Source organism: Scytonema sp. PCC 10023 (assembly GCF_963920835.1).
Taxonomy (GTDB): domain Bacteria; phylum Cyanobacteriota; class Cyanobacteriia; order Cyanobacteriales; family Nostocaceae; genus Kalymmatonema.
Window position 1 is genome coordinate 1 of sequence record NZ_CAWUDP010000039.1, and the last position, 91,418, is coordinate 91,418.

Below are 91,418 nucleotides of genomic sequence, written 5' to 3' on the forward strand. Positions count from 1 at the left end.
GATAATTTCACTTATTTACTACTTACTAGCTCCGGAGAGTGACAGAAGAGGGATAAATGAGATAAAAAAGTTTATAGCAATTCTATTTGATTTGTGAAAATCGCACATACTTAGATTCCCGACTTCTTTAAGAAGTCGGGAATCTTGTTGTTCACAAATTATTTAGGATTGCTATGGATGGCAAAATGTCAAGACTTTTTATCCTAAAGAAAGTTAGGTTATACCAAATCCGAATCTAAAACCCCCTTTATAATTTAGTCCGCGTAGCGGGCTTTGTTTGTGTACCCGTAAAGTCCGCGATTACGGACATCGCTTGGGCTAAAAAAGGGTTAGAAAAGCGGATTTGGTATTACTCCTATCTAAGCTTCGTTTAGGATTATTCTGCTACACAGAACATGACTAAACTTGTTTAAAGTTTATCATTCAACTAAAGTTTCCTTTAGAGGGTCTGCTTCCCGCTTCATTCAAGGGAGTCGGCTCCAACAGTCCCCGGGCGTAAAGAAAGGATGTAGCCCATCCTATTTATCAAAACTTTATGAGCTTTGAAGCTTTTAGCCACTTTAAACCGCTATTTTCAGCAAATTTAACAAATCGTGGACTTGACCTTTGACCTTTTTACAGGCTTGCTAGTAATGACCGCGACTATGGTTTACAAACCATTTTTTTTAGCCTTGGTTTTCGGCATTGAATTAATTTTACAACACAAAGTCAAAAAGCTTACTCATATTGAAGAGATATAAGTAAGTTTAATAATGTTTTTAGCTATTTAATTTAGCTCTCAACTGGGCTGTCCTTTACAGTATTACCCACAATGTCATCGGCACCTATGGCTTTGGAGTTGTGATTGCCAGCTACTTCAATCATTCGCAATCCGAAAATCGCTGGTGGATACAAGTGCGTGATGTTCTGAGTGTACCTCCTCTATGGGCATTTCTCTTCGGCTATCTCACTCGCTCTGTACAACTACCATCCATAATTGAGTCAGGACTCCAAGGTTCTGTAAACATCGTTATCGCCTGCGCCTTTTTACTAACTGGTATTCGCTTAGCACAGCTTCAAGGGTGGAAGAGTTTGAAACTTGCCTTCGTCCCCGCTTTCCTGAGGGTTTTTATTACACCCCTACTTGTTGGTCTAGCAACAACTTTATTTTTTGGATTATCAGGTTCACCACGTTTAGCAATGGTCTTAATGTCTGGTGTACCCACGGCTTTTGCTGGTCTGATTTTGGCAGAAGAGTACAACCTCGATCGCGATTTGATTGCCAGCAGTATCATCATTTCCACACTGTTGTTACTCCTTGTACTTCCTTTGTGGATTTTGATTTTCGGCTAATCAGTTATTAGGGATGTCTGTCACATCCCCCTCCACCTACACGGGCGCAAGGTATTGCGCCCCAAGATCCCCACACAATGCAATTGTCAAGGTATCTTGACAATTGCGCTATTTACCAGATGCTGTGTTGGGTTTTAACAAGCTAGAATGTCATAAAATCATAACTTAATGATCCCCAAACGGCTGATAAAATCGTGAAAAGCTGAAAAATGCGTCTTGCGACCCCTTGATCCCAGTGGAGGGTTAGTGGTTAATATTTATTAACAGAAAGCTCCTTCGCTCCCCTATAAAAAGTGCTGATTTTGGCATGAGGTGGGAATTGAAAGGAAGTGACCCGCAATTTAAAAACACACTAAAAAAAACATAAACAACTGGGCAAAACCAGGAGTCAGGAATAAGAAGTTTATCTGGCGTTAATGGCTATATATCAGCCACTTGTTAACCAGGGGACATCACCAACCTTTCAAACTACTGGAGGCCAAATTCATGGCAAAAGAACGCCCACCGCTAGAAGAGATGACATTGCGGCAACTACGTAAAGTTGCTAGCGAATATAGCATCTCTCGTTATAGCCGAATGCGTAAATCGCAACTGCTGGCATCTATTCAAGAAGCTCAGCGCAGCAAAGTTTCTCTCAGCCAATCTCGTTCACTGGAGGCACAGGAAACCGTGGAAGCAGCAAAATTTGAGTTGGGTCAAGTAGACCGTACGGGTGGAACTCTGGCTGATGTTGATGAAGGACTCGCGGATCTGCCAGCAGGGTATGGAGAAAGCCGTATTGTTCTATTGCCCCGTGATCCACAGTGGGCTTATACCTACTGGGATGTGTCCAACGAACACAAAGAAGAACTGCGGCGACAAGGGGGACAACAGCTGGCACTGCGTATTTATGATGTCACCGACATCAACTTGGAATACCAAAGCCCCCACAGCATTCAGGAATATCCTAGTGATGAACTCGCACGCGAATGGTATCTACCAGTTCCAGTGAGCGATCGCGATTATGTCATCGACATCGGTTACCGTTGCGCTGATGGTCGTTGGTTAGTACTAGCTCGTTCTGCACCCGTCCACGTTCCTCCTGTGTATCCTTCCGACTGGATTGAAGACGTCTTCATCACAGTCAACTTTGAAGAAGATTTGCAGGGCAAAACCTTCTATGAACTGGTTCCGCCCACCAAGAAAGTGGCATCGGCTGCTACAAGCAACGGCAACGGCAACGGCAACGCCACCGGCAACGCCATTTATGACCAAATCTTTGGGTTGGCTGAGTCTGCCGAAGCACAAAGGGTTGCTGGTTCTCTGTTTGGTTCGATGCAACAGGTTCCTAGTTCTGTCACTCCAGAACAAGCCATCAGCTCCTACGTCTTCCCCTCTGGCGTTGGTATGTGGGCAGTTCCAACCGTGTCCGGTTTAACCGCGTCCGGTGTGGGTATGTCCGGTGCTGGTTTCTCTGGCGACGTACCGATGCGTCCGCGTAAGTTCTGGTTAATTGCTGATGCTGAGTTGATTGTTTACGGTGCAACCGAACCGGACGCTACCGTAACAATTGGCGGTCGTCCAATTAAGCTGAATCCAGATGGTACCTTCCGCTTCCAGATGTCCTTCCAGGATGGTTTGATTGACTATCCGATTTTGGCTGTTGCTGCTGATGGTGAACAAACACGGTCAATTCACATGAAGTTTAACCGTGAGACACCATCTCGCAATACAAATACCAAAGAAGAAGCTGTTTTAGAATGGCTCTCTTAATTTTGGGTTTTTGATTAATTACAATCAGAATAAAAATTTATCCTCCGTTACAGCATAACCGTAGCGGAGGTTTTGCATTTGGGATAATTTTGTTTATGAAAGTTGGGTCGCCAGCCAGTTGATTAAATCAGTTTCGCTGGAGAAATCTAAAAGCGCTTCTCCCAAATCCTCCAACTGAGGAACTGATAAGCTGCGAATCTGCTCTTGCAACTGAGGGTTAACAGAACCAATGCGGCGATTGAGTAGACGCATAGTGTATGCTAACGCCTCTTGCTTCTTGCCTTTTTGCTCGCCCTTTTGAAGGATATCCTGATAAATTACAGATTCCTGCATAATTTCCTCTCGAAACAATCGTTGAATCAAATTTTTGTCAAACCGCAAACCTGCCAGGATTTGGGTACAAGCCGAGATATTCTGTCGCTCATCGTTTTCCTCAATCATATCGACCTGAGCAGCGACCTGTTCTAATAATGAATTTGGTGAGTCGCTACGAGCTAAAGTTGCTAGTGGTAGGAGGGCGGGATTAGCCAATAATGGTGTAGGGTCTTGCTGTTCCTTATTTACTAGACATCATTTGACATCGGTCAACAATTCCTGCTTCAACCAAGGCAGTCGGCTGCTACTTGTCCACAGGCGTTAAGTTCGGGACGAACCGACCCTACTGCATTTATCATCTGGTGCATTTGCAAGATTAATAGCCGCGTGCAAGTCTCTGTCTTCTGTATGTCCGCAACTAGGGCAATTAAACACACGGTCTTTCAGTTTCAATCCGTCGTGTTTATGTTTACACTTTCGGCACTGCTTTGAAGATGGATACCACCGATCAACAATGTCTAGTTTGGAACCAAATACGGGTGTTTTGTACTCCAACTGCCTACGAAACTCGTAGAATCCTAAATCACTAATTGCTGACGATAGCTTGCGGTTAGCAACCATGCCCGACACGTTAAGATCCTCAATCTTGATGTGGGCATACTTTTTGCAAATGCTTGTTGTTGTCTTGTTTAGAAAATCTTGTCGTTTGTCCGCAATCCGCTTATGGAACCGTGCCAACTTTTTGTAATACTTCTTGGCGCTGTTTGAAGCCTTTTCGCCAGTACGCTTATTACCGCATTGCTTATTGCGGTTATGGTACTGAAATTGCCCTAGCTTGGTTTTCGCTATCTTATAGGGCTTCGGAGCTTCAATCTCGGTTTCATCACTGATTGTGGCAAATGTCTTTACCCCTAAATCAATTCCTACGGGTTCAGCAACTGCGTGCATGATAGGTGGGATACGTTCTGCATCAACCGCAAAACAGACGTACCATGCGTCTGCTTCACGAGATATTGTGAAAGTCTGACTGACGTAACTTTCTTTTAACGGTTCTTGCAGCCGAAATGTACCAAGGGTAGGAATCTTGATAGACTTGCCTGACTTAACCAGTACTACTCCATTGCCGTCATAAACAGTAAATGACTGTTTGTTCTTACGGGTTTTACGTACTGGATTTTTGGCAATTCCTTTGCGCCATCTACTAAATGCTGTCTGCAAATCTTGCAATGCTGACTGATAAACTTTGGATGACATTTGATTCATCCAAGCAAATTCAGCACGCTTTTTGGTGACATTTGTCAAACACTTCTTGATAGCTTGTATTCGCTTGCTGTCCGATGCTTTTAAGCCAGCATCTACTGATTGCCAAAACAGGTCGAGTCCATAGTTATAAACTAACCGAGAAAAGCCTGCATATTGTGCCATTAAGCAATGCTGTTGTTTATTCAGTTTTAAGCGTCGCTTAATTGCAAACATTAGTTTTTTCTTTTAGGTTATACTCATTGTAACGCAATATTAGTTACATATATGGGTAAATACAACTTGAACGTGAGAATTTCTCAACAAGAAAGACAAATTTTAGATCAATATTGTGCAGCAGTAGAAAGAACTCAGTCCGATGTCATTCGTGAGTTCATTCGATCACTAGAAGGCAAGGTCAGGAAGAGTCAAGATGTTAAGTGATGTTATGTAATGTCCAATAAATCAGTTACTAGCAGTTAACTCCCATATACGGATGACTCGAGAGCGATGTCTGGTATTTGTATCCACGTACTCTTGCCTAAAGACGATTTCTGAGGTTGTTTGCTGTAAAAAAATGACAACCTGCTCAATCTGACAACCATATTCCCGCTTTAATCGCATATAGTAATCCAACATCCGAAAATCCATAGCAGGATTAGATGTCGGTAGGGTTTGAAATTCCAAGTGCAGAATAGTATTAATAATTTGTAGAAAAGTGACAGAGTCAGCACGAATAGGTTCTAAACTGAGTTCTGTTTTGAGTATCTCAATGTCGGACGTCTCAGTTGAAAGTAACCATTTGATAAAATCAGCCGGATATTGTTCGGCGAGATATTTACAGGTGTTGTCGTAGCTCAAGTTAGATTTGTTGTGGAAATAAAGGTTGATATGAGTTAATTATCATTCTCTCATTAACTGTTTATACTTACTGATAGTGAAAATCTGAGAATTATCTAAATATGTCTAAAAATAAATTTATCTGTTTCTTATCTACATTAGTTCCCATACTTGTTTGTTTTGCCTGTAAACAGACTTCTCAAACTTTAGCTAAAACACAAGTTACACAACAATGTTTGGGAAACAATACAAAGTTCAGTCTAGATTTTTTTAAAACTAACAACCAAGGTAAAAAAGATGGAAGAGGCATTAATCATGTCATTATCTTCAACCCCAAATCAGAAGAATTAGACTTCAAAGTCAATGTTGGTGTATCTCATCGACTTTATGCAAAAGACAATCAAGGTAAACTACGTCAAGAATATGTACCAAAATTATTTCATGAACTGATCACTGATGAAAACGCAAAATTAAACGGACAAACACCTATTGCAGCAATTAATGCTGATTACATAGATATAGATCATAAACCTCAAGGCTTGAATATTTCTCGGGGAATAGAATATTCAGGAGCTTTTAAGAATAAGCGTTCTTCCTTTGGTATATCAGCAGGTCAACCAAAGCAACGTCAGGCTAGCATCCAGGCAGGAAGAAGAAAGGATAATATTCTTAACTATAACTTAGTAGGTGGTAATGGTAGATTTTATCGCAACGGCAAGTTTAAAGATATCTGTCAAGATTTAGGAGAACTTGCCTGTAAACAAGCAACCAATCGCTCTATGGTAGCTATCACTGATAAAGGCTATATCATTCTGCTAGTTAACGATGCTAAAGCTAATTCCGATATTGAATTATCTGAGTTGAATCAAGAGCTTTTGCCAGATATGTTTGATAATGTCCTTGAAGGAATTGCTCGCAATAATTGTTTGGGCAAGATTCAAGAGGGAATGTTATTTGATGGTGGTATGTCTCCTGGATTGTACTATGATAATAAGTTTTATCTAGAAAACCCAGGATCAATTGGTTCGGTATTTTTAATTTATAGGAAATCTCGAAATAATTAATAAACAAATAGCATAGCGGTGAATTAATAATTTTCAATTATAGTAAGTACTTAAAAAACAGCTACGCCAAAAGACAGACTTGTCGGTAAAGCAGATCACATGACCACCTCAAAACGGTACGCTAGAGGCGGAAGCTTAAAAAAAGACTATGACACCCTCTGAAATCGCGGACACGCTCAAAGAATTATTTGATGCAGCGTCTATCAATGCTATTACCCCTGGTTCTTGGCAAATAGAAACTGCAAATTTTCGGCTGCTGGTGATGCTTTCGGACGATGAAAGTTGGTTGCGCGTTTTGTTACCCATTATGCCAGCATCTGAGGCTCAACCCTTTATAGAACAGTTCTTAGAAGCAAACTTTGACGATACTCAGGAAGTACGGTACGCCTTGCAGCAAGGGGTTGTGTGGGGGGTGTTTCAGCATAACTGCAATAGTTTAGTCACAGAAGATTTTCGGGATGCGATCGCCCGACTTATTCTTCTCCATCGCACTGGCTTAGATAATGTCTTTAATCGGCTGATTGAAAGACGCATTCGGCAAATTATACAGGCAGCAAAACAGCAAGGTCAATCCCTTCAAGCTACTATGCAAAATCTAGACCGCTTTTATGCAGAAGGATTGATGGGCGAGGTTAACCAAACTTCTCAGGCGCGTGAAGAAGTTCTCGCTGCATGGCGGTATCAGTTGGAGCGACTTTGGCCAGAAGTAGAACCCTAAAGACTAACCCAAGTTGTTAATGACAAAAATGCCCTCAAAACTGTCTTTTAGAAAATTTGTGACTATCAGCTTTTTTTCCAAAAAATTGAAGTCAGTCATCTCTTGACTATTTTTTTATAACCATTTTATGGTATCTTTACATTACAGTTTACCAAAAAGAATATTTTCTTGAAATAGAAAATATTAATGGGTTATAGCATAATGTCTGAGTCTATAATCAATTCCCAAAATGACAAAAAAATATGATACAAAACTCTGAGAGAAAAAAATCTGAATGTTGCCCCTGCGACCACCCATAGCGTTAACTCAGATAAAACAATATTGCTATATGGCGATTTGATTGAGTAATTTAATGTCTGCGCTTCTTGAGTAAATTTGTACGAATTAACAGAAAGCATCACAGGAAGTTCACCCATGACTCAATCTACAGAACAGTCTACCAACAAGCGAGTACATCTTCACTATTTAGATGGCTTACGTGGACTTGCAGCATTATACGTGGTATTTTCCCACCTATGGGAATTACAGGAAAATAATGTATCTAGTTTATGGCTCGTTGCTACCAAAATTTTCCGATATGGACTCTTCAGTGTCTCAGTCTTTATTGTTCTTTCTGGATACTGTTTGATGCTGCCGGTGGTTCGCTCTCAAACAGGTCAGATTTCAGGAAGTTTGCTCTCTTACATTAAGAAGCGATCGCGAAGAATTCTGCCGCCTTATTATGCCGCTCTTTTTACATCGATTATTGTTGCTTTAGTAATAACAATTTTGGTGAAATTCCAAATTTTCCCCTGGAATGATAATTTGTGGGGTCATTTTTCTCGGAATTTCACATTTGGTGATGTCTTTTATCACCTGTTACTCATTCACAATTTGACACCTGGAGATAAACTGTTTCATATCAACGGCCCATTATGGAGCGTAGCAACAGAATGGCAGATATACTTCATTTTTCCTCTGGTATTACTGCCTATATGGCGGCGTTTGGGTTTGTTTTCAGTTGTCGTTATCGCCTTCTTATTGGGACTAACACCCCACTATTTACTACACGGATCGATAGACTTAGCGCATCCTTGGTATGTAGGTTTGTTTGCCTTAGGAATGGCTGCCGCAGACATAGGATTTTCTCAAAAGCAGTCAAAGATGCGAATGAAAAATTTGTTACCGTGGGGTTGGCTTGCCACAATATTTTTTGGGCTAGCATTGGTTGCTGACTCGCCAAAATATGGGATAGCAATAATGTGGATTACTGACAGTTTTGTTGGCTTGGCTACTGCCTGTTTGCTAATCTACTGTACTAATTGTGTGATTGATAGCAAACCAACACCTTTAGTTTTGCGAGTGTTTCAATCTCCCTGGGCAGTTGCACTAGGCACATTCTCCTACAGTCTCTATCTAATTCACGTTGTAGTGATGACTCCAGTGAATCAGTATCTACACAGTTTACATCTTTCTCCTCTTGAGAGAAATGTCATATTATATGTAGTCAGTCCCCTAGCGTCTTTGCTAGTCGCATATTCATTTTACATAGTCTTTGAGCGACCATTCATGTCCAATTTTTTGCAAAAGCGGAAAGTTAAAGATGCAATTGTCTCAAGCGATCGCTAACTAATTATTATTGATAGGTAATGTGCAACTTTTATTAGATGACTACAGCAATCCTACTTCAATTGTGGACGTTGCTTGTAGTCTAGGCTTTTAGATTGCGCGGACTGAAAGCCCGCACTACGAACAAATACCTTTTGGAAAGAAAATTTCTATCCTAGTTTAAAGGTAATCTCAAAATTAGGGAGTTATTAAACTAAGTTGCACGTTACCTATGGACATCATTCAAATTCTTCAACAGGACTATCAAAGATTTCCAGAGAATCAGACATATAGCATCTACGCTCAAGACGTTTATTTTCAAGATCCGCTGAACAAATTTCGTGGTGTTGAGCGATACAAGCAGATGATTAAATTCATTAAGACTGTGTTTTTAAATACCAAAATGGACTTGCATGACATTAATCGTGTAGGAGACACAATCAAAACTGAGTGGACACTCAGCTGGAATACCCCCCTTCCTTGGAAACCACGTATTTCTATATCTGGCTGGAGTGAATTGCGCCTCAACGCTCAAGGTTTGATTGTTTCCCACATAGATTATTGGCACTGTTCGCGCTTGGAAGTGCTGAAACAGCATTTATTTCCCTTAAAAAGTTCATAATGTAAATAAGTGTAAATAATTCTCAGCTAGGACAAAACGATCAATGCGCGTAATTTTAATGACAGGCAAAGGCGGTGTGGGAAAAACCTCCGTAGCCGCCGCCACTGGACTCCGTTGTGCAGAACTGGGTTATCGTACACTTGTTTTGAGTACAGATCCAGCTCACTCTTTAGCAGACAGTTTTGACCTAGAACTGGGACACGCACCGAAACAAATTCGCCCCAATTTGTGGGGTGCGGAACTGGATGCACTACTAGAACTAGAGGGAAACTGGGGTTCTGTAAAGCGCTACATCACCCAAGTTTTACAAGCACGCGGTTTAGATGGAGTGCAGGCGGAAGAATTGGCTATTTTACCAGGTATGGATGAGATTTTTGGCTTGGTAAGAATGAAACGCCATTACGATGAAGGGGAGTATGACGTTTTGATTATTGACTCAGCTCCTACCGGCACAGCACTGCGCCTCTTGAGTTTACCAGAAGTTAGTGGCTGGTATATGCGCCGTTTTTACAAACCTTTTCAAAATATTTCTGTTGCACTACGACCTTTAGTTGAACCTTTTTTTAAACCAATTGCTGGGTTCTCTTTACCAGACAAAGAGGTGATGGACGCACCTTACGAGTTTTATCAACAAATTGAAGCTTTGGAAAAAGTATTAACAGATAACACTCAAACCTCGGTGCGCCTCGTTACCAACCCCGAAAAGATGGTGATTAAAGAGTCTCTTCGCGCCCATGCATATCTAAGTTTATATAACGTTGCCACGGATTTAGTCGTCGCAAATCGCATTATTCCCGAAGCAGTGCAAGACCCCTTTTTCCAGCGTTGGAAAGAGAATCAACAGCAGTATCGCCGGGAAATTCATGACAATTTTCATCCATTGCCTGTTAAGGAAGTTCCGCTTTTCTCTGAGGAAATGTGTGGTTTGGATGCCTTAGAACGTCTTAAGGACACGCTCTATAAGGATGAAGATCCATCTCAAGTTTATTACAAAGAAAACACAATTAGAGTAGTACAAGAGAAAAATCAATACAGCTTGGAATTGTACTTACCTGGCATTCCTAAAAATCAGATTCAATTAAGTAAAACTGGAGATGAGTTAAGCATCACAATTGGTAATCACCGCCGGAATTTAGTATTGCCACAAGCTTTGGCAGCGCTGCAACCTGCAGGAGCAAAAATGGAAGAAGACTATCTCAAAATTCGTTTTGCTGCGGTGTGAAGATGAGTTAGAGTGTCAAGGTTGGAATTATGAATTATGAATGATAAAAACTTTTTAATTCATAATTTATATTCTTATTTGAGATGAACCGCTTTACGCCTCATAACTTGGTATGTAGTAAGCGCTTTAGCGCTAAAGCGCTTACTAAGAACTAGTATTTAAGCTTTACTTTTCTTTACATAGTTTGATTTTTTCTCGCCTACTTACTTAGATCCATTAAATTGTCACAAATAACCCTTAACTGAATGGTATTGCTTCTAATTCCTAAGTTGTACGGGCATAGCTAAATAAGTCATCTTCAAACCACCTAGTGGCGTGAAAATCACTGGAGTCAAGTTTCCATTTAGCTGCATTTGAATTTCAGTAGAGGGTAACTCTTTTAAGCCTTCCATTAAATACTTAATATTGAAGGCAATGTCTATATCTTCTCCCAATATCTGTGCTGGCATTAATTCTCTTCCATTACCAACATCTTGAGCTTCACAGGATATAGTAATTTCCTGTGCTTCGCTATCCACGCTGACCTTAACAACATTATTCTTCTGATCTGCGAACACAGCAATCCGCTCCAAAGCGCTCAAAAATTGTTTCCTATCTAAAGTCAATTCCCGCTGAAATTGTCGAGGGATAAGTTGATGGTAAGCCGGATACTGTCCTTCAAGAGTGCGGCTTGTCAAACGTTGATTTTGCCACTCAAAAACAACTTGACCTTGGTCAAAATACAACGCTACAGGTTCATTTTGTGAGTTATTATGAGCGAGCATCCGTGCAAGTTCCCTTAAAGCTCTGGCTGGTACTGTCACTTCTAACTGAGTTTCAGTGTTTGTATCTGGACTTTCGTTAGTCGTTTGCACAACTGCTAGGCGATGTCCGTCGGTTGCTGCAAACTCAAGTGTGTCTTGTTGAACTGTTAAATGCACTCCAGTGAGAACCTGTTTCGTTTCATCTGCACTAGTTGCAAACAGAGAACCTCGCAAGCCCTCAACTAATGCACCAGCAGGAATGTGTAGCGCTTGAGCATTTTCGATCACAGGGAGTTCTGGAAACTCTTCTGCTCCCATTGCTCGTACTTGATAACGCCCACTCTTGGGTGTCAGTGTAACAATTGAGCCTTCTCCGCCTAAGGTGTCACCTGTAGCTGATTCGTCTTCTAGAGTGATTTCACCCTCTGGAAGACGAGCAGTAATATCATTGAGCAGCTTAGCTGGAATCGCAATTGTTCCAGAGTGCAACACCTCAGCGCTAAAACTGGTGCGGATACCCAAGCTGAGGTCAAAGGCTGTTAAGCTGACTTGGTTATTTTCAGCATCCGCTTGTAACAGAACATTAGCAAGTACCGGATGCGTTGGGCGTGAAGGTACAGCACGGCTTGTGAGTGAGAGATGAGTACTGAGGTCGCTTTGGGTGCAAACTAATTTCATGGTGAACTTTGGCTTCTGTGTTGGATATGTTAGCACCACTCAGATGGGTGTTGGGTAGTTCATTAGTCGCACCTGTGGAAATTGTGGAAAACTTAGATGCAGGTCTATTTGAAAGATTCTTTCGCAAGTCCTCACCTGTGGAAAACTTGTGGAAAAGCCGAGGGTATTTTCCACAGGGTATTTATACTTAAATAAAGTTTTCCACTATAACTCTCTAGTTTTCCACAGATTTATTGGGAGTTTTCCACAAAAAATAAAAAAACTTTCACTTATGTAATCTTATCTTAAAGGTTTTTTAGAGTCAGCTTAACATTAGAAATTATCTGTTGCTTGTGGAAAACTCAATATTTTGTTTCTCTATTTCCCGATAACTAAACACCCCTTTTTAAGGTTAATATGATTTTTTGGGACGGCTAGCCATGTTAATGCGATCGCTCAATTGGCGCAGCGTTTGTGCCAAGTTTTGATCTGTTTGTTGCAGTTGAGTAATTTTTTCACAGCTGTACATGACCGTTGTATGGTCTTTCCCACCAAATTCTTCTCCTATTCTAGGCAAACTCAGATCCGTGTGTTTCCGCATGAGATACATTGCGATTTGACGCGCCCAACTAATCTCTCGTCGCCGTGAATTCCCTTTAAGGTCTTCTATTGGTACATCAAAAACTTCAGCTATCACTGTTAAAATTCCTTCTGGTGTAGCTTCTCCCTTCTGCGTTGGCGGTTCTAAAATCGGTGCAAGATTTTCCACCGTCATCGGTAGACCCCAAATAGAAATATACGCTAGCGCTCGAATCAATGCTCCTTCCAACTCTCGAATATTAGAAGTGTAGTGAGAAGCAATATACTCAACGACATCCCTGGGGAGACGAATATTTTCATACTCAGCTTTTTTTTGTAAAATCGCCATTCTCGTTTCTAAATCAGGCGCTTGAATATCAGCAATTAACCCCATAGAAAATCGAGAACACAGACGTTCTTGCAACTGAGGAATTTGGTTGGGAGGGCGATCAGAAGCTAAGACGACTTGCTTGCCTGCTTCATGTAAAGTATTAAAAGTATGGAAAAATTCTTCTTGGGTATATTCCTTACCCTCAATAAACTGAATATCATCCACTAAAAGAACATCAGCAGCACGGTAATGCTCGCGGAAACTTTGCATACTGTCGTTACGGATAGCGGTAATTAAATCATTCGTAAATTGCTCAGTAGAGACGTAAAATATTCTTGAATCTGGACAAATTTCCAATCGATAGTGACCGATCGCCTGCATGAGGTGAGTTTTCCCTAAACCAACGCCACCACACAAGAATAAGGGGTTAAACTCTCTACCAGGATACTCAGCAACTGCTAATGAAGCAGCGTGAGCCATGCGATTGTTCGCACCAACTACGAATCGCGAGAAAACATACTTGGGGTTTAATTCTGGAGTTAGTCGGTTTTGAGGAAGCGTTTCTGGAATACTGGCTTGATCCGCGAATCCGGAAGAAACTTCTTCACTGACAGAAGATTCATCATTGGTAACAGTTATATAAATATCTACCGGATAACCAAGAATATCTTGTACGACATGAGCGATCGTTTTTATGTAATATTTCTGTAACCAATTGCGAGCAAATGGGTTAGGAGTGCAAATCACCAAGCAATTATTTTCCAATCGCTGTGCACTCGCAGTTTTGATCCAAGTTTCAAAGGTGGGACGGGATAGCTCTAATTGTAAGCGCTCTAGTACCTGACTCCACAGATTTTCTATGGCTATTTCCATGATTTACCACCAATGCTCAGCGATCGTCACAATAATTGAAGAGATGGGCAAGCGCCAATCGGAGCAAACTATCCTCGCGCACCACCGAATAAGCTTTTGAGTTGTCATCATTCTTGGACTTCCCCTGGTAGCCAAGATTCTAACACCCACTGATTCATACGGAGAAGCAAAGACACATGAAAACAAAATACCATGGTTTTCAGCCTAAAGATATTGTTGCAGGGCGTTTGCCCCATCTGGTCATACTCCTAAGTAGTGTAGCAGTGATGTCTATTGGGGGTTGTTCCATACCTGCTGGTACCCTTGATGCGGGAAAATCAGATGCTCAGCTTCAAACACCCGTCAAAAGGACAATTGATACCACCTCCACAAATGTATCCGTTGTCTCATCGTCCAGTAATCCTAACTTCGTTGTTGGAGTTGTACAAAAAGTCGGACCTGCAGTTGTTCGCATTGATGCTGCTAGAACAGTAGTTTCTCGGGTACCCGAAGATTTTGATGATCCATTTTTCCAGCGGTTTTTTGGCTCGCAACCTAGAGAAAGAGTAGAACAAGGTAGCGGTTCTGGGTTCATTATTAACTCCGGCGGTCAAATTTTAACGAATTCCCATGTGGTGAACGGTGCTGAAATTGTCAAGGTGAAACTCAAAGATGGTCGCTCTTTTGACGGACGTGTCATGGGTGAAGACCCGCTGACGGATGTTGCTGTGATTAAAATAGAAGCAAATAACTTGCCAACTGTTTCTTTGGGTAACTCTGAAGTTTTGCAACCAGGAGAAGCGGTGATTGCGATTGGTAATCCTCTTGGTTTGGATTATACTGTGACATCTGGTATTATCAGCGCTATAGGTCGTTCTAGCAGTGACATCGGTGTTACTGACAAGCGTGTTGATTTCATTCAAACTGATGCTGCTATTAATCCTGGTAACTCTGGGGGACCACTGCTGAATGCTCGTGGAGATGTCATCGCTATGAATACTGCAATCATTCGCGGCGCTCAAGGCTTGGGATTTGCTATTCCTATTAGTACGGCACAGAAGATTGCTCAGGAATTAATAGCAAAAGGTAGAGTTGAACATCCTTATTTAGGTGTTCAAATGGTAACTTTGAATCCAGAAGTTAAGGAAAAAGTTAAGTCTAGATTAGGGATTAATTTGGCAACAGATAAGGGAGTTTTATTAGTTGATGTTGTGCCGCGTTCTCCAGCAGCCTCCGCTGGACTCAAAGAAGGTGATGTGATTCAAAGCATTGAAAACCAGTCAGTCTCTACAATAGAAGAAGTACAAAAAATAGTCGAAAATAGTAAAATTGGTTTTCCTGTAAAATTACAAGTATTACGCAATGGGCAAACAACACAAATAGCAGTTAAACCTGCACCTTTACCTGTTAGACGTGAAAGCTAAATTATACAGCAGAAGTCAGAAGTCAGGAGGAGGCAGTGCGGTGGTGAACCAGTGCTGCAGGAGGGTTTCCCTCCGCAGGCAACTGGTGAAAGGGTTCCCCGGCATAAAGCAACTGCCGTTCAGAAGTCAGAAGTAAAATTTGCTCAGTGTCTCGGCTTTTAAACAACAACGTTGTACTTCATTTACTTGTAATGTACTGTAAATTATGAAGTATGAATTATGAATTAAAAATATTCCTGATTCATCTTTTATATTTCATAAGTCCTTCATAAGCTTTTCCTATAATTAGGAGTTTTTATTTTTATGGGTGAATTGTTACCAATAATTCAATTAGGCGATCCAATACTGCATCAAAAAGCTACACTGGTAGAAAATATCAATGATCAGCGCATTCAAAAACTGATTGACGACTTAATGGCGACAGTTGCTCAGGCTAACGGTGTTGGGATTGCTGCACCTCAAGTTGCCGAATCCTGTCGTCTATTTATCGTTGCCTCTCGCCCTAATCCCAGGTATCCCAACGCTCCGTCGATGGAACCAACTGCAATGATTAATCCCAAAATCATTGCTTCTTCAACGGAGATAGTTAAAAGTTGGGAAGGTTGTTTGTCTATTCCTGGGATTAGAGGATTAGTTCCAAGATCCCAAGCAATTGAAGTAGAATATACAGACCGAAATGGTAAACTACAAAAGCAAGAATTGACTGATTTTGTAGCTCGTATATTTCAACACGAGTATGACCATCTCGACGGTATCGTCTTTTTAGATAAGCTAGAAAGTACTTTGGACGTAATCACAGAGCAGGAATATCAGAAAAGAGTGATTAACAACACTTAAGTATTAATAATTCTAAAGAGTGATCATATCTTTGGAATTTTAAGTTACATTTAACCTATTGTTAACCATCTGGCTTGACGCAGTTATCGGGTAAATGACCAAAACTCTCAGTAGTCGCGAGAGATTAAGTCCTCGGGAGCAAAAGCTTGTCGATTTAATCTCAGATCACCAACAAGATCATCAACAAAGCGATGAATCAAGTGAAACTACCAGCAAATCTGTTGCACAATCTGTTGCACAATCAACAATGCAACCACCTGTAGGTGGATTGCATATTGTTCATGCAACAGCAGGGCGCGTCCGAATCCGTGCTACTGACGGTAGTCATAACTCGATACTTGAAACCATCTCTCAAAATTTAAGAAAGCAAGATGGGGTCAGGGAAGTCTCCGTTAATGATCAAACGGGCAGTTTAGTCGTTAACTTTGATGAAAAGAAACTGTCCTTGCCCCAGATGTTGGAGAGACTCCAGCAATTTGACATACACCAATTGCCAGCTTCGCCTCAAGCAGAAAGCAAACAAGACCCGTTTGCTGCATGGAAATCTGCTGAATTTTGGAAAGAGCAGGGCATTTCGTTTATTCCGATGTTTACGGGATTAGCAGTCACCGGAGGACTGGGAATCAGTGGTTTGCCATCGATTCCGGTTTACATGATTACGGCAAATGCAACTCGTCGGGTGATTGACTCTCTTAAGCCTCAAGTTGCAGCATCACAAATCAAGAAAAATTCTCAAAAAGCTTCGGAAAAAAAACTCAATAAAACTGACCAACCTTCATCATCAAAAGTGCAGCAAACATTTCCCATCAAAACTGAAAAGTCAACAAATGTTGTTGACAAGGTTAACGACGTAAAAGCACAGCCTGGAAAAATTGCTTATAGCGTTGTTCATGCCATTCCAGGACGTATCAGGTTTAATGTGCCGCGAGTTGCCCGCGATCGCGCTTATGCGCGGCGACTTGAGAGGTTACTGAAAACCGATTCTAAAGTGACAAGCGTGCGTATGAATTGCGATGCAGCATCAATTGCGATCGCCCACAAAGCAGGTGAGATACCAGTGTCCTACTGGGTTGGTTTGATGGAGTTGGCTGACAAAACAATCCCTGAAACAACACCTGTAAAGACAACACCTGTAAACACAACAACAGAGCAACCGCTTCCACCAAATCAGCTTGTAGAACCAGCAGGATCAACAACAGCAGAACAGCAGCCAATCGAAACAGCCAGTATATGGTCTGATTTCAAGACTCCGGCTCTTTCTACGGCTCTATCGTTTCTGGCGAACTTTCCGTTAGACTCAGTTCCCGACTCAGGAACATTGGAGGACAAAAATGGCTGGTTCAACATCGCAATTAACACTGCACTCAAGTAAGAAGTCTCAGGAAACAGAAATAGTAGAGCAAGAGACTCATTCTCCAATAGCAAAGCCACACTCTGCGGTTTATTACAGCATTACCCATGCACTTCCAACCAGAGTAGGATTTTGCATTCCTCGGATATCCGAAGACCGAGAATATGTGCAGCGCTTGCAGAATTTGCTCGCTTGTGAGCCTTGGATAATCACTCAGCAAATCAATTACATGGCAGGGTCTATTGTCATTACTTACAAATCTGGTATTATGTCAGATTCTGAGATTCGTCTGTATTTGGCTAATCTGATTCAATCTGCCAGCAACCCAGAAGAGACAATGCCAGCAACCGAAAAGCCAGTGATTTCATCCTCTGTATCTCAAAGAGCCACTCGTAAGAGCGTTGTACAAGAAAAAGAGAATGGTTATGAAACTGTGAGTGCGGGCGTCTCGTCTGATCCCCGATCAGTTGGGATGGGAGTATCCCTGCAATCCAAATCAGAGAGGGCGGGAGTATCCCTAGGATTGGAATTAAAAGGGGCGGGCAAGATGCCCCGAAGTTCCGATCGGAGGAAACCTCCGCTCGGACTTCTCTCCACCCCACAAGACCAGTTCAATCATGATGTTGGCAAGACTCATGAAACAGTAAAGCAACCAGCAACAGTGACGTATAGCATTGCTCATGCAATTCCAGGGCGAGTACGTTTTCGCGTGCCTCGAATAGCTAAAGACTCAAAATACGTCCAACGGTTGGAGGCGTTGCTCAAAGCAGATCCTGTCGTCACTGGCGAGCACCCCTTCGGGGCGAGCGTGCGCTATCGCGTTAATAACGCGGCAGCCTCGATAGTGATTACCTACAAGCCTGGAGCAATGCTCAATTCCCAAAAGCGTTCTTTGAGCCTTTTGGAACAAGCCATATCATATCTATCGAATCTGATTCAATCTGCTGCTGGGGATACTGTTGTTGCCATAAATTAGCCAGAAGATAGGCAAGCCGTCGCTTGAAAGTAGGATGTATGGGTGTCAGGAAATAGGGTAGCTTTAACAGTTATCAGTTATCAGTTACCAGTTATCAGTATTTTCAGTTATCAGTGACCAGTTATCAGTGACCAATTTCTCTTCACTGTTCACTGGTAACTGTTCACTGTTTACTGATTCGTCCCCCACCCGCCAGTCGCCTACGGAGGGAAACCCTCCTGCAGCGCTGGCTCCCCTTAATGCACCCTATCTGTGTCTTGCACAGCAGGCTTTGAAAATTCAATTTGAACAATTTTTGTATGAGAGAGAAGAAGAAGAAATGGCAGAAGTTAGTGTGCAAATACCGCCCTCCCGAGGTTATGTTTCCGAAGTCGCTGTAGCAGCAAAAAATGGGAAGGGTTCTTTAGTTGAGAGGAATGGACACTCACAGGTTCAGTCTCCCAAAGTTCCATGCAGCCTTGTGCATACGACCCCGGGAAGGATGAGGTTGCGAGTACCTCGCCTGCGTTCTGATGCGGACTATGCACAACGCCTGCAAGTGTTGTTGGAAGCTGACTCCCTTGTCACAAGTGTTCGGATCAAGCCTGCGGCGGCGTCACTGACAGTCACTTATCAACCCAACAAAGTTTCAGATGCTAAGATACGTTCGCATCTGAGCTATTTGATCCAAGCGGCTAGTGAAGTCATCGTTCTCAAACAATCCAAGCCACAACCTGCGTCCGATGAAGAAGAAAAATCTTGGCCTGGGATGCAACTTTCGGCTATAGCTACCGCTTTAGCTGTGTTGGGTGGACCGCTGGGATTTACTATTCCACCTCTGATGGTAGCGGGAAGTATAGCCCTTGCCACATTACCCGTTGTTAAACGAGCTTGGGAGGGGATCTGGGTTGACCGCAAACTGAATATTGACTTTCTGGATTTTATGGCGATCGCCATTACCACAGTCCAAGGTCAATTTCTCACCCCTGCACTGATGCTGAGTTTGATTGAAGTTGGGGAAAACATACGCGATCGCACGGCTCGTTCTTCGGCTAAGCAAACTCTGGATCTGCTCAGTTCTCTCGGACAGTTCGTCTGGGTTGAGCGTGACGGTGAAAAGGTGCAAATTCCCATTCAAGATGTCCAGCGAGGGGATACGGTGATTGTTTACCCTGGCGAACAAGTGCCGGTGGATGGGACAATCCTGCGCGGTAAAGCGCTGCTGGATGAGCAGAAACTCACCGGTGAGTCGATGCCGGTTTTGAAGAAAAAGGGACAAACCGTTTATGCTTCAACCCTGATGCGGGAGGGACGAATTTATATTTCGGCGGAACGGATAGGTAACGACACCTGTGCTGGACAGAGCATTAAGTTAATGCAAGAAGCTCCTGTCCACGATACCCGCATGGAAAACTATGCCTTGAACATTGCTCAAAAAGCTGTCGTGCCAACATTGCTACTGGGTGGGGCAGTATTTGCCGCAACCCGTAACCCAGCACGCGCTGCCAGTGTCCTGACCCTGGACTTTGCCACTGGAATTCGTGTATCAGTTCCAACTACGGTTTTGGCAGCACTAACTTATGCAGCACGGCGCGGTGTTCTGATTCGTAGCGGACGCGCCTTAGAAAAACTCGCAGAAGTTGACACCATTGTGTTTGATAAGACAGGCACACTCACGAAAGGTGAAGTGGATGTTGTTGGTGTCGAAAGTCTGAATCCGGCAACGTCAACGACGCGAGTCCTGGAACTGGCTGCTGCTGCGGAACAGCGTTTAACTCACCCAGTGGCAGAGGCAATTGTGCGCTATGCCCAAACCCAGGGAATCGAAGTTCTGCCCCGTAGCAAGTGGGATTATCAACTTGGTCTGGGCGTGAAAGCACAAATTGACGGCGAGACTGTTTATGTGGGGAGCGAGCGCTTTCTGCGTACTGAAGGCGTGGAGATGAATCTTAATGGTCACCAAAAACAGGCAAAATCACTGATTTATGTCGCGAGTAATGGTCAACTTCAAGGTAGAATAGAGTATAGTGACATACTTCGTCCCGAAAGTCGAGAAGTAATCACATCGCTGTTGACAGTCGAAGGTGTGGAAGTCCACATGCTGACTGGAGACAACAAGCGGACTGCTAGCGCTGTTGCTGCTCAATTAGGAATTCATCCGACGCATACCCACGCAGAAGCTTTTCCTGAACAGAAAGCAACGGTTGTCCGCGAACTGCACGAACAAGGCAAGACAGTTGCATTTGTTGGCGATGGCATCAATGATTCGCCAGCTTTAGCTTATGCTGATGTTTCCGTTTCCTTCGCCAACGGTTCTGAAATTGCCCGCGAAACTGCGGACGTAGTGCTGATGCAGAATGACTTGCATGGTTTGTTGGAGGCAATTGAAATTGCCCGCAAAGCTAGGCAGTTGATTCGGCAAAACACTGGTCTGATCGCCGTTCCTAACATAGGGGCATTGTTGATAGCAGTTTTGTTTGGTCTTAACCCCTTAGCAGCAACAGTCGTTAACAATGGTTCGACAGTCGTTGCAGGAGTCAATGGTTTGCGCCCAATTCTTAAAAGCCGCAAGCAAAAAACTCTACCATCAGTAGGATGAGATAGCTGTCCTAACGATAGTACGATTGTAGACTTTCTAAAATTTTTCAATTCATCAGGAGGAAAATAGTCATGGGATTTAAAATTACTGACTTTGTTGAAGACGCTGGCGCACCTGGTATTATAGCCGGTATTGGAGCAGTACTTTTAGCACCTGTAGTGATTCCGGTCGTGGCTGGCGTTGGTAAACCAATAACCAAGTCACTGATTAAAGGCGGACTTGCTCTGTATGAAAAAAGCAAGGGAGCCGTTGCAGAACTTGGCGAAAGTTGGGAGGACATTGTAGCTGAAGCCAGAGCAGAACTGGCTGAAGGAAGACAGCTACCAGCAGTTGATGTTGCAAGTACCTCTGCTGACAATGTTTCTGATAACGGTATGTAATTTCCAGTCATTTCTTGTTCCCTGGTTCAGCCAGGGAACATTCAAGGAAATTCGTAATTCGTCATGATTTTCTACTTAATGACGAATTACGAATTCCTAAATTAGGAGGGTAGTTAAGTGTTAAAAAATGGTTATATGAATCTCACTCAAATGCCAAAAATTATTGATGAAAACTCTATAAAAACTGCATTTAAACCTATATCTACGCGGGTTGTCAGTTCTACCCCAGGACGCTTGCGTTTGAGAGTTGCACCGTCCCATCGTCAATCTGGGGAAATGCAACGAATTGCTAATGCACTACAAGCAAATCCTAATATTAATCAGGTGCGGACTAATATCCAGAATGGCAGTATTGTTATAAATCATGATGGTGAAAATGGAAGCCTTGACAATGTTTTCGCCTCGCTGCGGGATTTAGGCATTATTTTCGGTGATATCGCATTAGGAAAGTCCCAAGCAGCAGTAGGAGTTTCCAATGCAGTTGTTGATTTGAACAAGCAAGTCCAACAAGCGACAAGTAATGTTGTTGATTTGCGCGTTCTTTTTCCTTTAGGACTGGGTATCTTTTCTATTCGGCAGTTACTTGTTAGGGGATTGCAATTAGAAACGATTCCTTGGTATGTGTTGGCTTGGTATGCCTTTGATAGTTTTATTAAGTTGCACGGCACAAGTCAAGCACAATCCACAAGGGATTAAAAGGTGGGGGTTAGGTTTTTCGTCGTTTTCCACATGGCGTGAAAAGTCAGCCCTTGTAGACGTGTAGAGACGTTGCATGCAACGTCTCTACAAAGGTTATGGTTTTTGCAAATTGTCTTATCGGCAACCGTATTGCTTTATCAGGTATCCAAACGGATCACTCTGCTCTCTGCATCCCCATCTACGGTCAATCTGTAAATAAACATACCTGACGGCAAACGTTCCCCTGAATCGTTTGTTCCGTCCCAGACGACTGATTTGGAACCTGCACCTGGATTGATTTCATCAACTAGTGTGCGGACTTGCGTTCCGAATCGGTTCCAAATATTGATTGTGGCTCGTTTGGTATTGTCCGGGATTGTGTATTCAATTGTCAGCTCACGCTCAAACCGCGCAGGTGCATTTGTAAGCAGAAACGCGGTTGGTGGCACCGCTTCTCGATCAGCAGCGAAGGCTACAGGTGCCTCAGCATACTTGTAAACTGTTGCGCCTGAAGCGTAACCGATGGTCACAGGGTTGCCAAGGAATCGGAATCGATTAATGAATCTACCGATTTCATTGGCATCTTCCCAGTTTTCGCCGCCGTCTTTTGTTTGGCTGCTATAACCTCCTCGGAAATTTTCATCTCCCCAGCCGCCAACCCAACCGCGACTCTCATCAATAAATCCGATTCCTTCTAGATTGGCATTGCCTTGAGGATCGTTAACAGGAAGCCTTTTCCAGGTCTTGCCCCCATCTGTTGTCTTCACAATTGCACCTTGTTTGAAATTTTCCAGAGAGACAAAGCCAATCTCGTCATTCAGGAATTGAATTTTCCAACCCCATTCTCCTAAGGGAAAAGAAGAGCGAATATCTTCGACGCGATTTTCCCAGGTTTTTCCACCATCTTCTGTATAAAGAACAACTGGGATGACATCGTCACGAGTTGGGTTGGAAATACTTTTGTCAGCTTTCCCACCGACAACCCAGCCACGCTCTGGACTAGTGAAATATGTATCAATCAAGATAGTGGCATATTCGCTCATATCCCACGCGGTCCACGTTGCTCCACCATCAACCGTTTTCATCATGCGGGCGGGGATATCAAGAGGATCGTTGGTGCCGGAAGCGTAAATGACCGATTCATTGACTACCGAAAGACCACAAATCTTCACCGGAGCGTTTTCAGGGAGATTCTCTACACCAGTCCAAGTCTCCCCTCCATCAGTTGTGTGATAAAGGCGTTGCTCCGGAGATACTGTTCCAACCCAACCATTTAAGGGGGTTGTAAAACCAACGCACCTCAACCAAACTCCTCGATTCGTACCTGGAGTAATAGGTGTTTGGAATTGTTGCTTCCAGTTAACGCCGCCATCGGTGGTTTTCAAAATTTTACCGTCGCTATTTACTGCCCAACCAGTGGAAGCGTTAATAAACCAAATATCGTCGTATCTTCTTTGAGACGGAGCATTCGTGGGGAACCACTGAAAACCTGAAGAATTCGTCATGACAAAAATTTCTCCTTTTCAAGTTGGATTATGTTTGACCTTAAACATAAACTTTTGTGAACTGCTTACGATCCGAGGATGATCGCGTTACCTGGGGAAACTAGCTTCTTTCCATTTTTTGAAAAGCTCTTTTCTTTCCTCTGTCCAAGGTCCTTCTGGAAGCAAAGGCATACGGTTGTTGTTCACTACCCTAAGAACCTGATCTGCACGAGCCTTCACTTCGTCGTAATCATCAAGATTCATTTGAGAAAATGTTGATTTCATATGATCTACATCCATCGGCGAGAATAATTGTGAGATGCCGTTTGCCCAGGTTCCTCCATTTGGTTCGAGTGAAATAGTATGGGCTATCTTTTCCAGCGCCACCGACACATCCGTCAAGGCTTGCACTAAGTGAGGATAGGGTTGCGTTCTAGAGTCGCCAATGAGCGCATCACAAGCTACAGCAATTTCTTGCAGTCTTTCTTGGAAAAAGATCCACGCACTCTTGATCTGCGGGAGCAACTGAACATCTGCATAGACCTCAAAGCTGGGACCAGCGTTCGTGTTAGGATATTCCTTACCTGCAGGCAATTGGGTTATTGCTTGAGCCAACGGAGACAGACCAAAAGGCATGAGGTTAATGAACGCACTTTTGAGAATATAGAGCTGTTCCTCACTCTCGGAGGTACGCGCAAAGAAACGCATCAGTATTTGCAGCATGACCTCATAAAGTGCAGCGAATATCTCTACTACGTCCCGACTTAATGAATCGGTAATGATATTTGCACCTGGTGTTGTATTGTCTTGTTGAAGATCTAATAGTGGATTTTCAATGACTGGTCGAGCAGGTTGAAATTTGGGATCTTTCTCCAATTCTGCTAAATACTGTTCACGAATTTTTGTGAACTTTGCAAAATGATTGTCTTGTCGGTTTGTAGGAGATCCTTCGCCCTGTATGACGATAAGGTCAATCGCTTTTACTGCTGAATCCACGTCCGTGACTTGTATAATGTCTCGGAAAATCCCGCTTGCTTGGGCATTAGGTGGACCAATAAACAATTTTTCGCCGATAGTCTCAAAGCCTTGGCGAATCAGCCCGTAGAGTTCCCCAATAGTGTTGTACTCCAGTTTTTTGGGAAGCAGTGGTGCTGGTAGGGCTAAAAGCCTTAACATTTCTTGGTCTTCCTTGATTGTCTGGCAAAACTGATTCCAACGTTCTTTGTCCCCCTCATCTTGAAAATTGTTCGGTAATTCAAAACAAATATATCTGTCAAGTGTTGCTTGATTAAAAGGAGCTAGCTTGAATAAGAGGCTCAACGAAGTGTAAGTTTTAGCCTGCGGAAAATTTGCACGTCGAAAATATGGCGCTCCTCCAATCGCTGTCAGAAGGTTGCTAGCCAGTGCAAGATGTAGCATTTCCTCTACTGCGATTTCATTGATTGTGCTACGCCAGTTATTAATCTTATTTAATTGAGCTTGAGAAACTCCTTCATCTGTAAATTGCTTTAAACTGAAGGCAGTAAAAAGGTATTGGCAGGCAAGTGAATGTTCCAACTCTGCTGCCTGTGAGAGAAGATAAAGTAACTGTTCTCTTGTTTTGACTTGATTGTTTGAACTCATGGCATTTATCTCATATTTGAGTTAGCCTCATGCAATTGTTGTAAACTTACCTTTTAACTAAATTCGTCAAAAAGTGAGTTAAGCTTGGAACTTTCCTTGTACATCCTTAATAACTGTAAGCAAAATCAACTTATGCACTTTTGGGATAGAAATGGGAAATTACTAGACTTCTTGCAAAAATACGATTTATGAATTTTTGAATCACAGATGAACAACGGACACTTGCACGACTCGGGGAGAACCCCCAAGGGCGCAGTGTCCTCCAGATGAACACCGATATTTATCTGTGTAAATCTCGTGTCCATCTGTGGTTTAATTTCAAAAAATTTGAATGAGTGCAAGAGTTCTACTGAATCGATGCCCTAGCGTTTCTGAATCTAGGGTAGCGTGGTTGTCTGTTTTGCGACATCGGAGCCGCCATCAGTAAAACCTTTTCCAACAGCCAAGGAGCGATGCGGTTGCACCAAACAGCTAAATGACTTTGCCATCCTATCAAGATTTCTGGCGAATCCCTGCTTAGTCCGACAACAAGCGCCTGAGCAACTTTCTCGGCACTCGTGGGTAATACCCAGCGAAACCACTGTAATTCTCGCACCATATCAGTGTCGGTCAAAGATGGCAGCAAAGCTATGACTCGGATATTGTGTGCAGCTAGCTCGCCGCGCAGGGCTTGGGTGAACCCGACAATTGCAAACTTGGTGGCGCTATAAGTTGCCATTGTCGGTGCTGCCACCTTGCCCATCAAGCTGGAAACATTCACGATTGTCCCTGAGCCTTGTGTCACCATGCGTCGGGCAACGAGACGAGTCATGGTGTACATTCCGATTAAATTAACGGATATTTCTGCCTCGACATTTGACAGTCGAGAGTTTAAAAAAGGCGCTTGGTGGGCAACTCCAGCGCAATTAACGAGCAAATCAATTGGTCCGTGATCTCGCCAAGCTTGGGCGATCGCAATATTCACTTCTACAACTTCAGATAAATCCAAAGTCAAGGTGATGACTTCCACACCAAGCATCTGTATTTCCGTGGCGACTTCAGCTAACCGAACACTATCCCGTGCCACTAACAACAGCCGTTTGACTCCTTGTCTTGCTAATTCGATGGCGATCGCTCTTCCAATACCACGTGAGGCTCCAGTCACAAGAGCCGTTTTTCCTTGAATATTCATCACTAAAACCTCCAGAGTTGATGTCTCATCGTGCCAGCCCACCAGTGCCCAGTTGAAGGATTTTGCAACAAAGCCTGCATCCTGGGCGTGGAGTGAGACGAAAGAGACTCGTGATTGGGGTATAAATTGAACTAAACCGTTCGTAGTCAGAAATTTCTGAGAAATCTTGCTTGTTTTACCGCATTCTTGCAGAAAAACTTTGGGTATGTATTTAGTCAGACTTCAGGAAGATTTGAGTTGGACTGGCAATACGTAAGAATGAAGTAAGTAAGCAACCGTCTAAACTAATCCTCAGTGTAGAAGGAGCAATAAATTTAGATCTTGCACGCCCGCTTTAAAACCCTTATTTTCTGCCCCCTCCTCGCTTGCGGGGAGGGGGTTGGGGGGTGGGGTGCAAGATTTAAGTAAAGATATTTCAACCGTCTTGCCGGAAAATTGGTGTAAAGCAGTCGGAAAAATATCTTTGCTAACAATTCAAAGAATCAGTGACTTCAGTGAAAAGCCTAGATTTACGTAGAGCATGGATAACACCTCTTTTAGATACAAGTATCTACCAGAACCAACTGTACTTTGCATACACTAGCAAGGGGATCAACTACCTGCAATATTTATTAACAATATTTCTTAAGTTTTACTTAAGTTTACACATCTCTCAGAAACAACAAAGCAGCAAGGTGTTTTATTCTTGCTTTTAGGAACCTCTGAATAAAAAGTGACTTGACTATGAAAAAACTTATTAATAAATCAGAAGACTTTATTCACGAAAGTTTGCAAGGTATGGCAGCCGCTCATACGGATTTAATCAAAGTCCACTATGACCCTGCTTTTGTCTATCGAGCCGATGCACCCGTACAAGGAAAAGTAGCAATTATTTCAGGAGGGGGTAGCGGTCATGAACCGATGCATGCAGGCTTTGTAGGGATGGGAATGCTGGATGCTGCTTGTCCAGGAGAGGTTTTCACTTCTCCCACCCCTGACCAAATGCTGGAAGCTGCAAAGAGAGTTGATGGAGGTGCTGGTATCCTTTATATCGTCAAGAACTACAGCGGCGATATCATGAACTTTGAGATGGCAACGGAGTTAGCCCGTAGTGAAGGTATCCGGGTGCTAAGTATGTTAATTGATGACGATGTGGCGGTGAAGGACAGCTTGTATACACAAGGACGCCGGGGTGTGGGAACGACAGTGCTAGCAGAAAAAATCTGTGGTGCTGCGGCACAGCAAGGGTATGATTTGCAGCGAATAGCAGATTTGTGCCGTCGGGTGAATTTGAATGGACGTAGCTTGGGGATCGCACTGACTTCTTGCACAGTACCCGCCAAAGGAACGCCTACCTTTGAACTGGGAGATCAGGAAATAGAAATGGGGATCGGTATCCACGGTGAACCAGGACGCGATCGCATAACTATCAAATCAGCAGACGAAATTACAGAGACGCTGGCGTTATCGATTATTGAAGATGTGCCCTACACTCGTACAGTGCGGGAGTGGGATGAAGAAAAAGGGGAATGGGTGGATGTGGAATTGATTGATCCCGCTTTTGAAAAGGGAGATAAGCTGCTGGCTTTCGTCAACAGCATGGGTGGGACTCCAATTTCTGAACTTTATATTGTTTACCGCAAACTGGCTGAAATCTGCGAACAGAAGGGATTGCAAATTGTGCGAAACTTAATTGGTCCTTACATCACTTCTTTGGATATGCAAGGTTGTTCAATTACCCTGTTGAAGTTGGATGATGAGATGATTCGGTTATGGGATGCGCCTGTAAAGACACCAAGTCTGCGTTGGGGAGTTTAATGTATGGTGACAAAACAGCAGATATTGCAATGGTTGCAAACATTTGTAGCCGAGATAGAGCAGAATAAAGACTATTTGACAGAATTAGATGCGGCGATCGGGGATGCTGATCACGGGATCAATATGGATCGCGGTTTCAAAAAGGCGATCGCTCAGTTACCAACTGTTGCAGATAAGGATATCAGTAGCATTTTGAAAGCAGTCAGTATGACTTTGATTTCCTCAATAGGCGGTGCGAGTGGTCCTCTTTATGGCACTTTGTTTCTGCAAGCAAGTACGGCAGTAGCTGGTAAACAGGACTTGAATGAGCAGGATATGCTTGGGCTACTCCAAGCTGGATTAGATGGTGTGCTTGGGCGTGGCAAAGCACAACTTGGCGACAAAACGATGGTAGATGTTTTATCTCCTGCAGTAACAACTTTTCAACAAGCTGTGGCTGAGGGAAACAATACATTGCAAGCGATGCAACGAACTGTAGCAGCAGCAGAACAAGGAATGAAGGATACTACGCCGATGGTTGCCAAAAAAGGACGGGCTAGCTACTTGGGAGAACGCAGCGTGGGACATCAAGATCCAGGGGCAACTTCTTCCTATTTAATGTTGAAGAGTTTGTTGACAGTGTTGGAAAGTTTTAGTTGAACCAAAAGACTTCACCCTGATTTCTATTTCTCCTCAACCTAGAGTGATAAAAGATAGTTATTGACATAGATAAAAAGCTGTGGGATATTTCTACTCAAATACGGTAAATTGATAAATTTACAGTAATAACAAAGAAAGTTCCTTATAGGACTTACGCAAGAACTCTCTGAAACTCTTATTTCTTCGTGTCCTTTGCGTCCTTTGTGGTTCGTTTCTTCATCATTTTGCGTAAGTCCTGCCTTAGTTAAAGGTTTTCAGAAACTGAGAAGCTAATTTACCCAAAATGTGGAGAAGTTTAAAACTCCGCTTGTTGCAACAGGCGCGAAGCTGTACATGTTTGAGGCTGTGCGGCGGGTTTTGTTGTGCTTAGCAATCTGTCTGATTCAGTCAAGCAAGTTTATTTTCGGTGTCTATTTAAGGTGAAATGCTCTTGAAAACTATCTTTGCAAACGCGATCGCGTACTCGAAGGGAGCGCTTAGCGCAATCGCAACAACAGCTGCCTTTGTATCAATAGCTTCCCTAGTGACCACACTGCCTGCTATGGCAGCATCATTCACTCAGTTTTCGTTTAAAACTAATGTCACGGCTAGTCCGATTAACGATCCTACAGGTAATCTGTTAAATGACCCCACAAGAGATATCCGCCTGGACTCAGTGGTGTTTAATGGAAACACGATTAGCAACTTTGAGGTTGTCAAACAGGCAAAGATTCTCCAAAACGATACCTACACCCTCGACGATGGAAGTGTCCTGGGCGTACTCCATTCAGGACGAGGTCCCAATACCCCCCGCGACAACCTGCTTGGAGAAGGTCCCTCAAAACCCAACCCAACTGATCAAGACATTGTTAACAGTTTGGGCAACCTAAATCTGAATAGTATTCTGGTCACGCGTGAAAATGCAAATACAGCAAGTATCGAGGTCTCTTTCGAGAATCCCGTGAATACCTTCTTGTTCTGGGAGCGTGGTGGAACACCGGGTGGAGCAGTTGCAGGCGATAGCGATTTATTAGTTGAAGCGTTGGACGATAATAATGCAGTTGTAGCAAGTTACAAAATATTGAGGCAAAACTACACGAAAGCTGACTACAACATTAGTACTGAGGTCATTCCAGTTCTTAACAATGGACCTTTCAATATTGGGTCGCAAGGCATTAGGCTGGATGGAATTACCACGAAAACACTGCGATTAACTAGCTCTAACAATAATGGACTACTTAGTGGTGTTCCTAATGACAACGGACCTGATTTCAAGATTGTGGCAGCAAAAACAGTGGGCGAACCCACGACTATTGTGGGCGCGCTGGTAGTCGGCAGTTTGGGAGCCGTCCTAAAGCGTAAGAGAACAGTTGCAGGCTGCAAATCGCAAGCAACGCCTGATCTGTGAGAATTCTTTGCTGGGAAAGAATCCTCACAGTAGTTAAAGGCGGAAGCCCACGAGTATGTGGGTTCCTTAGTCACCCACATACGTCATGGGACGGCGTGGGAGGAAGCCGCAGGCACTTTTAAGTGCCGTCCCCATCTTTCAACTAATTCGCTAACACTGACCCCTTCAGATTCAGCTACTTGTTTTAAAGTATCCCAAGTAGAAGGAGTTAGCCAAATTGCTTTTCTAACCTTTGCTTCATCATAGAACAAAGGCTCGTTCCTCATTGCTTTCTTTTTAGGTCTTGGTGTTGACATTTTTTAGCTAGGTGGACTAACCTAATCATAGGTCGATAAAGAAAGATGAGTCAAGATGCAGGTTAGCTACCAGTACAAGTTGCGCCCTAAGCAAAGTCAATCAAAAGTCATGGATTCGTGGTTAGATATGCAGCGTAGTTTGTTCAATTGGTTTTTGGCTGACCGCATTGACGGCTATTATCAAACCTTTATCATGGGTGAGTATTGCGATATCAGAACAAAAACTGAGCGATACCCGTTAACATGTTCCTTAAGCAAAAACTCAAATCTGCATAATCCTTGGAAGAATCTAGACAAAAACGGAGTAATTAAAAAGCGCTCTTGCTCTTTAATGCAAGATGCTTATTTGGCAGAAATGAAGCAGGCTAGACCTTGGTACAAAGCAATCCACTCAAACGTGTTGCAGATCAGGGTAAGCGTCTTGACACGGCAATGGAAGGCTTCTTTAAACATGGTCGCGGATTTCCTTCATTTAAAAACAGGTCTAACTTTCGTTCTTTCCAGTACAAGCCAGGTGACGTTAAGCTCGATGGGAACAAAATATATCTGCCATCAATAGGGTGGATGCGTTTTTATAATTCTCGTCCTATTCCACAAGGATTCCAGATTCGTACCGTAACACTGCGTAAAAAAGCAGATGGGTGGTACACGAGTATATTAATTAGGGATGATTCAGTTCCTGATTATCCAACCCCAAAAGAAGTTATACCAATTTAATGTGAAGCTGCATAGAATAGAGGTTCCAATATAAAGTTGTAAGAAGAAACAGAAATTACCTGTTCAAATGTAAGTTTATCAAATATTTCTTGGATGCGAACGCCTAAATTTTGTAGAGAAGAAAAGAGTTCATTTTTCAGCGATTTTTTAATGAACTGCCATAGCCTTTCGATTGGGTTAAGTTCTGGAGAATGCGGTGGTTGAAGCAAAGGGATAAGATTTTCAGGGAGCGCGAATCGCGGAACTTATATGAGCGCTCGCTTGGTCAATCTGTAAAATTGCATAGTCGTCGCCTAATTGCACAAGATACCAGTCCAAAAACTGTTGAAAATATTCTCCATTAAGTTTTGGATAAACGTGAGCGAAAATGTTTTCCCGTCAAGGGAGCGATCGCGCCATAAATCCAAAAATTATCTCGTTGCCATTTAACGGATACAGTGGGCTTAACTCCAGCAGCAGTAATTACTTTCACTCTTTAAGTTTTTAGTCCAACCCTAGTTTCATCCTCACAGAGGTAGTGGACAGACTTCCCTTGTGCCAAAAGCTTTTCGAGACAGTTCAAAATCATACCAAGTTTTTTTTAAACTCAGATACCAACTCAACGCCAGTGCTTGTAGCTTTGAGGACGTGGTACTTTTAGTTTTGCTCCTAATTGATATCGAACTAATGCATAAACCGTTCCATACTCAATATCAAGTCCATGTTCTTTTTTCAACCACTCTACTATCGCACCATAGCTACTAAAGCCTTTTCCTGTTTTTAACTCAATATTGAGTGCGGCGAGCGCATCATCATTGATTTTCCGTTTTGCACAAGAGCGCTTTCTTAATTTCCAATAAGCCAGACAGCCCACCCGCTCTATACTTCTGTAACCATCTTGTCACTGTTGAAGTATCTCTAGCCAAGCGTTTACCTATTTCCTGTTGTTCCTTTACCTGCCCACTTTTGAGCCACCACAGCATCTGTAGTTTTTCTTTCTGGTTTCCCAAGTTGACTGTTTGTAGACGTTTTTTTAGTTCCTCTTCGCTCTCTACGATTTCAATCTTAAAAGGACGGCTCATGGGTATTTAAACTTCTCAAGTTTCCTTCTCTCCATTCTATGCAGCTTCATCTTAAATTGGTATTAATACTGTTGTGGGATTGGACATGGGATTGACTAAGCTTGTTCATTGCTCAGATGGTTCTGACTTTGACAATCCCCGCCCTAGTACCTCCAAGAAAGGTAAACGTACTTTAAAAATCAGGCAGCGACGCTTATCTAGGAAAAATATTGGTAGCGCTAATCGTAAGAAAGAAGCGCAAAAAGTTGCTAGGCTCCACAAAAAGTATGCTGACAAACGCACTGCCTACCAATGGCTAGTTGCCAGCAAGATAGTTAGAAAAGCTGACGCTATCAGCGTGGAAGACCTGAACATCAAAGGGATGAAAGCAAGGTGTAAGCCTAAGCCTGATGATGTTAAACAAGGTCGATTTCTCAAGAACGGTCAATCAGCTAAACGCGGTTTGAATCGTTCCATTTCAGATGCTTCATGGGCAACTTTGATAGAAAAAATTCAGTACGCAGCTGCGAAGTTGGGAAAAAGTTTTTTCAAGGTAGACCCAAAAAACACGAGCCGCACTTGCTCTAAATGCGGCGTCGTAGACGCTTTATCTCGTTTTGGAGAAAAGTTTGTTTGCACATCATGCGGATATGAAGCACACGCAGATAAGCAAGCCGCTATCAATATAAAAACCCGTGCCGTACAACAAAACGGGTTAGTAATCAAGAGAATGATAAAGGTACGCAGGGACTCTGCGGAACCCAAACAATTGACATTGTTTGAAACGCCCAACCCTGAATTAACAGGGATTAAAAGGAGACACCGTGCTAGAAATAGCTTTCCAAGGTGTGCCTGGGAACCCGCCAACTCAATTGAGTTTATGGGATATTGGAGACTTGGCTTAGTCTTCAAGAATCCCACACCTTCTAGGTGTGGGAGTGTCAATGTTATTTGTAGCCCTAAGTACATATATATAATTAAAAATCGCTGTACATTGGTATCAGTAGTGTAAGACTAAGAATAACTAGCGTAGCAATTCCAATGCCAACAGCCAACCAGGTTTGGGAACCTTCCATTCCCTGGTTTGCGGCTGCGACAGCAACGTTAGTTGGCGTGAAAGAGGCGGAAGCCATCCCAATATAGTGCATGGCGGAGATTGCACCTCCCATGACAAACGCACTCAAAATCTTGAGATATTTTCGGGTTTGACTGCTCTGTGTCCGCAGTTCAAACGCCATCCATAGCGATACAATCGATGCGCCAATGGCACTCGCAACAGACACCGTCAACAGCAACGGGTCATACTGGGTGCTTGCTTGCGTCCGCATCGCCGCCATACCAATGTAGTGCATGGACGCGATGCCAATGCCCATCAACACACCCCCAATCAGTAATTCCTGAATGTTTAAAACACGACGACTGGTCAGGAAAAGTGCGCCTCCGGAAGCAACGATCGCAGGCAGTGTCGAGAACACTACAGTCCACACATCGTAGGCGATCGGCATCGGTAAACTAAAAGCCAGCATGGCGACAAAGTGCATCGACCAGATACCGATTCCCATAGTAATTGCGCCACCAATCAACCAAGCAAGCCTGACCCTTCCGTAGGCTATAGTCACTCGTCCGGTAAGATTTAGGGCAGTGTACGAGGCGACTACCGCAATTAAGATAGATAGTGTTACTAAAGTCGGGTTATAGGTGCTACTTATAGCCACATCTGCTTGGTACATCGTTATCTACGAATTTCGTGTTTGTGTCGAGAGCGGCAGTCACTGCTGGCAGTGGATACCATTTGAGGAATTGTGGAGCTGGTAGACTTGTTGGGCTACCATGCGCCGCCCATGCGGATACGCTCAAGCACGGCTGCAGCTACTACTTTGCAAACAAGCGGACAGATAGCCGCACTATTTAGGCGGATCTGGGACAAAAAAATATTTAACACACGGTAAGATGCACACCGTTGTCACCCAATTGATTTAGGTGAGTGTAGTCAAAAAGCTTGATTTATAGGCTGATATTATATCACGTTGAAATTTAGTTTAAATTTAAAAAAATTAGTAATACCTAAGCGTAGTTTCTTTCCACTCGCCCTCCTCGTACCCTCTACCAACTCACCACCAACCGTCACCAAGCCTTCAGGAAAGCTTGGAGGGGTTTTAGTTTGTCATTGATGCGCTGCTTGTAATGCCAATACGGTTCGGTTAAGCGTTAAGCGCTATTGAAGTTCTAGATAGTGCCGAAGGTGACACCCTGTTGTTTAAGCCATTTACGATAAGCCACAGAGTAGCGATCGCTCGGCAGATGGACTTCTGCTTGCAAGTCCAAAGGCAGGCGTTTTGGTCGCTGCGATTCTACAACAGCATAGTCTTGACTTATAATTTGGTCTTGCATAGCTAGAAAAGCTGGATCTGGAATAGCATGCAGAAAGTTCTCAACGAGCCAGAACCACAAAACGCTCTCTTCTTCTTCTATTGCGGTAACCATGAAAAATAAGGTCATGCGACTCTCATCTTCTCCGCATCGGTAGATGTATCCAGTCAAGGGATGGCAGAGGTTGTACTGGTAAGTCGCAAATAACATCGATGCCAAGGGATCTTCCGAGTTTCGATCCAGTTCCCACATACCACATTTGAAACTTATACCATCTGGATGCGACTCTAAGTCATAATGCGTCAACTCCGGACGGCTGGAGTCAGCGAACATTCCTTTATGTACAAAGGCGAAGTGCGCTGGATCGATGAGGTTTTCAACGACACGTAGAGGACTAGAGTTGAAGTGGTAGGGACCGCACAAAATTTTGCGGAAGGAGGTGTCTTCCCAGTTTGGAAATGTAGGTATGTCATATTGCGGTGTTCCCAGACAAACCCACAGCAAATCGTAGCGCTCTTGAATTCGGTAAGTTCGGATACAAGCTCTTGCAGGAGGCGGTTGATCTGGGCTAGCTGGAACTAGCACACATTTCCCTTCGGTGTTATAGGCTAAACCGTGGTAAGAACAGACAAGATTATCTTTCTCCACCCATCCTAGGGAGAGGCGCGCTCCCCGATGAGGGCAAAAGTCCTGCCAAGCGAAGGCTTTGTCGCCATTGTGCCAAAGGACTATATCTTCACCTAGTAGACGCTTTTGTAGAACGGTTCCCGGTTGCAGGTCTTGCGAGTGTGCCAAGACATGCCAATTGTTTAGTAAAAACTGGTCTTGCACCATGAGGATTGCATCCATCAGCTTACAGGTTATGATTATTATCTTATTCAGTTAGTTTGTCATTGATACGCTGAGAGTGATGCCAATACGGTTCGGTTAAGCGTTAAGCGCTATTGAAGTTCTAGATGCTGCCGAAGGTGACACCCTGTTGTTTAAGCCACTTGCGGTAAGCGACAGAGTAGCGATCGCTCGGTAAATGGAATTCGGCTTGCAAGTCCAAGGGGAGGCGTCGTGGTCGTTGTGATTCTACAATGGAAATGTCTTGACTCATAATCTGGTCTTCCAAAGCTTGAAAAGCTGAATCAGGTATTTCATGCAGAAAGTTGTCAAGCAGCCAGTAGCAGAGAATGCACTCTTCCTGATCGACAGGGGTCACCATGAAAAATAGACTCAAACAGTTATCATCTTCTCCGCGTTGTTGGAAGTATCCAGTCAAGGGATGGCAGACGCGGTACTGGTAAGTGTTGAATAACATGGGTGCCGACGAATCTCCCGACTTTAGATCCAGTTCCCAAATACCAAATTTAAAAGTAATACCATCTGGATGCGACTCTAAGTCATAATGCGTTAACTCGGGACGGCTGGAGTCAGCGAACATTCCTTTATGCACAAAAGGAAAGTGGGCTGGATCGATGAGGTTTTCAATGACACGTAGAGGACTAGACTTGAAGTGGTAGGGACCGCACAAAATTTTGCGGAAGGACGAGTCTTCCCAGTCTGGACATCTAGGTATGTCATTTTGCGGTGTTCCTAGACAAACCCAAAGCAGACCGTAGCGCTCTTGAATGTGGTAAGTTCGGATACAAGCTCTTGCGGGGGGCGGCTGGTCTGGGCTAGCTGGAACTAGGACACATTTCCCTTCGGTGTTATACGCTAAACCGTGGTAAGGGCAAACAAGATTATCTTTCTCCACCCATCCCAGAGACAGGCGAGCTCCCCGATGAGGGCAAAAGTCCTGCCAAGCGAAGGCTTTGTCGCCATTATGCCAAAGAACTATGTCTTCACCTAGTAGACGCTTTTGTAGAATGGTTCCCGGTTGCAGGTCTTGCGAGTGTGCTATGACATGCCAATTATTTAGCAAAATTTGGTCTTGCACCATGAGGATTGCATCCATCAGCTTACAGGTTATGATTATTATCTTATTCAGTTAGTTTGTCATTGATACGCTGAGAGTGATGCCAATACGGTTCGGTTAAGCTTAAGCGCTATTGAAGTTCTAGATAGTGCCGAAGGTGACACCCTGTTGTTTAAGCCATTTACGATAAGCGACAGAGTAGCGATCGCTCGGCAGATGGACTTCTGCTTGCAAGTCCAAAGGCAGACGCCGTGGTCGCTGCGATTCTACAATGGCAAAATCTTGACTGACAATCTGGTCTTCCATAGCTAGAAGTGCTTGATCGCAAAGAGCACCGAGAAAATTCTCAACAAGCCAGAACCGGAGAACGGACTCTTCCTCTTCAACTGGAGTCACCATGAAAAATAGACTCAGGCAACTCTCATCTTGTGCGCGTCGTTGGAAGTATCCACTCAGGGGATGGCAAACTCGGTACTGCCAAGTACCAAATATCATCGATGCCGAGGGATCTCCCGACTTAAGATCCAGTTCCCAAATACCAAATTTAAAACTAATACCATCTGGATGCGACTCTAAGTCATAATGCGTTAACTCGGGACGGCTGGAGTCAGCGAACATTCCTTTATGCACAAAGGGGAAGTGAGCTGGGTCGATGAGGTTTTCAACGACACGTAGAGGACTAGATTTGAAGTGGTAGGGACCGCACAAAATTTTGCGAGAGGAGTCTTCCCAGTTTGGAAATGTAGGTATGTCATATTGTGGTGTTCCTAGACAGACCCAAAGCAGACCGTAGCGCTCTTGAATGTGGTAAGTTCGGATACAAGCTCTTGCGGGAGGCGGTTGATCTGGGCTAGCTGGAACTAGGACACATTTCCCTTCGGTGTTATAAGCTAAACCGTGGTAAGAACAGACAAGATTATCTTTCTCCACCCATCCCAGAGACAGGCGAGCTCCCCGGTGAGGGCAAAAGTCCTGCCAAGCGAAGGCTTTGTCGCCATTGTGCCAAATAACTATGTCTTCACCAAGTAGACGCTTTTGTAGAACGGTTCCCGGTTGCAGGTCTTGCGAGTGTGCTATGACATGCCAATTATTTAGCAAAAACTGGTCTTGCACCATGAGGATTGCACCCATCAGGTTAGAGGTTATGATAACTATCTTATTCAGTTAATATTTAACCACTTATACTAATTCTGTGAAAAGTTGCATAGAATCATTTCCAGACTCAGGATAGTTCCGTAAGTTTCATTTCATTATACAAACAGAGGCTGTTAGGATTTTTCATCACAAACTTCATCATCCGCCATGGCTAGACTGCTCAGGAAACACAGGGAATTCGATTTTAGATGGAGAAGGAGTGCCAATTACATTTGAGCGCGAACTGGACTTCTTCCCTCCCATACAAATGTTCTAAGTGGGCGAAAACCGTTTTTAATATTTGGCGGCAAGTGCGAACAGTTTTTGCAAACGGCGTCTTTTCTTTAGAACCAATCTGGTAGTCAGCAGCCTCTTGTAAAGTGGATATAAGCGAGGTGGGAATTTTCTGGACTAAAAGTTGGCACTCACAACGCTTCAAACTTTTCAATGAAATTATCTATTTTTTAATAGGTAATTGCACTGGTTGCGTAATATTACAATTGCATGATTTCAACTTGACAGATACAATCCCAATAGACGCTATTACGGTCAGGCAAGCAATTGCAAAAGCGGTTGCTACTAAGGGTATAGGGTCTTTACTCGAACCATGTTCGACAACACCTTGTTGTACTGGTTCAATAACAGGTATTGGTGTCTGCTCAATTGAGGTTTTTGGTGCAATACCTAAAACGTTTTCAACATAGTCTAGAGCAAGCATTAACGAATTTACATCAATATTGCTCCATGTTGTTTGACGAATTGATTTGTGAGTAATGTAAGCTTCGTATTCACCAGACACAGAGTCATAACAAAATTTCAGGTAATAATCATTTGGTAGCTTCACTCTGGGAATCTTGCAAATTTGTAACTCTTTAAGGTTTATTGGAAAGTTACGACTTTGGAGTAAGCTAACAATCTCATCTCTTGTGATCATTGATTCCGCTTACTTGCTTTTAGGAACACAGCGAACAAAAACATCTAGCGACTCATAGAGATAATTTCTCCCATACTTTTCGACTATATGAGAGTCTTGGGTAACATTGAATAACTCGTAAATAATGTTCTCACTAGCGTTTTCTTGGGCTTTTAGTCTTGCTATATCTAGCTTAATGTTTTTAACATTTTCTGATTTTTCATTATCAACTTTCTTCTTGATATCATCCCACCACTCTCCATTAGTGTTAGACAGATAATCTGTGATCAAGGGTTCAATGATCGCAAACTCATGAGGTTCAAAAAGATTCTTGGACTCGTCTTTTACTGGTCTTGCCCCACTGGTTGCTCTGAAAGTAGAACTGATCACATTTCTAAATTTAGCCACTAGCCAATTAATAAATAAGTAGAACTCTATTTTATAAGTGCGCTCTAACCAAGTTCTTAGGCTTATTTTACTAGATTCGTTTACAACTTCATTCCAGTACTCGTTGGTAATCTGGATAGCTGCTTTTCTCCATTCAGGGATAAGGAACGCGGTTTTGCCTAAGATCACCAAGTCTTTTTCTAAGATCTCTGTCATTCGACCAGCTAGCAACTCAGCTAAGTCCCCAAATTCTGTAGAGTCATTAACATTCGAGATATCATCACACTCCAAGTAGAAATCGATCATGGAGTCTGCACTAACTAAATGAACCTCATCATATTCGATGGTTTCAATGTTGCTCTGCTGCAATTTCTCACGGGTAACCTCTTGAGGTTTTCTACTATCATCTGATAATTCCAGTAGGATACTAACAATATCCTCTAAAACTAGCCTTCCATTTTTTCCATTTTTATCACAGTAAGCTCGAAATCTTAAGCCTTTATACGAGTACTCGCGACTAGTAAAGTCCACTCTTTTTCTCCAATGCACCAACAAAATTACTGATACTTGCATACTACCACTTTCAGAACGGAGTCTGTAGTTTTTCACTCTCCCTCCCATGAGCAAGAGTTTGCAGTTACGGAAAAAGTAGGTGTGACTATCGTATGGTAATGTAAAAAATAATTTAGGACTTACGCGCTGTACAAATTCATGATCGTGTGGATTAACGAAAATAAATCGTTTCAAGCTTTTCTCAATCATCTTTTCATAAGTAGCGAGCGCTTAAAAATCGTCGAAAAATCAAGCTCGAATGCCTGAAACCCATAGTCCATATTTGGTATTTCCTGGCGTAAGTTCTAATCAAGACCTGATAGCAATCAATTTTAGAGTGACGCGATATCGCTCTTTGATGAAATATTTGAGGGCTAGACAACAGGAAAAATACCAGGCGTTAACATAAGGGTAAGCAAGATACAAAATTTCCCTTTTATACAAAAAAGCCCCCGTGATACCGATTAATCTTGACTCGCTCATCAGCGCCATAACTGGTATTGCCAGCCCGATAATTAAAGAAAAGATTCAGCGTAATGAGACTGTCATCAAATTATTAAAGCAATTTAACCTTGATCCTGAGCATCCACCAGCAGATTTCAGCGGAGTGTACGCCTACGCTTTGGTAGAATACGGTGTAGGCAAACCCAAGCCATTCCTCGAACTTTTCCGACGAGAAGAAATAAAACAGGCTTTCCGTAAAGCATTAGACCACAACAATCCCTCAATTCTTCTTTCTGAGGTTGATGCTTTTCTCAATGGCTATGCCTTGGGCGATGAAATTAGAAATTTGGGAATTGATATTAGGCGAGAAGTTGCGGCATTTGCCACCGTCTTTATCGAAGTTGCCAAACGCAGCAGGACACCTGCTGATGTTTTGATGAACCAGCAGATAGGTTCCCTACATAAAAGGATAGCAGGTATCCAAGAACAGCTCGAAAGGCTGCCGACACTCGAAGGAATGAGAACAGAAATGGCGCGGTTGGCAGCACAAAGTGTAGAGACAAGAGGTAGCGCGTCTCTACAGGAAAAGAAATGTAGGGCGATCGCTCTCGCCCAGCAGATGCGCGGCTGGTTTGAAACGTTGGGCTACCGCTTTGAAAAGTATGAAGTTTGGGAAGACAATTATTTTGAGTGGATTATTGACATTCCCGCACGACGTAATCGATATGACCGCATTCTTGTGCGTGGGATTGAGGGAGAGGCGGGACTGGGTGATGTGATGGCTTTGCGTCAGTCGGTGGAGGCGCAAAGAACAGATGAAGGGTGGCTGGTGACGGCAAGGCGTATTTCACGGGCGGCGCGTGATGAAGTCGAGAAAGAGGAAAATCGCCACCTTGACTGTTATACTTTTGACGAACTGATAGATCAGGATGCTGACTTTAGCGGATATCTCGACTGGCTAGAGGCGGAAGTCAAACGCCGGGAAATTGACAAAAAGTATGTGCCGCTAGCTTGCACCAAAGAAGAATTTGACGCAGTTAGCAAGCGCCGGATAGGAGTCAGCCGTTACGATGAACGCGACGGCTGGATTGATGGCTACTTAGACTTGTGGTTAGATGACCCTGCTAAGGAGCATATCTCTATTTTAGGAGAGTTTGGCACTGGTAAAACTTGGTTTGCTTTCCACTATGCTTGGACTGCACTACAACGGTATCGGGATGCCCAAAAACGCGGCGTTGAACGTCCCCGCCTTCCTTTGATAATCACGCTGCGCGACTATGCCAAAGCACTGAATGTTGAGAACGTTTTGGCAGGTTTCTTTTTTACACAACACAATATTCGCTTAAACAGTGAGGTGTTTGACCAGCTTAACAGCATGGGTAAGTTGCTGCTGATTTTCGATGGCTTTGATGAAATGGCTGCCAAATGCGATCGGCAGCAAATGATAAACAACTTTTGGGAGTTGGCGAAAGTTGTCGTTCCCGGTGCTAAAGTTATCTTGACTTGTCGCACCGAACATTTTCCAGAAGCGAAAGAAGGACGTGCTTTGCTTAATGCGGAATTGCAAGCGTCTACCGCCAAGCTGACAGGTGAAACGCCCCAGTTTGAAGTGCTAGAACTGGAGAAATTCAACGACGAGCAAATCCGGCAGGTGTTGTCATTCCAAGCTGAATCTACCACAGTTGAGCAGGTGATGGGTAATCCACAACTGTTAGACTTGGCACGTCGTCCAGTGATGACCGAGTTAATTTTAGAAGCATTGCCAGATATTGAAGCAGGTAAGCCAGTGGATATGTCGCGGGTTTACTTGTATGCAGTGCGGCGCAAGATGGAACGGGATATAAAAGCAGAGCGTACTTTTACTTCTTTGGCGGATAAGCTCTACTTTTTATGTGAGTTGTCCTGGGAGATGCTGTCTACTGACCAGATGAGTTTAAATTATCGTCTTTTTCCTGACAGAATTCGTCGCTTATTCGGTGATGTTGTTCAGGAGGAGAAGGATTTAGACCACTGGCATTATGACATGATGGGGCAGACGATGCTCATCCGCAATGCCGATGGTGATTATACTCCGGCGCATCGTTCGCTGTTAGAGTTTTTTGTGGCTTATAAGTTTGCGGCTGAGTTGGGTGTGTTGGCTGATGATTTTATTGAATTGGCGCAGGGGCAGTTGCATATAAATAAGGATGCTGCGCCAGTTGATTACACTTGGTCATCTTATTTTCGTCGGCAGGTGGATAAAGCGGGGGGGATTTTGTCAAGTGCCCCATTGAAGAGATTTGCAAGTGAGTCGTTGGAGAAGTTGAGAGAGACTTTTGGGAAAGCGCCTTTGACGAAGGCGGTGATGGATTTGCTTTTGCCAATGCTTGACCTAACCCCCCTAACCCCCCTTCCCTACGTTCGCGCAGCGTCTCGAAGAGAGGGAAAGGGGGAAAACTCCCTTCTCCTTGCAGGAGAGGGGCTGGGGGAGAGGTCACACAAATCGCCGCTGCTAGAAATCCTACAAGCGACACGTAGCAAAACAGAAGCTGAAGTGGGTTATGTTGGGGGAAATGCGGCGACGCTGCTTGTGAAGGTTGATAAAGCAGCTTTGGAAGGGAAAGACCTCAGCCGTGCTGTGATTAAAGGTGCTAATTTTAGTAATGCTAGCCTGCGCCGTGTCAATTTTGCTGAGACAAATTTGGCTGACTCTGTTTTTACTAAAGCATTAGGTAGCGTTCGCTCAGTGGCATTTAGCACAGATGGCAGACTGTTAGCTACAGGTGATTATAAGGGTGTAGTTCACTTGTGGGAAGCTGCAAGTGGGAGAGAACTTTTGACCTTTAAAAAGCATACTTATGGGGTAAATTCAGTCGCCTTCAGCCCAGATGGGAAAACGCTTGCCAGTGGTTATATTGACCGAACAGTTCGGCTGTGGGATATCAACAGTGATGAATCCCTCAACACTTTGCACGGGCACAGCAATTGGGTTTGTTCAGTTGCCTTCAGCCCAGATGGGAAAACACTCACCAGTACTGATGACCAAAGGATTCGGCTGTGGGATATCAACAGTGGGAAATGTCGCAATATTTTGCACGGGCACAGCAGTACGATTCGTTCAGTCGCTTTCAGCCCAGATGGGAAAATGCTTGCTAGTGGTAGTGATGACCAAACAGTTCGGCTGTGGGATATTAACACTGGGCAATGCCTCAACATTTTGCACGGGCACAGCAATTGGGTTTGTTTACTCGCCTTCAGTGCGGATGGGAAAATAATTGCCAGTGGTAGTGATGACCGAACAGTTCGGCTGTGGGATATTAACACTGGGGAATGCCTCAACACTTTGCACGGGCACAGCAGTACGATTCGTTCAGTCGCCTTCAGCCCAGATGGAAAAATAATTGCCAGTGGTAGTGATGACCGAACACTTCGGCTGTGGGATGTCAACACTGGGGAATGCCTCAACACTTTGCACGGGCACAGCTATTGGGTTCGTTCAGTCGCCTTCAGCCCAGATGGGAAAATAATTGCCAGTGGTAGTGCTGACCGAACACTTCGGCTGTGGAATATCAATACTGGTGAATGCCTCAACACTTTGCACGGGCACAGTAGTGCGATATATTTAGTCGCCTTCAGTCCAGATGGGAAAATAATTGCTAGTGGTAGCGAAGATGGCACGATTAAGCTTTGGGATGTAAAGACAGGTAAGTGTCTCAAAACACTGAGAGCAGATAGACCCTACGAAGGCATCAATATTACGGGTGTTACTGGTTTATCGGAAGCCGAAAAAGCTACGCTCAAAGCACTAGGCGCAGTGGAAGAAGGGGAAATGTAAAATTAAAAATACCAGATAAGCAAACCTTCCCACAAATGGAAATAACAAAAGTATCAAACTCTGGACAAGTAATTATTCCCGAACAGTTACGAAAATCTCATGGCTGGGAAGCTGGTCAGGAGTTGATTGTAATTGATACAGGTGATGGAATTCTTCTCAAGCCTAAAAAACCTTTTGCAGAAACCACATTAAATGAAGTTGCAGGTTGCTTAAAATATCAAGGCACACCAAAATCCTTAGATGATATGGATGATGCTATCCGTCAAGATGTAGAGGAATCATGGCATGGTGGCAGTTGATACTAACATAATTGTGCGTCTATTAACTCAAGATGACGAAGCTCAGTATCAAAAAAGTCTAGAAATTTTCCAGACACAAACGATTTTTATCCCAGATACTGTGATTTTAGAAACGGAATGGGTGCTGAGGTTTGCCTATAAGTTCAAACCAGTTGAAATATGTGCAGCCTTAAGAAAACTTTTTGGTTTGCCAAATGTTAATGTGAATAATGCTAGCCTGGTTTCTCAAGCACTACAATGGCATGAAACTGGTTTAGATTTTGCCGATGCATTTCATCTAGCTCAAAGTCAAAACTATGCTGAGTTTTACACCTTTGATGAGAAGTTTATGAAAAAAGCTAAGGGAATAACTAGCTGTGAAGTCAAACTACCTTGAGCATGGTAAGTAGGTGTGAGTTTATAGCTAATCGGTGCGATGGAGAGACTCAGTAACCACCAGAGAGCGATCGCCTAAAGCACAATTCATAAAAGGGCGATCGCCTAGCCGTAGCAGTGCCTTGTCTTCGCAATCGCTTGACTTCTAAAAACGCTTACGCCTCTATATAGCTATAATATTGCACAAAGAAATGGAGTGAACTTTGCCAATATTCATGACAGTTCAAGAAATCAATAAAACAGAGAGTTTCAAATATGGATACTGCTAAATTATTGACAAATGGTGAGAATCAGACCGTAGTATTACCCAAGGAATTTCAGTTTCAAGGGAATGAAGTTTATATAAAAAAAATAGGTAATGCTGTTGTCTTAATTTCAAAAGAAAATCCTTGGCAAACTTTGTTTGACGCAACTGAACTCTTTTCTGAGGACTTTATGGAAACCAGAGAACAGCCTAATTTAGAAGTTAGAGAGGCTTTTGAATGAGATTTTTGCTGGATACCAATACATGTATCTACATTATTAAAAGGAAGCCACCTAAAGTATTCGATAAATTTCAGACACTAGAGATATTTGATGTCGGTATTTCCTCTATTACTGTTGCAGAACTTGAGTATGGTGTTTACAAAAGCCAACGTCAACAGCAAAATCAGGCAGCACTCAGTCAGTTTTTAATTCCTCTGGAAATTATTCCCTTTGACGCAAGTGCGACACAAACATATGGAAGAATTCGAGCGGAGTTAGAACGACAAGGTATTGTCATTGGGTCAATGGATATGCTAATAGCATCCCAGGCAATCAGTCTTGGGCTAATTTTAGTGACTAATAATGTCAGAGAATTTTCTCGGATTCCAGGTTTAGTCTTGGAAAATTGGGTGGATTAGTCAATATGTACGTCATAAGCTGGTGTTACGGGTATAACCAAAGCAAAGAAAGCCACGCTTAAAGCTTTAGGCGCAGTCGAGTTATAGAAATGTGGAAGTAGGAAAAGTAGGAAGAGAAAAAGAGCGATCGCCTGACTTCCAAAAACGCTTACGCCTCTATATAGCTATAATATTGCACAAATAAATTGAGTGAATGCCAACATTCATGAATTCGTGGTCAATTGAGAGTTTAAGTTTAAACGCAGAGGGGCGCAGAGTATAGCGCAAAGGAACGCAAAGTTTGTTTTTTGTCTATTCGCTACGAACTTAGGCAAAGCTGTACTTAGTTCATAATCAAACGAAGATGGGAAGTGGACAGATGCAGCGATCGCCTCTGTTTGACTGTTCCTCATTAAATCCTTACATTAAAGTAAGAAATTATTTTAAAAGTAAGGATATTTTATGTCTATCGCCACAATTACCAGCAAAGGTCAGACAACTATCCCCAAAGAAATTCGAGAGAAACTTAACTTACGTCCGGGCGACCGCATTAATTTCATTATTGAACCAGACGGCAAAGTCTACATTCAGCCGCTGAATATTCAAGTTGAAGAATTGTCTGGTATTCTCTATAAACCAGGAAGGAAAGCAGTCTCTATCGAGGAAATGAATCAAGCAATTGAACAATCTGGTGGTAGTTTGTTCATTAATCACGGTTACACTTAAAGTTACAACGTGACACTCTTGGTGCTTTTTTAATTATTTCCTTTCAAAGCTGCCACTAAAATTCGCATGACTTGCTCCAAATCTTCGGGAACCCGATAGCTATTAATCCCCTGTTCAAAATGCTTTGTGTTGCGGTCGAGCCTACCGAACTGCCATATTGTACCTGTAGAAACAACGCCAATTAAAATTGGCTGTTGGTCAAGTGTAGTCGAACCTGACCACTGATCTAGTGCCACTAATTCGGCGACTAACTGCGTAAAACCTCGCGTCAAATCCTCGTATTTTGCCTCAATGACTAATAATTGATTGACGGATTTTACCCGCAGTAAATAATCTAAATTACCCTGAAGCCAATTAGAAACCTTCAAATTATATTCAATTCGTAATTCTGCCTGTGTGTAATGAATTAACTCCGTCACCACCCGCGAGATGAGAATTTCTCGTCTTGCAAGTTCGTTAGTCAACGGTACAAATGGTAGTACCTCCTCAATGCGATCGCGTAATTCTCCCAAGCGGTCAAGTTCATCAGGAAACTCAGGTAAATTGAGCGTTTTTCGAGTTAAACTATAGCCAAATTCTTGAGCGAGTTCACTAGCTTCAAAGCCAAGCTCAAAGTATCGGCTGAAAGTATAACTTTGATTGGAGTCAAGAATTGACATACTTAAAGCTGCACATGACATTTTTCTTATATCACGGATAGATTAGCAGTGCTTTAGCTAATAACAGTGCGTTACACTTCGTTACGCATCCTACGCCTGTGCGTTACACTTCGTTAACACACCCTACGCCTATGAGCAACTAACAGCATAAAGTAAGTGAGTGAGCAATCGCTTTTCAACAAAGTTGATGGTGTGGTCGTGGTCGGAATTGTCATTGTCTCTCACAGCAAAAAGCTTGCAGAAGGAGTCCGGGAACTGGCAGCACAGATGGTTCAGGGCAAAGTCCCCCTGGCTGTTGCTGCTGGAATTGACGATCCAGAAAACCCGCTAGGTACAGATGCTATGCAGGTTTATCAGGCGATCGCCTCTATTTACAGTGATGAAGGTGTTATCGTCTTAATGGATCTCGGCAGCGCCGTTATGAGTGCGGAAATGGCGCTAGAGTTTCTTCCAGAAGAACTACGCGATAAAGTGCATCTGTGTGAAGCACCACTTGTTGAAGGTGCGATCGCAGCTGCTGTAGCCGCAGCTGCTGGTAGTCATATTCAACAGGTTATAGCTGAAGCACGGGGAGCATTGGTAGCCAAAGCGACTCAATTAGGTGTAGCCCATAACCTCACCCCCAACCCCTCTCCGCAAGCGGAGAGGGGGGCACACACTGACGGCGTAAGGTCTTCCGACGAACCGCAGACAAAAGAAATACACTTGGTAATCCGTAATAAATTGGGATTACACGCCCGTCCAGCAGCGAAATTTGTCGCAACGGCAGCCCGTTTTCAATCCCAAATAAAAGTTCGGAATATCACTAAAGGTACTGAAGCTGTACGCGCTGATAGTATCAATCAAGTATCCACCTTGGGTGTGCGTCAAGGACACGAACTGGCTATTACTGCGACTGGTTCTGATGCAGATGAAGCACTGGCAGCATTGCAAACATTGGTTGAAACCAACTTTGGCGAAGTTTTGCCGGATGTGGAGACACAAAGACGCTCAGACACGCAGATACATATCCCATCTTCGCATCACTTTCTCCAAGGCATTCCTGCTTCCAACGGAGTGGCGATCGCACCCGTTTTTCTGTATCGTCCTACTCCGATTGATATTCAGCAATACCACGTAGATGATGTTGAGGCAGAGTGGCAACGTTTACAGGTAGCCATTCAAATTGCTCACGAGGAAATTGAAGCTGTATTCTCACAAGCATCTATTCAAATTGGAGACGCTGAAGCTGCTATCTTTGATGCCCATCTGCTATTTTTAGAAGACCCTGTGGTACTAGAAGCAGTTCAGCAACGCATCTTTGAACAACATTATAATGCTGAAGCTGCTTGGCAAGCGGTTGTCGATGAGTTGGCTAATAATTACCGTAGTATTGAAGATTCTTACTTACAAGAGCGAGTCGCTGATGTCGTAGACGTGGGACAGCGAGTATTACGACTACTGACTAGATTTCAATCCCACATCAGAATTTCAGATGATAGCCATATCAATTTTCATTTCTCCGAGCCAGCGATTTTGATTGCAACTGACCTAAGTCCTTCTGATACAGCTAGGCTAGATCCAGCAAAAGTCCTGGGAATTTGTACGACATCTGGCAGTGCTATTTCCCACAGCGCTATTATCGCCCGGAGATTAGGTATTCCTGCGATAGTTGGCTTACCACCAGAAATATTGCAAGTAGCAGATAATACCCGATTAGCGCTTGATGGTGAGAGTGGCAGAGTCTGGATAGAACCAGAACCACATATCCAAACAGCACTTGAGGCAAAGCGAGATGCACAGCAAGTTGCTTATCAGCAAGCACTGGCAACGGCGTTCAGTCCAGCAATCAGTCGTGATCAAAAACGAATCAGTGTATTCGCTAATATTGGAAGTATATCTGATACTCAAGCCGCCTTGAGTTTAGGTGCAGAAGGCGTAGGATTGTTCCGCACTGAGTTCCTTTATCTGGAAAGAACAACACCGCCAACGGAAGAAGAGCAACTAGCAGTTTATCAAAGTATTGCCCAACTTCTTAATACCCGTCCATTGATCATCCGCACTTTAGATGTGGGAGGCGATAAACCAATTCCTTATCTGAATTTTCCCCACGAAACCAATCCTTTTTTGGGGTGGCGCGGAATTCGTTTTTGTCTCAATAATCCTGATATCTTCAAAACTCAGTTGCGGGCAATTTTAAAAGCCAGTCTCGGACACCAAATTAAAATCATGTTTCCGATGATTGCTACTGTGCGAGAAATACAAGCAGCCAAAGCAATACTAAAAGAAGTACAAGCTGAACTGGGTCAAGCTGGTATCTCTTTTGATGAAAATATGGAAGTGGGTATTATGGTAGAGACACCCTCGGCGGTTGTCCTTGCTGACAAGTTAGCGGCTGAGGTAGACTTTTTCAGTCTTGGTACCAATGACCTCAGCCAGTATGTCATGGCGGCAGATCGTACGCATCCACGAGTCGCAACTTTGGTAGATGCATTGCATCCGGCTGTGTTACGCATGATTCAGCAAACTGTCCAAGCTGCACATCAAGCGGGTATTTGGGTAGGGTTATGTGGGGAAGTGGCAGCAGATCCTTTAGCAGCACCGATTTTACTGGGGTTAGGATTAGATGAGGTGAGTCTGAATCCGCAAGCTATTCCTGGATTTAAGCAGGCGATCGCCCAATTAACAATGGCACAAGCAGAGACAATTGTTGCATCAGCTATGGATCAAGATTCTGCGGCTGATGTCAGAGAATTAGTCAGAAAATTATGAATCGTGAAACTTAAATTATTTGTCGTCTTATCAGGAAAGTAACAAATGAGGGATAACAGTGCGATGTAGAAAGTTGATTATATCCAATCCCTTCACTAACTACCGCTTGTTCAAGCAACCCCTCTTCACTTTTGCCCAGGGTTTTCCGGAGCGTTTTCCGAATCGCACGACTGAAAGCTATGTTGGGAACCTTGAGGAGAAGGCCCACCTCTACGAACGCAAACGAGGCCATATTCCCTATCAGGATCGCCCGTTGCAAAAAACCGGAGTCTATCCCCTGATGTTTTATCTGGTGGAAGATCCACAACGCTCAAATTGTTAAGTACCGTTTTCCGTGTAGCATTGGTGGATAGTGCGCTAATCAAAGCCTGTGTCGCATCATAACCATTAGCGGTGCGCCAGTTGATGTTTCCTTGCCATCTCTGTGCTGCTTCTTTCGCATAGGAGGAATTTCCATCATCAAACCAGGGTACAGCTAAAATTAAGTCCTCAATCGCAGAGGCACCCTGTATTAAGGTGTTAGACCCATACAATGCACCACCACCCAACAGCTGTAATCTTTGCTCCGGTAGGAGCTGGGCATTTGCCCTAGCAATAGAGATGGCAACAGAACTTGTTTGTACACCTGGCAATAAAATAGCAACTTTTACTTTATCCTCTTTTACACTGCGCTCGATTTCAGCCTTGGCGTCCAGATCAGGTTTACTCAGGTCAACAGCTCGGATAATGCTCCCAGTGAACTCTTTCCCAAAGTCTTCTTTGGCGCTTTTGCTGTAGATGCTCTCTTTAGATTCATCGAAGAAAATCACCACTTTGTCGAAGCCTTTGTCTTTGGCAAACTCAGCCAGCTTTTTAGCCAATAGCTTAGTAGAAGCAACCGTCCGGAAGAAAACCCTATTTTTGAAATTTGAACGGCTTTTAGTTAAAGATGAACTGGTGCTAGTAGGAGAAACTATAGCCAACGCAGCTTTGTCGTATTCAGGGAGTATTGCCTCACTTGCCTCACTGGAGTTATGACCAATTACGCCTAAAACTGCTTTGTTATGAACAATCTGCTGGGCAACTGTTTTGCTGGCGAAGTCTTGGTTGTTTCCATCGTTGGTAATTATAATCTCTAGTAACCTACCATTTAAACCTCCGGCTTTGTTGAATTTAGTTTGTGCATCTGCCACGCCGCGCAACACTTCTCTAGCATCGGTGGGATTGTTGTCTATCGGCACTACTACTGCTAGTGTGAAAGGAGTACCTTTTTTATAACGAGCTTTGGCGTTATTGAGGTAAATTTGGGGTTCTGGGTCATTAGGAGCGCTGTCTACGGCTTTTTCAAAAAACTTAATTGCTAAGGCATAATTTTTTGATTTGAAAGCCTTAATACCTTGACGCAGGTCAAAGTTACCAGAACTAAAGAGGTTGCTCTCCCCACTGCTAGCCACAAGTAAACAGGCACCGTTTAACCTTGCTTGACCATCTGGGCAATATGTAGAATTCTGCCACCATAAAAATCCTCCCCACAGGGTAGCGGCAGTTGCAATAGTAGCAGCAGTAACCAGTTGCCATCGATTAGCTCGTATCCCCTCATAGGAGGCGATTTCTAGAGCTTTGTCTTTATCTTGTTGAGCTGTTTTTCTCTCTAATTCTTGGCTAGCACTTAGAAACTGACGATCCTGATCGCCTAAGGTTTTGTCTTCTGCCCATTTCAGAGCCTCTTGAAGCTTTTGTCCTTGCAATAGCCAGGTGTCCTCATGATTGGATTCCAACCAAGCTTTTAAAGATTCGGCATAAGGGCGCACAGTCTCCAGCTCCCTCATCACCCAAGTCTGGTTAAAAACCTTCTCATAAATACGGTTGTAAACTTTTAGGGAATTGCCTTGCTTTACTACTAACCCTGATAGCCGCAACTCTATTTGTTCGGGGCTATCATCAGCGGCAATTTTTCCCTGTTGCAAAATTTGTTCATACAGCGACAACAAACGAACAGTTCTACTCTTACTCCTGAGAATGCGATCGCGAATTGTCCTTAAATGTTGGGGTACATCCTGAGCTTCCCAATTTTCAATCACTGAGGAGCGCACCAAGTCATCAATATACTTAACTTCACTGCCTTGTGGAATAGGAGATGATGAGGTTGCAATAAGTTTACACAGCTTTTGGGTGAGGAAAGGTTGACCACCTGTCCAAATCAACACTTCTGTGAGTGCAGCCGTTATGTTTCTGACTTTCCCTACCAATCCTGGAGCTAAAGGCATTACTTCTTCTAGGGAAAAGCCATGTAATTCAATCGCTTTACCAATATTAAACGGTGAGTTAGTTTTATCTTGAATCAGATCAGATGGTGTTGCTACTCCTAGCAGTGCAAAGGTGAGGCGTCTGTATTTTGGTTTGTTGGCACGTTTGTTATAACAGGCACGGATATACGCAAAGAAATCGTCCTTGAAGTCTAATGTGAGAACCCTATCAATTTCATCGACAAAGATGACGATGTTCTGGGAAACCTGAGCTAGCAGTACCTCTTCGATAAAATTACTTAGCCGCTGCACGGGAGAAAGATACTGACGCGATTGCCACCAAGCTTCTAAATTGATTGAAAGCTTAAACTCTCTGCATAGCAAATCGACGAAGCCCACATACCACTCATTCGCCGATGTCCCCGACTGGCTACCAATATCCGAAATATCTATGTCAGCACAGGCAACACCTTCTTGTTGCAACCGATGTATTGTTTGCACACGCAAACTCGACTTGCCCATTTGCCGTGAGTTCAGTACATAACAAAACTCACCAGCCATTAATGCTTGATAGAATTCGTCGTCAGCCAGCCGCATCACATAGGTAGGGTCATCAATCGATAGGCTCCCCCCAACTTGGTATTTGTTGGCTGAGTTTGCTTCTGGGTTCATTGCGTGTCTTTCAGGTGTTCTTGAAAATACAGACGATATAACTTGCAACGCGGTTCTACACCATTGCTTTTCCGCTTCACTAGCCCTAGTTCATCTAACTTCCACCCCAGAGCTGACTCTAATTGCACTGGGCAATCAGCTGTAACTACTTGTTTAAGTGCTGCATCGAGTTTTGGATGCTTTTGGCGATTCCGCTGCAAATTCCACAAGTGTTCTTGTAAAAGGTCACCATAAATACCAGCTTCTGTGGGAGCCGTTTTCAACAGATCGGCAAGCGTCATGCCCCACCGTGTGATGTGTTCAAGGGCTTCTCGCACTAGATACGGATGCCCTCCTACCATCTCCATAAGCTGCTCAACTTGGGCAGTGTCCCAATCGAGTCCATGACGCTTTGCCAAATCTTTCACCTGCGCTGGGCTGAATTCTGGTAACTCTACTGATGTGCCTACATTAAATGGTGACTGGTTTATATCCAGTAGAGTATATTCTTCGGTATGCACTAATATCACTCGGAGTTTTTGCCAGATACGACGAGTTTTAGCTTTCTCGTGCCAGCTTCGCAGCATACCCAAAAATTCTCCGGCAATTTCTGGATATTGGTAAACCTGATCCACATCATCCAAGCCTAAGACTAGAGGAGGTTTGTCTGCATTTAACAGACAGTCCTCAAAATAGTCCATGCATTTAAGTTTACTATTACCAAGGTGCTTATTCCAGTGTTCATTCACTTTGTTATCCGGCTTCTCCTCCAGCATCTGAGTGATGCTACTACAAAACCACTGCAAGAATTTATCCAGGTTCTCGAAATCTGTTTCCTCCGCTAGCCGCAGTTTCAAATCAACCGTTCTGTAGCCCTTATTACATGCGTCATTGATTAGCTTAGACATCAGTTCAGTTTTGCCCATCTTGGGGGGAGCCTTAATCCTAAGCAGGGCACCAGGTATTGAAATTTCTTGTTCACAGAGAGATTCAATGGGAGGGCGCTCTACATAATAGAAGTCAGAAGCGACGACCGACTGGGTTTGCGTAGCATCTTTGTACGGGAATCGGGACTGCGATCGCTCTAGTACCGCCCGAAAATTCCTTTTGCTGACCGGTTCCCCCAAGGCATCTGAAAGTAACTTCCAGAACTTGTGACCAACATCTCCCTTGAGATAACTTGCCTTATGCAGGGAGTTTGCCATGTCATCATAGGTCAGACCCTCCCAAGATCCCCGCAGTATGGTCAATTCGACATCATTCAGGTGCCTGTGTTCATGCTCCTGAATTGCTGTCTCTACAACCTTGAGTGCTTTTTCAAAATTCATGGATTGGTGAGGAATCAAAATCTACTGTCCATTCAAAATCTTGAGTCTATTTTACTTAACTTTTTACTTTTTGAGTTGCAATCCTTGCTTTTCCAGACTATAGTCTTAAATATACATGAAAAAGTCAGTTTTTGCATGGTAAAACAGATGCAGGAGGATACAGCCTTCATTGCTGAGGTTTATGAACCCGGAAGCAGGTTGTCCTTTACCTGTCTACCACCAGGGTGCTACCAACGCAATCATTACCACAAGGACTTCAACATGAGATCAAATCAACAAGATGTTAACAACAGTGAACTTGTAGCCACCGCCCAAGCAAGCGAATTTGAACAGCAGTTTATTCTCCTTTCTTCCAATTCAACTACCTCCTCTGAACAGCCAGTAGGAGGTTCCAATCAACTGACAAATGGAGTGGTTGCAGTCGCTGTGATTATTGCAATGACGTACTTTTTAAAGGCACTTGCTCAGCTGCTCCAAGATCTGAACAAAAAGAACAAGTAATCGGAATTAAGGAAAGTTACTTTCGCAAAAATACTGAGAAATGCCGTTATTATAAGCGTTAGCCCCCAGTGTCTCTAGCGCTGGGGGCGTCATTATCATGATTCAACAAACTGTGCAAGCTGCACATCAAGCCGGCATTTGGGTAGGGTTATGTGGGGAACTAGCAGCAGATCCTTTAGCAGCACCGATTTTATTGGGGTTAGGATTAGATGAGGTGAGTCTGAATCCGCAAGCTATTCCTGGATTTAAGCAGGCGATCGCTCAATTGACAATGGCACAAGCACAGACAATTGTTGCATCAGCCATGCAGCAAGATTCTGCGGCTGATGTCAGAGAATTGATCCAAAAATTATCTCAACATTAGACTTGTTGCATTCATCCAAAAAAAAGAATAATTAACCACAGATGGAGACAGATGGACACAGATGGAACTCACATTCCATAAGAGGTGTATTAAGTTCCCATTTAAAACAGTGAACAGTACCAGCCGCAGTGACGCCTGCGGGCTGGTGTGGTTGTACTGACACCAACGCTTATGCCTACGGCACGTCTGACGACGAACGGTTCAATTGGTGTGGTATTTCCCCCGGAGGATGAAACTGATAACTAGATTTCTTGCAAAAATCCAATTTAAGGGTATTTTAAACCGCAGATACACGAGCTTTGGACGCAGACAAACACTAGTTAATTATCTGTGTCCATCTGTGTCCATCTGTGGTTTGATATTCAAAAAATCGACTTTTGCAGGAGATCTACCGATAACTGATAACTGATAACTGGTAACTGTTAATAAACTGCTTCCCTAAATAATTCAGTATCAATCGGCTTGATGAGGTAAAGCCGTAACAGATGCCCGACTATTGAAAGTATCAAGGGTAATTTTTGGAAGAACTTAACAATCTTTGGACTATTGCTGCTGTTAATCTCTGCCAGCTTGAGATTAATATCGGAACACTCTTCGAGTCGCCGGAAAAACTCTGGGTGTTCTGTATCCAGTATCACAGGAAATGCCCGTGCTGCGGTTTCATTTGTGTTTTCAATGACTTGAATGTTGTACTCGTATGGATTAATACCAACAGAGCGATAAAATGAGACTCGTTCAAGCACTGTCAAAGTGTGGGTAGCAAACACAGACAACAGGAAAAATCGCACCCACAAACGTGCTTTCCAGTTATTCCACAATTGAGGTTGCGATCGCAACAGCGCCTTAAAGAAATCTCCATGTCGATTCTCATCCTGACACCAACTCTCGAAATACCGGAAGAGGGGATAGAATCGGTTTTCTGGATATGACTCTAGGTGACGGAACATGATGATGTAACGCCAGTAGCCAATTTTCTCAGATAGGTAAACTGTGTAGATAATCCATTCTGGTGGAAAGAAGGTGTAAGTACGATTTTTTGTGAGATAACTCAAGTCCAGCGAGAGATTAAAGTCTGACATTGCTTTATTGAGAAATCCAGCATGACGTGCTTCATCCCGCGCCATACAATGAAAAGCTTCTGCCAAAATGGGGTTCCGGTTTTTCAGTCTGCGCGATAACTCTTTAAACAGCAGAAACCCGGAAAACTCCGAAGTGCATGAACGTTCCAAAAAGTCAATAAAAGCGCGGCGTGTTTCCCCATCAATATGTTCCCAACTCTGCTCAAACTCGGAATCACGCACAAAGTGATGGCGGTTATAGTCAGCCCGCAACTCATCCACAATAGCCCGCAACTCAGGCTCATGCGCCGAAATATCCAACTGCGCTACAGCCTCAAAGTCAGTTGTGTAAAACCGGGGCGTTAACAATGTTTCCTGCACAGGCGCTTTCACACCTGGCTTAAGCAACTCAGGCTCTGAGGTTTGAAGAGACTTAGCCATGAGAATCGTTCAATTAATGTATCTTTTTAAAGCTATATAAGCATGAATAATAATTAAAATCTACCAAAAGTAAAATTATTTAAAATAGTTTTCAAAACTGATTTGCGTTTGGATGGAGTATCGGGAAAATATGAATAAATATGAATGAATTTATGGTTATACAACTATTTGATAGTTAAATAGTTTAAGTGGTCATCAACGTGGTTTGGAGAGACATTAGCAGTGGTAGTTGCTGGCTAAGTTCTGCTCTAAACCCAAAATTGCTATCTCCCCCTAACTCTGACGTTAACGGTGAACGACTCCTACAGCCAGTGAAAAAATGCTTATTTAGGCAGGAGTAGTCTATCAATTTTGATTTGAAGAGTTCGTAGTAAGCGCTTACTACAAAAGAGATAGTCTGACAAGGGGAATCCTGCGAAAGTCCTAAAATTCGGTAACTCCAAACCTTATGGGTGTTGGGTACGTATCTTACTTGGACGAGAACCGCTTTAACAATGAGTAGCAATCTAGCTGAAAAACTTCGCTGTGGAACGCAACAAGCTCATACAGCAATTGAAAACATGGGATTCATGAAATGTTTTGTCAAAGGAGTTGTCGATAGAAACTGCTTTGCAAAATTTTTAGGTAACTTGTATTACATCTATAGCGAACTGGAAGCAGCATTAGAGCATCATAAAGACCATTCTTTAATCAGTGCGGTATATTTCAGAGAACTCAATCGCAAAGCTCATTTGGAGAAAGACTTAGAGTTTTATTACTCTCACAACTGGAGAGGGCAAATCACACCTGCAAAAGCCACCCTGGCTTACGTCAGCCGCATCCGTGAACTGTCCGCAAAAGAACCACAGTTATTGATAGGTCATGCTTATACCCGCTACATGGGCGATTTGTCTGGTGGTCAGATGTTGCAAAAAGTTGCTCAATCAGTTTTGAAGCTTTCTGGATATGAAGGCACATCTTTCTACAATTTTGAGCAAATTCCAGACAAAAAAGCATTTAAGGACAAGTACCGTCAAGCATTAGATTCATTGCCAATAAATGATGCAACCGCAGACCGCATTGTTGCGGAAGCAAACCACGCGTTTCGACTGAATATGCAGATGGCGAAGGAATTGGAAGAAACTCTCATCAAACTCATCGGTCAAGTCATGTTCAATAGCTTGACTAATACTAATAATAACCCCGGTAACACCGAACTCAGTAAAGCTTAGAAATTTTATTGAGAATCACCTCTAGACGGGTGAGACAGCGTTTATCAAGGTGCATCAGTAACGGATTTTGTAACTGGATATCGCGGATGATTTATAGCAGTTCTTAATTAGACTTTTTGCAAAAGTCTGATGAATGGATATTTAGAACCACAGAGCCACATGAATTACTTCTGTCACGCTCGAAGATTACCTATTAACGAAGCGCCCTACGCCGAAGGCGCATGCCCAAAGGGCTTTAGACGCCAAGAACGCCAAGGAAAAGATAAGTAATCTTGTACCGATAAGGGAGTAATACAGATAAATTATCTGTGTCCATCGGTGTCCATCTGTGGTTTAATTTTCTCCTTTCTTTGACTTTTGCACTCTTGTTTATTAAATACGAACAAGAAGCGCTATATTCAGTGACATCCATTGCTACTTTCGTATCCTACATACATTCATTTTATTGGAAGCAACCTCGATGGTTTTTCAAATTCCTGGTGTCAAGTTTGATTTCGATATCATCAAGAAGTACGATACTCCTGCACCCAGATACACGAGTTACCCACCCGCTACAGAGTTAACCGAAGCGTTTACTCACACAGATTTTCAAACTGCGATCGCCGCCTCGAATCAAAGGAAAACTCCCCTGTCTTTGTATTTCCACATACCCTTCTGCCAAAGTGCTTGCTATTTTTGCGGTTGCAATGTAGTGATTTCAAACAACAAGAATATTGCTAAACCATATTTGGAGTATCTGGTTCGAGACATTAGGAAAACAGCAAGCTTAATTGATTCAGATAGGAAAGTGGTTCAGATTCACTGGGGTGGTGGAACTCCTAATTATTTGAGCCGTGAACAAGTGGAACGTTTATGGACAAATATCAATCAACACTTCACACTCAGCCCCACAGCAGAAATCTCTATTGAAATTAATCCCCGCTACATCGATAAAAATTACATTTTCTTTCTCAGAGAGATTGGGTTTAACCGAATTAGTTTTGGTATTCAGGATTTTAATCGTGAAGTTCAAGTTGCAGTGAATCGCATTCAGCCAGAAGAAATGCTGTTTGATGTGATGGGCTGGATTAAAGAAGCGAAGTTTGAAAGCGTGAATGTAGACCTGATTTACGGTCTACCCTATCAAACTGTCCAGACTTTTCGCGATACAGTCAAAAAGACCATTGAATTAGACCCAGACAGGATTGCTGTTTTTAACTTTGCCTATGTACCCTGGCTGAAACCAGTGCAAAAAAATATACCACTGGAAGCACTACCCCCAGCGCAGGAAAAGTTAGAAATTCTCAAGATGACTGTTGAGGAGTTGACAACTCACCAATATTTATTCATAGGTATGGATCATTTTGCCAAATCCAATGATGAATTGGCAATTGCCCAAGGCGATCGCGCCCTAAAACGCAACTTCCAAGGCTACACAACTCAGCCGCAAGCAGAACTCTTTGGTTTTGGTGCCACATCCATCAGTATGCTAGAAGATACCTACGCCCAAAACCACAAGCAATTAAGCGATTACTATCAAGCAATTGATACAGATATCCTACCGATTAGTAAAGGTATCAAACTCAGTTGGGATGATATTCTTAGGCGGGATGTCATCATGAGCATCATGTGTCACTTTCAACTGTATAAGCAAGACATTGAAGACAAGTACCATATTTGTTTTGACGACTATTTCTCTCAGGAACTAGAGGCGTTAAAGCATCTAGAAGCAGATGGACTGGTTAGGCTATCAAAGAACCATATCAGTGTCACAGAAATTGGCAGATTACTGATAAGAAACATTGCTGTCCTCTTTGATATGCATACAACAAAACAAGAGAAAAGATTTTCTCGCGCCATTTAAGTGCCTAATACAAAGTTCAGTTAATCGTTCGACTTTTTGTAAAAGTCAGATAACGATATTTAAAACCACAGATGCATACAGATACACACGGATAATTTATCTGTGTTCATCTGTGTTCATCTGTGGTTTCATTTTTCTTCTTCTTAACTTTTGTAAAAGGCTTATTTATCATAAATACCCTCACTCCAAAGTAATCTCCTAATTCTTGAGAGATTTCCCAGAACGCAGGATGGGGGTTTTTCTGTAGTTAATTTACCAGAATTAATACAACACATCTCCCTAGATATTACAGTTGCCGTTCCTTGTTTAATTCGTTATGGATAACAACCCGACAGGAACTACTTTGTCAATGACTCCTATATCCGACAAAATGTTCCCAACGGAACCTTGAGTTTGGATAAGCCGTTGTTAATTGAGGCTGCACTTGCCGCAATTCAGTGATTTGTTACTAAGGTCACTTGCGGCAACACAACTAAAATAGCAATAATTACAATCTCGTGCAGTTTTTTTCCGGACAAGACTAGAAAAATCTGGAAGATTTGTGCAAGCAAATTCTACTATCGCTCACAAAAATCACACTGATGAGATTTAGCTTTCTGTTAGTTAGTGTCGCCAGTATTCTACTGTTATCTTCTCCAGTCAAAGCAGCTCGCTTGCAATCTTGGTATTTCGACCCTGTTCAAAATCAACTAGATATAACAACTGATTCTGGAGTACAACCAAAAGCTTTTTTAATTAATAACCCGACAAGACTTGTCATTGATCTACCAGGAACAACTAATCTAGACGACAACACAGTCCGTAAAACTCTTGGATCAGCAGTTCGGGAGATTCGTTTGGGACAAGTTGACTCCCAAACAACGAGATTGGTTGTTGAATTAGCACCTGGCTACACAGTATCGCCCGAAAAATTACTGATTCAAGGAGATTCTTCGTCACACTGGATCGTGAAATTCTCCTCAATTGAACGTGCAGCCTTAAATGATTCGCAAGTCAAAGTTATAGACACCAAATCTGAAGAAGAACAAATTCCCGTGCAAATCCGCAATATTTCGACCTTTGCTGGGGTTGTCCCCTTGGGTAAGGAATTGTTGCAGCTAAACTCTCAACTCAAAACATTGATCGCTCGTTACAGCTTTCTCTCGCCTGGAATCTTTTTCCTAGACTTGGATACAGGCAATTATTTGGACTTCAATGGAGAGAAGATATTTCCAGCTGCTAGCACCATTAAGTTTCCCATTTTGGTTGCTTTGTTTGAGGAAGTTGATGCTGGCAGAATTAAGCTGAATGAAACCTTAGTGCTGCGACGTGATTTGAAAGCCGAAGCTGCAGGTTCCGGAGTCTTGCAATACAAACCAGTGGGAACGCGACTGAGTGTGTTAGACACCGCCACCAAGATGATTACTATCAGTGACAATACCGCTACAAATATGATTATTGACCGTTTAGGTGGTAAGGCTAAGTTAAATCAGCGGTTTCGTAGTTGGGGACTGCAAAACACTGTGATTCGCAATCTATTAGGTGACTTTAAGGGAACTAATACGACCAGCCCCAAAGACCTGGTAAGACTGTCAGCGTTGATTACTAATAATAAATTGCTGAGTGATAGAAGCCGCTCCCAGGCTTTGGGCATCATGCGTCGTGTTGAGAACAGAAGGTTGCTACCAGCCGGTCTTGGTAAAGGTGCGGTCATTGCTCATAAAACTGGAACTTTGGGAGTTCTCCTTGGGGATGCAGGTATCATCGAGTTGCCATCCGGTAAGCGTTACTTAGCAGGCATTTTGGTGAAAAGACCTTTTGGTGACACCAGAGCAAGAGTTTTTATTAGTCAAGTTTCTAAGCTAGTTTATGGCTACCTAGACCAACCGAGAGTGACTAGTAGTCTGTCTCAATAGGCGTTAAGGCTTTATTATTCTCCGTTACACTCTCCGAACACGGCAGACACGCACACCACTTCCCTTGACGGCACCTTGCATACCTTGAACAACAGCTCTAACGCGTTGTTCTGGTGTGCCATGATGGTGCTTATTGCCCCATTGGTAATCCCCAATTCGATGAGCTAGGGTTGCAATCTCTAAAATATCCCGTTTATCAAGAGCAATATTGGGAATCAACCCCAAATAAACTCCTGCCAAACAATCCGCTTGAAGTTCTGATATAGGTGTCACACTGGGTTGAAATCCATATACAGTTTGCATAGCATGGGCATATTCATGTCCAACAATATAAGCTAAGGCAGCATCTCCGTACTGGTATGCCATCCTGATATCTCTTGTGGTGATGTAGACAGTGTGGTTGCGTTTGCAATATTGACTACTATAAAGAGGTCCGCAACCACCGCGAGAACCATGAGCAACACCCCAAATTAATCTTGGTGTCGCTTGATAACCGTGAATGTGCTGGATTCCAGTATATACTGCATTGATAACGGCTTGGGGTGCCAATTCTGCCTGAGCAGGTAAACTCGCCAGCACAGATCCAATACCGATAAAAGTCGTAGTCAGTACCTTGAGTGCTTTCATTGTTACCTCATATGAATTTAAATCACCAATTTTTTAGTAACTTGAAGACAAAAAACCCCTGATTGTTTCATGTCTTCCAAAACAACCTACATTTGTGACAATGCAACTTCCGCAAATTTATATAAGTAAATTCTCTGAAATTTGTTTTTAATAATATAAAAAAATACATGAACATCTACTTAGAGACTGTTTCTAAAGAAATGTAAAGAAAGCAAAATAAGACCATTGCGCGCAGCACAGTGCCAAAAGGGCAATCGCCACATCGCTGTGAGTGTGACTAATGGCTGTGAATATTGGATCGCTTCACACACAGCAGCAGTATGAATGATCAGATGTTTGGTGAATTAATGGCGATCGCTGCTACTGCAAATATGACTAATCGTCTCGCCAACGGCTATCAGATTCCCGTAGATAAACGCTTCAAAACCTAGTAAAGGCAAGAAACAATATCACCAACCCGAATCACGCCAGGTTGAACGACCTTAGCATTGATGCCACGCAGACGAAGCTGTTTTCCCACAGGTGAATTGACAAATTTCATTGCATCCAGCCCAAAACGTGCTACAAATTTTTTACAGCCGTTATGAGGTTGATTAGTAACTTCAATTACAGCTGAGCCGAAAGCCAATTGGGTTCCTGCTGGTAAATTTTCAGCGCTCAAATCTATATCAATAAAAAGCTGATCTCCTGCCAGTTGCCATCGATTTTTATCTTGTGCCACAAGGGCAATCACACGGGAATTCATGATATTAAGTTGCATATCAGGATGAGACGATCCATCAGATGTACGAGAACTGCCACGGGTTCTCCAATTGTCACCTACGAGACCTTCTACCAGATCAAGTTCACCTTCTTCCAAGACCTCCCGCTCACCAGTCTGCGGCCGTCGTACAATCAACTCCAACACGCCCTTATCTTTGGGTGACTGGCGAATCTCGTCTAATCCCGCTTCAAGCTCTTCCATCGTCAAATATTTTACATCTACCATCATTAACCTCATTCTTGAGATAAATTGACCTCAAATGATTAAGACCTATCACTGATGTTAGATATTTACGGACTCTCATGATGTTCAAAGGATGAATATCACCGAACCTCCTCGTGGCGGAAGCCCCTGTTTTCTAAACATGGGGAGGAAGCCATAGGCGAATTTATTCGCCGTCTAAATATCCTAGAATGCATATGAGTAACCATCCTTTTGATGAATTGGTGTGCAAAACCTGTAACTGATGCCTTGTACTCGCTGAGTTTTGGTGGCGATATCAAAACTACCAGTCTTGCGGCATAACACGCGACCAATATATCTGCCAACCTTCTTTCCAGAAGTGACAACAGCTTTTATGATGTCGCCAGTTTTGAAGCCAAAATGAACTTGCTTGCGTTCGCGATGTCGAGTAGGGAAGCCGTATTTGTCAGTTCCGCACATTTGACGAGTTCCCCAACCAGTACATTTAATCTGCAATGGCTGTTGAGTCAACAGATTCAACTTCTCAACTTCCCCGACACAAGCTGCATCAACCCAATGGTGTTTGGGCAGTTCAAGCCTTGTTCGGTTGCCCACCGTTCGTGCGCCCGTCCCAGTCATTGTAGGTAGGACGTTTTTTAAGGTACGGAACAAGCAAAAGCGAGTTGCATTGACTGCGGTTGCATCTTTTAATGGTTGTTTAGCCTGACGCTTTATTTTTTCCAATCTAGAACCATCTTTGAAAAGAAACTCGTCTATAGATTTGGTTCCTTTCTTGGTGTTGCATCGCTCACAAGACAAAGTTAGATTGCTTACTCTGTTACTACCTCCTTTCGCTCTAGGATGAATATGCTCTATCTGAAGCGGTACGCCTTTTTTGTCGCAGTAAGCGCACTTACGTCCCCATTTTTCAAGTAAATATTCCCGTACCTCGTACCCAGCTAGTTCACCTTGTTGATACTCAACACCGTCAATCTCTGGGTTCTGCATCTTTTGGGTATCAAACTTGACTAACTCCATTGCCATTTGAGTAATGGGAGAATACAAACAAAGCCGCTTTACCCAGGTATCAACAGTGAGAATACGATGCATTAATGATGGGGCAAGCCATCCCTCTTTGCGTTTGCGATTATTGAATCGTGGTTGACGATACCGTGTTTTGCGATTTCTGCGACTGCGACGTAAGGAACGTCTAGACAGCAATGAATCTTTGATTTGCCATCCCCGATGTTCTAACTCAGCAATCCAGATAACATTTTCTCCATCTAGAACCGCAATCCCAGTAACTCTGCTACCAGGATCTAACTTGATGGTCAACTGCTTTAAGACTGGATTTGATACCGCGTGTCTGAGGATAATCGTAAATGGATACATCCTAAATACGGCAGCTTTTTGTTTTGTAAGCAGTTCTCTGGCTCGTGCTGGAGGAATTGGATTGAGAGGTTGTTTGTTGGTGTCTAAAACAAATACGTAATTTTGCATTTCTGCATCCTTGTTACAGGTAATGTTTGCTTCGACTTTGTTTAAGGTCGGTACTTTCCAAACGACACTGGTTTATTCTCCGTAAGCCTGTTTAATCGTCCAGTTCCAGAGTTCAAGACTAGCAAGCATCTTGAAGTGGGTTTTTTAACTCTTGCCTTAAACGAGTAGTCTGGTCAGGTGAGTCAACCAGCAAGCCCCTGCCTTTTAGGCATGGGCTTGCCGCTCAACGAGAGAACCCTGACAGGCTACCAAAAGTGCTATTTGGCGTACATAAGCTCGTGCTAAAGTATGTACTAAAGTATGTATAGGTAAAAGTGCTGGTTGAGGATAGCATTCTTCAAGATACTCAATAATTATTATTTTACCCGCTTTGACTGATACCAATTTGCGTAGTAGGTTGAGTTGAGGCTACGAAACCCAACAAACAACGTTGGGTTTCCCCACGGGTTTGCCCAACCTACTATCACGAAAAGGTTCTTCTATGTCTCAATTTGAAACCGCCCTCGCCGCCTATCAAAGCTTCACCGACTTGTTTCAAAGTGTTGTTATCAGCACCGTGAGTGCAGATAACATTCCCAATGCGAGCTATGCTCCTTTTGTCATAGATGAAACCAAAAATATTTACATCTATGTCAGTGGTCTTTCTACCCACACTCAAAATCTCTATGCAGTTCCCAAGGTGAGTGTGTTATTCATAGAAGAGGAATCTCAAACTAAGCAAATCTTTGCGCGTCGTCGTCTAACCTTTGACTGTACAGCGACCTTAGTCGAACGCGATACAGAGTTATGGAATCAAATTGTTGACAGCTTTGAAGCGCGTTTCGGAGAAATTATTCAGCTATTGCGCGATTTACCAGACTTTCGCATTTTTAAACTTACGCCCAGCAAAGGTCGCTTTGTGATTGGTTTTGGTGCTGCCTATGACGTTGACCCGAACGACCTAAGCACCTTAACTCATGTCACAAGTGAGGGCAGAAACGGCGAACGTATCTCTTAAACCCCCACTCCCAAAGGAAAATAGACGAACATGACCCACTTTGGTATCATCTGTCCGGGAGTTCCTGGTCATCTCAATCCCATGATGGCATTGGCACAGGAACTCCAGCAACGGGGTCATCGTGTAACACTGATTAACGTTCTGGATGCTCAAGCTTCTGCACAAGCAGCAGGAATAGAATTTCGGGCAATCGCCCCTGATGAATTTCCTTTGGGAAAAACCCAACAATTACAGGAAATAGATGGGGAATTAAGCGGTTTAGATGCCTTTAAATTCACTGTGACGACATTTACAGAATTAGTAGACATCAGGCTGCGAAATGCTCCAGATGTTATTAGAGAAGCTAACATCGATGCAATGCTTGTGGATCAAGCTTCCCCAGAAGGCGGTACTATTGCCGATTATCTAGGCATTCCCTTTGTCACAATCTGCAATGCTTTGATGATGAATCCAGAACCCAATGTGCCACCGTTGGTCACAACCTGGAGTCCTAAGCCTGTATGGTGGGCGCAGTGGCGTAACCAAATGACTTACACGCTGTTGAACCTGCTCTTATCACGGGGTTTCAAAACCATCCAAACCTACCGCAAGCAGTGGAATTTGCCTCTCTATTCTCAACTCACTGATGTCTGGTCGAAAGAAGCGCAAATTAGCCAACAACCAGCTGAGTTTGATTTTCCCCGACTCGCTTTGCCAAAGTGTTTTCACTACACTGGACCTTTCATCAACCCAAACGCACGCAAAAGAGTAGATTTTCCCTACGACAAATTGGATGAACGTCCCCTGATCTATGCTTCAATGGGAACGCTGAAAAATCGTTTTGTAGAAGTTTTTCAAGGAATTGCCGCCGCCTGTGATGGTTTGGATGTACAACTGGTCATGTCTTTAGGTGGTGCTTTGAATGCTGAAGCTTTGGGCGAATTGCCAGGTTCACCAATAGTTGTCAAGTACGCCCCACAACTGGAACTGCTCAAACGCGCCAGTCTTTTTATCACCCATGCAGGCTTAAATTCAGTGTTAGAATCCCTGAGTGCAGGAGTACCGATGGTGGCAATTCCCATTGGAGATGACCAGCCAGGAGTTGCCGCCAGGGTAGCATGGGTGGGAGCAGGTGAGTTTATTTCCCTGAAGGATTTTAATCGCGATCGCTTAAAGACTGCCATCCAAAAAGTGTTAACGAATGATTCCTATCGTCAAAACGCCCGCCGCATACAAACTGCTATCAGCAAAGTCAATGGGGTAAAACGTACCGCTGACATCATCGAGGGCAAGTCGCAACAAAGCTAAAATAGTACCCTGAAGAAGGATTATGCCCAATTTGTAATTTTATGACTTCTGCTGCTTTAGTAAAAACTGAGTACGAGGCGATTATTGGTCTGGAAACCCATTGTCAGCTGAGTACCAACACCAAGATTTTCTCTTCTAGCTCTACGGCATTTGGTGGTGACCCCAATACTAACATTGACCCGGTTTGCATGGGTTTGCCTGGTGTGTTGCCGGTACTTAATGAAAAAGTTCTAGAATACGCTGTGAAAGCGGGTTTAGCCCTCAATTGCCAAATCGCTAAATATAGCAAGTTTGACCGCAAGCAGTATTTTTATCCTGACTTACCCAAAAATTACCAAATTTCTCAGTATGACCTGCCCATTGCTGAACATGGCTGGTTAGAAATTGAATTGGTAGATGCTGACGGTAACCCCGTTCGCAAAAGGATTGGCATCACACGCCTGCATATGGAGGAAGATGCCGGCAAATTGGTACACGCGGGGAGCGATCGCCTTTCCGGTTCCACCTACTCTCTGGTAGATTACAATCGGGCAGGTGTACCGTTGGTGGAAATTGTCTCGGAACCCGATTTGCGTTCTGGACAAGAAGCCGCTGAGTATGCTCAAGAATTGCGCCGCATTGTACGCTATCTCGGCGTCAGTGATGGCAATATGCAAGAAGGTTCTCTTCGCTGCGATGTCAACATCTCCGTACGTCCTATAGGACAAAAGGAATTTGGCACAAAGGTAGAAATCAAAAACATGAATTCGTTCAACGCCATCCAACGGGCGATTGAATACGAAATTGAGCGGCAAATCGCAGCTGTAGAAGCTGGCGAACGTATTATACAAGAAACTCGTCTGTGGGAAGAAGGCTCTCAACGCACAATTAGTATGCGGGTTAAGGAAGGTTCTAGCGATTATCGCTACTTCCCCGAACCAGATTTAGCGCCGATTGAGGTTTCAGATGAACAATTAGAAGAGTGGCGCAGTCAACTTCCTGAACGACCCGCACAAAAACGCCATCATTATGAAAATGAGTTGGGGTTGACAGCATATGATGCACGGGTGTTGACAGAAGAACGTTCCGTTGCTGAGTATTTTGAAGCGGTGATTGCTGCTGGCGCAAATCCCAAAGCTGCTGCTAACTGGATTACTCAGGATGTCGCCGCCTACCTCAACAAAAATAAACTCAACATCACCGAAATTGCCCTAACACCGACCAATCTGGCTGATGTGATCACTCGGATTGAAAACGGGAAAATCAGCAACGCCATAGCCAAAGAGAAGCTTCCAGAGTTGCTGGACGGTCGTTCTCCTGAGGAATTATTTAAAGGCAAGGAACTGATCACTGATCCCAGTGTACTAGAATCGATCATCGATGAAGTGATGGCTGCAAATCCCAAAGAACTAGAAAAGTTCCGCAACGGTAATACCAACCTCAAAGGCTTCTTTGTCGGACAGGTTCTGAAAAAGACCAACAAACTTGCTGAACCCAAACTGACTAACCAATTGGTGGAAAAGAAGCTCAATGGCTAAATTCTGTAGAGACGTTGCTGCAACGTCTCTACAGGTTCCACTAAGTGTTTTCTTGGAAACTTCTTTACAGTATCTTTAGCAAAACATCATAAAAGAGGGGTGACACCCCTCAGGGCAAAAATGATATATTATGCTAAGTAGATGCACCCTGATGATCTGGAGAGCTGCCCAAGTGGCTCTCCTTTTTTTTGTATTTATTCGGATGCTTATGTCTAGTTTTGTCCAGTGTTTAGCGGATAGCCTCCTAAACTCTCATCTTGCCTCGTTCCCAGCCTCAGGCTGGGAATGCAGCCTTAGGAGGCTCTGCCTTAAGAGCGGCAGAGCCGCTTCAAGGGCATTTCCAGGTGAAACCTGGAAACGAGATTTTAGAAGGGTTTTAGCTTAAATTGACACCAATGGGCACACAACAGCCCCTAAAGCGTGGTTTATTTACTTGAAAAGCGCTGTAAACCGATTTCCTGTAAGAACTCCCGCCCATAAAAAGTGCAACTTGTAGGCGCGACGCTTTGTCCGATAAGACACCCACTCGCGTGAGTCCCTTCGGGACACGCTGCGCGAACGGCGATTGCTGGTTGTAGCGCAGTGCCTCCTTTTGATCGCCTTCTAAACTCTGATCTTTTCCAAGTATTGACGAATTCCCTCGCACATTTGTAAAAAATTAGGTGTAACCTGCTTAGCCAGTGAGTCCTCAACAATACGAGCAATTGCTGCTGTCAACAGTTGCGGTGTGCCTTTGATTTGGTGCGGGTCAATTTGGAGTTCCCCCCGGCTTTCAATGAGAGTGCCGCTACCGTCTTCCAAAAAGCTATTTTTGCCAACACAGTAAACTGCTTCTGTGAAAAAGTGGGTCTTGATACGCCACTGAGTCGTAAAATCAGATTCATTCCAGACTTGCTCCTCGGTCCACACGAGCAAGTCCTCGCTAAGAAAACTACGCGCTACCTTAGGAATCTTTGCACCGCCATGCCACTCGTATACCAAATGCAGTAGTCCGTCTTCCTTTTTACTTGATATGAACTTAATTTGTTGCACCGAAGACATATAGGGTACCAAGTCGATGAGCTTGTCCCGGTAAGCAGCATAGACTAGAGAACGCTTAAACGGAAGATGAGCATCGACGTTTAGAAGCATGGGAAAACCCGCCGTAGTTTGGTTAGTAACAGAAATACGATGATTGAATTAGCTCCAATGATAGCGTTTCTCAGCTTCTAAGACGTCGGTACGAATAAGGGCGATTGCCTACGGGCACCAGCGTAGCTGATCGCTTCGGCGTAACGCAGACCATGCTTAATGCCTGCGTCATACCGTAACTTAGTCTAGTCTCAAGAAAGCTAGTTACAGAGGAAAAGGATAATGCGAAAGCTAATATTTTTGTTCCCAACAGTCGCTGTACTGACCACGCTCACACTTACCAGTTGCAGCACCCTAACCACTGACCAATATGAAGCCACAGCGCTTACTACTTATACCTGGCAAATAAAGGTTGCCGACGACCTAGCCAATGAAAATTTAGCGCGGTTTGAAACTTTTGCTACCACTTCTTTGCTGAATCGCAATGGCTTAAAGCCATCTGGGGCAGTCACTGGTCCTGATGACAAGGGTTTATGGTGGCCCGCTTTGCCGCCGCGACCATCAGTTGATGAAGTCGAACAACGCAAAAAACTTCAACAGGCAAGCAACCCCGAATTATTAAAAAGTGTGAAGTACGAACTGAACTATAGAGTGGGTGAGCAACAGAGGACGCTACCTACTAACTATGAGGTCTATCGACAGGTGGTGAAGGCATACCCATCACGGACTCCTCTGCAATTGACTTTAGGATTAAACGAGAGCTCAGTCGAGAAAGCGGAACCCGTTGGTAGTGGAGGAAACTTTTAGCAAAAAACAGATAACTAAAGGCGTGGGAGTGTCAAAGGCAACAAAGCTATCTTGCTAAAAGTCATTTCATTTCACAAACGAATGAACAAAGCAAGACAACTGCCCCCTCTACACCTAAAATAGCGCGGGAGCATGGTAGCCCCGAAGTGAATCTATCAAGAAATTAAATGAATTGATGGATTCACGTTATTTATATCGGGGTGGAAATGCGACCCGGCTGATTTATCAGCCTTCCATCTTTCTTGCTAATGACTCTATAACTTCACTAACGCTTGTATTACGGTTTTTTGCAACGTCTTGCAATATCTGCCACGCCGACGGAGTTAAAACTACAGTTCTTTTTGTTTTAACTTATTCATGCAATATCGGTATATTTTTTAATCTTTTTTGTCCTTTTTTTTATTATCATATCTAGTTATGTCGTATATACTAGATATAGTTTAACAAATAAATAAGGAGGTGATTTAATTGGCTCGGAGTACAACTTCATCGTTCATAACAGAAGTACCATTAATTGTGAACAGTAAGCAGGAAGCAGAGTTACTCTCTCGCTTTCAAGCAGGAAGGCAGTTATATAATGCTTGCTTAAATGAAGCGATGAAGCGATTAAAGTTAGTTCGCAACTCCGAGCTATATAAGACTGCCAAGAAGATTTCTAGAACTAAGAAGAAAGAACGGTGTGAAGCTTTCAAGAAAGCAACAGAGCAATACAGATACTCAGAATATGACTTGCATGCTTTCGCCACAATAACGAGTAAGAATTCTAAATGGATAGCTGAAAAAATAGACTCTAATACTCAACAGAAACTAGCTACACGGGCATTTAAGGCAAGTGAACGAGTTATGTTGGGTGTGGCGTCGGGCGTGCGGTACAAAGTACCAAGTCGGTTCCGCTCACTAGAAGGCAAGACTAACAAGCAAGGTTTGAGATGGAAAGATGATTGTTTGGTATGGGGCAACCTTAGAATAGCGCCAATTATTGACCTGACTAACCCAGTCATTAAGCATGGGCTTGAATCCCCAATTAAGTACGTTCGCTTGTTGTGGCGTATTTTAAATGGTAAGCGTCGTTGGTACTGCCAGCTAGTTAATGAAGGATTGCCTTACCTATGTACTAGGAACTATGTTTCTGATGGTTTGATTGGCTTAGACCTTAACATCAGTAACATTGCTTTTGTTGGTGATAATCATGCTGACTTGCTACCCTTTGCTGAAAATGTCCCCACTTTTCAAAAAGAAATAGCGGCAATGCAAAGAAAGATGCAGCGCTCTCAACGTGTCAGCAATCCAGACAACTTTGAACCAAACTTCAAGGCAAGGAAGGGACGCAAGACCGTTGTTAAAAAAGGCAAAAACAAGAAAGGGAAGCGGAATTGGAAAAAATCTGCCAATTACCACAAAGCTGCACAAAAGAAACGTGAACTAGAACGGCGTAAAACTGCTTACGCTAAGTCTCAAAATCGTTGTATTGTCAACGAGATATTGAGGCACGGCAAAGATATTAAGACCGAGAACGTATCGGTGAAGGGATGGCAGAAGCGCTATGGCAAAGCAATATCTGCCAAGTCCCCCGGTTTTGTTCAATCAGAATTGAAGCTCAAGGCTGAGAGAGCCGGGGGTTCGTTCACAAAGTTCTCTACTTCATCAACTGCGTTATCTCAAACTCATTTGGACGGGACGCGCATCAAAAAATCCTTGTCAGAACGAGTTCACCGCGATGTAACGGGTATCCCAGAGCATCAGCGTGATTTATTTAGCGCGTTTTTGAGTAGATCAGTCAATCAGGAGAAGTTGGTATTGCAAGATGCTCAAACCGAGTATCTGAGGCTGGAACCAGCCTTGTTGGAGGCGTATCAACGTTATTTAACCCGCAAGCAAATAGGCAAGTCCGAACGCAGGCAGTCTGATTCTTCCTCAGAGCGGGTTTCCAACAAGCTGCTAATCTCTAGCCAGATAGCCAGAAAGGGCGACAAGCTAGATGTGGATGTGGCGTGAATCCCCGTCGCTTTAGCGCGGGGAGGGTTCAAACTACACCTCATACTCTACCCTTTCACTTTTTTACCCGAGATCCTCGATAAATTCGCTCCATTTGCTCTGGAGAAAGCGATGTCATTGGAAACCCTTGATCTATTCTGACCGCGAGTTCGTCGCTTGGTTGAGACGCCTCAGGCTGAGTTTTGGTAGAATAGTCGCCATTGCCATTTGCAAGCGGGCTTATTGGTATCTCATCTATCTCCGATGGTGTCACTTGGTTGTGAAGCAAGACATAGCCATGCTTTTGTGGATCGTATGCCAAAACTTCTCCTGTCTCAATTTGATAAATCCAAGCATAAATATTGAGTTGTCTTTGGTAGAGCTTAGAGCGGATCACCGGATACGTCCGCAAATTTTCGATTTGCGTGAGTATATTCTCGGCAATAATGATTTCTAACAGTTCTTCCCCCGAGTATTGGCTGTAGTGGTCTAGAACCAGCCGTCGGGTAGCCTGTGCGTACTTGAGCCAGTCATGCACAAGCGGCATTTCCTCTCGCAGGCTGTCTAACTTCATTAACCCTTTCATTGCGCCGCAATGGGAGTGACCACAGACAATAATTTGTCGAATATCTAATGCTTGAACAGCATATTCAATTGTTGCCCCCTCACCCCCATTGGTTGCGCCAAATGGTGGAATAATGTTGCCAGCATTGCGGATGACAAACAATTCACCCAGCTGAGCTTGTGTAATCAGGTTTGGATCGATACGCGAATCGGAACAGGTAATAAATAATACCCTGGGTTTTTGACCATGAGAAAGTTGTTCAAACAGTTCTTGATGGGTGGAAAAATAGCTAGATTGGAATTCGCGCAGACCTTTAATTAATTTTTTCATAGAACTATCCAAACGAAGAGGCAATACCCTAAATTTTCTCAAACGATGGTCACTGTTGTATCAGAATGTTATCAATTTGTTAAAGCTGCGTAGAGTGTTTGCATACAAGAGGAGAAAAAGCACCGGAGTTATCCCCCCTATTGCTGACTTCTTTTTCTTACGTGGCTTTAAAGGCGATCGCCCGAAGAGCGATCGCACCCCACACGCTACAAGTTTTTATTAGAAAATTACAGAGAGTTTGTAATAGGAGAAAATCTGAAAATTTCAAATACAAAAGCTTTTCCCATATGAATTAGAATACTGGGAATGAATAAAGGATGCTCATACTACCTCTGTAATTCTACTAAAGCAATCTCCTCAGGATTGCCAATCAGATGCCAAAAGAGTGCGAGGTCGCCAGCAGCATTGGCAATAAACCCCAAATCTTCCGGCATTGCACCGTTATCCATTTGTGCCAAGAAGTTTTTTGCAGCAAGGATACTGCTTTGGCGTCTCAACATTTTCTGTTCTGGTCGTCCAACCATTTTTTTTATTTCAAAGTATTGAATATGATTTCTAGGATGACCGGATCACCCTTTATCCTGCATCAATCCTGGGAATAATACTTAGCGGTATAAGTCTTTTTGGGTTCCAGTTAACCTTATATAAATGTCACTAGGCATAGCATTATATCTCTCCTAAGACAGATGCAGTATCTATAATGTTGAGAGAAATTTATCGAGATAAATGTAGACGCGCCACTGCGATGGCACGGAGTGCCCGCCTGCGGCGATTGCCCAAGGGGCAGTGGCAAAGCCAATCGCACGGACTGCCCGCTGGAGGCGATGCTTCTAAAGGGAGCCGAGCCCTTGCAGGCGATTGCCCAAGGGGCAGTGGCAAAGCCAATCGCAACCGTAAGAGAAGTGTAGCTCAAAGCAAGGTCAACAGGAGCGTGGTATAAAGGATATCTCAATGAAATCGGCACACACAGGGAGTTAGCTCTCATGACTTTGGAGTCTGTGCGTCTGCTTTGTCTTGTTTGGTCATTTGCTCCTTATTTGTTTTTGGTTGCCTTACTGCGACTTGTTATTGTTCGGAAAACTGCCTTGAACAAACGACGTACCTGCGCCTGTAAATATCTTCTCTGAGATGCCATATGAAGGACAATCAAACCCACAAAGGCGTATGCTAGCCAAAAATGCGCGTTACCAATGAATTCAACAAGTTGGCTGTTAACATTAAACAAGTTTGGTAACACAATACCAGTGCCAAAGATAATAAAGTTTTCACCCGTAGCATTGGCAGCGAAATAGCCACTCAACGGAACCAATAGCATAAAAAAGTACAAAGCTATATGTAACACAAAGGTTCCTACCCACAGATGCGTACGCTTTTGCTGACGGCGTCTGTATTTGTGCCGAAGAACTATCAGCAGCACAAAAATCCTGGCAAGCAATAGACTCATCACTGTAACCCCAAGAGTTTTGTGAAAGTCGTAGGCAGACGAACCATTGGAAATCAGTGGCGAACCCATCATGTAAAAGCCACTAGCGAACAACAGTAGGTAGAAACTTGCCATGAGCCAATGCAAAAACCACAAGCGCTGAGCTGCTGACTTTTTTTTTGCTGGTTTTGGTTTTAACTGAAAAACTGTCATTTGGATTAAACCCGTGATTAACAATCGACTGGAAATGTACAAGCTGAAACTGATTTGTGTAAGCACAGATTATGTGTTCAGAAAATCAGCCAAGAAAATACTTCTACTTATTTTTATAGGGGGAATTGAGATAAACTTATGCACAAATCAGGTAAACGCTCCTTTACGCCTCGTTACTTAAAGAAGCTCAACGAGAAAGGTTTATGATGCGGGGTAATATTAATGATGGAAAAAATTTCAGTTTGTAGGCAGAGCTTTTATTTGATACAAAAACAAGACCAACACCAGAAATGTAATCGTTTGGTGTTGGTCTTATTTTTATCACGAAACTTTTTTTGATTCACGCCTCAAACCAGCCGTATAAATCGACAGACGAGTAAATATTATTAAGCAACTTGAGCCAGTTGGCGATTTTGTTTTGTTTGTGTAGTATTGCTATATTCCGAACCGAGCAAAGAGTCATTTGTTGCCACTTTCACTGTCGCATGAGAAACGATATCATAAACAGCTTCAAGTGCTGACTCAATCGAACCTTGCAACCAAGCAGGAAATCTCGAACAATGTTCACCAGCAAAGAACATATTATTTTGAGGTCTAGCAGCTTCGAGATAATTCACTGTATGGTTCGACTCAACTGAAGTATCATTACCCCAATGTACGGTGCAACCACCTGCACTCCATTCGTAATTACCCCAAGCAATCGAAGCAACGTTACTTACCATACCTTCAGCTAACAATTCCGGATGCACCTTACCAACAACATCTTTAACATAATCATGACGTTGTTGCTCAGTCATATTTCCCAAAACATCAGCATCATCACCAATCGTATAGCTCGCGAGCATGACGCTACCGTGATTCGGATTAAATTTCACACTTGGGTAATATGTTTGACGAACACCAGCACCGCTAAAAGATGCACCACCGTTAATACCTTGTTGTTGCCAAAAAGCTTCTTTTGTGTGGAATGCCACCTTAGTTGCCGGACAATATATTGTATTGTGAATCGAATCCAACTTTCTGGCATCAAATCCGCTCAATTTCATTTTCCGCATTACCGAGAAGGGAATTGTGTTTAAGACATAATCGCAAATACGAGTTTGTAATTGTCCGTTTTCTAAATAATCAATTTCGGTATAGTTTTCACGCACCCGCATTGCTACTACAGGTTGGTTGCATTGAATTGGAGAATTGATAGATTCAACCAAACGGTGGATAATTTGCTCCATCCCGCCTTTGAGTTGTAATAAAGTGTGGCTCGTTTCAACTATAATGTCGCTTAGGAACATATCCAAGGCTTTGCTGCAACAAGCGCGGAAACCAGGATTATCTTGAATAAATGAGTTTAAATCGATAGTTTCGCCGTTTTCGCTGAAGTAAGGTTCTAAATCTAAACGTTCTAATTCATCCATTAAGTGTGAGTGCAAGTCAGCTTCCAAGCTTGAGCGTAAGTTACCCGGGGAGATGGTATCGACGATTGTTTTTAACCAAGCTGCAAAAAGGCGGGTTTTTTCACTGTAACGGGTATCGGTAAAAATTCCTTGATAGCGTTCTTGCAACAATCTGGGTGCATCTTTCATCCGGAAAATGTTACCTTCGATGTTCATGAAGGCGTTTTGCTCTTCAAATACGGTGACAAACTTACATAGTTTGTCAGAAAGTCCCATTTCCTTAATGTAGTGTAATGTATGTTGGTGGTCGCTGGGGATACGCATTGCTCCGAGTTCTGCGTAGGGTGCGTCAACTTCGTTACCAAAACGGTGTGTCCAGACTCTGCCACCGACGCGGTTGCTTGCTTCCATGATATCAACACTGTGACCGAGGCGTTCGAGTTCGTATGCTGCGACTAAACCTGCGATTCCGGCTCCGATGATGGTGATATGTTTGGGGGAGGAGTTTTTGAGGGAGCAGATTTCCAGCATAAATTTCGTGTCCATGACAAATACCTCGGAGTTGATGTTTGGGGTAATTTTGATATCTGCGTTACGCTTGGTTTTTACGCTTGGCGTTTGAACCGCTTCTGTTATTTGATACGGGTGGAATTGTTTGGTTTATGCACGCTTCGGCTGTGGCGGTGGAAAAAATTTTTTCTGATGGTGGGCTTCCTTAAACGAATGACCTCAATACGTTACGGGAACGCCATATTGAGCCCTCAAAGATCCCCCCTAGTACAACGTGGCGGAAATAAAGCTACCATTCCAAAGCAGTGAAAAGCCCATAGAATCAGCTTTTTGACTTTTGACTTTTGACTTTTGACTTCCGCGCAGCGGTACTAGCCCCCCTTTTCGGTCTACTGTGATCGTGGATGAGTGGGCGATTCTCCTATGCCTCCGGCACGGCTTTGCCGAACGGAGACACTTCGTGAACGCGCAGCTCACGGCAGCATTTTTTCAGGAAAGTCTGAAAGGGTAGCTTATGGCTTCAGATAGTCAAATTGCAGGCTTGCTTCAACAGATGCTCACTTTGTTGGACGGTATTAACAAGTATTGAATGACAAATATTGATTTTTGTCATTTGGATCGTTATGATAGTTTTATCATCACAGTGGAAAAGTTGCTATGTTGTCACGTCAACTTGGAAAAAACGGTCCAACAATATCGGCGCTTGGGCTTGGCTGTATGGGAATGTCTGATTTTTATGGTCCAGCCGATCGCTCGGAAAGTATTGCGACGATTCATGCAGCGCTTGATGCAGGCGTTACCTTACTGGATACAGGCGACTTTTACGGCATGGGCCACAATGAACTGCTGCTACACGAAGCGCTAGCAGGACGGCGGCGGGAAGATGTCTTCATTGCTGTCAAATTCGGTGCGCTGCGGTCTCCTGACGGCAATTTTATTGGCTTCGATGGTCGTCCTGAAGCCGTGAAGACTTCACTTGCCTATACATTGAAACGACTGGGAACCGATTACATTGACCTCTACCAGCCAGCCCGAATCGATCCGACGGTGCCCATTGAAGAGACCGTTGGGGCGATTAGCGAAATGGTGAAAGCTGGATATGTTCGCCGCATTGGGTTATCTGAAGCGGGGGTAGATGCAATTCGGCGCGCTCATGCGATTCATCCCATCACCTGGCTTCAGATCGAATATTCGCTCCTCAGTCGTAGCATTGAGAATGACATCCTGCCAACAGTGCGTGAATTGGGCATTGCTGTCACTGCTTATGGAGTGCTTTCACGAGGGTTGTTGAGCGGTCACTGGTCGAAGGAACGCTCTGAACAAGCGCAAGACTTTCGAGGACATCTGCCACGCTTCTCTGGAGAGAATCTGGATCGCAACTTGTCGCTGGTCGAAGCCCTTCGCCTTATTGCACAAGAACAGAGTGCGACGGTTGCCCAAGTGGCAATTGCTTGGGTGCTGTCGCGGGGAAACGACATTGTGCCACTGATTGGAGCACGGCGGCGCGATCGCTTGAATGAAGCGCTGGGTGCGTTGGATCTACACTTGAGCGAGGATGATCTTGCCCGGATTGAGGCAGCAGTGCCGCTGGATGCCGTGGCAGGCGATCGCTATGATCCAGGGCAAATGGCGATGCTAGATAGTCAGAAACCCCACGCCTAAAGGCGGAGGCTTGAAAAAGTCCATCTGACCAGATTAAGTACTTCGCGTACTACGTTAAAGGCAAGAGTTTAAGACCTACCAAGGAATGCTCGCGCTAGTTCCTTGCTCTAGAACTAAACAGTTAAACATCTGTACAAGGGTTAAGGAAGTGCTGTTTGGATAGTTACCGACCTTTAACATTATCGAAGCTAACATTACCCGAAAGGAGGGACAATTGTCCAAAGTATTAGTAATTGATACCAACAAAAAGCCACAGAATCCAATCAATCCAGCGCAAGCACGACAACTTTTAAGAAATGGAAAAGCGGCAGTATTTAGGCGGTTTCCGTTCACAATTATTCTTAAAGAATCCAGACCAGACGCCCCAATTCAACCACTAAGAATTAAGCTTGACCCTGGAGCAAAAACAACAGGAATAGCGATAGTCAACGATGCAACAGGCGAAGTTGTATTTGCATCTGAACTGCAACATAGAGGATTTGCAATAAGAGAATCTTTAACTTCTCGTAGACAACTACGTAGAGGAAGAAGAAATCGTAAAACTCGCTATCGCCAGCCACGTTCTGATAACAGAAAACGACCGGAAGGATGGTGGCTACCACCGAGTTTGATGACTCGTGTTCACAATATCGAAACTTGGGTCAAGAAGTTAATCAGATTTGCTCCAATCTCTGATGTATCCCAGGAATTAGTTAAGTTTGACACGCAACTTATGCAGAACCGTGAAATTATTGGTAAAGAGTACCAACAGGGTGAGCTAGCCGGATACGAAACACGCCAGTATTTACTAGAAAAGTTTGGTAGAAATTGCGTATACTGCGGTAAAGCTGATATTCCTTTGCAAGTAGAACATATTGTAGCTAGAGCTAAAGGAGGGTCAAATAGAATTTCAAATCTCACCTTAAGTTGCGAAAAATGTAATCAAAAGAAAGGCACTAAAGATATCAAAGATTTTCTCAAAAAAGAACCAGAAAAGTTAAAGAAAATATTAGCCCAATCTCAGAAACCATTAGCCGACACTGCTGCGGTAAATGCTACTAGGTTCAAACTGTTAGAAACATTGAAAGCTACAGGATTACCAGTAGAGACAGGTAGTGGCGGGTTGACTAAGTTCAATCGAACTAAGCTTGAACTAGATAAAACTCATTGGATTGACGCGGCAGTAGTAGGAAAATCGACACCTGAAAAACTCATTATCAAAGGTGTAAAGCCGTTGTTGATTAAAGCTACTGGACATGGTACTCGTCAAATGTGCGGTACAGATAAGTTTGGATTTCCAACACGCCACCGAACAAATCAACAAATTCATTTCGGTTATCAAACTGGCGATATTATTAAAGCTGTTATTAAAACAGGCAAAAAAATCGGTACTTATGTTGGTCGTGTTCTGTGTCGGGCATCTGGTAGTTTTGATATCTCAACCAAGATAGGTAGAGTTGCCGGAATCAGTCACAAATATTGTTCAGCAATTCATAAAAAGGATGGTTACTCATATGAATACTGATTTCTTGATGGCGAATAAATTCGCCTGCCCCTTACCCCCACGGATGAATCCGGGGGCTTCCACGGGGCGAGGACTTCGGTGAAAAGAGGTAAAAGACCCGTAGCATGAATGATTCAGCTTTGACACCAGAGTCGATTCTCGACGCAGCGGAAGAGGTTTTGCGTCGTTACGGTCCGGCAAAGGCGACGGTAGTCGATGTGGCTCGTTTTCTTGAGGTGAGTCACGGCACGATTTATCGGCATTTTCCCAGCAAGGCTGCTTTGCGCGATGCGGTAGCAGAACGGTGGCTGCATCGAGTCTCCGCGCCACTGGCAGTGATTGCAGAAGAACAAGGTTCTGCTGTTGAACGATTGCACCGATGGTTTCACCAACTCATGACTATCAAGCGTCAAAAAGTCCTGGACGAGCCAGAGTTGTTTGCAACTTATTCGGCGATCGCCCAAGAGGCGCGAGGGGTGGTTCAAGCTCACGTTGGTGAACTGGTTAGGCAAATCGCTCAAATCATCGAGAGCGGTATTTCCAGTAACGAGTTTAGGGTGGCTTCACCGCAGGCAGCGGCGAAAGCAGTCTTTCAAGCGACGGTTCGGTTTCACCATCCAGCTCACGCATCCGAATGGAGTGATCTGGACATCGACACGGACTTTGCCCAAGTATGGCGCTTGGTACTTGCTGGTCTTGTGGTGGGTGAGTTAAGCGTTTAGGTGCTTGTCACAACGCAATGATGAAACTGTCTCGTCGGTGAAAGTCAGCCTCAGTTCCTTCATGAGTCAATGCCCAGTAAGACACCTCACCGTCTCTGTGTTTGATGACGGTGGTGATGCCAACCTCAATGGCTTGGTTTGCTGGGACGATTTTATCTAGCTCGATATCCAGGGCGATCGCTAAACCGTCTGATAGATGCTGGATGCTAAACGGGAGTGCGGTAAAGGCTGTTTCCTCTTGCATCCCTTGACGGTATGCATCAAAGCGATAGATATTCCAGTCTCCGGCGGGGGAGAGGTTGAATTCCCAATACCGATCAGAATTCTTGATGCCTAGGAAGAACTCGAAGCAAGTGCCTTTCCACAGTTCGTGCTTTCGTGCTGGTGTGTCTGATGGTGCGGCGAACGCCACTTCTTTAACATCGCCAAGAAGCGCGTAGTGGATGGTAAATTGATTCCCTTGTCGGGCGATATTGCCTGCAATTTTCAAATCAGGTATGGGTTTAGCAGAGGGGAAGGGTTGCATTTTAAACGTCTGGTCGTTCATTTCATATCCTGGATGATGTTGCGAATCGTTGTTTCCTGAGATTCGATGCTCTCGGTAAGCTTAAACTGGACAAGCGCCCTTGCAAGGTTATGTTCTGGGTGCTTAACCTTGAAGTAAACATTCCCTGCTAAATAGTCAGCAAAGAATCTTAGTCCTAACTCAAAGGCGAGCAGACGGATTGCATCGTATATGTAGGCATAATCATTTTCCGTGAGAAACGCTTTTGCCACAGAAAGATAGCCTTGTAGAATTCCCTGACACAGATCAGTATCGAAATGAACGCTTTCCCACTGCTCGGTTTCTTCTCCGGCTCGATTACAGCCTGATCGCAGGCAATCGCCAATGTCGTAATGTACCAGACCCGGCTTAACGGTGTCGAGGTCTACTACGCTGACCGCTTGCTGGGTAGCAGTGTCGAACATAACATTGTTGATTTTTGGATCGCCGTGCATGAGGCGTAGTGGCAGATCGCCTGTGGCTTTGGCATTTTCCAGGACATGCGCCCAAACTTGGCGATCGCTCACAAACTGCAAGCAATAATTCACTTCCGGAGATTGGCGCGGCGTAGTTTTCCTTAGAACTTCGTCGTAGTGCTGAAGGTACACCGGCGTAATGTGGAACCCTTCGAGGGTGTCGGCAAGTTTTTCAGGTGGTAAATCGCTGATAAGATTGTGGAACATCCCCAGGGCATAGCCGATTTCTTTGGCGTGTGAGCGATCGTGCATTGTGTCGAAAGACTGCGAGCCTTCAATAAAGCTGATTGCCCGCCAGAACGATCCGTCAGCATCCCTCCAGTGGTCTTGAGCATCCTTGGTCAACAACACGCGGGGTACTTCCCAACGACGGTTAAGGGGGGTATGTTGTAAACGTTCGTGAATATGCTCAGTAAATATACGCGTATTCTGCATGATAAGTTGAGGATGATGAAACACTTGCGTGTTGATGCGTTGCAGGACAAAATGCTGTTCACTTGGGGAATCTAAAGTGACTAGAAAGGTGTCATTAATATTACCACTGCCAAATGATTGAACAGCCGTAACTTTCCCCTGGAGGGTGAATTGATCGGCAATGGTAACCAAATTGTCAGTGTCCTGTGTCCTGAGATTTTCCGTCATAAAACCTCGCGATAGATTTGGAAACCCGTTGCCTTTTAGGCACGGGAGGAAAAATCAACGGGTGCTGTCTTCGCCCGTCACTGCTCTTGACAACACGCCATGAGTTGTAAGTCAAAAACTTACAATCTGTAGGTATTGCGTTTTGGGTCAATCGCTTACCACTATGCAATGCATGAAGCGAAATCGTTTTTCTGTTAGGGTCTTTCTTTGTCGGAGACTCTTGCCATCCACTAACATAGGTGAAGCCATATTTAGGATGTTTCACTACAGACCCACGTTTAAAACCAGCGCTCATCGTACCGCCATAACGTGGTCTAATACCACCTTTTTGGTGTTGCAGTCGATGCAATTGACGGCGATGAAATTGTAAAGGAACTACGTCTATGAGTGATGTGTTGTCTGGTGATACATGACCACCAACGCACCAATTAGCTAGTACCCACGAATCAACACAATGAGCATCAAACTTACTAGATAGTTTGTTTTTTGACTTTTTTAGCCCTAATCGTTGCCGCATCTCATAAGTATCGTTACCTGTGCGGGTTTCCAGTCTACCAATCTGTTGCAGTTCGGAATAAAACCACCGCTTACCAACTTCTAAAGGTGAAAAAATTACATTCCACTTTCGAGCATTCTTCCAAGTTTTAGCCTTGATATCCTCAACCACAAAAGTAGTAACAGGAAACATCAAGGTTAACCATTTACAAACGCGTAATTTCCACTGCCAACGGGCAAGTGTGGATGGTGGAATTCTCCGGGTGTTAACTAGTCGGTTAACGCGATTTTGACGACACGGGGTATTGCGAAAGCGTCTAGCACGTCGCATATTCCGCCGAACTTCAATATGATCTTTAACCCAATCAACTGCGTGAGTTTGTACGTTCAAGTAGGTATGACATTTCGATTTAACCGTAAAGCCTTCGCGCTTACTCCCAGGATCAACACCTACTGCGACAGGCTGATAATTGCCGCTGGATGGTTCTACATTGAGTCGAACACAAAATACTCCTTTTTTAAAGAATGGTGTCGCCTTACCTGACTTTATCCAACGTCTCGCCCTACTAGGCGTTGTTGGCATCAAGGGTCGATTGTTTGAATCAACAACTGGTACGAACATTTTGCTATAAACCTCTTGCGAGTAAATATATCCCTTCGCTACTGACTACCAGAGAGGTTACAGACTAGGGAGGCATCCAGTAACGTCTTGTGAGTTGCCACACTCAGGTAGTTCAGTTTGGGCTATGAACCCGTAAGCTAGAAACTGGTTTAACTTGGATTAAGAAAATGGCAAAGCCTCCGCTTCCAAGCCCTGTGGCTTTAGCCCAGGATCAGTGACGTTCGTTTTTGACCTGCGCAACTCCCCACGTGATTGTATGAAGGCAATAGGGGATATGGTAGCGTAAGTTTCACCTCAGGTCTGTATAAAAATGTTGCAAGGCTCACAAACTCATTTAAAATCAGCTTAAAAAGGGTGTGAGAAGAAATGTCAGCCAAAGACCGATTCCATGAAGCAGTCAAAAAAGGTCTTCAGAAAGAACAGTGGGTGATTACACATGACCCTTTAAGGATTGAGTTTGGTGAGGAAGATGAAGTTAGAATTGACTTAGGTGCAGAACGGTTGTTAGCGGCTGAAAAAGCAGGAGAAAAGATTGCGGTTGAGATTAAAAGTTTTTTAAGTGACTCAGCATTGTTTGATTTTCATATGGCGCTGGGTCAATTTTTAAATTACCGTTTAGTTTTAGAAGCAAGTGAAAAGGAACGCATCTTATATTTAGCAGTGCCAATTGCGGCTTATGAATCTTTTTTCCAACGTGATTTACCCCAAGCATCAGTGCGGCAATATCAAGTCAAGCTGATTGTGTACGATCCAGTGGATGAGGTAATAGTCAAATGGATAAATTAGTATTTTATCGCCAGTGTATTCAAAAACTATTAACCGAATACAGCAATGTTACACCAATCAACGGCGAAATTGAGGTGCAAACAATTTTTGATACAGAACACGACCATTATCAAATTGTTGATTTGGGATGGGATAAACATCGCCGCATCTATAATTGTGTGATGCATTTGGACATTAAAGACGGGAAAATTTGGATTCAACGCAACCAGACTGATAAATTGATTGCTAATGAATTGGTAACAATGGGTGTGCCAAAGAAAGATATTGTGTTGGGCTTACAGCCTGTTTATGCAAGAGAGTATACGGGGTATGGTGTGGCGTAGGAGTATGTAGAGTTACCCCTCGCATCTATGCTTCGCTTTACCGGACAGGCTTGCAAAATATTACTTTACCTTTTAGAAAGACAAAGCATACGTAGCTTAACTTATTTGTAGGCAAAAGCAAGACAAGCTTTGATGTCTTCGGGAGTGAGTTCACAAAAGTCTTCCAAAATTTCTTCTTCCGTCATACCACCCGCAAGATATTCTAAGATGTCGTACACTGTGATTCGCATTCCTCGAATGCAGGGTTTACCACTGCGTTTCCCACGTTCGGTTGTGATGATGTCGTGGTAATTCATACCGAACGCGGGGATGCTTGCTTAGGTCTATCATAGTGGCAGCCAAGGGAGCTACGAAATCTACACCTCAGAAATCGGCGAACTTCGCTCTTTGATTGTGTGCTTGCGCCGCTGGAATTCATAGTATATGGTATCGCTTTTTTAAACATTCATCTGTTTAAGGTGAAATATCAGAGTAATCAATATCCTCTTGATGACAAAGCACTAGACTCCAATAAGATGTGATGTAAAAATATACCAATATACGGATGCAACTATTTGATATTAGGAAATGCTAAAGTGGCTAATCCAGAGCATCTTGCTGAGCTAAACAAAGGGGTTAAAAGCTGGAACCAATGGAGAAGAGAAAATCCTGGTGTCATTCCCGACCTCAAAAAGGCTAATCTCAGCCAGGCTGACTTGAGAAAAGCCGATCTCAGCCTAGCTGACTTAAGCTTTGCCGACCTTAGAGGCACTAAGTTCAGCGGAGCAAAATTCAGCGGTACTCGCCTCGCCTCAGCTAATCTCAGCAAGGCTGATCTGAGCAGCACAAACCTGAGCAAAACTGATTTAAGATTCGCCAACTTCACCAGTTCCAATCTTGGCAAAGCTAACCTGAGCAAAACTGATTTAAGATTCGCCAACTTCACTAGTTCCAATCTCAGTCAAGCCAACCTCAACGAAGCTAACCTTAGCGAAGCTTATCTTAGAAAAGCTTTTCTTAGTGAGGCTAACCTTCGCAAAGCAATGCTCAACGCAGCAAATCTCAGCTTTGCGGATTTGAGTGGAGCCAACTTGAGTCAAGCTGGGCTCAATTTAGCTGTCGTGGAAGGAGCTAACCTTCAGAATGCAGACCTAAGTTTGATTCAAGCATTGGGAAGTAATTTCAAAGGAGCGAATCTTACTGGGGTTTGCTTACAACATTGGAAAACCGATTGCAAGACCAATCTGGATGATGTGCAATGTGATTATATTTACCTAAAGAAAAGCTATAACTTTGAGTTTACCAGTTGCTACCCTAGCGATAGAACGTTTCAACCTGGAGAATTCAGTAGACAATTTAAGCAAGTCTCTGAAATCGAAGAACTCGTTTTCCCTAATGGAATTACAGAATTTTTCCAGTTTTTCCAAAAACGACAACAGCAATACACTGACAAAGTGCTTGCCATTCAGGAGCTTGAACCCAAAAGTGATAGCTCAGTTGCTGTTCGCTTAGAAGTCTTGCCGAAAGCTAACCAAGAAGACGCTAAAAGCTTCTACGAAGAACAGCTTCAACTTGCTAAAGCAACTTATACACTTCAGGCAACTACCCAAGCAATTGAGTTGTATAAACAACACAACGCTGAGATTATAGAGCTAGCGAGACTCGCTCTTGGAAAACCATCTATCAATAATGTTAATGTGGGGGCGACTGCTGTGTCGAATTCTGAAGGCTTCACCAACAATTTACAGGGTGCAAACATTGCCAATTTTTCTAATCAGATGGGCGATAACGCCCGTCAACAAGCTAACCAGTATAACTACACTCAAGAAACCAAAAGCCTTGCTGACGCTGCCAAAGAAATCCAAACACTCCTTGATCATCTCTCCCAGACCTACCGCACCGATACTATGACAGCTAAATGCGCTTTTGCAAATGAGGTCATTCAGCGTATTGACAATGATCCCTCTCTTACTCAACGCATCCTTAGCGCATTTAGTGCTGGAAGTATTTCAGCACTAGAACAGTTCCTCAATCATCCAGCTGCTAGCTTTGTCATCAGTGCGCTCGAAGACTGGCAAAAAACACGTGTAGAATGACATAGCATTATTACAGCAATGCACTCTAGGAGTCATAGATGAGCAGATTTCAGACCTCAAAACGCTAATTCATCAAAAAGTATTTATTTATAAGGAGTCATTTAATGAAAGTGCTTGCTGTTTACCATAATAAAGGTGGTGTTGGAAAAACAACAACAGTCATTAATCTTGCCGCAGCGCTAAGTAAGAAAAATAAGAGAGTTTTAGTAATTGATATAGACAGTCAAGCCAACACAACTTTTGCAACAGGGTTGGTTAAATTTCAAGATGAAATACATGACAATCTGAAAGATAACTATATCTACCAAGTAATCGCATCCAGAAATGATTATTCAATTTCAGAGGTTGCTCGAAAATCAGAATTTACAAATCCACCTTTTTATGTAATTCCTAGTCATATTGATTTAATGGAACACGAACAGGAACTAATTCAGCAGCCACAAGCTCTAACTAGACTTCTAAAAAAGCTGGATGATGTTCGTCAACAGTATGATGTTGTTTTAATTGATACTCCGCCATCACTCAATCTCTATGCACGAATTGCGTTGATTACAGCGGACTATCTGTTGATTCCATCAGACCTCCGTCCTTTTGCTAATGAAGGTTTACGAAATGTTCGTCGTTTTGTAAATGACGTGAATGAATTTCGTGACTCAATCAAGAAAGATCCAATAGAGATTCTTGGTGTGATTGCTTCTAAAGTAGGAACTTCGCCGAAGTTTGTAGAATATACACTACCTAGAATGATAGAAACTGTTGAGAAACATTATGGGTTTCCAGTATTGGATTCAAAAATTTTTGAGCGCCGCGAAACATCTAAAGCGATTGAAAGGTTAAAAGAGGTCGGTGATTTGGTGATTCCCGACCCAATTTCTATATTGGATTATGAACCTAATTCTCCAGCAGCAGAGGAGTTTAAGGATTTAGCTAAAGAAGTGATGCAGCTTGCACGTATCTAATTAATTCAAGGCAATAACAATGGAACTCTTAACCTCAATTGTTGATATCGACAGTATCCAAGTAAAAAGCCCCCCATTCGCTCCCGCACAGAAAACAACTCAAATTGATGCTTTGGCGAATACGATTATCGAATTGGGTGGTTTAGTCAATGTGCCAGTAGTGCAGCAAGTAAGTGTAGATGATTATGAACTAATTTCAGGCTATTTGGAATATTATGCTTATCTCAAAGCATGTGAACTCAATCCTCGTCTGCCGGATCGTATTACAGTCTTTGTATCTAACACTAAGAATCAAGCAGCTATTCGCCAACAACTAGAGATATTGCAAGTAATTGAAGATACTAAGCAAAATTCATCTCAGCCCACAACTCCAAAGCAGTCTGAAATCGATTTACAGATTAAGAATCTAGAGTCTTCCATCAATAACAATAATAAAATTATTTTTAATGCGCTCGAACAACTTAAAGCTGATTTACTTGCAACAATAGAGGCAAAATTGCCTCAACCCATCTCTCCAATGGATGCATTTAATCGTATCTTAGAGCCAGAAACTGCATTTCAGGTGCAACGCAAGCTGGAATTGTTTCTTGGTGCTAGTAAAGCTAAGAAAGTTGTGGTGAGGTTACAGGAAGTTAGTAAGGGTAAGAAGAATCAACCTTTCCAGCGTTTTTCTGAAATTTTGGACATATTGAGGGAACAGCAGAAAGGTAGATCGCAAAGACTAATATCGGAAGAGAAAATGATACACATTATAGATCGTTGGAATGATTAATAGCTTGTATTCTTAGCCTTTGATTGCTTATAGCTATCCGAAATTACAGTGCGAGTGCTCGCACGAGCATTGAGGAGTAAAAACGTGTGATGCAGCAACGACCTACAAATCTGCCCCAGTATAGATTAAATTGCCTGCGAACTCAATTCCTCAAACCACTGCCAGCCAAGTTGCCCTCTGTGAGGTTTAACAGGACTTACCCACGGCGATCGCACTAACTAAATCACTCACCAACAGCACCCGTTGGAAAAATCCGGCTCAAGTCCAATAAGGCATCTTCAAAACCAGGAATTGCCACTGACTGATTCGCCAGAGAAATCTGCTTGGTGAGATAGTTAAACTCACCTTGAATATTTTGATAAGGCTGACTGTAACGCTCTAATTGGTAAGCATTTAAGTTGACAATCCAATAATTGGAAATTCCGGCTTCTGCGTACAGCCCTAGCTTCGTTGTTTGGTCATAAGCCAATGTGGAATCGGAAATTTCAACAACAAGTAAAATATCTTCGGGATAGGGATGGTGAGCAAGATAATCTTCATGTCTTCCTCTTGCAATAACCACATCCGGCTCAGGCTCACTGTGATTGGCTAGAGTAATCGGATCTTGTCCACGGATAACTGCTTGATCCCCCAAAAGCCGATCCAATTGGCGACATAAGATGGAACCACAAACCGTATGAGGCGTTCCCTTTGCAGTCATTTGGATCAATTCTCCTCTAATCAATTCAATCCTGTCTCCCTCCGTTAGAAACCCGAGTGAAATCAGTCGATGATATTCGTCGATTGTGAATCGCTTTGGTTTGACAACAGTCATGGCATTCATTCAGATGTAGCGGCTTCCACTTTAAATTTAATAAATTTAATTTGCACCCAATGCCTCAAACTGCTGCCAGCAAAGATATAACGCACGCGGGACATGAAAGCACCCCTTCCATTTACCACCTTTAAGATTTAACAGCACTTCCCCACGGCGATTGAGGTAGCCAAACCACTCACCGTATTCTGGATCGGCAAAGTGCGACCAGGCGTAATCGTGCATCTTTTGATACCATTCCCGACACGCCTCACGTCCTGTCAGGCGATCGCCCATTGCCAATGCAACCAAAGATTCTAAATGAACCCACCACAGTTTCTGATCCCATTCCAATTGCTGTGGGGGATGACCGTCTGCATCCATAAAATAATACAATCCGCCGTACTCACTATCCCAAGCAAAATTGAGGATATTTAGCACCACGTCAACCGCTTGGTTAATCGTTTTAGTATCATTGCGACGACGAGCGATGTCCATGATAAACCACATCGCTTCAATACCGTGACCGGGATTAATCAGCCGTCCGTCAAAAGAATCAATATGGGAACCGTCGGGGGCGACGTTTTCGTACATCAGCCCCCGTTCTTGGTCTAGAAAATCGCTCATCACTTCCTGAACAGTCGCACTCAGGACGTTTTCAAGGGTTTCGCTGGGCAGCAGCCATTCCATTTCCAGAGTCAGGTTGGCTAAAATCATCGGTACAGCCAGAGATTTCATCGGGCGCGTACCGGGATAGGTTTTGGTATATTTGCCTTTCGGGTTGTCCTGGCGGCGCAAAACGTTGTTGTAAGCTTGCATCGCCACATCCTTTGCCCAGTCTTCACCAGAGGCGAGTGCGTATTGGCTGAAAGCCATTGCTGCAAAGCAATCAGAAAAGATATTGTAGGGCTGAACCAGTGGCTTCCCTTCACGGGTTAGTGCAAAATACCAGTTACCGTCAGCATCTCGACCATGTTCGGTAAGAAAATTAGCACCATTGCTGGCAATTTTCAGCCAGTTTTCGCGTTTTTCTAACTGGTTGTAAAGCATGGAAAAAGTCCACACCTGGCGGTTTTGCAGCCAGATAAACTTATCTGTGTCATAAACCTTACCTTCGCGATCAAGACAGGTGAAATAGCCGCCTTGCTCCCAGTCAATCGAGTGTTTTTCCCAAAATGGGAGTACGTCGTTGAGGAGCGCGTTTTTGTAAAGTTCAGCAAGCTCTTTAAAGTCGTACTGCTCCATAAAATCTACTCAAAACAGACAAAGTTGTTTAAAGTGTTTATTTCCTGCTTCGTCACAAACCGTCGGCGGCACTTGCTCCACAGGCGCATCCTCGATCAAGCCGACCCCAGTTGGATAGGTTTATCGCTGCGTTCAAATCTCTGTCCCGACTAACATTGCAAACAGGACAAACATAAACGCGTTCCTTCAGTGGCATTTTCTGCCTATAGCAACAACTAGAACAAATCTGCGAACTGGGGTAGAACCTATCAACTACCACCAGTTTTGAGCCGTAGCGCTGACACTTGTATTCAAGCTGGCGACGAAACTCGTAGAACCCACAATCGGCAATTGCAGATGCCAGTTTATGGTTAGCCAACATGCCCGACACATTCAGATCTTCAATCACAACTTCACCGTGGTTTTTGGCTAAATACGTCGTGATTTTGTGCAAATAATCGTTGCGAATGCTTGCGACCCGTCTGTGTTGACGAGCAACTTTTATATTGGCTTTGTGACGGTTATTAGATCCCTTTTGTTTGCGGCTCACTCTTCGTTGCAGCTTTGCTAGTTTATGCCTTGCCTTGCGGTACGCTTTCAAATTTGGGTACACAATACCAGTACTAAGAGTCGCTAGCGCGTTAACGCCCAAATCAACTCCCACCCGCTCAACACTTTTTGGCGTCAGGTCAACATCGGGTATTTCAACATGAAAACTGAGATACCAGTCACCCGCCTGCTGGCTAATTGTTACCTTCTTTGTAATATATTCTGGCAACGCTTCATAAGTGCGTATCCACCCAACAAAAGGTAACTTGTGACGCAAGCCACCTATCTTAATTGGTGCGCCGGAATTATCAATCGCAAAGCTATCTGATTTGCCTTTTTTCTTGAATCTCGGATACTTACCTTTCTTGGTGAAAAAACGCTTGAAAGCCTCTCCTAGATTTATAAACGCATATTGATAAACCTTGGATGACAACTCGCTCATCCATTGGTACTGTGGCTTGACATGATTGGTGAAAAACTTCTTCAGCATCCCCACGCTTGGTTTCAACCCATCTTTGTATGCTTCTTCCCAAAGCCTTAGTCCCCAGTTATACACCCAACGCGAATAACCTGCGTGTTGTGCCATCACGGTTCTCTGTTGGTTGTTTAACTTTAGCTTGATTCTAAATGCTTTGTAAGCCATTAACGCCACACCTTGAGTACAATCAAATTGTACATCAAATTGACTCAATGTTGTGATGAACAAACTAACAAAACGGTTAAATTTCCGACTAACCGAAGATGAGTATGAGTTGTTGGAGAAATATTGTGAAGCCACGGTTAGATCCAAAAATGATGTCCTAAGAGAACTGATTAGAACCTTAAAGCGCAAAACACTGGATAGTTGATTTACTGAGAGATATGCGGTTTGTAGAAGTTTTTGGCTATCTAGTAATCCTCCCCTTTGCACCAAAACCAACTGCGTCAATTATCGCCTCGCAGTAGGTAGTTCACAAATTATCGGTCATACCGATGAATCTGAAAAAAAATTTTACCAAAAAGGGGGTGAGGGGTCTTGCCCCTCATGGCAAATCTGCTATACTGTGTTAAGTAGATGCACCCTGATGATCTGGAGAGCTACCCAAGTGGCTCTCTTTTTTTTTGGCATCAGAAAATTTTGTCACCAAAAAATTTTATCAAAAAGGGGGTGAGGGGTCTTGCCCCTCATGGCAAATCTGCTATACTGTGTTAA

The 91,418-nt window shown here is 43.4% G+C and carries 82 protein-coding genes and 4 pseudogenes; 48 read left to right on the forward strand and 38 right to left on the reverse strand.

What is annotated here, in order from left to right; translation table 11 throughout:
- Positions 1 to 774: 774 nt before the first annotated feature.
- A pseudogene (locus tag ACM0OZ_RS22855) lies at positions 775 to 1,332 on the forward strand (AEC family transporter); the annotation flags it as partial.
- Positions 1,333 to 1,818: 486 nt separating this feature from the next.
- Positions 1,819 to 3,084, forward strand: a complete 1,266-nt coding sequence (locus tag ACM0OZ_RS22860; protein ID WP_414585107.1) for a DUF4912 domain-containing protein — start codon at positions 1,819 to 1,821, stop codon at positions 3,082 to 3,084.
- 93 nt (positions 3,085 to 3,177) lie between these two features.
- Here the strand turns inward: ACM0OZ_RS22860 and ACM0OZ_RS22865 are convergent, their stop codons facing one another.
- The 3 genes and pseudogenes from ACM0OZ_RS22865 to ACM0OZ_RS22875 form a co-directional block, all read right to left on the reverse strand.
- The gene (locus tag ACM0OZ_RS22865) at positions 3,178 to 3,615 is read right to left on the reverse strand and encodes an Rpn family recombination-promoting nuclease/putative transposase (RefSeq protein ID WP_414585108.1); all 438 of its coding nucleotides are present in this window, start codon (positions 3,613 to 3,615) and stop codon (positions 3,178 to 3,180) included.
- A 105-nt stretch (positions 3,616 to 3,720) separates the two neighbouring features.
- Positions 3,721 to 4,875 carry an RNA-guided endonuclease InsQ/TnpB family protein gene (locus ACM0OZ_RS22870; protein ID WP_414585109.1) on the reverse strand — a complete coding sequence of 385 codons (1,155 nt, stop codon included), beginning with the start codon at positions 4,873 to 4,875 and terminating at the stop codon, positions 3,721 to 3,723.
- A 246-nt stretch (positions 4,876 to 5,121) separates the two neighbouring features.
- Positions 5,122 to 5,499, reverse strand: a pseudogene (locus tag ACM0OZ_RS22875) (hypothetical protein); the annotation flags it as partial.
- Positions 5,500 to 5,600: 101 nt separating this feature from the next.
- Between ACM0OZ_RS22875 and ACM0OZ_RS22880 the strand changes: the two are divergent.
- The 5 genes from ACM0OZ_RS22880 (at position 5,601) to ACM0OZ_RS22900 (ending at position 10,691) form a co-directional block, all read left to right on the forward strand.
- On the forward strand, positions 5,601 to 6,542 hold the full coding sequence (locus ACM0OZ_RS22880; RefSeq protein ID WP_414585110.1) for a phosphodiester glycosidase family protein: 942 nt from the start codon (positions 5,601 to 5,603) through the stop codon (positions 6,540 to 6,542).
- 148 nt (positions 6,543 to 6,690) lie between these two features.
- Positions 6,691 to 7,260 carry a hypothetical protein gene (locus tag ACM0OZ_RS22885; RefSeq protein ID WP_414585111.1) on the forward strand — a complete coding sequence of 190 codons (570 nt, stop codon included), beginning with the start codon at positions 6,691 to 6,693 and terminating at the stop codon, positions 7,258 to 7,260.
- A gap of 414 nt (positions 7,261 to 7,674) precedes the next feature.
- Positions 7,675 to 8,868, forward strand: coding sequence for an acyltransferase family protein (locus tag ACM0OZ_RS22890; protein ID WP_414585112.1), 1,194 nt, complete (start codon positions 7,675 to 7,677; stop codon positions 8,866 to 8,868).
- 211 nt (positions 8,869 to 9,079) lie between these two features.
- On the forward strand, positions 9,080 to 9,469 hold the full coding sequence (locus ACM0OZ_RS22895) for a DUF2358 domain-containing protein (protein ID WP_414585113.1): 390 nt from the start codon (positions 9,080 to 9,082) through the stop codon (positions 9,467 to 9,469).
- A 43-nt stretch (positions 9,470 to 9,512) separates the two neighbouring features.
- Positions 9,513 to 10,691, forward strand: a complete 1,179-nt coding sequence (locus ACM0OZ_RS22900; protein WP_414585114.1) for a TRC40/GET3/ArsA family transport-energizing ATPase — start codon at positions 9,513 to 9,515, stop codon at positions 10,689 to 10,691.
- A gap of 257 nt (positions 10,692 to 10,948) precedes the next feature.
- Here ACM0OZ_RS22900 and dnaN read toward each other — a convergent pair whose 3' ends face one another.
- Entirely contained in the window at positions 10,949 to 12,112 is a 1,164-nt protein-coding gene (gene dnaN / locus ACM0OZ_RS22905; RefSeq protein WP_414585115.1) for a DNA polymerase III subunit beta, read from the reverse strand.
- Positions 12,113 to 12,120: 8 nt separating this feature from the next.
- Between dnaN and ACM0OZ_RS22910 the strand changes: the two genes are divergently transcribed.
- Positions 12,121 to 12,303 (forward strand): hypothetical protein, encoded by a 183-nt coding sequence (locus ACM0OZ_RS22910; protein WP_414585116.1) that lies wholly within the window; start codon positions 12,121 to 12,123, stop codon positions 12,301 to 12,303.
- A gap of 200 nt (positions 12,304 to 12,503) precedes the next feature.
- Here the strand turns inward: ACM0OZ_RS22910 and dnaA are convergent, their stop codons facing one another.
- Positions 12,504 to 13,874, reverse strand: a complete 1,371-nt coding sequence (gene dnaA, locus ACM0OZ_RS22915; protein WP_414585117.1) for a chromosomal replication initiator protein DnaA — start codon at positions 13,872 to 13,874, stop codon at positions 12,504 to 12,506.
- Positions 13,875 to 14,050: 176 nt separating this feature from the next.
- Here dnaA and ACM0OZ_RS22920 point away from each other — a divergent pair, with 176 nt between their 5' ends.
- The 7 genes from ACM0OZ_RS22920 (at position 14,051) to ACM0OZ_RS22950 (ending at position 22,095) form a co-directional block, all read left to right on the forward strand.
- Positions 14,051 to 15,277 carry an HhoA/HhoB/HtrA family serine endopeptidase gene (locus tag ACM0OZ_RS22920; RefSeq protein WP_414585118.1) on the forward strand — a complete coding sequence of 409 codons (1,227 nt, stop codon included), beginning with the start codon at positions 14,051 to 14,053 and terminating at the stop codon, positions 15,275 to 15,277.
- A gap of 303 nt (positions 15,278 to 15,580) precedes the next feature.
- Positions 15,581 to 16,114, forward strand: coding sequence for a peptide deformylase (gene def / locus ACM0OZ_RS22925; RefSeq protein ID WP_414585119.1), 534 nt, complete (start codon positions 15,581 to 15,583; stop codon positions 16,112 to 16,114).
- Positions 16,115 to 16,208: 94 nt separating this feature from the next.
- A complete protein-coding gene (locus tag ACM0OZ_RS22930; RefSeq protein WP_414585120.1) occupies positions 16,209 to 17,486 on the forward strand; it encodes an HMA2 domain-containing protein in 1,278 nt (425 codons plus the stop codon).
- Positions 17,446 to 18,441, forward strand: coding sequence for a hypothetical protein (locus ACM0OZ_RS22935; protein ID WP_414585121.1), 996 nt, complete (start codon positions 17,446 to 17,448; stop codon positions 18,439 to 18,441). The genes ACM0OZ_RS22930 and ACM0OZ_RS22935 overlap by 41 nt, the downstream gene beginning before the upstream one ends.
- A gap of 319 nt (positions 18,442 to 18,760) precedes the next feature.
- A complete protein-coding gene (locus tag ACM0OZ_RS22940) occupies positions 18,761 to 21,019 on the forward strand; it encodes a heavy metal translocating P-type ATPase (protein WP_414585190.1) in 2,259 nt (752 codons plus the stop codon).
- Positions 21,020 to 21,090: 71 nt separating this feature from the next.
- Positions 21,091 to 21,399, forward strand: coding sequence for a DUF5132 domain-containing protein (locus ACM0OZ_RS22945; protein WP_414585122.1), 309 nt, complete (start codon positions 21,091 to 21,093; stop codon positions 21,397 to 21,399).
- A gap of 117 nt (positions 21,400 to 21,516) precedes the next feature.
- The gene (locus ACM0OZ_RS22950) at positions 21,517 to 22,095 is read left to right on the forward strand and encodes an HMA2 domain-containing protein (RefSeq protein ID WP_414585123.1); all 579 of its coding nucleotides are present in this window, start codon (positions 21,517 to 21,519) and stop codon (positions 22,093 to 22,095) included.
- 140 nt (positions 22,096 to 22,235) lie between these two features.
- Here the strand turns inward: ACM0OZ_RS22950 and ACM0OZ_RS22955 are convergent, their stop codons facing one another.
- The 3 genes from ACM0OZ_RS22955 to ACM0OZ_RS22965 all read right to left on the reverse strand — a co-directional run bounded on the left by ACM0OZ_RS22955 (position 22,236) and on the right by ACM0OZ_RS22965 (position 26,355).
- Positions 22,236 to 23,582, reverse strand: a complete 1,347-nt coding sequence (locus tag ACM0OZ_RS22955) for a YCF48-related protein (protein ID WP_414585124.1) — start codon at positions 23,580 to 23,582, stop codon at positions 22,236 to 22,238.
- An 87-nt stretch (positions 23,583 to 23,669) separates the two neighbouring features.
- Positions 23,670 to 25,184, reverse strand: a complete 1,515-nt coding sequence (locus ACM0OZ_RS22960) for a ferritin-like domain-containing protein (protein WP_414585125.1) — start codon at positions 25,182 to 25,184, stop codon at positions 23,670 to 23,672.
- A gap of 346 nt (positions 25,185 to 25,530) precedes the next feature.
- Positions 25,531 to 26,355 (reverse strand): SDR family NAD(P)-dependent oxidoreductase, encoded by an 825-nt coding sequence (locus ACM0OZ_RS22965; protein ID WP_414585126.1) that lies wholly within the window; start codon positions 26,353 to 26,355, stop codon positions 25,531 to 25,533.
- A 723-nt stretch (positions 26,356 to 27,078) separates the two neighbouring features.
- Between ACM0OZ_RS22965 and dhaK the strand changes: the two genes are divergently transcribed.
- The 3 genes from dhaK (at position 27,079) to ACM0OZ_RS22980 (ending at position 30,178) form a co-directional block, all read left to right on the forward strand.
- Positions 27,079 to 28,152, forward strand: coding sequence for a dihydroxyacetone kinase subunit DhaK (gene dhaK, locus ACM0OZ_RS22970; protein ID WP_414585127.1), 1,074 nt, complete (start codon positions 27,079 to 27,081; stop codon positions 28,150 to 28,152).
- Between the two features lie 3 nt (positions 28,153 to 28,155).
- Complete coding sequence (dhaL, locus tag ACM0OZ_RS22975; RefSeq protein ID WP_414585128.1) at positions 28,156 to 28,791, forward strand: dihydroxyacetone kinase subunit DhaL; 636 nt, start codon at positions 28,156 to 28,158, stop codon at positions 28,789 to 28,791.
- A gap of 430 nt (positions 28,792 to 29,221) precedes the next feature.
- Positions 29,222 to 30,178: an exosortase-dependent surface protein XDP2 gene (locus tag ACM0OZ_RS22980; RefSeq protein ID WP_414585129.1), complete on the forward strand. Its 957-nt coding sequence runs from the start codon at positions 29,222 to 29,224 to the stop codon at positions 30,176 to 30,178.
- Positions 30,179 to 30,261: 83 nt separating this feature from the next.
- On the opposite strand, the gene ACM0OZ_RS22985 is transcribed toward ACM0OZ_RS22980, so the two are convergent.
- Positions 30,262 to 30,474, reverse strand: a complete 213-nt coding sequence (locus ACM0OZ_RS22985; RefSeq protein ID WP_414585130.1) for a MarR family transcriptional regulator — start codon at positions 30,472 to 30,474, stop codon at positions 30,262 to 30,264.
- Between the two features lie 372 nt (positions 30,475 to 30,846).
- On the opposite strand from ACM0OZ_RS22985, the gene ACM0OZ_RS22990 reads away from it, so the two are divergent.
- Positions 30,847 to 31,191 (forward strand): hypothetical protein, encoded by a 345-nt coding sequence (locus tag ACM0OZ_RS22990; protein ID WP_414585192.1) that lies wholly within the window; start codon positions 30,847 to 30,849, stop codon positions 31,189 to 31,191.
- Here ACM0OZ_RS22990 and ACM0OZ_RS22995 read toward each other — a convergent pair.
- From ACM0OZ_RS22995 to ACM0OZ_RS23005, 3 genes are all read right to left on the reverse strand, one after another.
- Complete coding sequence (locus ACM0OZ_RS22995) at positions 31,188 to 31,400, reverse strand: transposase (protein ID WP_414585131.1); 213 nt, start codon at positions 31,398 to 31,400, stop codon at positions 31,188 to 31,190. The two genes, ACM0OZ_RS22990 and ACM0OZ_RS22995, sit on opposite strands and share 4 nt — an antisense overlap.
- Positions 31,401 to 31,531: 131 nt before the next feature.
- Positions 31,532 to 31,663 carry a hypothetical protein gene (locus ACM0OZ_RS23000; RefSeq protein WP_414585132.1) on the reverse strand — a complete coding sequence of 44 codons (132 nt, stop codon included), beginning with the start codon at positions 31,661 to 31,663 and terminating at the stop codon, positions 31,532 to 31,534.
- A 319-nt stretch (positions 31,664 to 31,982) separates the two neighbouring features.
- Positions 31,983 to 32,252: a helix-turn-helix domain-containing protein gene (locus ACM0OZ_RS23005; RefSeq protein WP_414585133.1), complete on the reverse strand. Its 270-nt coding sequence runs from the start codon at positions 32,250 to 32,252 to the stop codon at positions 31,983 to 31,985.
- 85 nt (positions 32,253 to 32,337) lie between these two features.
- Between ACM0OZ_RS23005 and ACM0OZ_RS23010 the strand changes: the two genes are divergently transcribed.
- Positions 32,338 to 33,243 (forward strand): RNA-guided endonuclease InsQ/TnpB family protein, encoded by a 906-nt coding sequence (locus ACM0OZ_RS23010; RefSeq protein WP_414585134.1) that lies wholly within the window; start codon positions 32,338 to 32,340, stop codon positions 33,241 to 33,243.
- On the opposite strand, the gene ACM0OZ_RS23015 is transcribed toward ACM0OZ_RS23010, so the two are convergent.
- The 6 genes from ACM0OZ_RS23015 to ACM0OZ_RS23040 form a co-directional block, all read right to left on the reverse strand.
- Positions 33,209 to 33,961, reverse strand: a complete 753-nt coding sequence (locus tag ACM0OZ_RS23015) for an MHYT domain-containing protein (RefSeq protein WP_414585135.1) — start codon at positions 33,959 to 33,961, stop codon at positions 33,209 to 33,211. The two genes, ACM0OZ_RS23010 and ACM0OZ_RS23015, sit on opposite strands and share 35 nt — an antisense overlap.
- A gap of 496 nt (positions 33,962 to 34,457) precedes the next feature.
- Positions 34,458 to 35,450 (reverse strand): Rieske 2Fe-2S domain-containing protein, encoded by a 993-nt coding sequence (locus ACM0OZ_RS23020; protein WP_414585136.1) that lies wholly within the window; start codon positions 35,448 to 35,450, stop codon positions 34,458 to 34,460.
- A 103-nt stretch (positions 35,451 to 35,553) separates the two neighbouring features.
- Positions 35,554 to 36,546, reverse strand: coding sequence for a Rieske 2Fe-2S domain-containing protein (locus ACM0OZ_RS23025; protein WP_414585137.1), 993 nt, complete (start codon positions 36,544 to 36,546; stop codon positions 35,554 to 35,556).
- Positions 36,547 to 36,648: 102 nt separating this feature from the next.
- Complete coding sequence (locus ACM0OZ_RS23030) at positions 36,649 to 37,638, reverse strand: Rieske 2Fe-2S domain-containing protein (protein WP_414585138.1); 990 nt, start codon at positions 37,636 to 37,638, stop codon at positions 36,649 to 36,651.
- Positions 37,639 to 38,098: 460 nt separating this feature from the next.
- Positions 38,099 to 38,575 carry a hypothetical protein gene (locus ACM0OZ_RS23035; RefSeq protein WP_414585139.1) on the reverse strand — a complete coding sequence of 159 codons (477 nt, stop codon included), beginning with the start codon at positions 38,573 to 38,575 and terminating at the stop codon, positions 38,099 to 38,101.
- A 9-nt stretch (positions 38,576 to 38,584) separates the two neighbouring features.
- Positions 38,585 to 39,703 (reverse strand): hypothetical protein, encoded by a 1,119-nt coding sequence (locus ACM0OZ_RS23040; protein WP_414585140.1) that lies wholly within the window; start codon positions 39,701 to 39,703, stop codon positions 38,585 to 38,587.
- A gap of 244 nt (positions 39,704 to 39,947) precedes the next feature.
- Here ACM0OZ_RS23040 and ACM0OZ_RS23045 point away from each other — a divergent pair, with 244 nt between their 5' ends.
- The 6 genes from ACM0OZ_RS23045 to ACM0OZ_RS23070 all read left to right on the forward strand — a co-directional run bounded on the left by ACM0OZ_RS23045 (position 39,948) and on the right by ACM0OZ_RS23070 (position 46,014).
- Complete coding sequence (locus tag ACM0OZ_RS23045) at positions 39,948 to 43,751, forward strand: NACHT domain-containing protein (protein ID WP_414585141.1); 3,804 nt, start codon at positions 39,948 to 39,950, stop codon at positions 43,749 to 43,751.
- 35 nt (positions 43,752 to 43,786) lie between these two features.
- Entirely contained in the window at positions 43,787 to 44,050 is a 264-nt protein-coding gene (locus ACM0OZ_RS23050; protein ID WP_414585143.1) for an AbrB/MazE/SpoVT family DNA-binding domain-containing protein, read from the forward strand.
- Entirely contained in the window at positions 44,037 to 44,426 is a 390-nt protein-coding gene (locus ACM0OZ_RS23055; protein ID WP_414585145.1) for a type II toxin-antitoxin system VapC family toxin, read from the forward strand. Before ACM0OZ_RS23050 ends, ACM0OZ_RS23055 begins: the two co-directional genes overlap by 14 nt.
- A gap of 254 nt (positions 44,427 to 44,680) precedes the next feature.
- Positions 44,681 to 44,911, forward strand: coding sequence for an antitoxin (locus ACM0OZ_RS23060; protein ID WP_414585146.1), 231 nt, complete (start codon positions 44,681 to 44,683; stop codon positions 44,909 to 44,911).
- Entirely contained in the window at positions 44,908 to 45,309 is a 402-nt protein-coding gene (vapC, locus tag ACM0OZ_RS23065) for a type II toxin-antitoxin system tRNA(fMet)-specific endonuclease VapC (RefSeq protein ID WP_414585147.1), read from the forward strand. The genes ACM0OZ_RS23060 and vapC overlap by 4 nt, the downstream gene beginning before the upstream one ends.
- A 441-nt stretch (positions 45,310 to 45,750) precedes the next feature.
- Positions 45,751 to 46,014 (forward strand): AbrB/MazE/SpoVT family DNA-binding domain-containing protein, encoded by a 264-nt coding sequence (locus tag ACM0OZ_RS23070; RefSeq protein WP_414585149.1) that lies wholly within the window; start codon positions 45,751 to 45,753, stop codon positions 46,012 to 46,014.
- Positions 46,015 to 46,043: 29 nt separating this feature from the next.
- Here the strand turns inward: ACM0OZ_RS23070 and ACM0OZ_RS23075 are convergent, their stop codons facing one another.
- Complete coding sequence (locus tag ACM0OZ_RS23075) at positions 46,044 to 46,673, reverse strand: hypothetical protein (RefSeq protein WP_414585150.1); 630 nt, start codon at positions 46,671 to 46,673, stop codon at positions 46,044 to 46,046.
- 198 nt (positions 46,674 to 46,871) lie between these two features.
- Between ACM0OZ_RS23075 and ptsP the strand changes: the two genes are divergently transcribed.
- Positions 46,872 to 49,424 carry a phosphoenolpyruvate--protein phosphotransferase gene (gene ptsP / locus ACM0OZ_RS23080; RefSeq protein ID WP_414585191.1) on the forward strand — a complete coding sequence of 851 codons (2,553 nt, stop codon included), beginning with the start codon at positions 46,872 to 46,874 and terminating at the stop codon, positions 49,422 to 49,424.
- A 125-nt stretch (positions 49,425 to 49,549) separates the two neighbouring features.
- On the opposite strand, the gene ACM0OZ_RS23085 is transcribed toward ptsP, so the two are convergent.
- Both ACM0OZ_RS23085 and ACM0OZ_RS23090 read right to left on the reverse strand, forming a co-directional pair.
- Positions 49,550 to 52,321, reverse strand: coding sequence for an AAA-like domain-containing protein (locus ACM0OZ_RS23085; RefSeq protein ID WP_414585152.1), 2,772 nt, complete (start codon positions 52,319 to 52,321; stop codon positions 49,550 to 49,552).
- Positions 52,318 to 53,628 (reverse strand): AAA-like domain-containing protein, encoded by a 1,311-nt coding sequence (locus ACM0OZ_RS23090; protein WP_414585153.1) that lies wholly within the window; start codon positions 53,626 to 53,628, stop codon positions 52,318 to 52,320. The genes ACM0OZ_RS23085 and ACM0OZ_RS23090 overlap by 4 nt, the downstream gene beginning before the upstream one ends.
- A 147-nt stretch (positions 53,629 to 53,775) precedes the next feature.
- Between ACM0OZ_RS23090 and ACM0OZ_RS23095 the strand changes: the two genes are divergently transcribed.
- Entirely contained in the window at positions 53,776 to 54,129 is a 354-nt protein-coding gene (locus tag ACM0OZ_RS23095; RefSeq protein WP_414585154.1) for a hypothetical protein, read from the forward strand.
- 88 nt (positions 54,130 to 54,217) lie between these two features.
- Positions 54,218 to 54,493, forward strand: a pseudogene (locus ACM0OZ_RS23100) (putative PEP-binding protein); the annotation flags it as partial.
- A 422-nt stretch (positions 54,494 to 54,915) separates the two neighbouring features.
- Here ACM0OZ_RS23100 and acsF read toward each other — a convergent pair.
- On the reverse strand, positions 54,916 to 55,992 hold the full coding sequence (acsF, locus tag ACM0OZ_RS23105) for a magnesium-protoporphyrin IX monomethyl ester (oxidative) cyclase (protein ID WP_414585155.1): 1,077 nt from the start codon (positions 55,990 to 55,992) through the stop codon (positions 54,916 to 54,918).
- A 494-nt stretch (positions 55,993 to 56,486) separates the two neighbouring features.
- Here acsF and ACM0OZ_RS23110 point away from each other — a divergent pair, with 494 nt between their 5' ends.
- The 3 genes from ACM0OZ_RS23110 to ACM0OZ_RS23120 all read left to right on the forward strand — a co-directional run bounded on the left by ACM0OZ_RS23110 (position 56,487) and on the right by ACM0OZ_RS23120 (position 60,941).
- Entirely contained in the window at positions 56,487 to 57,203 is a 717-nt protein-coding gene (locus ACM0OZ_RS23110; RefSeq protein ID WP_414585156.1) for a heme oxygenase (biliverdin-producing), read from the forward strand.
- 460 nt (positions 57,204 to 57,663) lie between these two features.
- Entirely contained in the window at positions 57,664 to 59,046 is a 1,383-nt protein-coding gene (gene hemN, locus ACM0OZ_RS23115) for an oxygen-independent coproporphyrinogen III oxidase (protein WP_414585157.1), read from the forward strand.
- Positions 59,047 to 59,627: 581 nt separating this feature from the next.
- Positions 59,628 to 60,941: a serine hydrolase gene (locus tag ACM0OZ_RS23120; protein WP_414585158.1), complete on the forward strand. Its 1,314-nt coding sequence runs from the start codon at positions 59,628 to 59,630 to the stop codon at positions 60,939 to 60,941.
- Positions 60,942 to 60,965: 24 nt separating this feature from the next.
- On the opposite strand, the gene ACM0OZ_RS23125 is transcribed toward ACM0OZ_RS23120, so the two are convergent.
- Positions 60,966 to 61,568 (reverse strand): neutral zinc metallopeptidase, encoded by a 603-nt coding sequence (locus ACM0OZ_RS23125; RefSeq protein WP_414585159.1) that lies wholly within the window; start codon positions 61,566 to 61,568, stop codon positions 60,966 to 60,968.
- Positions 61,569 to 61,826: 258 nt separating this feature from the next.
- Between ACM0OZ_RS23125 and ACM0OZ_RS23130 the strand changes: the two are divergent.
- A pseudogene (locus tag ACM0OZ_RS23130) lies at positions 61,827 to 61,999 on the forward strand (carboxymuconolactone decarboxylase family protein); the annotation flags it as partial.
- Here the strand turns inward: ACM0OZ_RS23130 and ACM0OZ_RS23135 are convergent.
- From ACM0OZ_RS23135 to ACM0OZ_RS23145, 3 genes are all read right to left on the reverse strand, one after another.
- Positions 61,996 to 62,559, reverse strand: a complete 564-nt coding sequence (locus ACM0OZ_RS23135; protein ID WP_414585160.1) for an MOSC domain-containing protein — start codon at positions 62,557 to 62,559, stop codon at positions 61,996 to 61,998. The pseudogene ACM0OZ_RS23130 and the gene ACM0OZ_RS23135 sit on opposite strands and share 4 nt — an antisense overlap.
- 180 nt (positions 62,560 to 62,739) lie before the next feature.
- Entirely contained in the window at positions 62,740 to 64,014 is a 1,275-nt protein-coding gene (iscB, locus tag ACM0OZ_RS23140; protein ID WP_414585161.1) for an RNA-guided endonuclease IscB, read from the reverse strand.
- Positions 64,015 to 64,218: 204 nt separating this feature from the next.
- Complete coding sequence (locus tag ACM0OZ_RS23145; protein ID WP_414585162.1) at positions 64,219 to 64,398, reverse strand: hypothetical protein; 180 nt, start codon at positions 64,396 to 64,398, stop codon at positions 64,219 to 64,221.
- A 97-nt stretch (positions 64,399 to 64,495) separates the two neighbouring features.
- On the opposite strand from ACM0OZ_RS23145, the gene ACM0OZ_RS23150 reads away from it, so the two are divergent.
- The 3 genes from ACM0OZ_RS23150 to gatB are packed head-to-tail and all read left to right on the forward strand — an operon-like array spanning position 64,496 to position 67,815.
- Positions 64,496 to 65,011, forward strand: a complete 516-nt coding sequence (locus ACM0OZ_RS23150; RefSeq protein WP_414585163.1) for a HugZ family protein — start codon at positions 64,496 to 64,498, stop codon at positions 65,009 to 65,011.
- Between the two features lie 30 nt (positions 65,012 to 65,041).
- Positions 65,042 to 66,298, forward strand: a complete 1,257-nt coding sequence (locus ACM0OZ_RS23155) for a glycosyltransferase (protein WP_414585164.1) — start codon at positions 65,042 to 65,044, stop codon at positions 66,296 to 66,298.
- A 41-nt stretch (positions 66,299 to 66,339) separates the two neighbouring features.
- Positions 66,340 to 67,815 (forward strand): Asp-tRNA(Asn)/Glu-tRNA(Gln) amidotransferase subunit GatB, encoded by a 1,476-nt coding sequence (gene gatB / locus ACM0OZ_RS23160; RefSeq protein WP_414585165.1) that lies wholly within the window; start codon positions 66,340 to 66,342, stop codon positions 67,813 to 67,815.
- Between the two features lie 603 nt (positions 67,816 to 68,418).
- On the opposite strand, the gene ACM0OZ_RS23165 is transcribed toward gatB, so the two are convergent.
- A complete protein-coding gene (locus tag ACM0OZ_RS23165; RefSeq protein ID WP_414585166.1) occupies positions 68,419 to 68,946 on the reverse strand; it encodes a hypothetical protein in 528 nt (175 codons plus the stop codon).
- Between the two features lie 222 nt (positions 68,947 to 69,168).
- On the opposite strand from ACM0OZ_RS23165, the gene ACM0OZ_RS23170 reads away from it, so the two are divergent.
- Both ACM0OZ_RS23170 and ACM0OZ_RS23175 read left to right on the forward strand, forming a co-directional pair.
- On the forward strand, positions 69,169 to 69,693 hold the full coding sequence (locus tag ACM0OZ_RS23170) for a hypothetical protein (protein ID WP_414585167.1): 525 nt from the start codon (positions 69,169 to 69,171) through the stop codon (positions 69,691 to 69,693).
- A 468-nt stretch (positions 69,694 to 70,161) separates the two neighbouring features.
- Entirely contained in the window at positions 70,162 to 71,688 is a 1,527-nt protein-coding gene (locus ACM0OZ_RS23175) for an RNA-guided endonuclease TnpB family protein (RefSeq protein WP_414585168.1), read from the forward strand.
- A 55-nt stretch (positions 71,689 to 71,743) separates the two neighbouring features.
- On the opposite strand, the gene ACM0OZ_RS23180 is transcribed toward ACM0OZ_RS23175, so the two are convergent.
- On the reverse strand, positions 71,744 to 72,562 hold the full coding sequence (locus ACM0OZ_RS23180) for a carbonic anhydrase (protein WP_414585169.1): 819 nt from the start codon (positions 72,560 to 72,562) through the stop codon (positions 71,744 to 71,746).
- Between the two features lie 326 nt (positions 72,563 to 72,888).
- Positions 72,889 to 73,086 (reverse strand): hypothetical protein, encoded by a 198-nt coding sequence (locus ACM0OZ_RS23185; protein WP_414585170.1) that lies wholly within the window; start codon positions 73,084 to 73,086, stop codon positions 72,889 to 72,891.
- A 176-nt stretch (positions 73,087 to 73,262) separates the two neighbouring features.
- On the opposite strand from ACM0OZ_RS23185, the gene ACM0OZ_RS23190 reads away from it, so the two are divergent.
- Entirely contained in the window at positions 73,263 to 73,502 is a 240-nt protein-coding gene (locus ACM0OZ_RS23190) for a hypothetical protein (RefSeq protein ID WP_414585171.1), read from the forward strand.
- A gap of 93 nt (positions 73,503 to 73,595) precedes the next feature.
- Here the strand turns inward: ACM0OZ_RS23190 and ACM0OZ_RS23195 are convergent, their stop codons facing one another.
- Together ACM0OZ_RS23195 and ACM0OZ_RS23200 are read right to left on the reverse strand one after the other, a co-directional pair.
- Entirely contained in the window at positions 73,596 to 74,198 is a 603-nt protein-coding gene (locus ACM0OZ_RS23195; protein WP_414585173.1) for a cytochrome b, read from the reverse strand.
- 386 nt (positions 74,199 to 74,584) lie between these two features.
- The gene (locus tag ACM0OZ_RS23200; RefSeq protein WP_414585174.1) at positions 74,585 to 76,135 is read right to left on the reverse strand and encodes a flavin monoamine oxidase family protein; all 1,551 of its coding nucleotides are present in this window, start codon (positions 76,133 to 76,135) and stop codon (positions 74,585 to 74,587) included.
- A 621-nt stretch (positions 76,136 to 76,756) separates the two neighbouring features.
- Here ACM0OZ_RS23200 and ACM0OZ_RS23205 point away from each other — a divergent pair.
- From ACM0OZ_RS23205 to ACM0OZ_RS23215, 3 genes are all read left to right on the forward strand, one after another.
- A complete protein-coding gene (locus ACM0OZ_RS23205; RefSeq protein WP_414585175.1) occupies positions 76,757 to 77,761 on the forward strand; it encodes an aldo/keto reductase in 1,005 nt (334 codons plus the stop codon).
- 214 nt (positions 77,762 to 77,975) lie between these two features.
- Positions 77,976 to 79,265 (forward strand): RNA-guided endonuclease IscB, encoded by a 1,290-nt coding sequence (gene iscB / locus ACM0OZ_RS23210; RefSeq protein WP_414585176.1) that lies wholly within the window; start codon positions 77,976 to 77,978, stop codon positions 79,263 to 79,265.
- Positions 79,266 to 79,369: 104 nt separating this feature from the next.
- Positions 79,370 to 79,966: a TetR family transcriptional regulator gene (locus ACM0OZ_RS23215; RefSeq protein ID WP_414585177.1), complete on the forward strand. Its 597-nt coding sequence runs from the start codon at positions 79,370 to 79,372 to the stop codon at positions 79,964 to 79,966.
- Positions 79,967 to 79,973: 7 nt separating this feature from the next.
- Here ACM0OZ_RS23215 and ACM0OZ_RS23220 read toward each other — a convergent pair whose 3' ends face one another.
- Genes ACM0OZ_RS23220 through ACM0OZ_RS23230 form a run of 3 tightly spaced genes read right to left on the reverse strand, consistent with a single transcriptional unit; the run spans position 79,974 to position 82,745 of the window.
- Positions 79,974 to 80,513, reverse strand: coding sequence for a DOMON-like domain-containing protein (locus tag ACM0OZ_RS23220; RefSeq protein WP_414585178.1), 540 nt, complete (start codon positions 80,511 to 80,513; stop codon positions 79,974 to 79,976).
- Positions 80,510 to 81,628 carry a phosphotransferase enzyme family protein gene (locus ACM0OZ_RS23225; protein ID WP_414585179.1) on the reverse strand — a complete coding sequence of 373 codons (1,119 nt, stop codon included), beginning with the start codon at positions 81,626 to 81,628 and terminating at the stop codon, positions 80,510 to 80,512. The genes ACM0OZ_RS23220 and ACM0OZ_RS23225 overlap by 4 nt, the downstream gene beginning before the upstream one ends.
- Positions 81,597 to 82,745, reverse strand: a complete 1,149-nt coding sequence (locus ACM0OZ_RS23230) for an RRXRR domain-containing protein (RefSeq protein ID WP_414585180.1) — start codon at positions 82,743 to 82,745, stop codon at positions 81,597 to 81,599. The genes ACM0OZ_RS23225 and ACM0OZ_RS23230 overlap by 32 nt, the downstream gene beginning before the upstream one ends.
- Positions 82,746 to 83,111: 366 nt before the next feature.
- Between ACM0OZ_RS23230 and ACM0OZ_RS23235 the strand changes: the two genes are divergently transcribed.
- Together ACM0OZ_RS23235 and ACM0OZ_RS23240 are read left to right on the forward strand one after the other, a co-directional pair.
- Positions 83,112 to 83,531 carry a XisH family protein gene (locus tag ACM0OZ_RS23235; RefSeq protein ID WP_414585181.1) on the forward strand — a complete coding sequence of 140 codons (420 nt, stop codon included), beginning with the start codon at positions 83,112 to 83,114 and terminating at the stop codon, positions 83,529 to 83,531.
- Positions 83,519 to 83,854 carry a XisI protein gene (locus ACM0OZ_RS23240; protein ID WP_414585182.1) on the forward strand — a complete coding sequence of 112 codons (336 nt, stop codon included), beginning with the start codon at positions 83,519 to 83,521 and terminating at the stop codon, positions 83,852 to 83,854. The genes ACM0OZ_RS23235 and ACM0OZ_RS23240 overlap by 13 nt, the downstream gene beginning before the upstream one ends.
- A 101-nt stretch (positions 83,855 to 83,955) precedes the next feature.
- Here the strand turns inward: ACM0OZ_RS23240 and ACM0OZ_RS23245 are convergent, their stop codons facing one another.
- Positions 83,956 to 84,150 (reverse strand): DUF433 domain-containing protein, encoded by a 195-nt coding sequence (locus ACM0OZ_RS23245; RefSeq protein WP_414585183.1) that lies wholly within the window; start codon positions 84,148 to 84,150, stop codon positions 83,956 to 83,958.
- A gap of 279 nt (positions 84,151 to 84,429) precedes the next feature.
- On the opposite strand from ACM0OZ_RS23245, the gene ACM0OZ_RS23250 reads away from it, so the two are divergent.
- The 3 genes from ACM0OZ_RS23250 to ACM0OZ_RS23260 all read left to right on the forward strand — a co-directional run bounded on the left by ACM0OZ_RS23250 (position 84,430) and on the right by ACM0OZ_RS23260 (position 87,660).
- Positions 84,430 to 85,929, forward strand: a complete 1,500-nt coding sequence (locus ACM0OZ_RS23250) for a pentapeptide repeat-containing protein (RefSeq protein ID WP_414585184.1) — start codon at positions 84,430 to 84,432, stop codon at positions 85,927 to 85,929.
- A 104-nt stretch (positions 85,930 to 86,033) separates the two neighbouring features.
- A complete protein-coding gene (locus tag ACM0OZ_RS23255; protein ID WP_414585185.1) occupies positions 86,034 to 86,888 on the forward strand; it encodes a ParA family protein in 855 nt (284 codons plus the stop codon).
- A 19-nt stretch (positions 86,889 to 86,907) separates the two neighbouring features.
- Complete coding sequence (locus tag ACM0OZ_RS23260; RefSeq protein WP_414585186.1) at positions 86,908 to 87,660, forward strand: hypothetical protein; 753 nt, start codon at positions 86,908 to 86,910, stop codon at positions 87,658 to 87,660.
- Between the two features lie 223 nt (positions 87,661 to 87,883).
- On the opposite strand, the gene ACM0OZ_RS23265 is transcribed toward ACM0OZ_RS23260, so the two are convergent.
- Genes ACM0OZ_RS23265 through ACM0OZ_RS23275 form a run of 3 tightly spaced genes read right to left on the reverse strand, consistent with a single transcriptional unit; the run spans position 87,884 to position 90,917 of the window.
- Complete coding sequence (locus ACM0OZ_RS23265) at positions 87,884 to 88,474, reverse strand: Uma2 family endonuclease (protein WP_414585187.1); 591 nt, start codon at positions 88,472 to 88,474, stop codon at positions 87,884 to 87,886.
- A 45-nt stretch (positions 88,475 to 88,519) separates the two neighbouring features.
- Positions 88,520 to 89,698, reverse strand: coding sequence for an AGE family epimerase/isomerase (locus ACM0OZ_RS23270; protein ID WP_414585188.1), 1,179 nt, complete (start codon positions 89,696 to 89,698; stop codon positions 88,520 to 88,522).
- Positions 89,699 to 89,750: 52 nt separating this feature from the next.
- Entirely contained in the window at positions 89,751 to 90,917 is a 1,167-nt protein-coding gene (locus tag ACM0OZ_RS23275) for an RNA-guided endonuclease InsQ/TnpB family protein (protein ID WP_414585189.1), read from the reverse strand.
- Between the two features lie 7 nt (positions 90,918 to 90,924).
- Between ACM0OZ_RS23275 and ACM0OZ_RS23280 the strand changes: the two genes are divergently transcribed.
- A complete protein-coding gene (locus ACM0OZ_RS23280) occupies positions 90,925 to 91,074 on the forward strand; it encodes a ribbon-helix-helix protein, CopG family (RefSeq protein ID WP_073633108.1) in 150 nt (49 codons plus the stop codon).
- Positions 91,075 to 91,418 lie beyond the last annotated feature (344 nt).

Excerpts from the sequence above, each read along its gene's own strand:
- ACM0OZ_RS23120 (WP_414585158.1), top strand. The coding sequence starts at position 59,628 with ATGAGATTTAGCTTTCTGTTAGTTAGTGTCGCCAGTATTCTACTGTTA.
- ACM0OZ_RS23005 (WP_414585133.1), bottom strand. The coding sequence starts at position 32,252 with ATGAGCCGTCCTTTTAAGATTGAAATCGTAGAGAGCGAAGAGGAACTA.
- ACM0OZ_RS23020 (WP_414585136.1), bottom strand. The coding sequence starts at position 35,450 with ATGGATGCAATCCTCATGGTGCAAGACCAGTTTTTACTAAACAATTGG.
- ACM0OZ_RS22935 (WP_414585121.1), top strand. The coding sequence starts at position 17,446 with ATGGCTGGTTCAACATCGCAATTAACACTGCACTCAAGTAAGAAGTCT.
- ACM0OZ_RS23135 (WP_414585160.1), bottom strand. The coding sequence starts at position 62,559 with ATGATGGTAGATGTAAAATATTTGACGATGGAAGAGCTTGAAGCGGGA.
- ACM0OZ_RS23180 (WP_414585169.1), bottom strand. The coding sequence starts at position 72,562 with ATGAAAAAATTAATTAAAGGTCTGCGCGAATTCCAATCTAGCTATTTT.
- ACM0OZ_RS23095 (WP_414585154.1), top strand. The coding sequence starts at position 53,776 with ATGCAGGAGGATACAGCCTTCATTGCTGAGGTTTATGAACCCGGAAGC.
- ACM0OZ_RS23035 (WP_414585139.1), bottom strand. The coding sequence starts at position 38,575 with ATGATCACAAGAGATGAGATTGTTAGCTTACTCCAAAGTCGTAACTTT.
- ACM0OZ_RS23155 (WP_414585164.1), top strand. The coding sequence starts at position 65,042 with ATGACCCACTTTGGTATCATCTGTCCGGGAGTTCCTGGTCATCTCAAT.
- ACM0OZ_RS22960 (WP_414585125.1), bottom strand. The coding sequence starts at position 25,184 with ATGAGTTCAAACAATCAAGTCAAAACAAGAGAACAGTTACTTTATCTT.
- gatB (WP_414585165.1), top strand. The coding sequence starts at position 66,340 with ATGACTTCTGCTGCTTTAGTAAAAACTGAGTACGAGGCGATTATTGGT.
- dnaN (WP_414585115.1), bottom strand. The coding sequence starts at position 12,112 with ATGAAATTAGTTTGCACCCAAAGCGACCTCAGTACTCATCTCTCACTC.
- dhaK (WP_414585127.1), top strand. The coding sequence starts at position 27,079 with ATGAAAAAACTTATTAATAAATCAGAAGACTTTATTCACGAAAGTTTG.
- ACM0OZ_RS23235 (WP_414585181.1), top strand. The coding sequence starts at position 83,112 with ATGTCAGCCAAAGACCGATTCCATGAAGCAGTCAAAAAAGGTCTTCAG.
- ACM0OZ_RS22955 (WP_414585124.1), bottom strand. The coding sequence starts at position 23,582 with ATGACGAATTCTTCAGGTTTTCAGTGGTTCCCCACGAATGCTCCGTCT.
- acsF (WP_414585155.1), bottom strand. The coding sequence starts at position 55,992 with ATGGCTAAGTCTCTTCAAACCTCAGAGCCTGAGTTGCTTAAGCCAGGT.
- ACM0OZ_RS23245 (WP_414585183.1), bottom strand. The coding sequence starts at position 84,150 with ATGAATTACCACGACATCATCACAACCGAACGTGGGAAACGCAGTGGT.
- ACM0OZ_RS23205 (WP_414585175.1), top strand. The coding sequence starts at position 76,757 with ATGTTGTCACGTCAACTTGGAAAAAACGGTCCAACAATATCGGCGCTT.
- ACM0OZ_RS23240 (WP_414585182.1), top strand. The coding sequence starts at position 83,519 with ATGGATAAATTAGTATTTTATCGCCAGTGTATTCAAAAACTATTAACC.
- ACM0OZ_RS22870 (WP_414585109.1), bottom strand. The coding sequence starts at position 4,875 with ATGTTTGCAATTAAGCGACGCTTAAAACTGAATAAACAACAGCATTGC.
- ACM0OZ_RS23110 (WP_414585156.1), top strand. The coding sequence starts at position 56,487 with ATGAGTAGCAATCTAGCTGAAAAACTTCGCTGTGGAACGCAACAAGCT.
- ACM0OZ_RS22985 (WP_414585130.1), bottom strand. The coding sequence starts at position 30,474 with ATGTCAACACCAAGACCTAAAAAGAAAGCAATGAGGAACGAGCCTTTG.
- ACM0OZ_RS23280 (WP_073633108.1), top strand. The coding sequence starts at position 90,925 with ATGAACAAACTAACAAAACGGTTAAATTTCCGACTAACCGAAGATGAG.
- ACM0OZ_RS23055 (WP_414585145.1), top strand. The coding sequence starts at position 44,037 with ATGGTGGCAGTTGATACTAACATAATTGTGCGTCTATTAACTCAAGAT.
- ACM0OZ_RS23070 (WP_414585149.1), top strand. The coding sequence starts at position 45,751 with ATGTCTATCGCCACAATTACCAGCAAAGGTCAGACAACTATCCCCAAA.
- ACM0OZ_RS23255 (WP_414585185.1), top strand. The coding sequence starts at position 86,034 with ATGAAAGTGCTTGCTGTTTACCATAATAAAGGTGGTGTTGGAAAAACA.
- ACM0OZ_RS23050 (WP_414585143.1), top strand. The coding sequence starts at position 43,787 with ATGGAAATAACAAAAGTATCAAACTCTGGACAAGTAATTATTCCCGAA.
- ACM0OZ_RS23270 (WP_414585188.1), bottom strand. The coding sequence starts at position 89,698 with ATGGAGCAGTACGACTTTAAAGAGCTTGCTGAACTTTACAAAAACGCG.
- ACM0OZ_RS23220 (WP_414585178.1), bottom strand. The coding sequence starts at position 80,513 with ATGAACGACCAGACGTTTAAAATGCAACCCTTCCCCTCTGCTAAACCC.
- def (WP_414585119.1), top strand. The coding sequence starts at position 15,581 with ATGGGTGAATTGTTACCAATAATTCAATTAGGCGATCCAATACTGCAT.
- ACM0OZ_RS23200 (WP_414585174.1), bottom strand. The coding sequence starts at position 76,135 with ATGGACACGAAATTTATGCTGGAAATCTGCTCCCTCAAAAACTCCTCC.
- iscB (WP_414585161.1), bottom strand. The coding sequence starts at position 64,014 with ATGCAAAATTACGTATTTGTTTTAGACACCAACAAACAACCTCTCAAT.
- ACM0OZ_RS23075 (WP_414585150.1), bottom strand. The coding sequence starts at position 46,673 with ATGTCAATTCTTGACTCCAATCAAAGTTATACTTTCAGCCGATACTTT.
- ACM0OZ_RS23085 (WP_414585152.1), bottom strand. The coding sequence starts at position 52,321 with ATGAACCCAGAAGCAAACTCAGCCAACAAATACCAAGTTGGGGGGAGC.
- ACM0OZ_RS23215 (WP_414585177.1), top strand. The coding sequence starts at position 79,370 with ATGAATGATTCAGCTTTGACACCAGAGTCGATTCTCGACGCAGCGGAA.
- ACM0OZ_RS22890 (WP_414585112.1), top strand. The coding sequence starts at position 7,675 with ATGACTCAATCTACAGAACAGTCTACCAACAAGCGAGTACATCTTCAC.
- ACM0OZ_RS22930 (WP_414585120.1), top strand. The coding sequence starts at position 16,209 with ATGACCAAAACTCTCAGTAGTCGCGAGAGATTAAGTCCTCGGGAGCAA.
- ACM0OZ_RS23090 (WP_414585153.1), bottom strand. The coding sequence starts at position 53,628 with ATGAATTTTGAAAAAGCACTCAAGGTTGTAGAGACAGCAATTCAGGAG.
- ACM0OZ_RS23225 (WP_414585179.1), bottom strand. The coding sequence starts at position 81,628 with ATGACGGAAAATCTCAGGACACAGGACACTGACAATTTGGTTACCATT.
- ACM0OZ_RS23190 (WP_414585171.1), top strand. The coding sequence starts at position 73,263 with ATGTTGAGAGAAATTTATCGAGATAAATGTAGACGCGCCACTGCGATG.
- ACM0OZ_RS23025 (WP_414585137.1), bottom strand. The coding sequence starts at position 36,546 with ATGGATGCAATCCTCATGGTGCAAGACCAAATTTTGCTAAATAATTGG.
- ACM0OZ_RS22945 (WP_414585122.1), top strand. The coding sequence starts at position 21,091 with ATGGGATTTAAAATTACTGACTTTGTTGAAGACGCTGGCGCACCTGGT.
- ACM0OZ_RS22920 (WP_414585118.1), top strand. The coding sequence starts at position 14,051 with ATGAAAACAAAATACCATGGTTTTCAGCCTAAAGATATTGTTGCAGGG.
- ACM0OZ_RS22880 (WP_414585110.1), top strand. The coding sequence starts at position 5,601 with ATGTCTAAAAATAAATTTATCTGTTTCTTATCTACATTAGTTCCCATA.
- ACM0OZ_RS23030 (WP_414585138.1), bottom strand. The coding sequence starts at position 37,638 with ATGGGTGCAATCCTCATGGTGCAAGACCAGTTTTTGCTAAATAATTGG.
- ACM0OZ_RS23265 (WP_414585187.1), bottom strand. The coding sequence starts at position 88,474 with ATGACTGTTGTCAAACCAAAGCGATTCACAATCGACGAATATCATCGA.
- ACM0OZ_RS23010 (WP_414585134.1), top strand. The coding sequence starts at position 32,338 with ATGGGATTGACTAAGCTTGTTCATTGCTCAGATGGTTCTGACTTTGAC.
- ACM0OZ_RS23230 (WP_414585180.1), bottom strand. The coding sequence starts at position 82,745 with ATGTTCGTACCAGTTGTTGATTCAAACAATCGACCCTTGATGCCAACA.
- ACM0OZ_RS23060 (WP_414585146.1), top strand. The coding sequence starts at position 44,681 with ATGGATACTGCTAAATTATTGACAAATGGTGAGAATCAGACCGTAGTA.
- dnaA (WP_414585117.1), bottom strand. The coding sequence starts at position 13,874 with ATGGAAATAGCCATAGAAAATCTGTGGAGTCAGGTACTAGAGCGCTTA.
- ACM0OZ_RS22940 (WP_414585190.1), top strand. The coding sequence starts at position 18,761 with ATGGCAGAAGTTAGTGTGCAAATACCGCCCTCCCGAGGTTATGTTTCC.
- ACM0OZ_RS22900 (WP_414585114.1), top strand. The coding sequence starts at position 9,513 with ATGCGCGTAATTTTAATGACAGGCAAAGGCGGTGTGGGAAAAACCTCC.
- ACM0OZ_RS23185 (WP_414585170.1), bottom strand. The coding sequence starts at position 73,086 with ATGGTTGGACGACCAGAACAGAAAATGTTGAGACGCCAAAGCAGTATC.
- ACM0OZ_RS23165 (WP_414585166.1), bottom strand. The coding sequence starts at position 68,946 with ATGCTTCTAAACGTCGATGCTCATCTTCCGTTTAAGCGTTCTCTAGTC.
- ACM0OZ_RS23170 (WP_414585167.1), top strand. The coding sequence starts at position 69,169 with ATGCGAAAGCTAATATTTTTGTTCCCAACAGTCGCTGTACTGACCACG.
- vapC (WP_414585147.1), top strand. The coding sequence starts at position 44,908 with ATGAGATTTTTGCTGGATACCAATACATGTATCTACATTATTAAAAGG.
- ACM0OZ_RS22860 (WP_414585107.1), top strand. The coding sequence starts at position 1,819 with ATGGCAAAAGAACGCCCACCGCTAGAAGAGATGACATTGCGGCAACTA.
- dhaL (WP_414585128.1), top strand. The coding sequence starts at position 28,156 with ATGGTGACAAAACAGCAGATATTGCAATGGTTGCAAACATTTGTAGCC.
- ACM0OZ_RS23195 (WP_414585173.1), bottom strand. The coding sequence starts at position 74,198 with ATGACAGTTTTTCAGTTAAAACCAAAACCAGCAAAAAAAAAGTCAGCA.
- ACM0OZ_RS23260 (WP_414585186.1), top strand. The coding sequence starts at position 86,908 with ATGGAACTCTTAACCTCAATTGTTGATATCGACAGTATCCAAGTAAAA.
- ACM0OZ_RS23150 (WP_414585163.1), top strand. The coding sequence starts at position 64,496 with ATGTCTCAATTTGAAACCGCCCTCGCCGCCTATCAAAGCTTCACCGAC.
- ACM0OZ_RS23125 (WP_414585159.1), bottom strand. The coding sequence starts at position 61,568 with ATGAAAGCACTCAAGGTACTGACTACGACTTTTATCGGTATTGGATCT.
- ACM0OZ_RS23040 (WP_414585140.1), bottom strand. The coding sequence starts at position 39,703 with ATGATTGAGAAAAGCTTGAAACGATTTATTTTCGTTAATCCACACGAT.
- ACM0OZ_RS22965 (WP_414585126.1), bottom strand. The coding sequence starts at position 26,355 with ATGAATATTCAAGGAAAAACGGCTCTTGTGACTGGAGCCTCACGTGGT.
- hemN (WP_414585157.1), top strand. The coding sequence starts at position 57,664 with ATGGTTTTTCAAATTCCTGGTGTCAAGTTTGATTTCGATATCATCAAG.
- ACM0OZ_RS22885 (WP_414585111.1), top strand. The coding sequence starts at position 6,691 with ATGACACCCTCTGAAATCGCGGACACGCTCAAAGAATTATTTGATGCA.
- ACM0OZ_RS23015 (WP_414585135.1), bottom strand. The coding sequence starts at position 33,961 with ATGTACCAAGCAGATGTGGCTATAAGTAGCACCTATAACCCGACTTTA.
- ACM0OZ_RS22895 (WP_414585113.1), top strand. The coding sequence starts at position 9,080 with ATGGACATCATTCAAATTCTTCAACAGGACTATCAAAGATTTCCAGAG.